This is a genomic window from Micromonospora sp. DSM 43699 (assembly GCF_055517075.1).
The window spans coordinates 1-115343 of record NZ_JBTMMT010000007.1; the positions used below are offsets into that span (position 1 = coordinate 1).

97 protein-coding genes and 1 tRNA gene (1 of these 98 running past the window's edge) are annotated in these 115343 nt (G+C 72.3%); 58 read left to right on the forward strand and 40 right to left on the reverse strand.

Translation table 11 applies throughout. From position 1 onward, the window contains the following. Positions 1–16 precede the first annotated feature (16 nt). Positions 17–1612 carry a benzoylformate decarboxylase gene (gene mdlC, locus AC0AIB_RS05485; RefSeq protein ID WP_465096163.1) on the reverse strand — a complete coding sequence of 532 codons (1596 nt, stop codon included), beginning with the start codon at positions 1610–1612 and terminating at the stop codon, positions 17–19. 147 nt (positions 1613–1759) lie between these two features. Beyond that, complete coding sequence (locus AC0AIB_RS05490) at positions 1760–2563, reverse strand: S-methyl-5'-thioadenosine phosphorylase (RefSeq protein ID WP_465096164.1); 804 nt, start codon at positions 2561–2563, stop codon at positions 1760–1762. A 150-nt stretch (positions 2564–2713) separates the two neighbouring features. Between AC0AIB_RS05490 and AC0AIB_RS05495 the strand changes: the two genes are divergently transcribed. Together AC0AIB_RS05495 and AC0AIB_RS05500 are read left to right on the forward strand one after the other, a co-directional pair. After that, entirely contained in the window at positions 2714–3304 is a 591-nt protein-coding gene (locus AC0AIB_RS05495) for a YqgE/AlgH family protein (protein WP_328339823.1), read from the forward strand. A gap of 96 nt (positions 3305–3400) precedes the next feature. Beyond that, positions 3401–3473, forward strand: a tRNA-Ala gene (locus AC0AIB_RS05500). A 1284-nt stretch (positions 3474–4757) separates the two neighbouring features. Here the strand turns inward: AC0AIB_RS05500 and AC0AIB_RS05505 are convergent. After that, the gene (locus tag AC0AIB_RS05505) at positions 4758–5099 is read right to left on the reverse strand and encodes a hypothetical protein (protein ID WP_328339821.1); all 342 of its coding nucleotides are present in this window, start codon (positions 5097–5099) and stop codon (positions 4758–4760) included. 136 nt (positions 5100–5235) lie between these two features. Between AC0AIB_RS05505 and AC0AIB_RS05510 the strand changes: the two genes are divergently transcribed. Both AC0AIB_RS05510 and AC0AIB_RS05515 read left to right on the forward strand, forming a co-directional pair. Beyond that, complete coding sequence (locus tag AC0AIB_RS05510) at positions 5236–6135, forward strand: helix-turn-helix domain-containing protein (RefSeq protein ID WP_328339819.1); 900 nt, start codon at positions 5236–5238, stop codon at positions 6133–6135. Then, on the forward strand, positions 6135–6335 hold the full coding sequence (locus AC0AIB_RS05515; RefSeq protein WP_328339817.1) for a DUF397 domain-containing protein: 201 nt from the start codon (positions 6135–6137) through the stop codon (positions 6333–6335). The genes AC0AIB_RS05510 and AC0AIB_RS05515 overlap by 1 nt, the downstream gene beginning before the upstream one ends. Positions 6336–6441: 106 nt before the next feature. On the opposite strand, the gene AC0AIB_RS05520 is transcribed toward AC0AIB_RS05515, so the two are convergent. From AC0AIB_RS05520 to AC0AIB_RS05535, 4 genes are all read right to left on the reverse strand, one after another. Continuing rightward, on the reverse strand, positions 6442–10536 hold the full coding sequence (locus tag AC0AIB_RS05520; RefSeq protein ID WP_465096165.1) for an Ig-like domain-containing protein: 4095 nt from the start codon (positions 10534–10536) through the stop codon (positions 6442–6444). 244 nt (positions 10537–10780) lie between these two features. Beyond that, the gene (locus AC0AIB_RS05525) at positions 10781–11626 is read right to left on the reverse strand and encodes a hypothetical protein (protein ID WP_465096166.1); all 846 of its coding nucleotides are present in this window, start codon (positions 11624–11626) and stop codon (positions 10781–10783) included. Beyond that, entirely contained in the window at positions 11623–12132 is a 510-nt protein-coding gene (locus AC0AIB_RS05530) for a SigE family RNA polymerase sigma factor (RefSeq protein ID WP_328339811.1), read from the reverse strand. Before AC0AIB_RS05530 ends, AC0AIB_RS05525 begins: the two co-directional genes overlap by 4 nt. A 181-nt stretch (positions 12133–12313) precedes the next feature. Then, entirely contained in the window at positions 12314–14524 is a 2211-nt protein-coding gene (locus AC0AIB_RS05535; RefSeq protein WP_465096167.1) for a DUF4153 domain-containing protein, read from the reverse strand. Positions 14525–14663: 139 nt separating this feature from the next. Here AC0AIB_RS05535 and AC0AIB_RS05540 point away from each other — a divergent pair, with 139 nt between their 5' ends. Further along, entirely contained in the window at positions 14664–15653 is a 990-nt protein-coding gene (locus tag AC0AIB_RS05540; RefSeq protein ID WP_465096168.1) for a lytic polysaccharide monooxygenase auxiliary activity family 9 protein, read from the forward strand. A 21-nt stretch (positions 15654–15674) separates the two neighbouring features. Here the strand turns inward: AC0AIB_RS05540 and mgrA are convergent, their stop codons facing one another. Then, the gene (gene mgrA / locus AC0AIB_RS05545) at positions 15675–16664 is read right to left on the reverse strand and encodes an L-glyceraldehyde 3-phosphate reductase (RefSeq protein WP_328339806.1); all 990 of its coding nucleotides are present in this window, start codon (positions 16662–16664) and stop codon (positions 15675–15677) included. Between the two features lie 119 nt (positions 16665–16783). Between mgrA and AC0AIB_RS05550 the strand changes: the two genes are divergently transcribed. From AC0AIB_RS05550 to AC0AIB_RS05560, 3 genes are all read left to right on the forward strand, one after another. Next, positions 16784–17752, forward strand: coding sequence for an aldo/keto reductase (locus AC0AIB_RS05550; RefSeq protein WP_328339804.1), 969 nt, complete (start codon positions 16784–16786; stop codon positions 17750–17752). Between the two features lie 84 nt (positions 17753–17836). Next, positions 17837–19393, forward strand: coding sequence for a magnesium chelatase (locus AC0AIB_RS05555; protein ID WP_328339802.1), 1557 nt, complete (start codon positions 17837–17839; stop codon positions 19391–19393). 2 nt (positions 19394–19395) lie between these two features. Beyond that, positions 19396–21351, forward strand: coding sequence for a vWA domain-containing protein (locus tag AC0AIB_RS05560; RefSeq protein WP_465096169.1), 1956 nt, complete (start codon positions 19396–19398; stop codon positions 21349–21351). Between the two features lie 123 nt (positions 21352–21474). On the opposite strand, the gene AC0AIB_RS05565 is transcribed toward AC0AIB_RS05560, so the two are convergent. Further along, on the reverse strand, positions 21475–22506 hold the full coding sequence (locus tag AC0AIB_RS05565) for a GlxA family transcriptional regulator (protein WP_328339797.1): 1032 nt from the start codon (positions 22504–22506) through the stop codon (positions 21475–21477). Between the two features lie 74 nt (positions 22507–22580). On the opposite strand from AC0AIB_RS05565, the gene AC0AIB_RS05570 reads away from it, so the two are divergent. Further along, a complete protein-coding gene (locus tag AC0AIB_RS05570) occupies positions 22581–23876 on the forward strand; it encodes an MFS transporter (protein WP_328348911.1) in 1296 nt (431 codons plus the stop codon). 124 nt (positions 23877–24000) lie between these two features. On the opposite strand, the gene AC0AIB_RS05575 is transcribed toward AC0AIB_RS05570, so the two are convergent. Further along, on the reverse strand, positions 24001–24723 hold the full coding sequence (locus AC0AIB_RS05575; protein WP_328339795.1) for an RICIN domain-containing protein: 723 nt from the start codon (positions 24721–24723) through the stop codon (positions 24001–24003). A 137-nt stretch (positions 24724–24860) separates the two neighbouring features. Between AC0AIB_RS05575 and AC0AIB_RS05580 the strand changes: the two genes are divergently transcribed. From AC0AIB_RS05580 to AC0AIB_RS05630, 11 genes are all read left to right on the forward strand, one after another. Then, positions 24861–26243: an FAD-binding oxidoreductase gene (locus AC0AIB_RS05580; RefSeq protein WP_328339793.1), complete on the forward strand. Its 1383-nt coding sequence runs from the start codon at positions 24861–24863 to the stop codon at positions 26241–26243. Continuing rightward, the gene (locus tag AC0AIB_RS05585; protein ID WP_328339791.1) at positions 26240–27577 is read left to right on the forward strand and encodes a class I SAM-dependent methyltransferase; all 1338 of its coding nucleotides are present in this window, start codon (positions 26240–26242) and stop codon (positions 27575–27577) included. Before AC0AIB_RS05580 ends, AC0AIB_RS05585 begins: the two co-directional genes overlap by 4 nt. A 99-nt stretch (positions 27578–27676) precedes the next feature. Continuing rightward, complete coding sequence (locus tag AC0AIB_RS05590) at positions 27677–28237, forward strand: helix-turn-helix domain-containing protein (RefSeq protein WP_328339789.1); 561 nt, start codon at positions 27677–27679, stop codon at positions 28235–28237. Continuing rightward, entirely contained in the window at positions 28230–29093 is an 864-nt protein-coding gene (locus AC0AIB_RS05595; protein ID WP_465096170.1) for an SRPBCC domain-containing protein, read from the forward strand. The genes AC0AIB_RS05590 and AC0AIB_RS05595 overlap by 8 nt, the downstream gene beginning before the upstream one ends. 803 nt (positions 29094–29896) lie before the next feature. Further along, complete coding sequence (locus AC0AIB_RS05600) at positions 29897–30130, forward strand: zinc-ribbon domain-containing protein (protein ID WP_328339785.1); 234 nt, start codon at positions 29897–29899, stop codon at positions 30128–30130. Positions 30131–30524: 394 nt separating this feature from the next. Further along, positions 30525–31613 (forward strand): hypothetical protein, encoded by a 1089-nt coding sequence (locus AC0AIB_RS05605; RefSeq protein ID WP_328339783.1) that lies wholly within the window; start codon positions 30525–30527, stop codon positions 31611–31613. Then, the gene (locus AC0AIB_RS05610; protein WP_328339781.1) at positions 31610–33103 is read left to right on the forward strand and encodes a hypothetical protein; all 1494 of its coding nucleotides are present in this window, start codon (positions 31610–31612) and stop codon (positions 33101–33103) included. The genes AC0AIB_RS05605 and AC0AIB_RS05610 overlap by 4 nt, the downstream gene beginning before the upstream one ends. 116 nt (positions 33104–33219) lie before the next feature. Continuing rightward, positions 33220–35484 carry a putative bifunctional diguanylate cyclase/phosphodiesterase gene (locus AC0AIB_RS05615; RefSeq protein ID WP_465096171.1) on the forward strand — a complete coding sequence of 755 codons (2265 nt, stop codon included), beginning with the start codon at positions 33220–33222 and terminating at the stop codon, positions 35482–35484. A gap of 92 nt (positions 35485–35576) precedes the next feature. Next, the gene (locus AC0AIB_RS05620; protein WP_328339778.1) at positions 35577–36335 is read left to right on the forward strand and encodes a MerR family transcriptional regulator; all 759 of its coding nucleotides are present in this window, start codon (positions 35577–35579) and stop codon (positions 36333–36335) included. Between the two features lie 36 nt (positions 36336–36371). Continuing rightward, complete coding sequence (locus AC0AIB_RS05625; protein WP_328339776.1) at positions 36372–36692, forward strand: putative quinol monooxygenase; 321 nt, start codon at positions 36372–36374, stop codon at positions 36690–36692. Between the two features lie 218 nt (positions 36693–36910). Beyond that, positions 36911–37684, forward strand: coding sequence for a hypothetical protein (locus AC0AIB_RS05630; protein ID WP_328339774.1), 774 nt, complete (start codon positions 36911–36913; stop codon positions 37682–37684). Between the two features lie 58 nt (positions 37685–37742). On the opposite strand, the gene AC0AIB_RS05635 is transcribed toward AC0AIB_RS05630, so the two are convergent. Continuing rightward, positions 37743–39317 (reverse strand): GntT/GntP/DsdX family permease, encoded by a 1575-nt coding sequence (locus AC0AIB_RS05635; RefSeq protein ID WP_465096172.1) that lies wholly within the window; start codon positions 39315–39317, stop codon positions 37743–37745. Positions 39318–39365: 48 nt separating this feature from the next. After that, positions 39366–40916 (reverse strand): gluconokinase, encoded by a 1551-nt coding sequence (locus AC0AIB_RS05640; protein WP_328339770.1) that lies wholly within the window; start codon positions 40914–40916, stop codon positions 39366–39368. A 246-nt stretch (positions 40917–41162) separates the two neighbouring features. Between AC0AIB_RS05640 and AC0AIB_RS05645 the strand changes: the two genes are divergently transcribed. The 3 genes from AC0AIB_RS05645 to yidD all read left to right on the forward strand — a co-directional run bounded on the left by AC0AIB_RS05645 (position 41163) and on the right by yidD (position 44753). Beyond that, a complete protein-coding gene (locus AC0AIB_RS05645; RefSeq protein ID WP_328339768.1) occupies positions 41163–42269 on the forward strand; it encodes a hypothetical protein in 1107 nt (368 codons plus the stop codon). 890 nt (positions 42270–43159) lie between these two features. Then, positions 43160–43594, forward strand: a complete 435-nt coding sequence (locus tag AC0AIB_RS05650) for an RHS repeat-associated core domain-containing protein (RefSeq protein WP_465096173.1) — start codon at positions 43160–43162, stop codon at positions 43592–43594. A 775-nt stretch (positions 43595–44369) separates the two neighbouring features. Beyond that, positions 44370–44753 carry a membrane protein insertion efficiency factor YidD gene (gene yidD, locus AC0AIB_RS05655; protein WP_328339764.1) on the forward strand — a complete coding sequence of 128 codons (384 nt, stop codon included), beginning with the start codon at positions 44370–44372 and terminating at the stop codon, positions 44751–44753. Between the two features lie 13 nt (positions 44754–44766). On the opposite strand, the gene AC0AIB_RS05660 is transcribed toward yidD, so the two are convergent. After that, positions 44767–44985: a hypothetical protein gene (locus AC0AIB_RS05660; protein ID WP_465096174.1), complete on the reverse strand. Its 219-nt coding sequence runs from the start codon at positions 44983–44985 to the stop codon at positions 44767–44769. Positions 44986–45124: 139 nt separating this feature from the next. Between AC0AIB_RS05660 and AC0AIB_RS05665 the strand changes: the two genes are divergently transcribed. Continuing rightward, complete coding sequence (locus AC0AIB_RS05665) at positions 45125–45898, forward strand: TetR/AcrR family transcriptional regulator (RefSeq protein ID WP_465096175.1); 774 nt, start codon at positions 45125–45127, stop codon at positions 45896–45898. Between the two features lie 76 nt (positions 45899–45974). Next, positions 45975–47237, forward strand: a complete 1263-nt coding sequence (locus AC0AIB_RS05670; RefSeq protein WP_465096176.1) for a phosphotransferase family protein — start codon at positions 45975–45977, stop codon at positions 47235–47237. Positions 47238–47389: 152 nt separating this feature from the next. Here the strand turns inward: AC0AIB_RS05670 and AC0AIB_RS05675 are convergent, their stop codons facing one another. Further along, a complete protein-coding gene (locus AC0AIB_RS05675) occupies positions 47390–47758 on the reverse strand; it encodes a VOC family protein (RefSeq protein WP_328339758.1) in 369 nt (122 codons plus the stop codon). Positions 47759–47902: 144 nt separating this feature from the next. On the opposite strand from AC0AIB_RS05675, the gene AC0AIB_RS05680 reads away from it, so the two are divergent. Together AC0AIB_RS05680 and AC0AIB_RS05685 are read left to right on the forward strand one after the other, a co-directional pair. After that, positions 47903–52204, forward strand: a complete 4302-nt coding sequence (locus AC0AIB_RS05680; RefSeq protein ID WP_465096177.1) for an AAA domain-containing protein — start codon at positions 47903–47905, stop codon at positions 52202–52204. A gap of 125 nt (positions 52205–52329) precedes the next feature. Then, positions 52330–52629 (forward strand): helix-turn-helix domain-containing protein, encoded by a 300-nt coding sequence (locus tag AC0AIB_RS05685; protein WP_328339754.1) that lies wholly within the window; start codon positions 52330–52332, stop codon positions 52627–52629. Between the two features lie 20 nt (positions 52630–52649). On the opposite strand, the gene AC0AIB_RS05690 is transcribed toward AC0AIB_RS05685, so the two are convergent. Next, complete coding sequence (locus tag AC0AIB_RS05690) at positions 52650–55712, reverse strand: DEAD/DEAH box helicase (protein ID WP_465096178.1); 3063 nt, start codon at positions 55710–55712, stop codon at positions 52650–52652. A 118-nt stretch (positions 55713–55830) separates the two neighbouring features. Here AC0AIB_RS05690 and AC0AIB_RS05695 point away from each other — a divergent pair, with 118 nt between their 5' ends. Next, positions 55831–56205 (forward strand): hypothetical protein, encoded by a 375-nt coding sequence (locus tag AC0AIB_RS05695; protein WP_328339750.1) that lies wholly within the window; start codon positions 55831–55833, stop codon positions 56203–56205. 846 nt (positions 56206–57051) lie between these two features. After that, positions 57052–60786 (forward strand): beta-galactosidase, LacZ type, encoded by a 3735-nt coding sequence (gene lacZ / locus AC0AIB_RS05700; protein ID WP_465096179.1) that lies wholly within the window; start codon positions 57052–57054, stop codon positions 60784–60786. Between the two features lie 137 nt (positions 60787–60923). On the opposite strand, the gene AC0AIB_RS05705 is transcribed toward lacZ, so the two are convergent. Then, a complete protein-coding gene (locus tag AC0AIB_RS05705) occupies positions 60924–61310 on the reverse strand; it encodes a hypothetical protein (protein WP_465096180.1) in 387 nt (128 codons plus the stop codon). A 1084-nt stretch (positions 61311–62394) separates the two neighbouring features. On the opposite strand from AC0AIB_RS05705, the gene AC0AIB_RS05710 reads away from it, so the two are divergent. From AC0AIB_RS05710 to AC0AIB_RS05765, 12 genes are all read left to right on the forward strand, one after another. Continuing rightward, positions 62395–62973: a TerD family protein gene (locus tag AC0AIB_RS05710; protein WP_328339744.1), complete on the forward strand. Its 579-nt coding sequence runs from the start codon at positions 62395–62397 to the stop codon at positions 62971–62973. Between the two features lie 143 nt (positions 62974–63116). Beyond that, entirely contained in the window at positions 63117–64256 is a 1140-nt protein-coding gene (locus tag AC0AIB_RS05715; RefSeq protein WP_328339742.1) for a DUF475 domain-containing protein, read from the forward strand. A 48-nt stretch (positions 64257–64304) separates the two neighbouring features. Continuing rightward, complete coding sequence (locus AC0AIB_RS05720; RefSeq protein WP_465096181.1) at positions 64305–64979, forward strand: TerD family protein; 675 nt, start codon at positions 64305–64307, stop codon at positions 64977–64979. A 58-nt stretch (positions 64980–65037) separates the two neighbouring features. Beyond that, positions 65038–65613: a TerD family protein gene (locus AC0AIB_RS05725; protein WP_328339738.1), complete on the forward strand. Its 576-nt coding sequence runs from the start codon at positions 65038–65040 to the stop codon at positions 65611–65613. Between the two features lie 53 nt (positions 65614–65666). Then, a complete protein-coding gene (locus tag AC0AIB_RS05730; protein ID WP_328339736.1) occupies positions 65667–66905 on the forward strand; it encodes a toxic anion resistance protein in 1239 nt (412 codons plus the stop codon). A gap of 115 nt (positions 66906–67020) precedes the next feature. Next, on the forward strand, positions 67021–67404 hold the full coding sequence (locus AC0AIB_RS05735; protein WP_328339734.1) for a hypothetical protein: 384 nt from the start codon (positions 67021–67023) through the stop codon (positions 67402–67404). Next, entirely contained in the window at positions 67404–67967 is a 564-nt protein-coding gene (locus tag AC0AIB_RS05740; RefSeq protein ID WP_328339732.1) for a TerD family protein, read from the forward strand. The genes AC0AIB_RS05735 and AC0AIB_RS05740 overlap by 1 nt, the downstream gene beginning before the upstream one ends. A gap of 242 nt (positions 67968–68209) precedes the next feature. Further along, positions 68210–68848: a hypothetical protein gene (locus AC0AIB_RS05745; RefSeq protein ID WP_465096182.1), complete on the forward strand. Its 639-nt coding sequence runs from the start codon at positions 68210–68212 to the stop codon at positions 68846–68848. A gap of 47 nt (positions 68849–68895) precedes the next feature. Beyond that, positions 68896–70416 carry a phosphoribosyltransferase family protein gene (locus AC0AIB_RS05750; protein ID WP_328339728.1) on the forward strand — a complete coding sequence of 507 codons (1521 nt, stop codon included), beginning with the start codon at positions 68896–68898 and terminating at the stop codon, positions 70414–70416. Continuing rightward, positions 70320–71495: a cysteine protease StiP family protein gene (locus AC0AIB_RS05755; protein WP_328339726.1), complete on the forward strand. Its 1176-nt coding sequence runs from the start codon at positions 70320–70322 to the stop codon at positions 71493–71495. The genes AC0AIB_RS05750 and AC0AIB_RS05755 overlap by 97 nt, the downstream gene beginning before the upstream one ends. Before the next feature lie 91 nt (positions 71496–71586). Next, positions 71587–72909 carry an AAA family ATPase gene (locus AC0AIB_RS05760; RefSeq protein WP_465096183.1) on the forward strand — a complete coding sequence of 441 codons (1323 nt, stop codon included), beginning with the start codon at positions 71587–71589 and terminating at the stop codon, positions 72907–72909. A 338-nt stretch (positions 72910–73247) separates the two neighbouring features. Next, on the forward strand, positions 73248–73616 hold the full coding sequence (locus AC0AIB_RS05765) for a globin family protein (protein ID WP_328339722.1): 369 nt from the start codon (positions 73248–73250) through the stop codon (positions 73614–73616). Positions 73617–73736: 120 nt separating this feature from the next. Here the strand turns inward: AC0AIB_RS05765 and AC0AIB_RS05770 are convergent, their stop codons facing one another. Continuing rightward, the gene (locus tag AC0AIB_RS05770) at positions 73737–74621 is read right to left on the reverse strand and encodes a cellulose binding domain-containing protein (protein WP_465096184.1); all 885 of its coding nucleotides are present in this window, start codon (positions 74619–74621) and stop codon (positions 73737–73739) included. A 19-nt stretch (positions 74622–74640) separates the two neighbouring features. Here AC0AIB_RS05770 and AC0AIB_RS05775 point away from each other — a divergent pair, with 19 nt between their 5' ends. Together AC0AIB_RS05775 and AC0AIB_RS05780 are read left to right on the forward strand one after the other, a co-directional pair. Further along, on the forward strand, positions 74641–74787 hold the full coding sequence (locus AC0AIB_RS05775) for a hypothetical protein (protein ID WP_328339718.1): 147 nt from the start codon (positions 74641–74643) through the stop codon (positions 74785–74787). A 70-nt stretch (positions 74788–74857) separates the two neighbouring features. Continuing rightward, positions 74858–75628, forward strand: a complete 771-nt coding sequence (locus AC0AIB_RS05780) for a hypothetical protein (protein ID WP_328339716.1) — start codon at positions 74858–74860, stop codon at positions 75626–75628. A 109-nt stretch (positions 75629–75737) separates the two neighbouring features. Here AC0AIB_RS05780 and AC0AIB_RS05785 read toward each other — a convergent pair whose 3' ends face one another. The 5 genes from AC0AIB_RS05785 to AC0AIB_RS05805 form a co-directional block, all read right to left on the reverse strand. Further along, on the reverse strand, positions 75738–76589 hold the full coding sequence (locus AC0AIB_RS05785; RefSeq protein WP_328339714.1) for an aldo/keto reductase: 852 nt from the start codon (positions 76587–76589) through the stop codon (positions 75738–75740). Positions 76590–76659: 70 nt separating this feature from the next. Beyond that, positions 76660–77856, reverse strand: a complete 1197-nt coding sequence (locus AC0AIB_RS05790) for an endonuclease (protein WP_465096185.1) — start codon at positions 77854–77856, stop codon at positions 76660–76662. Positions 77857–78012: 156 nt separating this feature from the next. Beyond that, positions 78013–78234, reverse strand: coding sequence for a TM2 domain-containing protein (locus tag AC0AIB_RS05795; RefSeq protein WP_328339710.1), 222 nt, complete (start codon positions 78232–78234; stop codon positions 78013–78015). 151 nt (positions 78235–78385) lie between these two features. After that, positions 78386–78841 (reverse strand): Rho termination factor N-terminal domain-containing protein, encoded by a 456-nt coding sequence (locus AC0AIB_RS05800; RefSeq protein ID WP_465096186.1) that lies wholly within the window; start codon positions 78839–78841, stop codon positions 78386–78388. Further along, entirely contained in the window at positions 78838–79770 is a 933-nt protein-coding gene (locus AC0AIB_RS05805; protein ID WP_465096187.1) for a ParA family protein, read from the reverse strand. Before AC0AIB_RS05805 ends, AC0AIB_RS05800 begins: the two co-directional genes overlap by 4 nt. A 56-nt stretch (positions 79771–79826) precedes the next feature. Here AC0AIB_RS05805 and AC0AIB_RS05810 point away from each other — a divergent pair, with 56 nt between their 5' ends. Beyond that, positions 79827–80972 carry a hypothetical protein gene (locus AC0AIB_RS05810; protein WP_328339704.1) on the forward strand — a complete coding sequence of 382 codons (1146 nt, stop codon included), beginning with the start codon at positions 79827–79829 and terminating at the stop codon, positions 80970–80972. Here AC0AIB_RS05810 and AC0AIB_RS05815 read toward each other — a convergent pair. The 5 genes from AC0AIB_RS05815 to AC0AIB_RS05835 form a co-directional block, all read right to left on the reverse strand. Next, positions 80912–82345, reverse strand: a complete 1434-nt coding sequence (locus tag AC0AIB_RS05815; RefSeq protein WP_328339702.1) for an amino acid permease — start codon at positions 82343–82345, stop codon at positions 80912–80914. The genes AC0AIB_RS05810 and AC0AIB_RS05815 overlap by 61 nt on opposite strands. 105 nt (positions 82346–82450) lie before the next feature. Beyond that, positions 82451–83014 carry an SOUL family heme-binding protein gene (locus tag AC0AIB_RS05820; protein ID WP_328339699.1) on the reverse strand — a complete coding sequence of 188 codons (564 nt, stop codon included), beginning with the start codon at positions 83012–83014 and terminating at the stop codon, positions 82451–82453. 42 nt (positions 83015–83056) lie between these two features. Next, positions 83057–83776, reverse strand: a complete 720-nt coding sequence (locus AC0AIB_RS05825; RefSeq protein ID WP_465096188.1) for a YqeB family protein — start codon at positions 83774–83776, stop codon at positions 83057–83059. Positions 83777–83778: 2 nt separating this feature from the next. Then, on the reverse strand, positions 83779–84561 hold the full coding sequence (locus AC0AIB_RS05830; protein WP_328339695.1) for an ABC transporter permease: 783 nt from the start codon (positions 84559–84561) through the stop codon (positions 83779–83781). After that, positions 84558–85457: an ABC transporter ATP-binding protein gene (locus tag AC0AIB_RS05835; RefSeq protein ID WP_465096189.1), complete on the reverse strand. Its 900-nt coding sequence runs from the start codon at positions 85455–85457 to the stop codon at positions 84558–84560. Before AC0AIB_RS05835 ends, AC0AIB_RS05830 begins: the two co-directional genes overlap by 4 nt. A 133-nt stretch (positions 85458–85590) precedes the next feature. Between AC0AIB_RS05835 and AC0AIB_RS05840 the strand changes: the two genes are divergently transcribed. From AC0AIB_RS05840 to AC0AIB_RS05850, 3 genes are all read left to right on the forward strand, one after another. Then, entirely contained in the window at positions 85591–86832 is a 1242-nt protein-coding gene (locus AC0AIB_RS05840) for a sensor histidine kinase (RefSeq protein ID WP_328339691.1), read from the forward strand. A gap of 121 nt (positions 86833–86953) precedes the next feature. Then, the gene (locus tag AC0AIB_RS05845) at positions 86954–87556 is read left to right on the forward strand and encodes a response regulator (protein ID WP_442930843.1); all 603 of its coding nucleotides are present in this window, start codon (positions 86954–86956) and stop codon (positions 87554–87556) included. A 229-nt stretch (positions 87557–87785) separates the two neighbouring features. Next, the gene (locus AC0AIB_RS05850) at positions 87786–88277 is read left to right on the forward strand and encodes a hypothetical protein (RefSeq protein ID WP_328339686.1); all 492 of its coding nucleotides are present in this window, start codon (positions 87786–87788) and stop codon (positions 88275–88277) included. A gap of 150 nt (positions 88278–88427) precedes the next feature. On the opposite strand, the gene AC0AIB_RS05855 is transcribed toward AC0AIB_RS05850, so the two are convergent. Continuing rightward, positions 88428–89207, reverse strand: a complete 780-nt coding sequence (locus tag AC0AIB_RS05855) for a D-Ala-D-Ala carboxypeptidase family metallohydrolase (RefSeq protein ID WP_328339684.1) — start codon at positions 89205–89207, stop codon at positions 88428–88430. A gap of 322 nt (positions 89208–89529) precedes the next feature. On the opposite strand from AC0AIB_RS05855, the gene AC0AIB_RS05860 reads away from it, so the two are divergent. Both AC0AIB_RS05860 and AC0AIB_RS05865 read left to right on the forward strand, forming a co-directional pair. Beyond that, positions 89530–90171, forward strand: coding sequence for a DUF6642 family protein (locus AC0AIB_RS05860; RefSeq protein WP_328339682.1), 642 nt, complete (start codon positions 89530–89532; stop codon positions 90169–90171). A 43-nt stretch (positions 90172–90214) separates the two neighbouring features. Next, the gene (locus AC0AIB_RS05865) at positions 90215–90679 is read left to right on the forward strand and encodes a PPOX class F420-dependent oxidoreductase (protein WP_328339680.1); all 465 of its coding nucleotides are present in this window, start codon (positions 90215–90217) and stop codon (positions 90677–90679) included. A gap of 44 nt (positions 90680–90723) precedes the next feature. Here AC0AIB_RS05865 and AC0AIB_RS05870 read toward each other — a convergent pair whose 3' ends face one another. After that, complete coding sequence (locus AC0AIB_RS05870; protein WP_328339678.1) at positions 90724–91956, reverse strand: serine hydrolase domain-containing protein; 1233 nt, start codon at positions 91954–91956, stop codon at positions 90724–90726. Positions 91957–92034: 78 nt separating this feature from the next. Here AC0AIB_RS05870 and AC0AIB_RS05875 point away from each other — a divergent pair, with 78 nt between their 5' ends. From AC0AIB_RS05875 to AC0AIB_RS05885, 3 genes are all read left to right on the forward strand, one after another. Next, complete coding sequence (locus AC0AIB_RS05875; RefSeq protein ID WP_465096190.1) at positions 92035–92628, forward strand: pentapeptide repeat-containing protein; 594 nt, start codon at positions 92035–92037, stop codon at positions 92626–92628. A gap of 212 nt (positions 92629–92840) precedes the next feature. Further along, complete coding sequence (locus AC0AIB_RS05880) at positions 92841–93740, forward strand: hypothetical protein (protein ID WP_328339674.1); 900 nt, start codon at positions 92841–92843, stop codon at positions 93738–93740. A 75-nt stretch (positions 93741–93815) separates the two neighbouring features. After that, positions 93816–94253, forward strand: coding sequence for a nitroreductase family deazaflavin-dependent oxidoreductase (locus AC0AIB_RS05885; protein ID WP_328348910.1), 438 nt, complete (start codon positions 93816–93818; stop codon positions 94251–94253). Positions 94254–94348: 95 nt separating this feature from the next. Here AC0AIB_RS05885 and dacB read toward each other — a convergent pair whose 3' ends face one another. Continuing rightward, positions 94349–95932: a D-alanyl-D-alanine carboxypeptidase/D-alanyl-D-alanine endopeptidase gene (gene dacB / locus AC0AIB_RS05890; RefSeq protein WP_465096191.1), complete on the reverse strand. Its 1584-nt coding sequence runs from the start codon at positions 95930–95932 to the stop codon at positions 94349–94351. Positions 95933–96030: 98 nt separating this feature from the next. Further along, positions 96031–96756, reverse strand: coding sequence for an MIP/aquaporin family protein (locus tag AC0AIB_RS05895; RefSeq protein ID WP_328339670.1), 726 nt, complete (start codon positions 96754–96756; stop codon positions 96031–96033). A 230-nt stretch (positions 96757–96986) separates the two neighbouring features. On the opposite strand from AC0AIB_RS05895, the gene AC0AIB_RS05900 reads away from it, so the two are divergent. Beyond that, positions 96987–97268 (forward strand): HesB/IscA family protein, encoded by a 282-nt coding sequence (locus AC0AIB_RS05900; RefSeq protein WP_328339668.1) that lies wholly within the window; start codon positions 96987–96989, stop codon positions 97266–97268. Between the two features lie 5 nt (positions 97269–97273). Here the strand turns inward: AC0AIB_RS05900 and AC0AIB_RS05905 are convergent, their stop codons facing one another. Further along, complete coding sequence (locus tag AC0AIB_RS05905; RefSeq protein ID WP_328339666.1) at positions 97274–98371, reverse strand: beta family protein; 1098 nt, start codon at positions 98369–98371, stop codon at positions 97274–97276. Between the two features lie 196 nt (positions 98372–98567). Here AC0AIB_RS05905 and AC0AIB_RS05910 point away from each other — a divergent pair, with 196 nt between their 5' ends. Then, entirely contained in the window at positions 98568–99947 is a 1380-nt protein-coding gene (locus AC0AIB_RS05910) for a cellulose binding domain-containing protein (protein WP_465096192.1), read from the forward strand. A 55-nt stretch (positions 99948–100002) separates the two neighbouring features. Here AC0AIB_RS05910 and AC0AIB_RS05915 read toward each other — a convergent pair whose 3' ends face one another. Then, positions 100003–100770: a response regulator transcription factor gene (locus AC0AIB_RS05915; protein WP_465096193.1), complete on the reverse strand. Its 768-nt coding sequence runs from the start codon at positions 100768–100770 to the stop codon at positions 100003–100005. Between the two features lie 295 nt (positions 100771–101065). On the opposite strand from AC0AIB_RS05915, the gene AC0AIB_RS05920 reads away from it, so the two are divergent. Next, positions 101066–101458: a cupin domain-containing protein gene (locus AC0AIB_RS05920; protein WP_328339663.1), complete on the forward strand. Its 393-nt coding sequence runs from the start codon at positions 101066–101068 to the stop codon at positions 101456–101458. 117 nt (positions 101459–101575) lie between these two features. On the opposite strand, the gene AC0AIB_RS05925 is transcribed toward AC0AIB_RS05920, so the two are convergent. Beyond that, positions 101576–102763, reverse strand: coding sequence for a threonine synthase (locus AC0AIB_RS05925; RefSeq protein WP_328339662.1), 1188 nt, complete (start codon positions 102761–102763; stop codon positions 101576–101578). Between the two features lie 163 nt (positions 102764–102926). Between AC0AIB_RS05925 and AC0AIB_RS05930 the strand changes: the two genes are divergently transcribed. Then, positions 102927–103709: an aldo/keto reductase gene (locus AC0AIB_RS05930; protein WP_328339661.1), complete on the forward strand. Its 783-nt coding sequence runs from the start codon at positions 102927–102929 to the stop codon at positions 103707–103709. Between the two features lie 86 nt (positions 103710–103795). On the opposite strand, the gene AC0AIB_RS05935 is transcribed toward AC0AIB_RS05930, so the two are convergent. Together AC0AIB_RS05935 and AC0AIB_RS05940 are read right to left on the reverse strand one after the other, a co-directional pair. After that, positions 103796–104923, reverse strand: a complete 1128-nt coding sequence (locus AC0AIB_RS05935; protein ID WP_328339659.1) for a glycoside hydrolase family 12 protein — start codon at positions 104921–104923, stop codon at positions 103796–103798. Between the two features lie 155 nt (positions 104924–105078). Further along, positions 105079–105858, reverse strand: coding sequence for an IclR family transcriptional regulator (locus AC0AIB_RS05940; RefSeq protein WP_328339657.1), 780 nt, complete (start codon positions 105856–105858; stop codon positions 105079–105081). A gap of 197 nt (positions 105859–106055) precedes the next feature. On the opposite strand from AC0AIB_RS05940, the gene AC0AIB_RS05945 reads away from it, so the two are divergent. Both AC0AIB_RS05945 and ctaD read left to right on the forward strand, forming a co-directional pair. Then, positions 106056–107162, forward strand: a complete 1107-nt coding sequence (locus AC0AIB_RS05945; protein WP_328339655.1) for an FAD-dependent monooxygenase — start codon at positions 106056–106058, stop codon at positions 107160–107162. Positions 107163–107299: 137 nt separating this feature from the next. Further along, positions 107300–109054: an aa3-type cytochrome oxidase subunit I gene (gene ctaD / locus AC0AIB_RS05950; protein ID WP_328339653.1), complete on the forward strand. Its 1755-nt coding sequence runs from the start codon at positions 107300–107302 to the stop codon at positions 109052–109054. A gap of 381 nt (positions 109055–109435) precedes the next feature. Here ctaD and AC0AIB_RS05955 read toward each other — a convergent pair whose 3' ends face one another. The 4 genes from AC0AIB_RS05955 to AC0AIB_RS05970 all read right to left on the reverse strand — a co-directional run. Continuing rightward, complete coding sequence (locus AC0AIB_RS05955) at positions 109436–110650, reverse strand: MFS transporter (RefSeq protein ID WP_328339651.1); 1215 nt, start codon at positions 110648–110650, stop codon at positions 109436–109438. A gap of 64 nt (positions 110651–110714) precedes the next feature. After that, a complete protein-coding gene (locus AC0AIB_RS05960) occupies positions 110715–111296 on the reverse strand; it encodes an isochorismatase family protein (protein WP_328339649.1) in 582 nt (193 codons plus the stop codon). Positions 111297–111396: 100 nt separating this feature from the next. Beyond that, on the reverse strand, positions 111397–112683 hold the full coding sequence (locus AC0AIB_RS05965; protein WP_465096194.1) for a nicotinate phosphoribosyltransferase: 1287 nt from the start codon (positions 112681–112683) through the stop codon (positions 111397–111399). 16 nt (positions 112684–112699) lie between these two features. Next, positions 112700–115343, reverse strand: partial view of a LuxR C-terminal-related transcriptional regulator gene (locus AC0AIB_RS05970; RefSeq protein ID WP_465096195.1) — the 3' portion only. It continues 35 nt past the right edge of the window; the window shows 2644 of its 2679 coding nt (coding positions 36–2679); the start codon falls outside the window, past its right edge; its stop codon occupies positions 112700–112702.

A 115343-nucleotide genomic window follows, 5' to 3' on the forward strand; every position in this document is an offset into this window, starting at 1 on the left:
GGGGTGGGGTGGGGGGTTAGAGGAGGTTGGGGATGGTGGGGCTGATGGGGGCGGCCAGTACGGTCGGTCGGTTCGCGCGTAGTGCCTCGGTCAGGGCGTCGTCCAGGTCGGCCGGGGTGTCGACGACGCGGGTGGCGCAGCCGTAGCCCCGGGCGATGGCGGTGAGGTCGAGGCCCGGCAGGTCCAGTCCGGGCACGCCGGGTGTGGACTTCAGCTCGGCGAACGCCTTGAGGATGGCGTACTGCTGGTTCACCGGGACCAGCACGACCACCGGCAACCGCAGCCGGGCGGCGGTCCACAGTGCCTGCACCGAGTAGTGGAAGGAGCCGTCCCCGATCACCGCGACGACCGGCCGGCCCCGCCCGGTGTCCCGTTCGGCGAGGGCGATGCCGACGGCGGCCGGCAGCCCGTAGCCGAGCCCGCCGCTGGCCATGGTGAAGTACGACGCCGGGCGGGTCACCGGGAGCCGGCGACGCAGCGCCGCCAGGTTGGACGGTGACTCCTGCACCAGCACCCCGTCGGTGGGCCAGCAGGCGGCCAACGCGGCGAAGAGCGCGTCCGCGCCGGGCGGGTCACCGGGCTCCGGGGGCGGCGGTGTCGGGCGGGGCGCGGGCGGGGGCCGGTCGGCCGCCGGCAGCAGGTCCAGCAGCGCGGCCAGGGTCAGCCCGGCGTCACCGAGCAGGCTGTCGCCCACCGGGGCGCGGGCCGCCTCGTCCGGGTCGTCGGTGACGTGCAGCAGCCGGGCCCCGGGCGGCAGGTGGTCGCCGGGCACGTGCGGGTAGTAGCGGAACACCGGCGCACCGACCACCAGCACCACGTCGTGCCCGGTGAGCTTCTCGGCCAGGGGGGCGATCGCGTACGGCAGCACCCCCCGGTAATGCGGGTGGTGCTCCGGGAAGGCGGCCCGCTCCGGTGCCGGCGCGGACCAGACCGGCGCGGCGAGCCGCTCCGCCACCGCCACCGCGACCGGCCAGGCGGCGGCCCGGTCCACGGCCGCGCCGAGCACCAGCACCGGGTTGCGGCCGGCCGCCAGCACCGCGGCGAACTCCCGCAGCCGACGCGGGTCGGGGGCGAACCGGGTGGCCACCGTCCGCACCTGTGGCGGCGGGTCCGCCGGCTGCTGCCAGTCGTCGAGCGGCAGGGAGAGATAGACCGGTCCGGTCGGCGGTTGCGCCGCCGTGGCGTACGCCCGCATGAAGGCCGCCGGCACGTCCTGCGCCCGCGCCGGCTCGTGGCTCCACTTCACGTACGGCTGGGGAAGCTCGGTCGGTCGCCGGCTGGCCAGCCGGGGCTCCAGCAGCAGCATCTCCCGGCTCTGCTGCCCGGCGGAGACGATCAGCGGGGTCCGGTTGTGCCAGGCGGTGACGAGGTTGCCCATGCCGTTGCCGGTGCCCGGGGCGGTGTGCAGGTTGACGTGCGCCGGCCGGCCGGTGGCCTGCGCGTACCCGTCGGCCATGGCCACCGCCGACGCCTCGTGCAGGGCGTGCACGTAGTGGAAGTCGGCCGGGAAGTCCTGGAGGAACGGCTCCTCGGTCGAGCCGGGGTTGCCGAAGATCGTGGTGAGGCCGAGGGCGCGGAGCAGGTCGTAGGTGGTCTCCCGGACGGTCGCCATCGCCCCCGCCTCCGTGTCCCCGGCCCGCGCCGCTGCCCGCCGGGCCCCGGCGATCCGCCCCCGACCTGCCGAATCTATCGGGCGGCAGGCTGCGGTTCAGGCGCTTTGCCGGCTATCGCCTCCCGGACCGCGCCCGACGGGCGCGGCTCAGGGGAGCGGGAACGGGGTCCTGATGCCGTCCAGCGCGTGCCGGCAGGAGCAGTCGCGGTCGGCGGGCAGGGCGCCCACCGCGTCCAGCAGTACACCCCGCAGCCGGTCGGTGTTCTCGCCGAAGACCCGGAAGACCTCGTCCTGGGTGACCGAGTCGCCGGCCTCCACACCGGCGTCCAGGTCGGTGACCAGGGCGATGGAGGTGTAGCAGAGGGCCAGTTCGCGGGCGAGCACCGCCTCCGGGTGGCCTGTCATGTTGACCACCGCGCCGCCCATCGAGGCGTACCAGCGGGATTCCGCGCGGGTGGAGAAGCGGGGGCCCTCGACAACCACCACCGTGCCGCCGTCCACCGCCGGCACGTCCCGCCCGGTCGCCGCGTCGAGCAGGGTACGCCGCCCCACCGGGCAGTACGGGTCACCGAACGCCACGTGCACCGCGCCCTGGTCGTAGTAGGTCTGCACCCGGCCACTGGTCCGGTCGACCAGCTGGTCGGGCACCACGAAGGTGCCGGGGCCCAGCTCGGGGCGGAGCCCGCCGACGGCACACGGGGCGAGCACCTGGCGTACCCCCAGCGTGCGCAGCGCCCACAGGTTCGCCCGGTACGGGATCAGGTGCGGGGGGTGGCGGTGGTCACGCCCGTGCCGGGGCAGGAAGGCCACCCGCCGGCCGCCCACCGGTGCGACGGTGATCACGTCCGAAGGGTCGCCGTACGGTGTCTCCACCCGGTGTTCCGTCGCGTCGTCGAGGAGCGCGTACAACCCCGAACCGCCGATCACCGCGATGTCCGCCGTCGGACCCATCGACCCTCCCTCGACCGCCCTCGATCACCTGTCGGTCAGACCTTAGCCACCGCACCGGGTGCAGGCTATGGTGCCAGACATGGCGGTGACAGCACGGATGGTCGGTGGTGCCCGGTTGTCGGACCCGGTGCGCGGCTGACGATGTCCGAGATGCAGGGGGAGGGACCGGCGATCAGCGGTCGTGCCGTGGAGTCGATGACCGGGCGACTGCTGGTCGCGACACCGGCCCTCAAAGACCCGAACTTCGATCGTACGGTGGTGCTGCTTGTCGCCCACGAGGCCAACGGGGCGCTCGGGGTGGTGCTCAACCGGGCCACCGAGGTCGCCGTCGCGGACGTCCTCGGTGAGTGGAGCGACCTCGCCCGGCACCCGGCGGTGCTCTTCGAAGGCGGCCCGGTGCAGCCGGAGTCGGCGATCTGCCTGGCCCGGATGCGCCACCCGATGCGGCGGCTGAAGGGCTTCCAGCCGATCTCCGGCGCGGTCGGCACCGTCGACCTGTCGGTCGACCCGGAGCGGATGCGGGACAGCATCGGCGGCATCCGGGTCTTCGCCGGCTACTCCGGCTGGGGCGCCGGGCAGTTGGAGCAGGAGATCGAGGACGGCTCCTGGTTCGTGCTCGACGCGCTGCCCGGCGACGCCTTCGTCGACCGCCCGGACGACCTCTGGCCGATGGTGCTGCGCCGGCAGGGCGGCATGATGGCGGCGGTCGCGCACTTCCCCCCGGACGTGGCACTGAACTGATCCACCGGGCGCTTCCGGGGGCACCCCCGCGAGATGACCATGCCGGGCGTCGTGTGTATAGTTCTCTCCGTGCCCGGGCGACCGGGCCGACCGCAAGGGGCCGTGGCGCAGCTGGTAGCGCACCACACTGGCAGTGTGGGGGTCAGGGGTTCGAGTCCCCTCGGCTCCACCCTTAGGTAGCGAATCAAGGGCTTGCTCATCGAATTTGATGAGCAAGCCCTTGATTGTTTGACCCTATTCGGCCCCGGACGCGGTCCACGACCCGTCCGAAGCTACTACGTGACGGCGGTCACTTTGCCCGACCTGGGTGGGTGGATCATGAAGTGGACGTGACGGTACGGCCGCCACCTGCTACAAAGCAATGGCCTTCGGTTCTTGGTGGCCCGAGGTCGCAGTTTGCCCTCTTCGGTCCGGCTGCCAGGTTTCTTGAGGCAGGTCAGGTGCGAGTATGGCGACGCGCTCGTGCGGTGGAAGCTACCTTCCTGACGCCAGATGATGAAAGTTGATAGAGGACCCGGCGGGGTGAGCGTGGACGGGGAAGGGCACCGTGGCGAATGGACAGCGCGGCCGGACACGCCAGGGGCGGGCGTGTGCGTTTTGTGGCCTCACCGGATCGCTCAGCAAAGAGCACATCTGGCCACGGTGGATGCACGGGTACCTGGAGACTCCGAACCCCACCCGTTACGTACACCATGCCGGCTTTCGGCGAACCGCTGTCGATGCTTTCACCGAGGATCCGACTGTAGTGACTGAACGCCAAGGTTCTGTCCTGACGTTGGTTGCGCGAGAGGTTTGTCGGGGCTGCAACAACGGGTGGATGAGTCGGCTTGAGCAGCGGGTGCAACCCACCGTGTCAGACCTGATCGACTCGGCGGGTAGCCGGCAGGCAATTGTGATTCAGCCAGATCGGGCAGCCGATCTTGCTACCTGGGCAATCAAGACGGCGTGGATGCGGGAAGTTTCCACACCGACGCCGGCGACGACAACCTTAGCAATGCGTCGCCGGCTCCAACAGACTGAGCTTCCACCCGAGCACAGTTCGGTTTGGCTGGGGAGGCACGTTGGAGAGCGCGAGTTCTCGCTTCCTCAAGCCACGGTGAGAATTATCCGAAGAGACCGGTCATGGGATGACTCCGAGGTGCGGCACGCTATGTGGACGTGCCTCGTCTTCCGGGGTGTGGCGCTGTTGACCTATACCGTCACAGGTTGGGGAGTGCCAGTTCCTCGGCGTCGCCCAGACTGTTGGGTACCCATCTGGCCCGCGGTGGGGGCCATCCGATTCCCGCCTGCCCGCAGCGTCAGTGACTCGGATGTTGAGCTTGCGGTAACGCGACATACGCCGCAGCTAGTGCTGCCGGCTGTACCGCGCTTCGTTCGTGACCCCCTGGGTGTGCAGCGCCTCCGCAGAAATTGACTTACGTCTCAACCAGGGCAGTCTAATGAAGGCCACGTTTCAGCACGGGGTGGCCGGTGGCGTGGCGGGGACCAGGATGGTGCTGCCGGACCAGTTGATGTCCTCGTCGGTGATGGCCTTGTCGGGTTCGTCGTCTTCGTCGAGCGTGGAGTAGCACGCGTAGTAGCGGCCGAAGCCGTAACCGCCGGCCGTCAGCGTGGCCAGCGCCCAGGGGCGGAGCTGGTCACGCTGCTTGTCGGGGGCCAGCCGGTCGACCGGCACCCGGACGACACCGAGCAGGTCGTACCACTGGTCGGGGGTGCCGGCGTCGACGACCCGGCAGAGCGAGAACGCGTGCCGCACCTGCGGCTCCTGGCTGGTCCAGCTGCCCGGCTCGAACATGCTGCCTCCTCCTGTCGATGAACCTCCTGCCAAAGAGCATTACCGATGAAGATGATGATATCAAGACCCTGGTCTTCGGAGTGTCAGCCGACTATGGTCATGGTTGCCATGCAGACCATGGACGGATGGAGTTGAGATGACACCGAACCCCGCAAAGACGCGCCGCAAGTCGCCACCGCCGCTCGTGTCGCCCACCGTGCAGGCGTGGGAGCTGGGCATGCGGCTGCGGGAGCGCCGGGAAGAGGTGGGGATGACAGCCGTCGCGGCGGGCCGCGCGAGCGGCATCACGCAGGCGTACATCTCGGGGGTGGAGGCGGGGCGGGTCAAGCTGCCCGCCGACCGACTGGCCCAGCTGGTCACGGTCTACGAACTCGATCCTGCCGACGCGGCCGAGCTGGAGGGGCTGCGGGTCGCTGCCGCGCAGCGGGCCTGGTGGCACCAGTATTCGCAGCTCTTCCCGGCCGAGTTCCTGCGCTTCCTCGGCTACGAGGCAGGTGCCGACCACATCCGCACCTACGATAACGAGCTGCTCCATGGGCTGTTGCAGACCGAGGAATACGCCCGCGCCGTCATCCGGGGCGGCAACACCTACGTGCGACTGACCGAGATGGACCGGCGCGTTGCCGCGCGGATGGCGCGGCAACGGCGATTGGACGGTGACTACCCTATCCGCGTGACCACCGTGATCGCCGAGGGCGTGCTGCGGCAGCAGGTGGGCGGGCCGGAGGTGATGCGCGCCCAGCTCGACCACCTCGGCCGGTTGCTGACCGAGCGCCCGGAGCAGATCGAGATCCGGGTGATGCCGTTCACCGCCGGAGCGCATCCCGCGCTCGGTGGCCCGTTCCAGATCCTGTCGTTCCCGTCGCCCCGACTGCCCGACCTGGTGTGGCAGGAGGTGCTGACCTCCAGCGACATCATCGACCAGTCCAGCCGGGTCGCGGACTACGTCGTCACCTTCGCCGAGGCGCGGGAACGGGCGTTAAGCTCGACGGAGTCGCTGGAGCTGATCCGGCGGATCGCCAAGGAGATGACGTGATGACCATTCTCCCCACCCCCGATCGTGGCTGGTTCAAGTCCTCTCGCAGCTCAAACAACGCGGCCTGCGTCGAGGTGCGGTTCGTCGGTGGAGCGGTGGACGTCCGCGACACGAAGGACCGCAGCGGCCCGGTGCTCGCCTTCGACGGCCGCTCCTGGGCCAGCTTCCTGACCAGCCTCAAGGCCGACCCGACGAGCTAGTCACGCCGACGCCCGATCCGCACAGGGCAGGGCACGTCGGCGACCCCGGACACACCGAGGGGAAGGGCCCCCTTGCGGAGAGACCCTTCCCCTCAGCGTCGGGCCGTCACGACCTGATCAGGGTCATCTGCACCGTCTCGTCCGGGCTCTGCCCGGCCGCGTTGGCGAACCCGACAGTGAACGCCACGTCGAGTCGACCGGTCTTGACAAGGGTCTGGCGGTACGCGGGTGCCACCGTCACGGTCATCGTCACGGTGTTCGCCTTCGCCACCTGCCGGGTGACCGCATTCACCTTCTCACCGGTGAGGGTGAGGGTGCCTGCCGTGTTGACGGTCGCGGTGAGCGTCGCCGTACCCGACGCGGTGTCGGCCTCCACCTTGTCGATCCGTACGATCGGCGGCGGCGTCGCCGGATCCACGGTGCCGACGATCGGCTTGGACAGCGTCGACTGCCCGGACGAGTCGACCACCATCGCCTGGAACCTGACCTGCCGGCCGGCGTCCTTCGCCGTCGGCGTCCAGTCGAACAGGTAGGGGGCGGTGGTGCTGGTGCCGACCAGGGTGCCGTTGACGAACAGGCTCGTCGAGGCGATGGCGAAGTCGTCGGTGCCCCGGATCAGCGGGTGCACCGTCGTCCCGACCTGGAACACCGCGCCGCGTCCCGGGTCGGCCAGTTCGGCCGAGGGCGCGGCGTCGGCGACCCGACCCACTCCGGTGGGCACCGCCGGTGGCGGCGTCGGGCGACGCTTGGTGACGGTGACGGTGGCCGCACCGGTGCTGTCCACGCCGGAGATCGCCTCGACGCCGGTCTCCGGGACCGCCGGGCCGCCCGGCACCGGTTGCCCGCTGCCGAGGTAGCTGCCGGTCAGCGCGAACGGTGCACCCTCGCGGACGGCGGTGTTGTCGGCGTTGGCGTTGTAGACGGCGAACCCGTTGCCGGTGAGCACGTTGCGGGTGCCGGCGAGCGCCCCGGCCGTCCCGGTGCCGGCGTCGGTCAGCAGGATGCCGTACGACCGCGACGGCGCGGGCGCATAGTAGTTCCCGGTGATCCGGCTGGTGTTCACGAAGCCGTCCGTCCCGCTGGTGTACGCGATGCCGGTCTGCGGGAACCGGCTGTTCGGCTCGCCGGTGACCACGGTGTCGGTCACGTACCCGTGCTGCCTGATGCCGCTGCGGACGGTGGTGTCGGGGGTGCCGTCGCGGCCCCGCGCGCCGTCGAAGAGGATGCCCCCGGACTGGTAGCCGCTGACCACGCTGCCGGTGACCGTCACCTCGCTCTCCACCGTGCCGGTGCCCGCTCCCCGGATGACGCCGGTCTTCACGATGCCCCAGCCGTGCGGGTGCGCGGCCAGTTCCTCGTCGGTGCTCGCCACCCGCAGCGGGCCGACGACGCTGTCCGCGACCCGGCCGGCCGCGCCGAAGAACGCGATGCCCGCCTCGGCCCAGACCTCACCGGAGGTGACCGTCACCCCCGACAGGTCGAGGAACATCTCGTTGGTGTCGGTCGAGCCGAGCGACTGGCGGGAAACGGTGATCACGTTGCCGCCGCCGTCGCGCAGGTACGGCTGGTCGCCGGCCAGGTTCCCCAGCGACGGGTCCGGCTTGATGGTCACCTTGTCCGCGCCTGCGCCCTTGATCTTCAGCGGCTTGGTGATGGTCAGGCCGTTGCGGGCGCCGGTCTGCACCGGGTTGGACGCGTGGTTCACCGGCGTCGACGACTCCTGGTAGACCCCCGCGCAGACCACAATGGTGTCCCACGGCGACGCGAAGTCGACTGCCCGCTGGATCGAGGTGAAGTCCGCCGTCGGGCACTGCTTCCGGTCGTCGTCGACAGTCCAGGTGGTGTTGCCCTGCGGGTTGGCCACCGGGTCGACGAGCGCGACGTTGCCCGGGGTGTTGTCGTAGCCGGCGAGGTAGGTCGCCGGGTCGGGGCCGCCGAGGGCGGCCGGGCCGTGACCCGCGCCGTCGGCCTTGTCGCCGTCGGACAGGATCTGCGCCCCCGCCTCGGTCTCCTGGAAACGTACGTCGGCCAGCTCGATCGAGCCGGACTTCGGCAGGTCGCCCACGCCGAAGCGGAGTTCCAGCTTCGCCAGGGCGCCCACGTCCACGCCCTGCGCCGCGAACTCGGCGAGCGGGACCCGGATCTGGTCGAGGACGACGTGGGTGTTCGGGGTGTTGGTGCCCGTCGACATGTGCAGGGCGTTGCCCCAGCGGGGATCCCCGGCGTCGACGGTCCCCTCGTGGCCGGCGGTGTCGCGCAGCGCGATCACGAACCGTTGGGTGGTCGACGACGGGTCGTACGACGTGGGCTTCTCGTTGGGCCAGACCGGGTTGGTCGGGGTGCCGTTGACAGTGGTGTCCCGGGTGTTGTCGCCCCGGTTGTCGGCACCCGGGTTGCGGGTGTCGAAGAAGTTCACGGCGGCGCTGAGGGCGAGCGCCTTCAGGTGCCGTACGTCGCCGGACGCGGCCGGGATCGCGGCGGTCAGCGACGCGGTCGAGCCCGGCTCCCAGGCGAGGGTGAGCTGTCGGCCGTAGGAGTGGTTGACCGGGCTGTTCTCCCGGGTGCCGTTCTGCCCGCCGAGCGCACCGGCTGCCGGCAGCGGGCAGGGCTTGGCGGCGGTCGGCAGCCCGGTCCTGCCGAGCTGCGCCGGGGCGAAGTCCTGCGGCTCCGGGTTGCACCAGTCGTAACCACCTGTGGTGGTCGCCGGCTTCGGCGTCACCCCGGCGGCCTGCGCGTACGGGTCGGCGAAGCCGCTGCCGGTCAGGGTGCCGCCGAGGGCGTTGCGGGTGAGCGGGTTGTTCACCTCGGGACGGATCACGTCCACCCGCTCCTGCGGGGCGGCGAAGTAGCTGGTGTTGACCCGCTCGTTGCATCCGATGGCGGTGCCGGACGGGCTGGTCGGGCAGGCCGACGCCGGGACCTGGAGCCCGCTCGGGGTGTTCGCCAGCTCACCTGTCAGGTAGGGCTGGAACGCGCCCTCGCCGCCGACGTAGCGCCGGAAGAAGGCGGCCATCGTCGCCAGCCCGAGCTTCTCCTGGTCACCCATCCGCGCCGCGTCGCCGGAGAACTTGGTGTTCACGGCCGGGTTCAACGGGTCGGAGTTGTCGATGGAGTAGTTCAGGTCGGGGTCGGTGTAGCTGGCCGCACCGCTGAGCCGCAGGTTGTTGGGGTGGATGTTGTTGGTCGCGAACGGCGCCGAGTTGCCGCAGGCGGCGTCGTTGTTGGCCTGGCCGTCCGCGCCGCCGTCGGCGTACCAGACGGTGTTGTACCAGTTGTGGATCGCGCCCAGGTGCTCCACCTGGATCCGGGGGAAGGGGTCGCCCGGGTTGACGTACTGGCTGCGTTCGAAGAGCCGCGCGCCCTGGAGGTTGGAGACGTCGCCGTCGCACATCGGCAGGATCGACATGTACGGCATCCCGTACGGGGCCTTGCGCTCGTAGTCCACAGGCGCTAGCGAGATGACCCCGCGCAGCGGATAACGCGGACCGTCGGTGCGGATCCGGTTGTAGTCGATGAAGCTCGACACCGCGTCACCACCGCGCGAGTGGCCCATCAGGCCGATGCGGGTCAGGTCGAGGCGACCGGCGAGGGTGGTGCCGACTGTGGTGTGCGGGTCGACAGGCAGCCCGCCGGGGCGGTTCGCCGCGCTTATCGCGTCCAGGGTGGCGGCGATGAGCAGCCGCCGGCTGTGCATGCCCTTGCCCTTGCTGCTGTCCTGCCGCATCATCAGCTGGTCCTGGGACACCGAGAACGTGGTGTAGCCCCAGGTGGCGAGGTTTTCCGCCAGGTAGGCGTAGCCGTTCTCGTTGTGCTTGAACTGGGCGCAGGTGAGCTGGGCGGTGTCCTGACCGGAGTCGCACGAGCCGTGGTTGCCGTGCACCAGCACGATCACCGGCGACGGGGTGGTGCGCTTGGTCCAGTCCGGCGTGTAGAGCTGACCCCGGATCTCGACCTGCTCCGCCGCCTGCGCCGTGCCGGCCGTCGGGTCGGCGCCTGCGGAGTTCGGCTCCTGGATGCTGGCGAGGCCGAACTTGGCCTCCTGGACGGCCCGGTGACCGAAGGGGCCGCGGGCCGTCGGGTCGGGCAGGTCCGGCGAGGCGGCCGGGGGTGGTGCGACTGCGGTGGGTGACGCCGCGGTGGCCGGCGTCGCCAGTGCCACCGGGGCCGTCACCGCGACGATCACCGAGAGGAGTACGCGCATACTCCTCGATGTTCGTACCTTCAAAGGATTCTCCTCGGAACGAGTTGAGCGTTCAACGGTCGCGAACGCTAACCAGTTCTCGTTTCTCCGAGGTTTCCGTTGACAGCCGTTTTCTGGCTGATCAAATACCGTCCTACCAGGGGAAATGCGCCCGCGACGGTAACCCGGCGGGTAACCGGACGGGTGCCGGAATTGCGGATGGCTGCCGCCTACCGGGCAACCCGCTTATCCCGGGCAAGTCCTCTCAGCGCAGATGGAACCGTTCGTCACCGGCGAGGGTCGCCAGCTGTCGCGGCGAGAACGGCAGGGCGGTCAGTTCCGGTTGGCCGTCGCCGAGCCTCGCCGACTGCGCGACGAAGACCACCACCCCGTCCGGGTGCCGGTAGGCGGCCCACTGGTCGAACCGGTCGTCCCCGCCGGGCCGGACCACCACGCCGACCTGCGTCGTGCCGACGGTCACCACCTCGCACTCGCCCGCCATGCCCCAGAACTGCCGGGTCAGCGGGCACGGCCCGGTCGACAACCGGTTGCCGGCACTGTGCACCTCGACGAGCAACCGGCCCATCCGTTGCCCCTGCTGCACGGTGACCGAGGACGTGTAACTCCACACCTCGACCCCGTCCAACTCGCCGTCGAACTGTGCCTGATGGTCGCGCACCAGGGGCTGGCCGGCGGGCGGGTTCGCCGGGTCCGCCGGCACGGTGTACCTGGTCGGTACCACCGCGACGAGTTCGTCGAGCAGTCGGACCCCCTGGTCGTACCGGGTGCCCGCCCGCGCGGTCCGGTCCTCCTGGGGACGACCGTCGGGCCCGGTCGGCCACGCCTGCTTGGTGTCGTGCACCGACGGGGGTGGGACGGGACCGGGATCGGACGCCGCCGGGGTGAACCCGCCGGAACCGGGGGCGCCGATCGCCCTCACCCCGGTCACCGCGAGCAGCGCCACCGCCAGTCCGACGCCGGCCCAGGCGGTACGGCGTCGTACCCGGGTCCGTCGGGCCGCACGCAGCGCGGCGTCCACGCTCAACGACGGCGGCCGGGTGGTGCCGGCCATCTCGGTACGTAGTGCCTCGCGCAACTCTTCGCCGTTCATCGTTGTCCCTTCCGGACTCCGCTGAGGGTGGGGGACAGGAGGCCGCGCAGCGTTTCCAGCCCGCGCGCCGACTGGCTCTTCACCGTCCCGGTGGAGCAGCCGAGCACCGCCGCGGCCTCCTCGACGGACTGGTCCTCCCAGTAACGGAGCACCAGGACGGCCCGCTGCCGTGGCGGTACGGCGGCCAGCGCCTGGAGCAGCACCAGCCGGTTCTCCGGTGACTCGGGCGGTGCCGGCCGCTCGCTCTGCTCGGCACCCACCCGTTCCCGCCGCCACCAGCCGCGCCGCCGCTCGTCGAGGAAGGTCCGGACCAGGATCTGCCGCACGTAGGCGTCCAGTACCTCGTGCCGGGAGACCCGGTTCCAGACCAGATAGAGCTTCGTGAACGCGGTCTGCACCAGGTCCTCCGCCCGGTGCCAGTCGCCGCAGAGCAGGTACGCGGTGCCGCGCATCGCCTCCGACCTCGCCGCGAAGTACGCCGCGAACGCCGCGTCGCGATCACCCATTCAGGCCTCCGATCCCCATGTCGAGATAGTCACGCGGGGTCCGGCGCCGCGGGTTGCCCGTCCCGGCGAAATCGTCACCGGGCGGTTCGGTGGTGGAACAGCGCTGCCCGACCCGGTAAACGATCCGGGCCGGGCAGCGGATTCGGTGCAGTGCGGTGCGGTGCGGTGCGGTGTGGGACGGTCAGCGGGGCGTGCGGCGGGTCTTCGGCAGGTCGAACTGGTCGGCGGCCTTGCAGTCCTTCTGCCCACCGATCGCGCGCGGGCCCAGCCGGTCCAGTTCGGCGCGGGCCCGGGTGCGGCCCAGGTTCCAGGCGTACCACGGATCCGGTTCGGCGAGGTCGTCGTCGATCCAGCTCAGCGTGCAGCGGCGGACCCGGTCCGGCAGGTTGGCCAGGGCGGGGGTGGCGTCGGCGGAGAGCGCCCGCAGGTACCAGGCGTCGATCTTGCCGGACTGCTCGTACCGGGCGATGTTGCGGCGGGCCGCGTAGTCCTCCGGGTTGAGCACGGCCAGGCCGAGCAGCATCACCACGGCCAGGCCGACGGTGACGCCGGGAACCCAGCGGCCCTGCCACCGCACCCCCGCCGCCAGGATCATCAGGAAGACCGCGCCGAGCAGCAGCTCGAAGGCCATCACGAAGATCCGCTCGCCGGTGAAGCTGTAGACCTTCTGGTAGGTGTACATCCGGGACAGCGCGGACACCACGATCACCACGCTGAGCGCGCTGAGCAGCCCGAGCAGCACCCGCAGCAGGATCCGTTCGACCCGGGTCTCCCGTCGCGCCCACCGGGTCACCCCGCCCAGCACCGCCACGGTCAGCAGGGTCACCACGGTGAGCTGCCAGAACCCGCTGCGGGCGTACTCGGCGTAGCTCAGGCCGGCGGTGCGCAGGACGTGCCGCTGACCGCCGAAGAGCACTGTGAACTGCACCGCGACGAAGCCGACGAAGAGCAGTGTCAGGGCCGCGATGGCCGGGGCCCACTCCAGCGTCCCCCACCGACGGCGACCCTCCCGGTCGACAGCGGACAGGTCCGGCGGGGCGGTCAGGGTGTAGGTGGCGGCGACCGCGATCAACCCGCCCAGCGTGGCCAGGAAGATCCAGCGGATCACCGTACCGACGTTGATCTCGGGCACGATCGCGCCGAGCACCTGGTTGAAGGCGGCATCGGCGGAGGAGAGCAGCAGCCCGAAGACGAGCAGCACCACGGCGGTGGCGACGACCGAGCCGACGACCCGGGGCACCAACTGGCCGGAGCCGGTGGTGGTCACGTGCCGACGTACCCAGGGCAGCCCGCGCAGCGCCGCGAACGGGGCCGCGACCAGGCTGAACAGGATCGAACGGAGCTGTCTTCCGCCCACGATGGCCAGCGCCGCGCAGCCCAGTGCCCCGAACACGCAGAAGGTCACCAGCCACCAGGCGTTACGGAAGGCCAGCACGGCCAGCAGCGCCAGCGCGGCCACCGCCCAGCCGCCCCGGATCAGCCGGTCGGTGCGGGTCAGCGCCTCGGTGCTCTTCCGGACGGCGGCGACCACCCCGACGGTGAGGATCAACCAGCCGAGGAACCAGCCGATGCCGGTGCGGCTCAGCGGGACGAAGAACGCCACGCCCAGCGCGCCGACGAGCACCGCCGCCGGCACCGCCCACCCGGTCGCGGGCCGGGGTCCGGGCCACCGGGTGCTGAGGAACGACGGCGGTGGCGGCTGCGGGGCCCAGGACGCCGGCGGCCCACCCCAGTACGGGGCCGGCCGTGCACCGGCACCCGGCGGCACCGGGGGCGCGCCCGGACCCGGCGGCACCGGGGGCGCGCCCGGACCGGGCGGCACCGGGGGCGCGCCCGGACCGGGCGTCGCCGGCCGGTCCGGGCCGGGCTGTGGGGCGGGCGCTGCCGGGTTCTTCGGGGCCGGCTCGCCGGCGGTGGTGGCTGCCCCGGTGCGCGGAGCGGGGACCGTCGTGGCCCGCTGGGCTGCGGGAACCTGCCCTGCCTGCCCGGATACCTCGCCAGCCGGGTCATCGTCGGTCGAGCCGGCCGGGGCCCCGTCGCTTCGAGCGGCCGGCACGGCAGGAGCTGCCGTTGCCCGGGCGGCGGCCGACGGGAGTGCTTCTGTCCGCCCGGTGGCGGGGGCGGTCTCCGGATGCGCGTCGACGTCGCCCGCCGGGGCGTCGGTGGTCGCCGGCACCAGGGGCAGGAAGATGGCATAGCCGAGGGTGCCGTCCGGGACCTGGACCGGGATGGCCCACCCGGGCTCACCCTCCCGGCCGGGCCACCTGATGGCCGGCGGCGCCCCCGCCAGGGTGGGCATGGTCAACAGGTACGGCGTCCCGGCGGCGGGCGGGGGCCCGGACGGCGGTGGGCTGCCCCCGGGGGAGTCTGACGTCGGTTCCGGCTCGGACACGCACGCTCCTTGATACGGGAAGTGCGGTCACTGTAGAGCCAACCAGACCCCACCCGCCGCCCCTCGCCGCCGGCACGCCGCGCCCGACCGTCGAACCTTTGCCCGTCCGCATCCGTACCAGTGGCGGGAGGTCGACCAGATGACCGTACGCCGAACGCTCGCCGCCCTCGCGGTCGTGGCGGTGACTGTGCTGCTCGACGCGGCTCCCGCCGCCGCGCACGGCGCACCGACCAGCCCGCTGAGCCGTTCGGCGGCCTGCGGCCCGGAGGGGCCGCACGTCTCGACATCGGCCTGCCTGGCGGCGGTGTCGGCGGGCGCGGCACTGCGCGAGTGGGACAACATCCGGGTGTACGGCGTCGCCGGCCGGGACCGGCAGCGCATCCCGGACGGCGAGCTGTGCAGCGGTGGGCTCTCCGCCTACCGGGGGCTGGACCTGGCCCGCGCGGACTGGCCGGCGACCGAGCTGACCGCCGGGGCGAAGTACACCTTCCGCTACCGGGGCACCATCCCGCACAAGGGCACCTTCCGGCTGTACACCACCCGCCCCGGGTACGACCCGCAGACTCCGCTGCGCTGGGCCGACCTCGACAGGATTCCGTTCCTGTCGGTGACCGACCCGCCGCTGCGGGACGGGTCGTACCAGATGCCGGGGCGGTTGCCCGCAGGTTTGACCGGCCGGCACCTGATCTACACGGTGTGGCAGAACTCCGACACCCCGGACACCTACTACTCCTGCTCCGACGTGCTGTTCCGGCCGGCCGGCGGCGTGCTGGCGGCCAGCCCGACCGACACCGCCCCGAGCGGCACCACGTCGACAGGCACCACGTCGACAGGCACCACGTCGACAGGTGCCACGTCGACAGGTGCCGGCACGGCCCCGGCGGCCTCCCCCGAAGCCACCTCGGTCGTCGGCGGGTCCGTCGGCCCGGGCGGGGAGGCCGGCGTACCGGTGGCATCGGTGACCCGGCTCGGCGGCGGCAACCTGCGGCTGGTGGTGGGCGCGGCGGTGGTGGTGACCGTGCTGCTGGTGGCGCTGGTGGCGACCCGGCTGCGCCGCCCGGCACCCGTCCCGCCCGGCCGCCCCTGCGGGGTGCGCAACCACCGCGCCGGCCGCCGCCGCATCTGGTGAGCGGGACGGCCGGCGGGGGAGTCAGCCGAGGAGGCGGTCGATCTCGCTCAGCTCGTCGGGGGTGAGGTCGAGGCGGCGTAGGGCGGCGACGTTGCCCTCCAACTGGGCCACGCTGCTGGCCCCGATGATCAGGCTGGTCATCCGGGGGTCACGCAGCGCCCAGGCCAGGGCGAGCTGGGCGAGGGTCTGCCCACGCCCTTCGGCGACCTTGCCGAGGCCCCGGACGGTGGCCAGCTTCTCGTCGGTCACGGCGCTCTCGTCGAGGAAGACGCTGGTGCGTACCCGGGAATCCTCCGGGATGCCGCCGAGGTAGCGGTCGGTGAGCAGCCCCTGGGCCAGCGGGCTGTAGGCGATGCAGCCCGCCCCGACCTCGGCCAGCGTGTCGAGCAGGCCGTCGGCCTCCGTCCAGCGGTTGAGCATGGAGTAGGACGGCTGGTTGATCAGCAGCGGCGTACCCAGGTCACGCAGGATCGCGGCGGCCCGCGCGGTCTGCTCCGAGTCGTAGTTGGAGACGCCGACGTAGAGCGCCCGACCGGACCGGACGATGGCGTCGAGCGCGCCCATCGTCTCCTCCAGCGGGGTGTCCGGGTCGAACCGGTGGGAGTAGAAGACGTCGACGTAGTCCAGACCCATCCGCCGCAGCGACTGGTCCAGCGACGAGATCAGGTTCTTGCGGGAGCCCCACTCGCCGTACGGGCCGGGCCACATCAGGTAGCCCGCCTTGCTGGACACCACCAGCTCGTCCCGGTAGGGCTTCAGGTCGGTGGCGAGCAGTCGGCCGAACGCCTCCTCGGCCGCGCCGGGCGGGGGACCGTAGTTGTTGGCGAGGTCGAAGTGGGTGACGCCGAGGTCGAACGCCCGGCGGACGATGTCCCGCTGCCTGTCGAACGGGCGGTCCGGCCCGAAGTTGTGCCACAGCCCGAGGGAGATGGCCGGCAGTCGCAGGCCACTGCGCCCGCTGCGGCGGTAGGTCATCTGGTCGTAGCGGTCGTCCGCGGCGAGGTAGGTCACGGCCCCGACCCTAGCCCGACCCCCCGACAGGGCGTTCACCCTGGTCGGGGCCGTCCCGTCGCCGGCAGCACACGGCGACTCGGGCTCGTCGGGCCGCCGCCCAGGGTAGCTTCGAGCGTATGCGCTTCGTCCCGGTCGACACTCCCAAGCCCATTTCCAAGATCGGCCTCGGCACCTGGCAGTTCGGTTCCCGGGAGTGGGGCTACGGGCCCGACTACGAGCGGCGGGCGACCCAGATCGTCAGGCGGGCACTCGACCTCGGGGTGACCCTGTTCGACACCGCCGAGCTGTACGGCTTCGGTCGCAGCGAGCGCATCCTCGGCGAGGCGCTCGACGCCGACCGGGCCAAGGTCGTGGTGGCCAGCAAGATCTTTCCGCTGCTGCCGGTGGCCCCGGTGGTGCAGCAGCGCGCGGTCGCCTCGGCGGCCCGGCTCGGCGTCCGCTGCATCGACCTCTACCAGGTGCACCAGGCCAACCCGGTGGTCGCCGACACGCACACCATGCGGGGCATGCGCGCCCTCCAGGACGTCGGCCTGGTCGGCGAGGTCGGGGTCAGCAACTATCCGCTGCGTCGCTGGCAGTTCGCCGAGGCCGCGCTGGGTCGGCGGGTGCTGAGCAACCAGGTCCGCTACAGCATGGTCGACCGTGGTCCGGAGGAGGACCTGATCCCGTACGCGGAGCAGGCCGGGCGGGTCGTCATCGCGTACAGCCCGCTGGCCCAGGGCTTCCTCTCCGGCCGGTACGACGCGGCCCACCCGCCCACCGGGGCGGTGCGCCGGGCCAACCCGTACTTCCTGCCGGAGAACCTGGAACGCGGCGCGGCGCTGATCGGCACCCTGCGGGAGGTGGCCGACGCGCACGACGCCACCCCCAGCCAGATCGCCCTGGCCTACCTGCTGCACCACCCGAACGTGGTGGCCATCCCCGGGGCCTCCAGCGTGGAGCAGGTGGAGCGCAACGCCGCCGCCGCGGAGATCGACCTGCCCGCCGACGAGTACGCCGCCCTGGCCACCGCCGCCCGGCAGTTCCGGCCGGTCACCGGCCTGGCCGCGCTGCCGAAGCTGATCCGCGCCCGCGCCGGCAGGTGAGCGGCACGACGCCGACCACCGGCCCGCCTCCCGCGGCGGGGGCGATCCCGGTGACGGGGGCGGCGGGAGCGCGACCGCGCTAGCGTGGGTCGGGTGACTGCGCCCAACCAGGCTCTCCCGGTCCCGCCCGCCGACCTGCCGGGCACCCTCGGCGCACTGCGCGCCGCCGGACACCGGTACCAGACCGTCAAGCAGGAACTCCGCCACAACCTCCTCGCCCGGATGCGCTCCGGCGAGGACCGTTTCCCCGGCATCGTCGGCTACGACGACAGTGTGCTGCCCGAGGTCGAGCGGGCCCTGCTCGCCGGCCACGACATGGTGCTGCTCGGCGAGCGCGGCCAGGGCAAGACCCGACTGATCCGTTCGCTCGTGGCGCTGCTCGACGAGTGGACCCCGGTGCTCCCCGGGTCGGTGCTCAACGAGCACCCGCTGCACCCGCTCACCCCGGCCTCCCGCGCGCTGGTCGCCGAGGCCGGTGACGACCTGCCGATCGGCTGGCTGCACCGCTCCATGCGGTACGGCGAGAAGCTGGCCACCCCGGACACCAGCGTCGGTGACCTGATCGGCGACGTCGACCCGATCCGGATCGCCCAGGGGCGCACCCTCGGCGACCCGGAGACGATCCACTTCGGGTTGGTGCCGCGTACCAACCGGGGCATCTTCGCCGTCAACGAGCTGCCCGACCTGGCCGAGCGGATCCAGGTGGCGCTGCTCAACGTGCTGGAGGAGCGGGACATCCAGGTCCGTGGCTACCAGCTGCGGCTGCCGCTGGACCTCTTCCTGGTGGCCAGCGCCAACCCGGAGGACTACACCAACCGGGGCCGGATCATCACCCCGCTCAAGGACCGGTTCGGTGCGGAGGTCCGGACCCACTACCCGGTCGACCTGGACCTGGAGCTGGCCCTGATCCGGCAGGAGGCCGACCTGGTCGCCGAGGTGCCGGAGCACGTGCTGGAGGTGCTGGCCCGGTTCGCCCGCGCGGTGCGCGAGTCGCCGTCGGTGGACCCGCGCTCCGGGGTCTCCGCCCGGTTCGCCATCGCCGCCGCCGAGACGGTCGCCGCCGCCGCGTTGCGCCGCGCCGGCCTGCTCGCCGGTCCCGCCGGTGCGCCGACCTCCGACTCCGGTCCCGCCGGGTCCCCGGCCACCGACCCCGGTCCGGCCGGGTCGCGGGGTGCCGGCTCCGCGTCGGGTGCCGGCGCCGCCACGGTACGTCCCGAAGCGCCCGTCGCCCGGGTCGGTGACGCGGTGTCGGTGACCTCGACGCTGCGGGGCAAGGTCGAGTTCGAGAGCGGTGAGGAGGGGCGGGAGACCGAGATCCTGGCCCACGTGCTGCGTACCGCGACCGCCGAGACGTTCCGGGCCCGGCTGGCCGGGTTGGACCTGTCCGGCTTCACCGCGCTGGTCGCCGAGGGGGCGGTGATCGAGACCGGTGAGCTGGTCGCCTCGGCGGAACTGCTGCGCCAGGTCGGCACCGTGCCGGGGCTGGCCAAGGCACTTGACCGGTTGGGGCTGGGCGACGCGCCCACCCCGGAACAGGCCGCCGCCGGTGTCGAGTTCGTGCTGGAGGGGTTGCACCTGACCCGCCGGCTCGGCAAGGACGTCACCGAGTCCGGCCGCACCGTCTACGGCGGTCGGAGCTGAGCATGGCCGGCAACCGGTTCCGGTACGGCCAGTGGCAGGGCGGCCCCGACCCGCTCGCCCCGCCGTACGACGTACGCGCCGCGGTGGACGCGGTCGGCGCGGAGGTGCTGGCCGGCGGCAGCCTCCGGGACGCGCTGCGCGATCTGCTGCGCCGGGGCCCGCAGGGTCGGGGCGGCCTGGACGACCTGGCCGCCCGGGCCCGCCGGCTGCGCCGGGAGGCGCTGCGCCGGGGCGACCTGGACGGTGCGGTGACCCGGTCCCGGGCGCTGCTCGACCAGGCGCTCGCGGCGGAGCGGGACGCACTGCGCGGGCGGACCGACGACGACGCCCGGTTCGCCGAGACGGTGCTCGACAACCTGCCCCGGTCCACCGCCCGCGCCGTGCAGGAGCTGGCCGAATACCGGTGGACAAGCGACGAGGCCCGGCAGACCTATCAGCGGATTCTCGACGGGCTGCGCGGTGACGTGCTGGAGCAGCGGTTCGCCGGGCTGCGCGACGCCGCGCGGGCCGCCGGGGATCCGGCCGTGCAGGCGCAGCTCGCCGAGATGATGCGCGACCTCAACGACCTGCTGGCCCGGCACGCCCGCGCGGAGGACACCACCGACGCGTTCGCCGAGTTCATGCGCCGGCACGGCGAGTTCTTCCCGGAGCAGCCGAAGGACGTCGACGAGCTGGTCGACGTGCTGGCCCGCCGGTCGGCCGCCGGCCAGCGGCTGATGCGGTCGCTGTCTGACCGGCAGCGCGAGGAGCTGGCCGGGCTGATGCGGCAGTCGCTCGGCGACCGGCTCACCGGTGAGCTGTCCGCGCTCGACGCCCACCTGCGCGCCCTGCGCCCCGACCTGGACTGGCAGCGGGGCGAGCGGGTCCGGGGCGACCGGCCGCTCGGCTACGGCGAGGCGACCGACGCGCTGGACGAGATCGCCGAGCTGGACGAACTGCTCGACTCCCTCGACCAGCAGCATCCCGGGGCCACCCTGGACGACGTGGACGTCGACGCGGTCGCCCGGACGCTGGGCCGGGACGCCGCCGACGAGGTGAGCCGGCTGCGGGAGCTGGAGCGGGAGCTGCGCCGGCAGGGCTGGGTGGGCCGGGACGCCGACGGGCTGACGCTCAGCCCGAAGGCGCTGCGCCGGTTGGCGGGCACCGCGCTGCGCCGGGTCTTCGCCGACCTCACCGCCGGCCCGCGCGGCCAGCACGACCTGCGCACGGCCGGGGCGGCCGGCGAGGTCAGCGGTGCCTCCCGGCAGTGGGAGTACGGCGACGAGCAGCCGCTGGACGTGGTGCGCACGCTCACCCGGGCGGTCAGCCGTGCCGGTCCCACGGTGCCGCTCCAACTCGCCGTCGAGGACTTCGAGGTGGTGGAGACGGAACGGCGGGCGTCGGCGGCGGTGGTGCTCTGCGTCGACCTGTCGTACTCGATGGTGTCGCAGGGGCGGTGGGGGCCGATGAAGCAGACGGCGCTGGCCCTGTCGCACCTGATGGCGACCCGGTTCCCGCAGGACGCGTTGCAGATCGTCGGCTTCGGCCTGGAGGCGATGCCGTTGACCCAGCAGGAGTTGGCGGCGGTGGAGCCGGACCTGCGGCAGGGCACCAACCTCCAGCACGCCTTGCGGCTGGCCGGGCGGCACCTGCGCCGGCACCCGGGGGCCGAGCCGGTGGTGCTGGTGGTCACCGACGGTGAGCCGACCGCCCACCTCGACCCGGACGACGGCGAGGCGTACTTCCACTGGCCGCCGCTGCCGGAGACGGTCCAGGCCACCATCCGCGAGGTGGACCGGCTGGCCCGTGCCGGTGTCACCCTCAACCTGTTCCTGCTGGGTGAGGATCCCGGCCTGCGCCGTTTCATGGACGCGGTGGCCCGCCGCTCCCGGGGCCGCCTGTTCACCCCCGACCTGGGCGACCTGGGCGAGTACGTGGTCTCCGACTACCTCCGTTCCCGGCGCACCCCCGGGCGCTGATCCCGGCCCCGCCGACGTGCCGTCCGTCCGGGTGATCCGGGCGGCACGACCCCCTGCCCGACGGGGTGGCAAGGGGGTTGTGGACAGTGGGCCGGGCTGCGTCTGCCCCGGCAGCTCGGGCAGCTACGGATGCTGAGCGACCAGCCGCAGCCCGCCTGACTCCGCAGGTGCCGACCCGGCGGCCGGGGCGCGGCGGAAGGTGCGGCGGTAGGCCGAGGGGGAGACGCCGATCCGGGTGTGCAGGTGCTGGCGCAGGGCGGCGGTGGTGCCGAAGCCCGCCCGCCGGGCCACCTGTTCGACGCTCAGGTCGGTGGTCTCCAGGAGTAGTCGGGCGTGGTCGGTGCGCTGCTGGAGCAGCCACTGCGCCGGGCTCAGCCCGGTCTCCGAGCGGAAGTGCCTGGTGAAGGTGCGCACGCTCATCCGGGCGTGGGCGGCCAACTCCCGCAGGGCGACCGGCTCGTGCAGGCGCTGCCGGGCCCACTCCCGGGTGGCCGCGGTGCCGCTGGCCGGGGTGCGCGGCACCGGCCGCTCGATGTACTGGGCCTGGCCACCGTCGCGCCACGGGGGCACCACGCACCGCCGGGCCGCCCGGTTGGCCACCTCGCTGCCGTGGTCGCTGCGGACGACGTGCAGGCAGAGGTCGATGCCGGCGGCCACCCCGGCCGAGGTGAGCACCCGGCCGGCGTCGATGAACAGCACGTCCGGGTCGAGGTCGACCTCGGGGTACAGCCGGCGGAAGCGGTCGGCGTAGGCCCAGTGGGTGGTGGCCGGGAGGCCGCCGAGCAGCCCGGCGGCGGCCAGCACGAACGCGCCCGTGCAGATCGACATCACCCGGGCGCCCCGGCGGTGGGCGGCCCGCAGCGCCGTGGTCACCGCCGGGTCGAGCGTGCCGTCGGTCATCGGCGGGCCGTCGTGCAGGCCGGGCACCACCACCGTGTCGACGGTCGTCAGCAGGTCTAGGTCGTGGTCGGGCAGGACCCGGAAACCGGCGGTGCTGCGGACCGGGCGGCCACCGGGGGTGCAGGTGTCGACGGTGTAGAGCGGTAGCCGGTCGTCGCCACGGGCAGCCCCGAAGACCTGCGCCGGGGCACCCAGGTCGAGGCCGACCACGCCGTCGAGGGCCAGCACGCCGATCCGGTGCGGCACGAGGGTCATGGCCCGATTATTGCGTACGATGGCTTTCCGGCCACTCGCCGCCGCCCGGGCACGCCGCCGAGACTCGGAGCGTGATCCGATCCCGTCGCCTCCACCCGGCCTGGACCGTGGCCGCCGTGACCTTCGTCGCCCTGGTCGGCGCGGCCGGCTTCCGCGCCACCCCGTCGGTGCTGCTGCACCCGCTGCACGCCGAGTTCCGCTGGCCGCTGGCCACCATCTCCGCCGCCGTCTCGGTCAACCTGCTGCTCTACGGCCTGACCGCCCCGTTCGCCGCCGCGCTGATGGACCGGTTCGGCATCCGCCGGGTGGTGGCCGGCGCGCTGGCGCTGGTGGCCCTCGGCAGCGGCCTGACCGTCTTCATGACGGCGAGCTGGCAACTGATCCTCTGCTGGGGTGTCCTGGTCGGGCTGGGCACCGGGTCGATGGCGCTGGCCCTCGTCGCCACCGTCACCGGGCGCTGGTTCGTCGCCCGACGCGGGCTGGTCACCGGGGTGCTCACCGCCGGTGGGGCGGCCGGTCAACTGGTCTTCCTGCCGCTGCTGGCGGTGCTGGTCCGTGACCACGGTTGGCGTACGGCGGCACTGGTGGTGGCCGCAGCGGCGCTGGCGGTCGTACCACTTGTGGTCTGGTTGTTGCGGGAACACCCGGCGGATCTCGGCCTGCCCGCCTACGGCACGACCGAGGTGACGCCGCCGCCCCCGCCGGCGGGCGGCGCCGCCGCGCGGGCCGTCGGCGCGCTCGCCGCCGCCGCCCGCACCCGCCCGTTCTGGCTGCTCGCCGGCGGCTTCGCGATCTGTGGTGCGACCACCAACGGCCTGGTCGGCACCCACTTCGTGCCGGCCGCACACGATCACGGGATGCCGCAGACCACGGCGGCGGGGCTGCTCGCCCTGGTCGGGCTCTTCGACATCGTCGGCACCATCGCCTCGGGCTGGCTCACCGACCGGGTGGACAGCCGGCTGCTGCTCGCCGCCTACTACGGGCTGCGGGGCCTGTCGCTGCTGGTGCTGCCCAGCCTGTTCACCGGCGGCGTCGCGCCGAGCATGCTGGTCTTCATCGTCTTCTACGGCCTGGACTGGGTGGCGACCGTGCCGCCGACGGTGGCCCTGTGCCGGGAGTACTTCGGCGGCTCGGCGGCGGTGGTCTTCGGTTGGGTCTTCGCCGCGCACCAGTTCGGGGCCGCCGTCGCGGCGACCGGCGCCGGCCTGGTCCGCGACCGGCTCGGCGACTACGCGCCGGCCTGGTACGCGGCCGGGGCGCTCTCGATCGGGGCCGGGGTGCTGTCGCTGCTGCTGCGCCGACGTCGCGCGGTGCCGCCGCCGTTCCTGGTGCCGGCCCGCACCGCCGCAGCCTGGAGCTACCGGGGCTGACCGACGCCGGCCTGGCCTGCCGTCGGGCTGCCGGCCTGGCCTGCCGTCGGGCTGCCGGCCGCCCGGTGGGTCGAGGTCCGCCCGGTGCACCGGCCCCGCTACGGCGACCGCCGCGCCGCGCCGGTCAGCCGAGGGTCCACTGCTGGCCGGCGGCGGCGGTGCAGGTGGCCTGCACCAGGTCGTCGCCGGGCCCGGTGCCGTCGTTCCTGACCTGCGCACACTTGCCGGACTGGACGCCGACCAGCAGGACCGGCCCGGTGCCGACCGGGGTCACCCGCCACTGCTGGTTGGCCTGCCCGTGGCAGCCGAACTGCTGGAGCCTCGCGCCGTCGTCACCGCTGCCGCCCTCGACGTCGAGGCACTGCCCGTGTCCGGCGTTGGTGAGCGTCACCAGGTCCGGGGCGACCGGGTTGGCGACCCACTGCTGCTCCGGCCCGCCGGTGCAGGTGGCCAACTCGGCGGCGGCCGTCTCGCCGTCGCCGTCGGTGCCGACGCAGAGGCCGGAGGTGACCGCGCGCAGCACGGTCGGCCCGGAGAGCGTGGCCGGGGTGGTGGGCGGTGGGGTCGGGGTGGGCGGTGCCGTGGTCGTGGGCGGCGGGCTGGCCGGCGGTGCCGCCGTGGTGGGCGCGCCGGGGGTCGGTGCGGCTGCGGCCGGCACCACCGGTTGCTCCCGGCCGTCGCCGCCCCCCAGCACACCGGTGGCGAAGAAGACCCCCAGCAGTACGCCCACCAGCCCGGCGGCCAGCGCGAACCGCATCAGCGGATCGCGGGTCGGCCCGGGGCGGGCGGGCCGCCGGACGCCGTACACGGTGCCGGACGGGTCGCGGTGCGGATCGGGGACGGCCATGCCGGAATGGTGACCCACCGGACGGGCCCGGGGCCAGTCGGCCCGCGGTGCGTGACCGGGTCGACGCCCCGGACGTCCTCGGCGAAACGGCCACCGGAGGGGCCCACGGAATGGTGCTTCGCGCGTAAGGTGATCTCATGCGCGCGCAGCGTGATCATGAGCTGGCGGTGGACGCGTTGCGGCGGTCGTACGCCGCAGTGCCTCCGGGGCAACCCGTACGACTTGCCAAACGCACCTCCAACCTGTTCCGACCCCGGTCGGTCACCGGCGCACCCGGGCTCGACGTGAGTGGGCTGGGCGGCGTCCTGGCGGTCGACCCGGTCGCCCGCACCGCCGACGTGCAGGGCATGTGCACCTACGAGGACCTGGTCGACGCGACCCTGCCGCACGGGTTGATGCCGCTGGTCGTGCCCCAGTTGCGCACGATCACCCTGGGCGGTGCGGTCACCGGGCTGGGCATCGAGTCGACGTCGTTCCGCAACGGGCTCCCGCACGAGTCGGTCGTCGAGCTGGACGTCCTCACCGGCGCGGGTGAGGTGGTCACCGCCCGACCGGACGGGCCGCACGCCGACCTGTTCGCCGCCTTCCCCAACTCGCTGGGCAGCCTCGGGTACGCCACCCGGCTGCGCATCGAGCTCCAGCCGGTGGGTCGGGCGGTGGCCCTGCGCAACATCCGGTTCACCCGGCTGGAGGAGCTGACCGACGCGATCGCCGACGTGGTGGCCAAGGGCGAGTGGGAGGGGCGGCCGGTCGACGCGATGGACGGCGTGGTGTTCAGCCCCGGCGAGTCCTACCTGGTCCTCGGCTCCTTCACCGACGATCCGGAGCGGCTCAGCGACTACACCGGGCAGGACATCTACTACCGCTCGGTGCGCCGCCGGGTGCGCGACGCCCTGAGTGGCCACGACTACCTCTGGCGCTGGGACACCGACTGGTTCTGGTGCTCGGCCGCGTTCGGGGTGCAGCACCCGGTGGTGCGTCGGCTCTGGCCGGCCCGCTGGCGGCGCAGCGACGTCTACCACCGGCTGGTCCGGCTGGAACACCGGCACCAGGTGGCCGCCCGGGTGGACCGGTGGCGGGGTCGGCCGGCCCGGGAACGGGTCGTGCAGGACGTGGAGATTCCGCTGGACGGCACGGCCGGGTTCCTGCGGTGGTTCGACCGCGAGGTGGGGATGACACCGGTGTGGCTCTGCCCGTTGCGGCTGCGCGAGCCGGCCGGCCCCGGCTCGGCCCGCAACTGGCCGCTATACCCGCTGCACCCCGGCCGCACGTACGTCAACATCGGCTTCTGGGGCAGCGTGCCGATCGCGGCGGGTGCCACGGACGGTGACATGAACCGCTCCATCGAGCGGGCGGTGTCGGAGCTGGGCGGGCACAAGTCGCTCTATTCCGACGCGTACTACGACCGGGCGGCCTTCGATCGGCTCTACGGCGGGGAGACCTGGCGTGCCGTGAAGGACCGCTACGACCCGGACCACCGGCTCACCGGACTCTACGAGAAGGCGGTTGCACGAAGATGAGCCTGACCGACCGAGAACAGGGGGCGGCGAGCGCCCCGGCCAGCCCCCCGTCGGGGGGTCGACCCGGCCCGACCGTCGCCGACGTCGTCCGCGCGGTCACCACGCGGGACCTGCCGATCCGGGTGACCGGCTACGACGGCAGCGCGATCGGCCCGGCCGACGCCGGTATCACCCTCGACATCCGTTCCGAGCGGGGGCTGTCCTATCTGCTCACCGCCCCGGGTGACCTGGGCATGGTGCGGGCGTACGTCAGTGGCGACCTCGGGCTGGGCGGGGTGCACCCCGGCGACCCGTACGACGCCCTGAGCGTGCTCGCGGACCTGCGGTTGCGGATTCCCCCGGTGGCCGAGGGGTTGGCCCTGGCGCGCGGGCTCGGCTGGGAGCGGCTGCGGCCCCCGCCGGCCCCGCCGCAGGAGGCGTTGCCCCGCTGGCGGCGGGTGATGGGCGGGCTGCGGCACTCCCGCTTCCGGGACAGCACGGCCATCTCGCACCACTACGACGTGTCGAACGCCTTCTACGAGAAGGTGCTCGGCGACTCGATGACGTACACCTGCGCGGTGTACCGCAGCCCGGCCGACACCCTGGAGCAGGCCCAGGCGGCCAAGTACGACCTGGTCGCCGGCAAGCTGGCACTGAAGCCGGGGATGCGCCTGCTGGACGTGGGCTGCGGTTGGGGCGGCATGGTCCGGCACGCGGCCCGCGAGTACGGCGTCAAGGCGATCGGGGTGACCCTGTCCCGGGCGCAGGCGCAGTGGGCGCAGGCGGCCATCGCGCGGGAGGGGCTCACCGGGCTGGCCGAGGTGCGCCACCTCGACTACCGCGACGCCCCCCGGGAGCGGTTCGACGCGATCTCGTCGATCGGGTTGACCGAGCACATCGGGGTGCGCAACTACCCGGCATACTTCCGGGCGTTGCGGGATCGGCTGCGCCCCGGCGGGCGGCTGCTCAACCACTGCATCACCCGGGCCGACAACCGGGCCCCGCACCGCTCCGGCGCGTTCATCGACAGGTACGTCTTCCCCGACGGCGAGTTGGCCGGGCCGGGTCGCCTGATCAGCGAGGTGCACGACGCCGGGTTGGAGGTGCACCACGAGGAGAACCTGCGGCAGCACTACGCGCTGACGCTGGCCGCCTGGTGTCGCAACCTCGTGGCGAACTGGGACTTCTGCGTCGACGAGGTGGGCCTGGGCACCGCCCGGGTCTGGGGGCTCTACATGGCCGGGTCGCGGTTGGCCTTCGAGCGCAACGGCATCCAGCTGCACCAGGTGCTGGCCACCCGCAACGGGCCGATGGGCGACGACGGCTACCCGCTTCGTCCCGACTGGACGCCCTGACCGTCGTACGACCGCTGGGACGAAAGCCGCGCCATCCCGGCGCGGCTTTCGTCGACCCGATTGACAAGCAGATTTTTTACGTACAGGATTGTTTTTGCGATGAGAGACGTCCTGTACCTGGAGCAGATCGAGCAGGCCGAGATCCTGCTCAAGCCGCAGCGCGTGGACGTGCTGCGGCAGTTGGCCGAGCCACGCACCTGCACCGAGGTGGCGGCCCGGCTGAACCAGACCCCGCAGCGGGTCTACTACCACGTCAAACAACTCGCCGCGGCCGGCCTGGTCGAGCAGGTGTCCAGCCGTAGGGTGCGCGGCATCAGCGAGGGCATCTGGCAGGCCGTGGCCCGGTCCTACTGGCTCTCGCCCCGGCTTGTCGGCCGGATCGGCGGAGCCCGCCGGGTATCCGACGAGTTGAGCCTGGGTCACCTGCTCGACCTGATGGAGGAGGTCCAGGCCGACGTCGCGGCGCTCGACCGGAGCGCGCCGGAACTGCCCTCGATCGGGGTCTCCGGTGAGATCCGGGTGCCGGCCGAGCGTCGGCAGGAGTTCCTGCACGACCTGCAGTCGACATTGCAGGACCTGTTCACCCGCTACGGCGGCGTCGAGGGGGACGCCTTCAAGCTCGCCGTGGCCTGCTATCCCAAGGGAGAAGACCGTGACTGAACCACTCACGCTGGGTGCCCGGCTCGCCGCGCCGGTCGAGGCCGTCTGGCGGGCGCTCACCGACCCGGCAGCGCTGCGCGTCTGGCTGACCGAGCACGCCGAGGTCGAGCTGCCCGGCCGGTACGAGTTCTGGGGCCGGCACACGCCCGACGGCGATGCGCCCCACCAGCGGGTGCTGCACGCCGACCCGTACACGTTGCGCTTCGGCTGGCTGATCGACGGGGTGGAGACGACCAGCGAACTGCGCCTGACGTCGGAGGGGCCGGACACCACGCTGCTGACCCTCAGCCAGACCCACTTCCACTTCGCCGAGGCGCTGGACGGCAGCAGCATCCGAGGAGTGCTGCAGACCTGGTGGTCGCTGTCGATCGCCAACCTCGCCGCTTACCTGGAGGGTCGTCCGCTGCTGCCGAAGACCGACTTCACCTCCACCGACCTGCGCGGTGAGCTGACCATCGCCGCGCCGATCGACCGGGTCTGGACCTCACTGACCGACTCGGCGCAGGCCAGCGCCTGGTTCGGCTACCCGATCGGCATCGAGCCCTGGGTCGGCGGCCGGTACGCCATGGGCGGCTTCGACGCCGGGCCCGCGGCGAAGGTGGTCGACCTGGAGCCCGGCCGGAAGATGTCGGTGGACTGGGGACCGGTCGGCGTCACCACCTGGGAACTGGCCGAATCCGGCGGGAAGACGACTCTGACCTTCGTGCAGAGCGGGTTCGACGAGGGCAACCCGCCGTACGCGATGTGGTGCGGGTCGGTGGCCGGCATGCTCGAGCTGTGCCGATTCCACGACATGGCCGACTGGCAGCCGATCTGGGTTGCCGAGGAGATCCACACCGGCGCTCCCGCCGCCTGATCCCCGTTCCCGCCCCCGTTCCCGCCCCCGTTCCCGCCCCCAGCCCTCCGGCCTTGCCCCCTCTGGCCCAGCTGTGCGGTCTCTGGCCTGCGGTCTTTGCGCTGCGGTCTCTGCCCGCGCGGGATGTGGTCGTCGGTATCCGCCTCGATCCTTCCCCTGGACACTCCGGTGTGGGTGCCCGGGAGGAAGGGCGGGTTTCGGGACGCCCGGGGGCAGGGCCGGTCCGGCAGTTCCAGGGGCGGGACCGTGCATGCGGATCCTGTCGAGCTGATGACGCAAACGAATCACCGGTGCGCGGAGGCGACGGCGGGCCACCGAGCCGGGCCATGTTCTCGCGAGCGGCGGCTCCGTGTCGTGTTGTCCGCAGGTGACGACGGAGGCCTGCCGGGTCGTGTCGTGTGGCGCGTGGTGCTCGGCGAGGTCCCAGTTGTCAGTGAATCGCTAACGTCATCAGCTCCAAAGGACGTCGGACAGAGGTTGGTGATCCGGACACGCGGCCCGGGCACGCGATCCGGACACCGGCCCGGGCACGCGATCCGGGCACCGGCCCGGGCACGCGATCCGGACACCGGCCCGGGCACGCGATCCGGGCACGCGATCCGGGCACGCGATCCGGGCACGCGATCCGGGCATGCGGCTCGGGCATGCGGCTCGGGCACGCGATCCGCGCACGTGACTCGGGCACGCAGCTCGGGCATGTGACTCGGGCACTGTTAGCGGGTCGCTCCGCCGGTGCACCGGCCGGCCACCGGGAAATCTCCGCGCGGCGGTTCCCGGAGCGTCGGGCTGGGTACTGCGGGACGATGTTCTTCATCTTCGGACTCCGTACCAAGGTCACCCGGGCAGGGGTGGTGACGGCGGTCTGTCGGCACTGTGGCAACCAGGCCGCGCAGGTGATCAGCCGCCGGGCCACGAAGTTCACCCTCTTCTTCGTCCCGCTGATCCCGATCCGGACGAAGTACGTGCAGCAGTGTTCGTTCTGCGGAGCCGAGTACGCCGTCGACGCCGACGAGGCCCGCCGCCTCCCGGTCAGCTGACCGTGGCACGCTTCCTCTGCTGGTTGATCGGTTGGCCGCCGGACGGGCCGACCGTGCCGCTGTACACCGCCTCCCGCCCGCCCTGCACCCCGGGCCGCCGCCGGACGCGCCGCCGCCACCGGCCGCTCGCCGGTGCCCGCTCACCCCGTTCGCCCTGGAACCGGTCCGCCGGACGCTGAACCCCGATCCCCACCCCAGGCGACGGCCCCGCTCCGCGGCCCCGGGTGGGCCGCCCTGCCCTGCGGCCCCGGGTGGGCCACCCCGCGCTGTGACCCGGGTTGACCGCCCTGCGCTGACGGTCCGGGCGATTGCCTTGACCGACTAGACGGACGACGACGTCGTCGGGCGGCGGCCCGGGGTGCAGGGTCGGGCGGGGCGGCTATCGTGGCCTGTCGTGACGAGCACCGCGCAACGCCTGGCTGCCATTCGGGGTGACGCGCCCCCGAAACGACACAACGCCCGGACGCTCGCCGCACTCACCGGCAACCCCGGCTGCGCCCGGCGGGCTGTGCTCGACGGCGCCGGGGTCGACAAGTCCGCGCTCGCCGAGCGGGTCGGGTTCCCGGCCCGGTTCGGCCAGTCCCGGTTCGCCATCACCAGGGGAAACGCGTTCGAGGCGCAGGTCAAGGCGGACGGCGGTGCGGAGCTGCTGCGGCTGGTCGCGCAGCGGTTGGGCGTACCGGTGCCGGAGCGGGCGAGCTGGACGGACCTGGGCGGGGCGGACGACCTTCCGGACCGGCGGGAACGGTCCCGGGCGGCGTTGACCGCCGGCGGGGCGGAGGCGGCGCTGTTCGACCATCCGCTGCTCGGCCTGGACGTGGCGGGTCAGCGGGTGCACCTGGAACCGGACCTGGTCGCCGCCCGGCTCGGCGGCCGGTTCCACGTCGTGGAGATCAAGTCGTTCCCGGTGATCGACGGGCAGGCCGACCCGGCGAAGGTGTCCGCCGCCGCCGTCCAGTCGGCCGTCTACGTGCTGGCGCTGCGTGACCTGCTCGCCGCCGAGGGGCGGGATCCGGAGTCGGTGTCGCACGAGGTGGTGCTGGTCTGCCCGCGGGACTTCGCCAACCGGCCGGTGGCCAGCCTGATCGACGTCCGCAAGCAACTGCTTGTGCTGCGTCGCCAACTGGACCGGATGGCCCGGTTGGACGACCTGCTCGCCGCCGTGCCTGCCGACTTCACCGCCGACCCGGCCGCCGACCCGGTGACGGTGACCGCCGCCCTGCGTACCGTGCCGGCCCGCTACGCGCCGGACTGCCTGGCCGGCTGCGAGCTGGCGTACTTCTGTCGGAACGAGGCACGGGGGCAGACCGGCGCGCTGGGCCGCCCGGTGCGGGAGGCGCTCGGCGGCATCGCCGAGGTGGCCGAGGTGCTGGCCCTGGCGACCGGCGAACGGACCGCCGACCCGGAGCGGGAGGAGGCCGCCGCGTTGCTGCGGGCCGCCGCCCGGCTGCGCGCCGACGCCCTCGCCGGCAACCCCGCATGAGTACGCTGCGCGCGCTGGCGAAGGCGCAGGCCGTCGCCGCCGGGCTGGCCCAGCCGGTCGCCACCGTCCGGCACCTGCACCTGGCGGAGCGCCCGCTGGTGCTGGTGCCTTTGGCGATGGCAGGTGAGGCGCACGCCCCGCTCGCCGCGCTGGTCGGCACCGCGCCCGACGACGCCCGGCTGCTGATCGTGCCGCAGCCCCGCAACCGGGACCAGCGCTTCCGGTTCGTCACCGAGCTGGCCGCGATCGTGCTGCCGTGGCTGGACGGCTTCCGGGGCGTCTCGGAGGCGGTGGCCGTCGACCGGGGCCGCGACGTCCGCTACCGCTACTCCGACGCCCCGCAGCTCTGGGTGCCGAACCCGGCCGGGGTCACCTTCCTGCGCCTGCTGGGCCGGTCGACCCGGTTCCGTCGGCCGGACGGCGACCACCCGGTGCACCCGGCCGTGCCGCTGCTCGGCCGCTGGCTGACCTTCTTCGTCGAGCGGGCCGAGCAGCCCGGCTCGTCGGCGCTGCTGGCGATGACCGACGCGTTGACCCTGCACTGGGCGACAGGGCAGAGTGCGGTGGAGGACCTGCACCTGCCGGCGCTGCTCGGCTGGATCGACCCGCCGGCCGGCACGACAGGTGTCGAGGCCGCCACCCGGGCCGAGGACCCGCGGGTCTGCCCGCCGGCCGGCCCGGCCACCGACCCGGAGTTCGACAACACGGCGCTCGCCCCGGTGACGGCCGCCTGGGCGGCGGCCGACGACGACCCGGTCGCGCGCGACGCGGCGTACGCGGAGCTGGTGCGGTTGCTGCGCGGGCAGCTCGCGCCCACCTGGGAGCTGATGTGGCGCGGCCTGGGGTTGCTCGGCACCCTGCCGCCCGGGGCCCGGGTGGCCGGTCGGTGGGCCGGCGACCGGGACGCCTTCACCGGGTACGCCGAGCATCTCGACGCCGACGGCGGGCCGCAGCCCCGGCACGACGGCGCGGTGGCGGCGGCGGTACGACTGCACCGGCTGGAACGCGCCGCGACCACGTACGCGGTGCAGCGCGCCTACGACGATCCGCTGGTGATGGCCGAGCACCGGCTGACCGGGGAGGCGTTCGTCGGGGACGTGACGTTGGCCGACCCGACCCGGGTGGACGACAGCGGCAAACGGCCGGTGCTGCGGCCGAGGATCCAGGTGTCGACCACCGAGCCGGTACGGGTGCCGGTCGGGGCGACGCTCTGGTCGACGGCACGGCCGGGGCAGAAGGCGCGGGTGGTCTTCGTGACCCCGGTGGCGGACAGCCGGACCGAGGTGGTGCTGGAGCTGTCCGGTGGGATGGGCCGGGGGCTGACCGCGCCACCGGGCAGCGTGCCGCAGGTGGGGGAGCGGCTCTGCCTGACCACCCTGTCGGAGGCGTTCCTGCCGGCCGGAGCGTTCCCGACGGCGGAGGAGACACCGTGGACGCACGGCGGGCCACCTGCCGCCGCCGTCCCTGATCCGTCCTCAGTGGTCGGATAGCCGACCGGTGGACCCTGGCGGCGGGTCGTGCCGCTGGCTAGGCTTCGAGGGTTCGCCGTCCGTGGCCGGTTTGCACGGTCGAGGTGTGCGCAGGAGAGAGAGCCGGAGCGATCACCGTGCTGCCCCAGGACGCCGTCTCCGGTGCCCCGACCCGGCCGCTGGCCCTTCCCCGGGTGGGTGCGGTCGTCGCGTCGGTGGTCGTCGTCCTGGAGCTGGCCTGGCTGCTCGCCGCGTTGCCCGGAGCCGCCCTGGTCAGCGACGTGACCGCCACGGTGGTGGCGAGTTGGGCCAGTTTCGCCTGCACCCGGACGATGCGCCGGCACCCCGCCCCGCTGCGCCGGTTCTGGGCGCTGCTCGCGCTCACCATGGGGCTCGCCGCCGCCGGCCGGCTGCTGTGGACGGTGGACCGGCTGAGCGCCGACGAGCTGCCGCACACCCCGCTGATCGGCGCGGTCTTCACCGCCGGCATCGTCACCGGCACGGCCGCCCTGCTCGCCGCGCTGACCGCCCCACGCAGCATGGTCGGCCGGGCCCGTACGGTGCTGGACGGGGTGATCGTCGGGCTGGCCCTGATCCCGATCGGCTGGGTGGTGGTGTTCCGCGACATCGCCGCCGCCGACCTCGACGATCCGCTGCGGACGTTCGGCCTGCTCTACCCGATGATCGACCTGATGCAGCTGACCATCCTGGTGGCGGTGGCCGGCTCGGCCCGCCCGGTGTGGCCGCCGTTGACCCTGATCGGGGCGAGCCTGGTCACCCGGGCCGGCGCGGACGCCGTCTACGTCTCGCTGGTGGCGCACGGCAGTTACGCCCCCGGCCACCCGATCGACGTCTGCTGGCCGCTGAGTTACCTGCTGATCGGCATCGCCACCACCCGACCGCCGCCGCCGACCTGCGACGGCGCCGAGGAGATCGGCGAGTCCCCGCTCCCGTCCTGGTGGCGGGTGGCGCTGCCCTACCTTCCGGTCGGCGGGGCGATCATCGCGGTGGTGCTGGCCCGCCGACCCACCGGGCAGACCCCGACCCTGGTCTTCGTCGGGATGATGGCGCTGCTCGGGGTGCTCGCCCTGCGGCAGGGGCTGGCCGCCAACGAGAACCTGCGGCTGGTGGCCCGGCTGCGCCGGCTCGCGTACGCCGACCAGCTCACCGGCCTGCCGAACCGGTTGATGTTCAACAGGCGGTTGCGCCAGGCGCTGCGCGAAGGCCCGCCGGTGGCCGTCCTGCTTCTCGACCTGGACGGCTTCAAGCAGGTCAACGACCGGTTCGGGCACGCCACCGGCGACACCCTGCTGACCAGCATCGCGGTCCGGATGCGGACGGCGGTCGGTGCCGACGGCACGGTCGCCCGGCTCGGCGGCGACGAGTTCGCCGTGCTGGTCGACGGGGACCGGCCGGTCGCCCCGGAACGGCTGGCCGGGCGGCTGCTCGCCGCCCTGCAACCGTCCCCGGGCGAGGAGGACGTCGGGGTCCACCCGTCGGCGAGCATCGGCATCGCCGAGTTCGGTCCGCAGCACGCCTCCCACACCGACCTGCTGCGCGACGCCGACATCGCGATGTACGCGGCGAAGGCCGCCGGGAAGTCCGCGTACCGCACCTGCACGCCGGCGCTGCGGGAATCGGCGGTGACCCGGGCGGAGCTGATCGCCGACCTGCGGCGGGCCGTCGACGAGCAGCAACTGCACCTGGAATACCAGCCGATCGTCGACCTGGCCACCGGTGCGGTCCGCAGCGCGGAGGCCCTGGTCCGCTGGCGGCATCCCCGGCTCGGACTGCTCGCCCCGGCGGCGTTCCTGCCGTTGGCCGAGGAGACCGGGCTGATCGTGCCGATCGACAGGTGGGTGATCCACGAGGCGTGCCGGGCCGCCGCGACCTGGCGGGCCCGGGTTCCCGAGGCGACCGTGGCGGTCAACATCGCCGCCGCGCACGTACGCCGTCCCGACCTGATCGCCACCGTCACGGCGGCCACCGCCACCGCCGGCCTGGCCCCCCGCGCGCTCACCCTGGAGCTGACCGAGTCGGCGCTGATCGACGGCAGCGAGGCGGTGCTGGAACGGCTCGCCCAGCTCCGTGAGCTGGGCATCCGGATCGCCATCGACGACTTCGGCACCGGCTACTCGTCGTTGAGCTACCTGCACCGCATCCCGGCCACCGAGTTGAAGATCGACAGGTCGTTCGTGGCCAGGCTGGACTCCGACGCGCGGGCGTACGCCACGGTGGAGATGGTCACCCGGTTGGCCGGGGCGTTCGACCTGGCGGTGGTGGCCGAGGGGGTGGAGACCGAGGAGCAGCACGTGGCGGTCACCGCTATCGGCTGCGTCCACGGTCAGGGCTACCGGTACGGCCGCCCCGGTGGCCTGCACGCCCTGCCCACCCCACGCTGATCCCGCCGGCGAAACGGGGGAGTCGGCGCAGAATCGGGCTTGACCCTCACGTCACGGCAGGCCGGAGCCTTGGTGCAGGAAGGGAGGAAACCATGGCGTACACGGTGGGTCAGGTGGCGAAGGCGGCCCGGGTGACGGTCCGGACGCTGCATCACTACGACGAGATCGGGCTGCTCTCGCCGAGCGGCCGGACGGCGGCCGGCTACCGCCGCTACGACGACGCGGACCTGGAGCGGTTGCAACACGTCCGCTTCTACCGGGAGCTGGGGTTTCCGCTGGAGGAGATCGCGGCGATCCTCGACGACCCGACCGCCGACCCGGCGGCGCACCTGCGCCGACAGCACGACCTGCTGACCGGGCGGATCGGGAAACTCCAGGAGATGGTCGCGGCGATCGAGATCGCGATGGAGGCGAGACGGATGGAGATCAACCTGACCCCGGAGGAGCGGTTCGAGGTCTTCGGCGGTGCCGATCCGGAGGAGCACGCCGAGGAGGCGCGGCAGCGCTGGGGCGACACCGAGGCGTACCGGGTGTCGACCCGACGGGCGGCCGGCTACTCGAAGGAGGACTGGCTGCGGTTCAGGGCGGCGCAGGACGACTGGAACGGGCGGATCGTGGCGGCGCTGACCGGCGGGACGCCGGCCGACTCGGCGGAGGCGATGGCGTTGGCCGAGGAGCACCGGCAGCTCATCGTCCGTTGGTTCTACGACTGCTCGTACGAGGTGCACACCGGGCTGGCCGACATGTACCTGGCCGATCCCCGGTTCACCGCCTACTACGAGACGATCGCGCCGGGGCTGGCGGAGTACCTGGTGGAGGCGATCCACGCCAACGCGATCAGCCGGGCCTGACCGGGACGACGAGGGCGTCACCTCCGGTAGGTCAGGATGGGGGACGTGCCACCCGCCTACCGGAGGTCGCCCGTGTTCATCGTCGCCGGAAGTCTCTACGTCGCACCCGCCGAGCGGGACGCCTACCTGGAGTCCTGCCTGGAGGTCGTCCGGCAGGCCCGTGCGGCGCCCGGCTGCGTGGACTTCGCGATCGGTCCCGACCTGGTCGAGCCGGGCCGGATCAACGTCTACGAACGGTGGGAGTCCGACGACCAGTTGCTGGCGTTCCGGGGGTCCGGCCCGGCCCAGGAGCAGGTGACCGCGATCCTCGGCGCGGAGGTGCACCGCTACCGCATCTCCGCCGTCGAGGCTCCCTGACCCGCGCGCCGACGGGCGCGGGGAACGGTATCGGCGCGTGCCCGGGTCCGAGCGGTGTCGTCCCCCCGGGTGCGCGCCCGGGCTGGTTGTCGCTCCCGGGGAGAGGGCCGGGCAGGGGTGGCCGGTCGGCGGCAGGCCCTCGGGCTAGGCTGGCGCGACCGCTCTGTCACAAGCGTCGATCGGCTCGGCCGGCGGGCGCACCGCCCGGGGAGACCGTCGTGAAGCACCCGAAGCTGGCCACCGCCGCCGTCCTCGTCGTACTGGTGGCGGTGGCTGGCTGCACCTCGGACGGTGGCGGTGCCGGGTCGACACCGGCCGCCGGGGCGTCCGCGTCCGGGCCGGCCCCGACCGAGCCGACCGCCGTGCTGGCCGCCGCCGCGCAGCGGGTCGACCAGCAGTCCTACCGGCTGAGCCTGGGTGACGGCGCGGGCGGGGACGGCACCACCCTGGTCTGGGATCCGAAGGCCCGGCGCGGGCTGGAGACGACGACGCTGGCCGTGGCGAACGGCAAGGTGGTCATCGAACGGCTCGCCACCGGCACCGACGTCTACGTGAAGGTGACCGCCCCGGACCGGCGGGTGCCGGTCTGGGACGGGCGCACCTGGTGGCACCTGGGCACCGCCGAGGCGGCCGCCGCGAAGCGGACCGGGCTGGACAACACCCGGCTGGCCACCACCCTCGGCACGGCCACCGAGGTACGCGCCACCGGCGACCGGGCCTACGCCGGCACCCTGGACCTGCGACGCAGCACCGAGGTGCTCGGCGACGGGTTGGGCGGGGTGCTCGGGGAGCGGGCCGCCGCGGTGCCGTTCACCGCGACCGTGGACGCGCAGGGGCGGCTGGTCCGCTACCGGATCGAGCTGTCCGGTGAGCCGGGCAAGGTCTCGGCGCTCGACCTGACGTACGCGGACTTCGGCCTGCCGGTGTCGGCGGAGAAGCCGGCGGCGGGCCTGATCGGCGAGGACCCGCCGAGCAACATCCCCGGCGCCTGACCCGGGCCGTTTTCCCCCGCCGGGGCGGGCGAGCCGGCCCGACCGGCGGCGGGGTCCGTCAGAGCAGCAGGTCGAGCAGGAGGACGCCGGCGAAGCCGACCACCGAGATGATCGTCTCCAGCACCGACCAGCTCTTGATGGTCTGCCCCACGGTCAGCCCGAAGTACTCCTTGACCAGCCAGAAGCCGGCGTCGTTGACGTGCGAGAAGAACAGCGACCCGCAGCCGATGGCCAGCGCCAGCAGCGCCACCTCCGGGCGGTCCAGGCTGGCTGCCAGCGGGGCGACGATGCCGGCGGCGGTGATGGTGGCGACCGTCGCGGAGCCGGTGGCGACCCGGATGCCGACGGCGACCAGCCAGCCCAGCAGCAGCGGGGAGAGATTGGCGTCCTTGGCGGCGTCGGCGACCAGGTTGCCCACCCCGGCGTCCACGAGCACCTGCTTGAATCCGCCACCGGCGGCGACGATCAGCAGGATGCCGGCGATCGGCGGCAGCGAGCCGCCGAGCACCGAGGAGACCTGACTGCGGCTGAAGCCGGCCTGGTAGCCGAGGGTGAACATGGCGACGATCACGCCGGCCAGCAGCGCCACGATCGGGGTGCCGACGATGTCCAGGGCCTGCCGGGCGAAGGTCCCCTCGGCCAGGGCCAGTTCGCCGACCGCGCGCAGCAGCATCAGCACCACCGGCAACAGCACGGTGAGCACCGCCGGCCAGAACCTCGGGGCACGCCGGGCGGTCTCGGTGCCGCTGTCGTCGACCGGGGCGCCCGGCCGACCGGTGCCCGGGTTGACCAGGTCGTCGTCGGTGAGCAGGTCGCCGTCCACGTCGTCGCCGGGTCGGCCACGTCCGGCTTCCGGGCCGCCGGTTCCCCGGCCGCGTTCGGCGGCGGGGGCGTCCGGGCTGCCGGGTCCGCGCCGGCCGCCGCCGCCGGTGGCCGGCTGCCGGGTGGGCAGCAGTGCGGCCGGGGCGGTGGCCGGCACGTACCTGGCGATGAAGTTGCCGAACACCGGGCCGGCGATGATCACGGTGGGGATGGCGATGATCAGGCCCAGACCCAGGGTGAGGCCCAGGTCGGCGTTGAGCGAGGAGATCGCCACCAGCGGCCCGGGGTGCGGTGGGACGAGGCCGTGCAGCACCGACAGGCCGGCCAGCGCCGGGATGCCGATCTTCATCAGCGGTACGTCGGTGCGCAGCGAGACAAGCAGCACGATCGGCACCAGCAGCACCACGCCCACCTCGAAGAAGAGCGGCAGGCCGATCAGCGCGGCGACCCCGGCCATCGCCCAGGGCAGGGCGGAGCCGGAGACCCGTCCGACGACCCGGCTGACGATGCCGTCGGCCCCACCGGACTCGGCGAGCAGCCCACCGATCATCGCGCCGAGCGCGATCAGCAGACCCACCCCGCCGACGGTGGAGCCGACGCCGGCGCTGAACGAGCTGATCATCTTGTCCGGGGCCATGGCGGCGACCACGCCGAGCACCGCCGCACCGAGGATCAGCGACAGGAAGGGGTGCACCTTGCCCCAGGCGATGAGCAGCACCACCGCGGCGATGCCCAGCAGGGCGGCCACGACGAGCTGGGCGTCACCGGCGCTGGTGGCCGGTTCCGCCGGTGCGGCGAGGAGAGCGAGCACGGTAATCACGACCTTCGGACGGCGTCCGACCCGGGAGGGGACGGGCGATCACATGGGTGCGGGTGTGGGTGGTGGCTCCGCCGGCAGGCTGGGCGCCAGCCGGCGCAGCGACGCGAAGGTGGGCACCAGCGCGTCGTACAGCTCGGAGTGCAGGGGGAGCAGGGCGGCGTAGACGGCGGCGGAGGCGGGCTCGGGGCGTACCGTCTCGTCGATGTGCACCAGGTCGGCGGCGACGTCGATGGAGTCGATCAGGCCGAGCGCCTGCATGCCGAGCAGCGCCGCGCCGAAGCTGGAGCCCTCGTGGCCGGCGGGGAACCGGACCGGCATGCCGAGCGCGTCGGCGAGCATCTGCCGCCACAGCGGGCTGCGGGCGAAACCACCGCTGGCGCGGACCTCGCGGACCTCGTTGCCGGCCGCCCGGACCGACGCCAGGACCAGGGCGAGCTGTTGGCAGACCCCCTCCAACGCGGCCCGGACGAGGTGTTCGCGGCGGTGCCCGTGGGTCAACCCCACGTACGCCCCGCGCGGCAGCGAGCTCCAGTGCGGCGCCCGCTCGCTGAGCAGGTACGGCAGCATGATCAGCCCACCGGAGCCGACCGGGGCGGTGGCGGCCAGCGCCAGCAGCTCCTCCTCGCCGTGCTCGCCGAACTCGGGGGCGAGCGCGTCGCCGGCCCACTGGAGCACGATCCCACCGTTGTTGATCGCCCCGCCGACCACCCAGCGGTCCTCGGTGAGCGCATAGCAGAACACCCCGCCGAGCGGGTCGACGGCGGGACGTTCGACGGCCACCCGCATCGCCCCGGAGGTGCCGATGGAGCAGGCGACGACGCCGGGGCGTACCGCGCCGAGACCGAGGTTGGCCAGCGGGCCGTCGCCCGCGCCGACCACGATCGGGGTGTCGGCGGGCAGGCCGGTGGCGATGGCGGCGCGGGCGGTGAGCCCCGGCAGCACGGTGGTGGTGGGGACGAGCTGGGGGAGTTGCTCCTCGGTGATCCCGGCGATCCGCAGCGCCTGGCCGTCCCAGACGAGCTGGTGGATGTCCATCAGACCGGTGGCCGAGGCGACCGAGTGGTCGGTGACCAGCGCGTCGGCCAGCCGCAGCAGCACGTAGTCCTTGATGCCGACCCAGTGCGCGACCCGCTCGTGCAGCTTCGGCTCCTGCTCGGCGTACCAGAGGAGTTTGGGCAGTGGGGCCATCGGGTGCACGGGGGTGCCGGTGCGCCGGTGCAGGGCCAGCCCCCACGGGGCGGCGCGCAACCGTTCGGCCTGGCTGCTGGCCCGGGAGTCGGCCCAGGTCACCGACGGGGTGAGCGGTACGCCGTCCGGGTCGAGGCCGATCAGGCTGTGCATCGCGGTGCTGAACGACAGGCCGGCGATCCCGTCACCCAGCTCGGTGACGACGGTGCGGATCGTCTCCACCACCGCGTCGAAGATGAGCTGCGGATCCTGCTCGGCGTAGCCGGGGTGCGGCTCTTCGAGCGGATAGCCGACGGAGTGGCTGGCGAGCTGGCGGCCCTCGGTGTCGTACGCCACGGTCTTGGTGCTTGTGGTGCCGATGTCGACGCCGAGCACCAGGTGGCGCTGGTCCGGGCCGGTCACAGGTCCCCCTTGGCGTCGGTGGTGCGGGCGCTGCGGTGCGGACCCGGCTGCGGCTGACGTTACCCATGGACGCCCCACCCCGCATGGCGTCGGGCCGGAAGGTGAACCGGCGCGGCGTGTGCCGCCTTCATCGGAATCCATCCCCCGATCGGGTGGTAAATCCGCATTACCGGTCCGTCGGGCTCGTCGCTGCCGTTGAGCCGGGTGAACACCCCGGTTGGTGGCTCGCGCGGCGGAGGGATCGGCGTGGCGATGACTGATTCGACGGGTTCCACCTGGCGCTACACCTGGGCACGCCAGCAGAACGAACGGCGGCGGCGGGCCTTCCGCACCGTCGAGCGGGCCTGGCGACGCCGCGACGACGAGCTGCGCCGACTGCGCGCACTCGCCGTCGGCCTGCGGGGCACGGCGGCGGCCGGCGTCGGCCTGCCGCTGGCACTGGGCCCGGGTGAGGCCGTCCTCGCGACGATGCCCGGCGCGCAACTGGTCGAGGTCCGGCACACAGGCGTGCTGCCCGCCCCCGACCTGGTCGTCGAGCCGGACTGCGGGCGGTTGCGCCACCGGCTGCCCGACGGGGTCCGGGTCACCGACGCCGGCATCGCGGTGGTCACCAACCGCCGGTTGGTCCTGGTCGGCGGGAGGGGCCGGCGCGACTGGGCGTACGGGAGGATGACCGGGCTGCTGCACGACCCGGCGGCGCCGGTCACCCTGATCCAGGTCCTGGACCGGCGGCAGACCTCCGGTGTGCTGCTGCCGCCGGGCGCGACGGCCGAGTTCCGGTTCGTGCTCACCCTGGCCTTCGCCGACGCCATCGAGCAGCGATCCGCCGTCCTCGCCCAGCTCGACGAGCTGATCGCGGCGCACGCCGAGAGCGCGCCGTTCCGGCCGGCGATCGCCACCCCCGCGCAGGCGCGGATCAGCGCCCGCGTCCCCGGCGGTCGCCGTACCGTCGCGGTGGCCGCCGCGCTGACCCTGGTGGTGCCGGCGGTGCTCGTCGAGTCGGATCCGCCGGTGACGCCGGAGGTGGCGGCGGCGGCCACCGCCGCGCCCGCGCCCGTCCCGTCGCGCACCAGGCCGCCGTCGCCGACACCGCACCACCCGTCCCCCTCGCCGTCGGTGGTGCGGGAGCGGCGCTGCGGGGCACCTGCCAACCCGATGGGGTACGACTACTGCGGCGGCGACCGGGTCCGCGAGCCCGACCACCGGGTCTGCGACTGGTTCGACTGCGTGCCGGAGTTCTGGGCCGGGCGCGGCTACCTGGTGCTGTGCCGTGACGGCGCGGTCAGCCTGACCGGCGGCCGGCCGAAGCCCTGCGCCGGACACGACGGGGTACGCCGCACCGTCGACCGCTGACCGCCCACCCCGGGGCGCTCGTTCGGGCGGACCGGAGTGGCGGATGTCAGGCCCCCGGTCGTCGCCGGCACTCCGGCCCACTGGTGATCTGCCGCCTGTGGGCGGGTGACGGTCGGCCCTACCGCCCGAACACGGATCGTCACATCGGTGTCCGATTGTGTGGGAATTCAGGCATAGCTCCTACCTGGTTGTGTTTTTTATCGACACCCATTCAATCGATGGATAGCTTCTTGGGCGGAAGCTTGTCGAACGGCAATTGACTCACGGGGGAGTCGATCATGCACAGGACAATCGCCGTCAATAATGGCGTTGCTGCCCGCTGCCCGTTGTGGGTCGGCGTCGCCCACGACCGGCCGCCGAAAGCGTCGCCATGCGGATAACGCCGGCAACCTGGCCCGCCAATGGTCTGCTCGACAGGCCACACCGCACAGCTCCGACACCGGACCGTCGCTGCTGACCCTCTGGGGGCGGCTCGATGCCGTCCTGAGCAGGTCCGGCCCGCTTTCGCCGACGTCATCCGCTGCTAATAACCGCACCCTGTGTCGTCGTCGCCAAATCGGCGATCGGCACCATACCCGCGCGCCCATTTCCGGCCGTTTTCCCGGCCGGTGGGGCACAACTACCGCATGGCTTCGACCACGGGAATCCCTCCCGTGGAGAACATAGGGAGAATTGATGGGTAAACGCACCACGACCGGGGGAGTGGCAGCCACCGTGCTGGCCGCCTCGATGGTCATCGCCCCGGTCGGCGGTCCGGCGTCCGCCGCCCCGCCCATGTCCGCCGCCCCCAGGACGGACACCTCGCTGGTGTCGCCCAGGTCCGGCAAGAACGTCTGGCTCTACGACAGCCCGACCCGACGCACCGCCCGTGCTGCCGCGGGGCAGCGCCCGTGGTGCCCAAGGGCACCCTCACCGACGAGTACTACCTCGGTGCGGCCACCAACGTCCTCCGCTACGCCGGCGGCACGTACGACTCGCAGACCGGCTTCACCAAGTTCGGACAGCGCTGGTACAACCCGGGTCAGGGCCGCTTCACCCAGCAGGACAACCTCAGCTTCATCGGCAACCCGAAGCACGGCAACCGGTACGCCTACGCTGCCTGCAATCCGACCAACAATATCGATCCCACTGGAGCGGCTTCAGAGTGTTTCGTGGCGGGCATGCTTCTCGCGGTCGGAGTCGTTGGGCTTGCTGCAAGCTCGGTTGCGCTGGTGGGAATCACTGCCAGCACTGCAGCTATTCAGGTGGCGGCAACCCTGGTAGGTTTCGAAGTCTCCGTATTCTCGCTGCCTTTTGGTATCGACGCAGTTATGGACATGTGTTGAAGGTATGGAGGAATTCGTGGGAAATCGTGCCAGGGGCCGCCTCGACTGGAGGGTCGGCGCGGCAACGGCAACGCCATTTCTCGGCGCACTCTCCGCTGCCGGGGTTGCTCTCCTGGCTGATGGCATCGACCCTGCAGCGAGATACGTGGCAATCGCGCTCAGTGCCGCCTGCCTCGTGCTCGGGTTGTTGATGATCGTCAAGCGACGGCGTTAGCCTTCAGGTCCAATCGGTCGCTTCCCAGCACGATGGGGCACTCCTGCCACGGGGGAGTGCCCCATCGGCGTGGCCTGCCGTCTCCATGTTCGAGGGCTGGAACGGCCGTCGGTAGGCCGGGGAAGACCGGTGCGGGTGAGAAGGTCACAGGTTGCGGTCGTGCTCGCCATCGTGGCCGCTCCTGCCGTCTGGCGCTCGCGCTGCTTGTCACGCGGCGGAGATGACCACCCGGGGCTTGGGCTGACGAGAGAGACGAGAGAGCGGCATGGCAGAGGGCGCCAGGAAAGCGGGCGGTCGGCCCGAGACGGTACTCATCGTGCTGTTGCTGGTAACCGGCGGAATCGGGTTGTCCGGTCGATGGTGGCCGGGTGCCGTGTTCGCGTTGCTGGTGGCGGTCCTCCTGCTGATCCGAGTCGCTGTACGTCGTCGCAGCGGCTGACCGCTGACCTGCTCTGCATCCGGGCCGTCCATGGCATCCAGCCGTGGGTGGCCCCGGGTGCGCCGTGCAGGAGTGGACCGGTGTGCCGCTGGCCGTCCGGGTGGTGGCGGGGCCGTCGCATCATGTACGGCGTGATCCATCTCAAGCGCAAGCAGCGCAAGAAGAAGCGCGACTGGTGCGACGTCGACTGCGACGTCTGCGACTGCGACGGCCTGCCCTGCTGTGACTTCGGCCTGTTCTCGTTCCTGCTCACCCTCGGCGCGACCACGGCCCGGGTGAGCCGGGTACCGGTGGTGGACCGGGCGGGCCGCGCGGCGATCCTCGGTTACCGGCGGTGGTTGTCGCACCGCTGGCCGGGCCGGTGCCGCTACACCCCGACGTGCAGCGCGTACGGCCTGACCGCCGTGGAGCGGTACGGCCTGGCCGTCGGCGGGCGGATGGCGGCTGACCGGTTGCGTCGTTGCCGGCCGGGTGTCCCACGCGGCACCCACGACCCGGTCCGCTGACGAGTCGGCGGGGTCACGACGTCACGTCCCGGTAGACCTCGACGTCGTAGATGAGCCGGACGGGCTCGCCGTTCGTGGTGCCGACGAATTCCGGTTCCCGGGCGGGGGTGCGCCCGCGCCGCCACACCTCGGCGCGGGCGGCGTCGCGGGATTCGCGGTGGACCTTCCCGGCCCGGTGCAGCTCCACCACCCGCCGCGCGGTGTAACGGTCGCTGTCCAGCTGTATCCGCATCAATGGCACGTGGCGCCACAGTCCTTCCTGGGGAACGCCACCGCCTGCCGGAAGGCGGTGGGCTCATCCGCCTTCCTTGACATGGCTCAGTTGCCTTAACAACGTTAAGTCAACTGAGCACGGTACTAGGCTCGTGCGGGTGGAGGCGACTGGATTGAGCGGAGCACCCGCCGAACGGCAGGGTGGCCGGTCCGACGGCAGGGCCGGCACGGTCTGGTTGCGCGCGGAGCCGGCCCGCAACCGCCGGGCCACCCCGTTGACCCGGGAACGGATCGTGGCGGAGGCCGTGGCCCTGCTCGACCGGCACGGCGTGGACGGGCTGACCATGCGTCGGCTGGCGGAGCGTCTCGGGGTCACCCCGACGGCCCTCTACTGGCACGTGACCACGAAGGAGGACGTCCTCGACCTGGCCGTCGACCAGATCTTCGGCGAGGTAACGCTGCCGGCCGAGAACGCGGTGGTCACCGACGACCCGGCCGGGGGCCCGCTGATCGCCGCCGGCGCCGACTGGCGCGACGACATACGCACGCTGACCTCCGGGTGGCGGGCGGCCATGCTCCGCCACCCCTGGGCGCCCAGCCTGATCGGCCGGCCCATGCTCGGCCCGCACGTCCTCGCCCGCACGGAGTTCCTGCAATCGGCGCTGGTCCGCGCCGGGTTCACCGGCGTCCACCTGGCCGTGGTGACCCGGCTGGTGGCCAACTACGTGATCGGCGCGGCGCTCACCGAGGCCACCTGGCGGCGGACCGACGATCCCGAGGTACGCGCCGACGCCCGTCGCCACCTCGTGGCGAACCCCGCCGCCTATCCCACCCTCGTCGCCTCCGGCCACCTCGACGACACACGGTGGAGCGACGACGACCTCTTCCTCCGGGGCCTCGACGCGATCCTCGCCACCGACCCGGGACACTGACCCCACCCGCCGACCCGGTCCGCTCCGGTGCGCTAATCGGCTCGCCTGCCGCCGGGGTCGCCGTTACCGTCCGGGCATGTCCCGCACCGTGCGCCTCGTCCTGATCGACGCCACCGGCCGGATGCTGGGCGCGCTGCCCGACTTCGCCGTGCCGGTGCCCTGGTGGCAGGACGCGGCGGCGATCGTCGCCGGTGCCCGCGCGGCGTACGGCGTCGAGGTGACAGTGCTGCGCTTGCTCGCCGGGCAGCGCGACGGGCCGCCCGGGGGCCAGGTCAGCTACCTGGCGGAGGTGGCCGGGCCGGTGGGCGTACCGCTGCTGCCGGCGGGGGCGGCGGAGCCGGCGGCGCATCCGCTGCGCGCGCCCTACGCGCAGCCGGGCGGGCCGGCGGCGAGCCTGGCCTGGGCCGCCGGGCAGCTCGACCGGTTGGGCCGCCCGGCGACCCTGGTGACCCAGCAGCGCACCTGGAACCTGTCGGCGATCTGGCGGCTCGACGGGCCGCGCGGCACCGCCTGGCTCAAGCAGGTGCCGGTCTTCTTCCGGCACGAGGCGGCGGTGCTGCGGCTGTTGGCCGACGACCCGGCCACGCCGACGCTGCTCGCCGCCGCCGACGAGGGGCGGATACTGCTCGACCACGTGCCGGGGGAGGACCGCTACGGGGCCGATCCCGCCGAACGCGCCACGATCGCCGCCACCCACCACGCCCTCCAGGTACGCGCGGTGCCCACCGCCGACCGGATCGTCGCCGCCGGGGTACCGGACATGCGCGGCGTCGCCCTGGCCCGGTGGATGCGCGCGACCCTCGCCCCACACGTCGCCCCACACCTCGGCGTCAGCCAGCTCACCGACAGGCACGGCATCGACGGGCGCGACACCACAGGGCACGGCATCGACGGGCAGCGGCTCGCCGGGCGACCCGCAGGCGCCCTGCTCGCCGGGTTGGAGGCGCGGCTCGACGAGGTGGCCCGGTGTGGGCTGCCGGACACCCTCGTGCACGGCGACCTGCACCCCGGCAACGTCCGCTCCGACGGGTCGCGACACACCATCATCGACTGGGGTGACTCGTTCGTCGGGCACCCGGCCTTCGACATCCTCCGGCTCACCGAGCGGATGCCCGCCGAGCCGGCCGCCGCCCTGGTCGCCGACTGGTGCGCCCGCTGGCGGGCCGACGTGCCCGGCTGCCGGCCGGAACGGGCGGTGGCGCTGCTGCGGCCGGTGGCCTGGCTCCGGATGGCGGCCGTGTACGCGATGTTCCTCGCCGGCATCGAGCCGAGCGAACGGATCTATCACGTCAAGGACGTGCCGGAGAACCTGGCGCGGGCGGCGGCCGAGCCGGTCTGAACGCCCCGGCGGGCGGCAGCCGAGATGTGCCGACCCCACCGCGTCACAGCCGGGATACGCAGGTTGGCGTCCGGGCTCTCCGTCGCGAACCGGGGTGCCGCCGCCCGCCGCCCCACCGGGTCGGGAAGCCGTGGTGGCCGGGCGGCGGAACCTCACTCCGGCCGGTGGCAGACCGCCTCGACGTTGTTGCCGTCCGGGTCGCGGACGAACGCGCCGAAGTAGGTCGGGTGGTATTCCGGCCAGAGCTTCGGGGCGTGCAGCACCTCGGCACCGGCGGTCACCGCCGCGTCGTGGAAGGCCAGGACGGCGGCCCGGTCGGCGGCGGTGAAGGCGATGTGCGCCTCGTGCGGCGGGCCGGGCGTGGTGGTCGGGCTGAGCCAGAAGTCGGGCCGCTCGACGCCGTAGCCGACCACGTCGCCGAACTCCAGCATCCGGCGGGCGCCCAGCGGGGCGAGGACGGCGTCGTAGAAGGCCAGGCTGGCGGGGATGTCACGGGCCTGGATGCCCAGATGGTCGAGCACTGTGGTCTCCCTCGATGTGGTTGCCGGCCCAGGTTAGAACGGCCCTACGACACGGTCGGGGTGAAGAATGCCGACCGGAGGTCCCGTCCGGGAGGAATTCGCCGGTAGGGTGCCGGGGACCGCCACAGCCAGCAAAGGTGCCGCATGCTCCCCCGCGCCACGTCCGACACCGAATCACCCGCGCTGATCCTGGAGCGCACCACCGCGCTCGTCGACTACCTGATGGCCGTCCGTGCCCAGTTGGAGAAGCCGGTCCGGACGGTGCCCACGACGGACGCGTTCTGGCAGCACGACCTGCCCGACCACCCCGACTGCCAGGTGGGCGTCTCGGCCGACGGGGTCAGCTGGTTGCAGGTCGGACTGCCGGCGGCGCCCGGCCGGCTCAAGACCCCGGTGGAGTTGGTCCCGCACCTCGCCGGCACCCCGTCCTACCCGGCGGAGCCGAGGCTGACCGGTGACGAGGAGACGGTCGCGCGGTTGACACCCCGCTTCGCGCAGTGGCGCGAGCAGGACTGGCGACCCTGGGCCGAGCAGGCCGCCCGCACCGACCGGGTACGCCAGCTGCACCGTGCCCTGTTCGACCTGATGCACCGGGTCGACATGAGCGCCGCCAGCCACGAACTGGTCTGGGGGCACGGCATCGTCCGCACCGAGGTCGACGGCCAACGGGTGCAGTACCCGCTGGTGGTGACCCCGGTCGCCGTCGAGTTCGACCCCGACCGGTCGGTCGTCCGGGTCGTACCGCAGGGGCCGGCGCGGTTGCAGACCGACCCGCTGACCGGCCTCGACGAGCGTTACCTGCGGCAACTGCTGGCCCTGGCCGGGGTGGGCGGGCAGCTCGACCTCGACGTCTGGGCGGAGGAGGACCGGCGGGAGTTCTTCGCGCGGGCGCTGCGCCGGCTCGGCCACGACCCGGTGCTGCGCGACGCCGACGCACCGGCCCCCGCCGGGCCGTACGTGCACGACACCGGGGTGCTGTTCGTCAGGCCCCGACAGCGGATGCTGCGCCGGTTCCTGGAGGAGTTGCGGGCCCGGTTGCTGGCCGGCGACACCACAGGCATCGGCGCGCTGGCCGCCATCCTCGCCCACGAACCGAGCCGGCTGGAGATGCCGCAGGACCAGCCGCAGCTGTGGCAGCCGCTGGGTGAACGGCTGCTCATGCCGCTGCCCACCAACGAGGCACAGGAGTCCATCGCCCGCCGGCTGGCCCAGCACCGCAACGTCGCCGTACAGGGGCCACCCGGCACCGGCAAGACGCACACCATCCGCAACCTGATCTGCCACCTGATGGCGCACGGCAAGCGGGTGCTCGTCGTCGCCCAGAAGGAGGACCCGCTGCGGGTGCTGCGCGACGGCCTGCCGCCGGAGATCCAGCCGCTCTGCCTGGCGGTGCTCGGCCGCTCCGCCGACCAGCTCGTCCAGTTGCAGCTCGCCGCCCGGGAACTCTCCGACCGGGGCGCCACCCTGGACCGTCGTGCCGAGCAGCAGCGGGTCGACCGGCTGCGCCGGCAACTGGAGGAGGCCGAGCGGGACCTCGGGCTCGCCCTGGCGGGCCTGCGCGCGCTGGCGGAGAACGAGTCCGCCCGGTACGAGATCGACGGCATCCGGCTGTCCCCCGGTGACGTCGGCGCCTGGCTGCGGGAACGGGCCGACCGGTACGGCGACATCCCCGACCCGCTCGCCCCCGACCTCGACGCCCCGCTGACCGGCGAGGAGTTCAGCGAACTGCTCGACATCGCCCGACGTACCGGACGGCAGGACCGGGCGCAGGCGCTGCGGCAGCTGCCGACGGCGGCCGACCTGCCCACCGCCGAGGCGATCCGGGCCGACCGCCGCGAGCTGACCGAGACCCGGCGCGAGCTGGACCGGCTCGCCGACGCCGGGGTGCTGGTCGCCGAGGTACGCGCCGTCGGGCAGCCCGCCCTGGAGGAGCTCGGCGGGCAACTGCGGGAGGCCCTCACCCAGCTCACCGAGCGGGAGGGGGCGTGGACCGACCGGCTCGGCACCCTGTTGCAGGCCGACGCCAACTGGCGGATCCGGTGGGAGGACCACGTCGCCGCCAGCCAGCAGGCGCTCGCCGACCTGGCCGCCGCCGCCCGGGTCATCGCCGGGCACGAGGTCACCGTCGCCGACGCCCACCTGACCGAACCACGCCGGTTGCTGGCCCTGCTCGACGAGCTGCGGCAACGGTTCGCCGCCGGCAAGGGCGTCAGCAAGCTGTTCCAGGGCACCCTGGCCCGGATCGCCACCGACTGCCGGATCGACGGCGAGGTGCTGCGCAGCGCCGACGACGTCGACATCGTCGTCGCGTACGTCACCCGGCGTCGGCTGCGGCAGGCGCTGGCCACCCGGTGGGCGGAGTGGCGGACCCCGCTCGGCCTGCCCGCCGAGGTCGGCGACGAGCCGGAATACTGGACCGGCCAGCTGCTCACCGCCGCCACCACCGCGCTGGACTGGGACCGGCGGCGTTGGCCGACCCTGCTGGGCACCGTCCGCCGGTTGCTGCCGCGCGCCGAGCACACCATCGACGTACGCCGGCTGACCGCGCTGATCGCCCTGCTCGGCCGGGGTACGGCGGTATTCGTCCACGACGAGTTGGTGGCCGAGGAACGCCGGCTCGACGCACTGCTCCAGCACGGCATGGCCAGCCCCGCCGCCAGCGACCTGTGGCGGCTGCTCGACCACAGCTACCAGGGCGACCTCGACGGCTGGGACGCCCTGCTCGACGAGGTACGCCGGCTCGCCGCCCTGCGCCCCGAGGCGCAACGCCTCGCCCAGCTCACCGACCGGCTGCGACCCGTCGCCCCCGACTGGACCGCGCAGATCGAGGAGGGCACCGCCGCCGCCCTGCACGGCACCGGCGCACAGTGCCTCGACCGGTGGCGGTGGCGGCGCGCGCAGACCTGGTTCGACCAGGTCGTCGGCAGCGTCGACCCGGTCGCCCTGGGCCGGCGCGTCGACCGCACCCGGGAACGCATCCGGCAGCTCACCAAGGAGCTGGTGGTCGCCTCCTCCTGGTTGGAGGTGTCGCTGGCGCTTGACGACAGGCGGCGGGCCGCCCTCGCCGACTGGACCACCGCGCTGCGCAAGATCGGCAAGGGGACCGGGAAGAACGCCGCCCAGTGGCAGGCCCACGCGCAGAAGGCGATGGCCGCCGCGGTGGACGCCGTACCGGTCTGGGTGATGTCGGTCGACCGGGCCATCGAGCAGTTCGCCGGGGGTGCCCGATTCGACGTGGTCATCGTCGACGAGGCGTCCCAGGCCGACCTGTTCGCGCTGCCGATCCTCAGCCTCGCCGAACGGGCCGTCGTGGTCGGGGACGACCAGCAGATCGGGCCACAGCTCTCCTTCGTCGGCAGCGTCACCGGCCTGATCAACTCACACCTGGTCGACGTGCCGTCGGCGGAGCACTTCGATCCGGAGAGCAGCCTCTACGACCACGCCGTCCGCCGCTCGCCCGAGCGGATCCTGTTGACCGAGCACTTCCGGTCCGTACCGGCGATCATCGGATTCTCCAGCGACACCTACTACGGCGGCGAGATCGAACCGCTGCGCACCGACCGGCCCGCCGGCATCGGCGACCCGGTCGTCGCCGTGCACGTGCCCGAGGGCATCCGCCAGGACCTGCCCACGTACGGCAACGTCAACGTCGCCGAGGCCGAGGCGCTGGTCGCCCGGGTCGCCGCGATCGTCGCCGACCCGGCGTACGCGGGGCGCAGCATCGGCGTGGTCAGCCTGCTCAGCACCAGCGGGCAGGCAATCTACCTGCTGTCCCGGCTGCGCGAGGAGATCGGCGAGGAGGAGATGGAGCACCGCCGGCTGCGCGTCGGCGACCCGTACACCTTCCAGGGCGACGAACGCGACGTGGTGCTGGTGTCCACCGTCGTCTCCCCGCACAACGGGGTGGTCTCCGCCTTCACCAAGCGCGACCATCACCGCCGGGTCAACGTCGCCGCCTCCCGGGCCCGCGACCAGCTCTGGGTGTTCCACTCCGTGCAACCCGACGACCTGCGCGACGACGACGCCCGGGGGCTGCTGCTGCGCTACTGCCAGAACGTCAACACCGCCGAGGAGTCCTACGACGACCTGGAGAAGCGTTGCGACAGTGATTTCGAACGCGAGGTGCTGCGCCGGGTGTTGCGCCGGGGGTTCCGGCCGTTGCCGCAGTTCCGGATCGGTTCGTACCGGATCGATTTCGTGCTGCCCGCGCCGGACGGGCGGCGGCTGGCGATCGAGTGTGACGGGGACGCCTACCACGGGCCGGAGCAGTGGGAGAGCGACATGCGCCGGCAGGCGGTGCTGGAACGGGTCGGCAACTGCGTCTTCGTGCGGATCCGGGGCAGCGTGTTCAGCCGGGATCCGGAGGCGGCGCTGGCACCGTTGTGGCAGCGCATCGAGGAGTTGGGCATCGGGGGGAGCCGGACGGTGGAGGCGTCCTCGTTCTGACAACCGCTTCCGGCTGACGCCCCTCTCCGCAGTCACCGTCCAGCCGGACACGTAACGCGACACGCGATCGTCGCTGACAGCGTGTCATTACCTCAGGTCATAGCATCAATGCTATGGGTGGAACGATGAGTGACCGCATCGACTGGAACGATCTACGTGACCGCCGGATGGCCGAGCCTGGCGTCGCCGAGGCGTACGAGGCGACCCAGATCGCGTTCGAGTTGGGTCAGGAGGTGCGGCATCTGCGGGAGGCCGGTGGTTGGAGCCAGAGCCAGTTGGCCCGCGCCGCCGGGATGACGCAGTCGGCTGTAGCGCGTTTCGAGGCTGGTGGGACGGTCCCCACGCTGCCTGTCCTGGAACGGCTGGCCCGTGCCCTGGACATGCGGCTGGATGTCAGGTTCACCCCGAACGCCGACGCCGCCTGAATGGCTCGGCATCGACCCGGTCAGGCGGCGATGGTGCGGGCTGCCGCGTACAGGTCGGCGGGTAGCGGGGTCGCCAGCTCCCACACGATCCGCATCGGCCGTTCCCCGCTGTGCTTCTGGTAGGTCATCGGGCCGGCGTACAGGTAGGCCGGTGCGCCGAGATCCCGGTCCGGCACCCGGGTCTCCCGGATGAACAGGTGCACCGTCGAACCCCGCGCCGCGTGGTGGACGTAGCGCTGGCCGGTCGCCGACCCCGCCGAGGTGGTGCTCTGCGACTCCCACTGGAACAGTCGGTCGGTGATGGCCCGGTCGGCGTACATGGTGGTGGGGGAGTAGTGCTGTTCCGACTTGACCACCGTGACGAAGAACAGGTCCGCCTGCTCGGCTGGCAGCCACTTCACGCCTTCCCGCAGCGACCCGGGGTTGGGCATGCCAAAGGCAGCGCACGCCTCGTTGCGGCTGTACCGGGCGTGCACGCGCAGCACGCCGACCGGCGTGGTGACCCGGTGGATGCCGTCGCGCAGCACCTCGGCGAGCTGACGCAGTTCGGCGCAGCGTGCCGGCTCCGCCCACAGCCGCTTGAGTCGTTCCTCCCGGGCGGATAGCGGCACCTGCGGCCCCCACAGGTCGAAGTGCAACATGTTCCATAGCCGCCCGTCCGGTGGTGGGTCACCGGCGGCGACCCGGGCCAGTAGGTCGAGCCGGTCGACGTCGTCCAGGTGCAGCATCCGGCCGATCGCACGGCCCAACTCCCGGTCGGCCGGGCCGGGTGCGGAGGTGTCCAGGCCGGCGAGCCGCCGCAGCCCGGCCCACCCGCCGACCGACGCCGACCGGTAGACGTCGGCCACCTCAAGCCCGGCCTCCCGCAGGAACTCGGCGAGGCTGACGTCACCGAGCTGCCGCAGCTCGGCCACCAGACCCTTCTTGGACGTGGGCAGGGCCGTGCGCAGGTTGTCGAGCACGATCTCCTTGGCGACCCGGTCGAGCTGCACGTGGCAGCCGCTGGGCAGCGACGGAAAATCCTGCTCGACGGCGGCTCTGACGGCCCGGCGGCTGACCCCGGTCAGCGCCCGCCAGCGCAGATCGAACCGGAAGTTGGCGTGCTGCGCGCCGATGAAGTCGAGCACGGTCAGGCACGGCTTGTCGTCGTCGAGGCGCAGCCCACGGCCGAGCTGCTGGAGGAAGATCGTGGCGCTCTCGGTGGGCCGCAGCATCAGGATCGTGTCGACCATCGGCAGGTCGACACCCTCGTTGAACAGGTCGACCGTGAACAGCACCCGCAGCTTCCCGGCCTTGAACTCCCGCAGCAGCCCGTCGCGGGCCGCGCGGTCGGCCCGCGAGGTCACCGCCGCCGACGGTACGCCGTGCCGGGTGAACCAGTCGGCCATGAACTCGGCGTGCCCGATGCCCACGCAGAACCCGAGCGCCCGCATCCGGCCGGCGTCCACGGTGTCCCGCACGGCCCGGAGGATGATCCGTGCCCGCGCGGCGTCACCGGTGTAGACGCCGTCGAGGTCCGCCAGGTCGTAGCCCTGGCCGCGCCGCCACCGCAGGTGCGACAGATCAGTGTCGTCGTGTACCCCGAAATACTGGAACGGTGCGAGCAGTTGCCGCTCCAACGCCTCCCACAGGTGCAGCTCCACGGCCGCGCGTCCGTCGAACCACCGCCGCACGTCGCCGCCGTCGGCCCGGTCGGGCGTCGCCGTAAGCCCCAGCAGTACGCGCGGCGCGAGCCGTTCCAACAACCGGGCGTACGTCGGCGCTTCCGCGTGGTGGAACTCGTCGACGATCACCATGTCGTACGCCTGCGGGTCGATCTCCCGCCGGTGCAGCGACTGGATGGAGGCGAAGACGTGCGTCCAGTTCGTCGGCACCTGGCCGCCCACCAGCGTCTCGCCGAAGCTGCCGTCCCCCATGACCTGCCGGAACGTCGACAGGCTCTGCCGCAGGATCTGCTCCTGATGCGCGACGAACAGCAGCGAGTCGACCTGCCCGGCGCGGTGCAGCCGCCGGTAGTCCAGGGCGGCGACGACCGTCTTGCCGGTGCCGGTCGCCATCACCACCAGGTTGCGGTGCCGGCCGTGCACCTGCCGCTCCGCGTCCAGGTCCGCCAGGATCTCCGCCTGGTACGGGTACGGCCGCACGTCCAGGTTGGCGATCTGCGTCGGCGAGTCCTCGCGCCGTTCCCCACTGAGGGCGCGGCGCAGCCGCTCGGCGTCCCGCCCGGCGTCGTACGTCTCGAACGCCGGATCGTTCCAGTAGTCCTCGAAGGTGGCGGTGAACGTGTCGATGACGTGCGGCTGCTCGACGTTCGAGATCCGGACGTTCCACTCCACCCCGTCGACCAGCGCCGCCTTCGACAGGTTGCTCGACCCGACGTATGCGGTGGTCAGGCCGTTATGGCGGCGGAACAGCCAGGCCTTGGCGTGCAGCCGGGTGGTACGCGTCTCGTAGGAGACCTTGACGTCGGCCCCGAGTTCGGCGAGCCGGTCGAGGGCGCGTTGGTCGGTCGCGCCCAGGTAGGTGGTGGTGATGACGCGTAGCTTGCCGCCGCGCTGGATCAGCTCACGGATGGCGGGTTCGACGATGCGCAGGCCGTGCCACTTGATGAACGCGCAGAGCAGATCGACGCGCTGCGCCGACGCCATCTCGTGAGTGACCTCGTGGCCGATGCGGGGCTGGTGCCTGCCGTTGACCAGCAGCGCGCCGGTGGAGAGCGGGGTGGTGGGGCGCTGGGGGAAGGTCGGCTGCGCCGGGGGTGTGGGTGGGGCGGCGATGGCGTGCAGCAGGTTGCGGGCGTCGGCGATCTGGTCGTGCTGGTCGGTCGCGGCGGGGCTGAGGGTGGCGATGGCCTCGGCGATCCGGTTGGTCAGGTCGATCTGGTGACGGAGCTTGTCATCGCCGTTCGGGACGGCTTGCAGGGCACGGCTGATCAGGGCGGCGAGGTGCCGGGTGAGGGGGTGGTGGGAGTCGGCGGCGTCCAGGGGGTGCTGCTGGACGTGGGCCGGGTCGAGGTGGCGGAGCCGGGTGGCGAACTGGTGGGTGATCAGATGCTCGTAGGTGCCCGCCGCAAGCCCGTCCATGACGGTGGAGGTTAGCGCGGCCACGCGCGATGCGCGGTCATGCCGGTACCACTGGCGGAGGGTCGACGCAGGCGTTCCAGGAGAGGACCGGAAATGACGGCAGAGCGGAACCTTGCCGATGCCGGAACAACTCCGCACTCTGCACGCCGCCCTCGAACCCCGCGCGGAGCACGGCGTGGTCCACGGCGAACTCTGCGCTGAACACACGCTCGTCGGGCCGGACGGGGAGCTGGTCATCATCGACATCGAGGGTCTGATGTACACCGACGTCGAAGTCGAGCACTGCTGGATGCGGATGCGCTTCGGCCCGCACTACGAGGCGCTCCGCAACCCGAATCTCGACCCGCAGCGTGTCAAGTACTACCAGTACGTCATGCACCTGGACTTGGTCGGCGGCCCACTTCGGATCGCCGAGGGGGACTTCCCGGACCGGCAGTGGATGCGCGACGTCGCGGACTTCCACCTCCAGTGGGCGCTCGCCTACGAAACGTGAGTACACCGGCGATTCTGCCAGCACCATCCCGAGGCCGCCCTCAACCCCGGCGACATTCGCATTTGCCCTGCTCGATGCGGCATGGAAATTGCGGTGGGCCAACCCTCAGGAATCCTCGACGACAGGGGCAGCTTTACTGCGCCCTGTCGGCGAGCAGCCACCGCCGAACGGGGATCTCCGGCAGCACCCGCTCGCTTTCCGGACTGACCCGCCTGCTGACGTCCCAACCGCGAGCAATGCTTGAAACCTGTGGATGACCTTGGGGGGACGTGCCTTCCGATGGCCGATGGAGGTTACCGGCAAGGCCCGCGCGCCAACGAGGGTCGGGACGGTACCTCCGTGCTCACCGTAGTCAACTCGGATGACCCCCACGCCAGCGACCGGGCCGGTCCCGCCGGCGGCGCGCGGGCGAATCCATCACCATCACTGCCGTTGTATGATCGGAGATTCCTAATCCACAAGTCTGGACGATGGCTCCCGTCGATGGGTCTGCTCATTCGGCAGGTGCGTTTGCGTCGGTGAAGAAAGTGCGATCCAGTCTGGCCGGCTCGACCGCGACTGTGCCACACTGCTGGCACTGGGTTGGTCCCGTTACGGGACTCAGCCGTGGCCTGCGACGAGGGAGGCGATCCGGTGTGCGGTGCCGGCTCCCGACCGTTGAAGAGCCGCGCCCCAGCCAGATGTCGCGCGGTCGGCCACCTCGCGCCCACCCCGCACCGACGATCCCGGTGCCGCCGGGGGTGCCCGCGTTGGGCGATGTCGACGCACAGCCCGGACTGAACCGGCAGCGGAGGCGTGCGGGCCTGACGCCGCCACCACAGTTCCACGCACTCATGGGAGACGATGATGAACGACCCGCAGGACCAAGGACGATCCGTCCGCCGGCGCACGGTTCTCGGCGGGGGGCTCGCCGCTCTGGGGGCCGTGGCCCTGCCGGGCGGGATCGCGTCGGGCGCGTCCGGCGCGGCACCCGAAGTCGCGGCCGCGTGGGTGGACCCGCCCAACGGTTACCCCGAGTGGAACAACAACATCGGGATCTTCGAGGTCAACTCGGAGCTGCCGCACGCGACCTCCATGCCGTACGCCGACCTCCAGCAGGCGCTGGACGCCGACCGCACCACGTCGCCGTACCGGCTCGACCTCACCGGGACGTGGCGCTTCAAGCACGTCGCCAAGCCCGCCGACCGTGACCTGAACTTCTACCGCACCGACGTCGACGACACCGCCTGGCCGACCATCCCGGTGCCCGCCAACTGGCAGCAGCACGGCTATGACTTCCCGATCTACACCAACTTCACCTACCCCTGGTCGGGCGCCAACGGGCAGAACGAGAACCCCCAGCCGCCGTTCGCGCCGACGCGGTTCAACCCGGTCGGCCAGTACCGCCGGCGGTTCGACCTCCCGGCCGCCTGGCAGGGGCGGCGGGTACACCTGCACTTCGAGGGCGTCAAGTCCGGGTTCTACCTGTGGGTCAACGGAACCAAGGTCGGGTACCGCGAGGGCTCGTACACGCCGGCCGAGTTCGACGTCACCGACTACGTCCGGGCCGGCTCCAACCTGGTCGCGGTCGAGGTCTACCGGTTCCCGGACGGGGACTGGATGGAGGACCAGGACATGATCCGGCTGTCCGGGATCTTCCGGCCGGTCTTCCTGTACTCGGTGCCCGCGGTGCACCTGCGCGACTTCACGCTCACCACCCCGCTGCGGGACAACTACACCAACGCCGACCTGGCGGTGAAGGTCGCGGTGCGCAACCGCGGCGCGCAGCAGTCAGGGACGTACTCGGTGGAGGTCCAGCTCTACGACGCCAACCGGCAGGCCGTCTGGCCGTCGCCCCTGCGGGTACCGGTGAACGTGGGCGCGGTGCCGGTCGGGCAGGACGCGACGGCGCAGGGCTCCCAGGCCGTCCAGGGCCCGAAGCTCTGGTCGGCCGAGCACCCGAACCTCTACACCGCGGTGCTGCAACTGCGCGACCCGTCCGGCGCGGTCACCCAGACCGCGTCGGCACGGGTCGGCTTCCGCGAGTTCACGCTCTCGGGCGGCCTGATGCGGATCAACGGTCAGCCTGTGTCGTTGCGCGGTACCAACCGGCACGAGACGAACCCCGACCGTGGGCAGGCGTTGACCCGCGAGGACATGGTCGCCGACATCAAGCTGATGAAGCGGCTCAACATCAACGCCGTCCGGACCTCGCACTACCCCAACAACGCGGTGTGGTACGACCTCGCCGACGAGTACGGCATCTACGTCATGGACGAGGCCAACCTGGAGACCCACGGCGTGCGGGACAACTACCCCGACTCCAACTCCGCCTGGACCGCGGCCGTCGTGGACCGGGCCGTCCAGATGGTGCACCGCGACAAGAACCACCCGTCGGTCGTCATCTGGTCGCTCGGCAACGAGGCGGGCGGCGGCAGCAACTTCGTGGCGATGCGCAACGCGATCCGCTCGGCCGACCCGACCCGGATCATCCAGTACGAGGGCGACAACCGGCGCGAGGTCAGTGACATCCGGTCCCGGATGTACGAGAGCCCGTCCGCGGTCGAGGGCCGCGCCAGGGACACCTCCGACACCCGCCCGTACGTGATGATCGAGTACTCGCACGCGATGGGCAACTCCAACGGCAACTTCAAGGAGTACTGGGACATCATCCGGCGCTATCCGGTCCTGCAAGGCGGGTACATCTGGGACTTCGTCGACCAGAGCCTGCGCCGGCCGATTCCGTCGGGCGGCGGGACCTACCTCGCGTACGGCGGCGACTGGGGCGACAACCCCAACGACGGCAACTTCTGTGCCAACGGCATCGTCAACGCGGACCGGCGGCCGGCCGGCAAGGCGGCCGAGGTCAAGCGGGTCTACCAGGCGATCACCGTCTCGGCGGGCGCGGACGTCACCAGCGGGGTCGTCAAGATCACCAACGAGAACCTGTTCACCAACGTCAACGAGTTCACCGGCCGGTGGGCGCTGGTCGCCGACGGCAAGGTCGTCCAAAGCGGAACGCTCACCACCGCGCAGCTCGACATCGCGCCGTTGACGAGCAAGACCGTGCAGCTGCCCGTGCAGCGGCCGACCGCCCCGGCACCGGGGGAGGAGCACTTCCTCGAACTGTCGTTCACCCTTACGACTGCCACGGCCTGGGCCGATGCGGGGTACGAGGTGGCGCGGCAACAGCTCCCGGTGAACTTCTCCAGCCCGCCCATCGTGCCGACGCCGGTGGCGGACGTGCCGGCGTTGACGGTCACCGAGGCCAGTGACCGCGTCACCGTCGCGGGCACGGACTTCACCGTCGTCTTCGCCAAGGCGACCGGCACGATCAGCTCGTTCGACGCGATGGGTGTGCGGCTGGTCAACTCCGGCCCGGTGCCGAACTTCTGGCGCGCGCCCACGGACAACGACCGGGGCAACGGCCAGCCCAGCCGCAACGGCACCTGGCGGCGGGCCGGCCTGGACCGGAGGGTAACCGGGTTCTCCGTCAGCAAGCCGTCGGACCGCGCCGTCCGGATCGCGGTCACCGGCACCCTGCCGACCAGCACCACGTCGACGTACACCACGACGTACACGGTGTACGGCAACGGGGAGATCAAGGTGGACAACACCCTGCACCCCGGGGCGACCAGCCTGCCGTACATCCCGGAGGTGGGCACGATCCTGTTCCTGCCCGCCGACCTGGAGCAGGTGCGCTACTACGGCCGCGGGCCGGAGGAGAACCACTGGGACCGCAACAGCGGGTCCGACGTCGGTGTGTACTCCTCGACCGTCTCGGGGCAGTGGACCGGTTACATCCGGCCGCAGGAGAACGGCAACAAGACCGACGTGCGGTGGGTAGCACTGGTCAACGGCAGCGGCCGTGGCCTGCTCGCGTTCGGCGAACCGCTGCTGGAGGTGAACGCGTCGCACTACACCCCGGAGGACCTGTCGACCGGTGCCCGGCACGACTACCAGTTGACGCGGCGGTCGGAGGTCGTGCTGCGGCTCAACCACCGCCAGATGGGTGTCGGCGGCAACGACAGCTGGGGCGCGCAGACCCTGGACCAGTACAAGCTGTTCGCCAACCGGGACTACTCCTACACCTACCGGCTGCGGCCCCTGCCGGACGTCGGCCAGGCCCTGGCGCTGTCCCGGCGACCGGTGGAGACGGCGGGCAGCGGCAGCGGTCCGCAGACCGGCGTGTACTACCGGCTGGTGGCCCAGCACAGCGGCAAGGCCGTGGACATCAACGGCGCGTCCACCGCGGCCGGCGCGCTGCTGATCCAGTGGTCGGTGTCCAGCGGGCTCAACCAGCAGTTCGACTTCGTCGACTCGGGTAGCGGCTACTACCGGATTCGGGCGCGGCACAGCGGCCTGGTGTTGCAGGTCGCGAGTTCGAGCACCGGCGCCGACATCAGCCAGCAACCCGATTCCAACGCCGCGAGCCAGCAGTGGCGCGTGGTGGACCAGGGCGGCGGCACGGTGAGCCTGGTCAACCGCCAGAGCGGCCTGGCGATGGACGTGTTCAGCGCGTCGACCGCCGACGGTGCCCGCATCTCGCAATGGACCCCGGGCGGCGGTGCCAACCAGCGCTTCGCCCTCCAGCGCGTGTGAGCCGGTAGTCCGGATGCGGACCGATCTGGCGCAGGTACCTCGGTACCTGCGCCAGATCGGTCCCCGTCGACCCGCCATCCTGTTCCGAACAATCGCTCAACCCGCGTCGTCAGGTGAGGGCTTGAAGCCCTTGGCGATCAGCCACACGCCCAGTGAGAGCTCCCACAGTGCGATCGGAAGTGCGCGAGCCTCGACTGCGCGGAGGTTCGTCCCCAGACGTCGAACAGCACGGCGGTGAAGGAGGCGACGAGCAGGAGCGCTCCGATGAATCCGAGCAGCGGGAGAACTCGTCTGACCAGGCGCGATCGGTCGCAGTTGTCGGCGGCGACCTCAGCCAGGCGCGCTTCGACGTACAGTCGCTTTCGTTCGCGCTCGTTCGCGACGGCGGTACGCTGCGCGGCGTTCAGCGCGCGTTCGGCATCTCGGCGGAGCTGCTGGTGATGCCGATGTGCGGCGGCTTGAGCCTGCTTCTGGGCGCGCACCTGTCGCGCATGCGCCCGCTGCATCTCCTTGAGGATGCCCACGTCAGTCCTATGTGTAGCGAGGGATGGCGGAGCGGCCACCATGGCCAGCATGCGACTGATCGGGACAGCCTGGGCGATTGCAGGTGCTGGCCCTCGGTAATCGGATGAGAGGTTTCTCCCGATTGGGCGGTCGTCCATGTCGGATCTTCGACAGGGGCCTGGGCCGGTGTGACGGTCGTGGTGCTTTCTGTAGGTCGCCGGGAGTCGGGTGCGGAACCGCTCGTCTTCCGGGCGTGACAGGGCTGTCGGGTGCATGACAGCGTCGTCTGGTCAGGGGACGGACGTCCGCTGAGCGACGAGAAGGGTCCGCCGGGCCGGCCATCCGCCGGTCTGCCCTGATCAGGGAGGACTGGTCCGTCTGGCTGGGCGGCTGGCCGTTTCGTCGCCGGCCCGGGTGGCGATTGGCGGAGCGGGTCGAGTGCGTGCCGACCGAAAGGCCGAATAGTGCCGCCCCCTTTGTCGGGCGGCCTTCGGGTAGTGTCCGAGGCTCCTCGTCGGGTGCGGTGGATTGACGATCGGTTCATCGAATCCGGATCGAGGTGCGGTCGACGGCCGCACGGCGATTTGCCGAACCCTCAACGGGTCTCTATCTTCGTCGGGTGGCAGGCGTCCGTGTCTGTTGTTTCAGGTGGGGCGACGTCTTTCCAGCGATTACTGCACAGTGGACTCCGCAGATCCATGCATCACGTAGAGGTGCAGTGTCTGCCCCGGCTTGCGGGCCGGTCGTACCCTTCGTGGGGTAACGGGTCGGACCTCTCCGAGGGTGGTTCCAGGGGAGCGGAGATGGCTTCATCGAAGTCCTGACGTAGGTAGGAGTCGAACGGGGATCAGGGGTGGGGGTCGCGTCGAACTGGCAGTCTTCGCACTTCGGTTCGGCAGACTGATCGTTTTCCGACTGACGGCGGACATGCCTTGACGGAGATCCTGGAATCCAATTTCCCATAATCGACGACGCCACTCGCCCGAGTGGTGATCGTTGCCGGTCCGTGCGCCGAATCGGCGACGACGGGCGGATTGAACGGCCGGGGGCCGATACCGCATCGGCCACGGATGTACGACGACGAACATCAGTAGGAGGATCAGCATGGGTGTCAGCCTCAGCAAGGGCGGCAACGTCTCCCTCACCAAGCAGGCGCCGGGCCTGACCGCGGTGGTGGTGGGACTGGGTTGGGATGCACGGACGACCAGCGGTGCGGCCTTCGACCTGGACGCGAGCGCGCTGCTGCTCGACAGCTCGGGCAAGATCCTTTCCGACGCGCACTTCGTGTTCTTCAACAACCTGGTCAGCCCGGACGGCTCGGTGGAACACACCGGCGACAACCTGACCGGCGACGGGGACGGCGACGACGAGTCGATCAAGGTGAACCTGGCCGGCGTGCCGGCGGAGGTGGACCGGATCGTGGTCACCGTGTCGATCTACGAGGCGGAGTCCCGCGGCCAGTCCTTCGGGCAGGTGCGCAACGCCTACATCCGTGTGGTCAACGAGGCCGGCGGTGCCGAGCTGACCCGGTACGACCTGACCGAGGACGCGTCCACCGAGACCGCGATGATCTTCGGCGAGCTCTACCGGCACGGCGCCGACTGGAAGTTCCGGGCGGTCGGCCAGGGCTACGTGTCGGGCCTGGCCGGGATCGCTCGCGACTTCGGCGTCAACATCGGCTGACGACCGTACCGACCTGGGGTGGGTGGCCCGCCGGCCAGGAGGCCGAGCCCCGCCGAGCCGGCGTCGCCCGCTCCCTCCCCGCCGGTCCGCCCGGCCACCCATCCCGGCCCGGCCACCCACCCGGTCCGACAGAAGGAAGAGACGTGCTGCTGAGAACCTTCGGGGGTTCGATCGCCCTCACCGCCGTCGCCCTCACGGCGGCCCTGCTGTACGCCGGGCCTGGCGGCCTGGCCATCGCCGCGATCCTGGTGGTCCTGGAACTCTCCCTGTCGTTCGACAACGCCGTCGTCAACGCGACAGTGCTGCAACGGATGAGCCCGTTCTGGCAACGGCTCTTCCTGACGCTCGGTGTCGCGATCGCGGTCTTCGGCATGCGGCTGCTGTTCCCGCTGGCCGTGGTCGGCATCACCGCCCAGTTGTCCCCCGTCGAGGCGGTCACCCTCGCCCTGGAGAAGGGCGACCCGGACGTCCCCGGGACCTACGGGCACCTGATGCGTGACGCCCACCCGGCGATCGCCGCGTTCGGCGGGGTCTTCCTGCTGATGCTGTTCCTCGACTTCGTCTTCGAGGACCGTGAGATCACCTGGCTGTCGTGGCTGGAACGACCCCTGGCGCGGATCGGGAAGCTCGACCAACTGTCGGTCGTGGTCGCCATGATCACCGTCGCGGTGGCCGGGTACACCCTCGCCCCGGCGGGCAAGACCGCCACGGTGCTGGTCTCCGGCATCCTGGGCATGGTCACCTACCTGTTGGTCAACGGGCTCGGCGAGCTGTTCGAGGCCGACGAGGACGCGGACGAGGTGCAGAGCCTCCCCGGCATCCACGGTGGCGCGGAGCGGATCGGGCGGGTCACCAACCGGAGCGGTGCCAGCCAGCTCGCCGTCAAGACCGGCAAGGCCGCGTTCTTCTCCTTCCTCTACCTGGAACTGCTCGACGCGTCGTTCAGCTTCGACGGCGTCATCGGCGCCTTCGCCATCACCTCCGACCCGATCGTGATGGCCATCGGCCTGGGCAGCGGCGCGCTCTTCGTCCGGTCGCTGACCGTCTACCTGGTACGTCAGGGCACCCTGAGCGAGTACGTCTTTCTGGAGCACGGTGCCCAGTGGGCCATCGGCGCGCTGGCGGTCCTGCTGCTCTTCACGATCAGGGTGGAGATCCCCGAGGTCGTCACCGGCCTGATCGGCGTGGGTCTCATCTCGGCGGCCCTGGTCTCCTCGATCGTGCGCAACCGCCGTAACGCCGCCACGGGGGACGTCGAGGCGCGCGAGCTCACCCCGGTCTGACGCTCGCCCACCAGCAGCCACACCCACCCCCGAGAGGGAGCAGTGTCCATGCCTATCGACTACACCAGGCGGCCCAAGGGGCCCGCCACTCCCCCGCCGGGGCCGGTGTCCCTGTCCAAGGTGACCCTGACCAAGGCGGCCCCTGCGGTCTCGCTGACCAAACAGGGGGCCACCACCGGCGTCCTGCGCGTCAACCTGAACTGGAACACCGGCCCGACGCGCGGCGGCATGTTCGGCCGGCGCGCCGCCTCCTCCATCGACCTGGACCTCGGTTGCCTGTACGAGTTCGTCGACGGGTCCAAGGGGGTCGTCCAGGCGCTTGGCAACACCTTCCAGGCAGGGCTTCCCGGCTTCGGGGAGCCGGTGATCTGGCTGGACGGCGACGACCGGTCGGGTAACCAGTCCGGTGGGGAGAACCTCTTCATCGACCTGCGCCACGCGGCGCGGATCCGCCGCATCCTGGTCTTCGCGCTGATCTACGAGGGGGTGCCGAACTGGGCTGCCGCCGACGGCGTGGTGACCCTGTTCCCGGTCAGCGGGCCGCAGGTCGAGGTGCGTCTGGACGAGTCACGGCCCGGGGCACGGATCTGCGCCATCGCGATGATCGAGTCGGCCGGTGGTGACCTGTCGGTCCGCCGCGAGGGGCGTTACATCGACGGTGGCCAGCAGAGTCTGGACCGCGCGTACGGCTGGAACATGACGTGGACCTCGGCGCGCAAGTGAACTCCCGCAGGAACCACAGAGAGCTGGCTGTGAACACGACGAAGCACGGAGGACGATCATGGCGGTAAGTTTGTCCAAGGGCCAGCGGGTATCCCTGGTCAAGGCCGGTGGTGAGACGCTGACCCGGGTCCTGATGGGTCTGGGGTGGGACGCCGCACCGAAGCGGGGCCTGTTCGGCACGCGGCGGCAGACGATCGACCTCGATGCGTCCTGCCTGCTGTTCGACGTCAACGGTGCCCTGGTGGACCAGGTGTGGTTCCGGCAGCTGCGCAGCCGCGACGGCTCGATCCAGCACACCGGAGACAACCTCACCGGCGACGGCGAGGGTGACGACGAGTCGATCCGGGTGGACCTGTCCCGCGTTCCCGCGCAGGTCAGTGCGCTGGTATTCACCGTCAACTCGTTCACCGGCCAGGACTTCTCCCAGATCGAGAACGCGTTCTGCCGGTTGGTCGACGAGACGACCGGCCGGGAGGTGGCCCGGTACGACCTGACCGGCTCCGGTCGGCACACCGCCCAGATCATGGCCAAGGTGGTCCGCGACGGGCAGGGGTGGTCGATGGCGGCGATCGGTGCCGCCGCCTCCGGTCGTACGTTCCGTGATCTTCTTCCGGCGGTCACCGCACACCTGTGACCGGTCCCTCCGACGGCTCGAACCGGGCCGACACCAGGCAAGGAGCTGCTTCCGTGTCCGAACTCGATCTCGGTGCCCCCGCTGCGCCGTCCCCGCAGGGTGGTCCCGGCGCGGGGTTGGTGCTCACCCCGCCCGTACCCGTCGTCGTGGTGGAGCGGGAGCAGGCCGCCGGCGCCGTGCCCGTCGACAGCGCGAAACAGCGGGAACTGCGCGGGAAGGCGGAGTCGTTCGTCGCGGAGTTGACCGCGCTGGACATGCGGTCACCCGAGTTCGGCGAGAAGGTCGGCGCGATCACGTCGATGGGCGAACGGGAGATGAGGGCATCGGCCGGCGTGTCGAACCGCATGCTCGAACGTCCGGCCGCCGCGCTGCGGTCGGCCCGGGGAGCCGGTGGTGACGACGCGCAGACCCGGGTCGCGAACACCCTGGCCGACCTCCGCTCCACCGTCGCCGAACTGGACCCGGGTCGGGCAGATCTCGGCGGGGCGCGCAAGGTCCTGCGATTCCTGCCCGGTGGGGACCGGCTCCGCCGCTACTTCGACCGGTTCCAGTCGGCACAGGGCCACCTCAACGCCATCATCAGGGCACTTGAGTCGGGCCAGGACGAACTGCGCAAGGACAACGCCGGCATCGACACGGAGAAGGCCGGCATGTGGACCGCGATGGGCCGGCTCGGCGAATACCAGGAGCTCGCGGCCGCCCTCGACGCCGCCGTCGAGGCGAAAGTTGCGGAGTGCGAGGCCGCCGGGAGGACCGAGGACGCGCAGACGCTGCGTGCCGACGTGCTGTTCCCGGTCCGGCAGCGGCGGCAGGACATCATGACCCAGTTGGCGGTCGCCGTCCAGGGCTACCTGGCGCTGGACCTGGTCCGCAAGAACAACATCGAGCTCATCAAGGGCGTCGACCGGGCCCGGACGACGACAGTCACCGCTCTGCGGACGGCGGTCATCGTGGCCCAGGCGCTGGCCCGGCAGAAGCTGGTGCTCGACCAGGTGACGGCCTTGAACACGGTCACCTCCACGCTGATCGAGTCGACCTCTGCGCAGCTGCGTACCCAGGGTGCCCAGATCAGCCAGCAGGCGGCCGACGCGACGCTCGACCTCGGCCGGCTCCAGGCGGCGTTCGACAACGTCTTCCAGACGATGGACGCCCTGGACACGTTCCGCGGTCAGGCGGTGGACAGCATGGCGCAGACAGTGCGGGTGCTGGAGGGACAGCTCGAACGGGCGAAGCCCTACCTGGAACGTACCCGCCGGGACGAGCGTGGCACCGCCGGATCTGTCGGGTCCTGACCTGCAACGACGACCTGTTGGGACTGTCATGGCGTGGTTTCGTAGAGCGCGGCCCGGCGTGTCACCGGGCGGGCCGACGCCCGACGGGGAGATGCGTGACCGGCTGGGTGAGGTCGTGCGTCTGGTCAACCGCAGCGCGGGTCGCCTCCCCGGTGACGTGGTGGTGACCGCCCGGCGGATCACCGACATCCTCGGGGAGGTGATCGCGCGCGGGGAGAGCCGACCGATCGACACCTTCGCCGCGATCTCGGTGCAGGGAATGATCGACGACTATCTTCCCACCAGTATGCGGGGCTTCCTGGCCCTCGATCCGAGCCAGCTCGACGTGCCGCAGGCAACCGGCGTCACCGCGGTGGAGTCCCTGCGGGAGCAGCTCGACGTACTGCTCGACTCGGCCCGGGAGGTGCGTGCCGCGGTGTGGCGCGACGATGCCAACGCCCTGACCGCGCAGGGCGAATTCCTGCGGGCCAAGTTCTCCCGATCGGACCTGGACCTCTGATGGCGGTGATGAGGCGGGGGGCGAACGTGGCCCTCACCCGGGAGGTGCCCGATCTGACCGGCGTCGTGGTCGGCGTCTCGTGGGGCGCGGGCGCGGAGACCGCCCTGGCCCGGAGTCTGGTGACCGCGACGATCCTCTGCGATGCCGCGCACCGGGCGCTCTCCGACGAGCATTTCGTGTTCTTCAACCAGCTGAGCTCCCCGGACCTGTCCGTCCGGCAGCTGACGGAGGCCCTCGGCACCGACGACGAGCAGATCGAGATCGACCTTACCGCCGTACCGGAGGACATCCGGCGCATCGTCGTCGTGCTGTATCTCAACGACGGTTCCGTGCACCGGCGCACCCTGGGTCAACTGCGGCACTGCGTGGTACGGGTGCTGAACCTCGCCGACGACCGGGAACTCGTCCGGTCGGAGGACCTGGTCCCGATCCTGGACCGGGAGACCGCGGCCGTGCTGGCAGAGATCTACCGGCACGACGGCGGCTGGAAGTTCAAGGTGATCGGCCAGGGCTACGGCTCCGGTATCGCGGGCATCGCTGCCGACTACGGGGTCACCCTGTGAGCATCCCCGACCCCGGGTCCGCTCCCCAGCGCGACGACCTGCCGTTCCTGAGGCGTCGGGTCCGGTCGGCCGCAGTGTCCAGCACCGACCCCGGCCAGCGCGCGGTAGCCGACTTCCTGGCCTCGCGCGGTCCACGCCCCCAACGGCGGGGCGCAGCCGGGTCGACGTCCGCAACGGCTGCGCCGGCCCCGTCCCGGTCGACCTCGCTGGACCTGTCGTCTCCAGCGGCGGCAGCCCCGGCGGTGGCAGCGAAGGCGGTGGTGCCCCCGCCGCTGCACCCCAGTGCGACCCGGGACGTCGTACGGACCCGGACGGGCACCACCGTGCTCGACGCCGCCACGCCCACGGTGACCCTGACCAGGCTGCAGTCGGGCATCGGGGCACTGGTCATCGGCATGCTCCGCCCCGACGGGGTGGGTGACCTCCGCCTCGGCTGCGCCTACCAGCTCCGGACCGGCCAGTCGTCGACGGTGCAGAACGCCGGCGACCAGGCCCTGGTGGCGGGGAACCCCGCCGTCCCGGTGATCGTCAAGGGGGCGGGTCGCGACGAACAACTCAGCCTCGACCTGCGGCGGTGCCGCGACATCGACCGTCTGATCGTCTACGCGTTCTCGGAACGGGACATCGAGCTGTGCTGGGGCGGCGTGCTCGTCGTGTCGACCTTCGGTGGGGCCCGGATCGAGCTGCCGCTCGACGCGGAGCCGTCGCGTGGGGTCCGCGTGGTCCTGTCGCTGTACCGCGTCGGCGGCGAGTTCGTCCTGCGCAACGAGATGGAGACGATCGACGGCCAGGTCCGCGACGCCTGCCTGGCGTACGGGTTCGACCGCATCACCTGGATCGACGGGCGTACCACCACCAATCAACAGCCGTCGGTTCGGTGATGAGCGGTGCGGCGGTCGGAAGAAGCGGAACCGGGGAGCGGGATTGCGTGAGTGACGTCTGGACCGGTCGGTGGGTGGCCGAGCGGCTGGGCGCGCGGATCACCACCGAATCCACCGCAATCCCGCTGGCGTTGACGGATCTGGTGGGCCTCGCGTTGCGACACAACACCAGACGTGTCCACCTGCTCGTCTCGGCCGTGCTCGGCAAGTACGTGCCGGCGGACCCGGCGCTGGTCTACGGAGTGGGTCGCCTGCTCGGGGCGGTGACCGTGGACCGGGTCACCGGACGCGACACCGGCATCGCCCGGGCCGGCGCCACGCTCCTCCGCGCGGCCCTCGCCGGCTCATCCGGCTCCGCCGACGCGCTGATCCAGCTCTGCGCGACGCATGGTGAAGCCCACCGGGTGGCGCGTCCCGACCTGGCCTCGTCGACGACAGTCCTCGGTTACGCGGAGACGGCCACCGCACTCGGTCACGCGGTCTCCGACGCGTGGGGTGCGGACTATCTGCACTCCACCCGCCGGAGTCCGCCCGCAGCGCGGCGCTTCGCCGAGTTCGAGGAGGAACACAGCCACGCCACCCGGCACCTCCTGCTGCCCGACGACGAAGAACTGTTGTCCCGGGGCGGACCACTGGTGCTCGTCGACGACGAACTGTCCACCGGGCAGACCGTCCTGAACACCGTCGCGGCCCTCCACCGGCGTACCCCCCGGTCCCGGTACGTGATCGCCACGTTGGTCGACCTCCGGGAGCCCGCCGACCGGGCCCGGATGGCGTCGGTCGCGAGGCGGATGGGCGTCGACCTCACCGTGGTCGCCCTGGCCCGGGGCCGGCTGCGGCTACCCACCGACGTCCTGTCCACCGGTCGACGACTCGTGACGGATCACGAGCCTTCCGCAGCGCCGACCGGTGCGCCCGCCGGCGGCACCCCGCCGCGACGCCTGCCACTCCTCGGATGGCACGGTGCCCGGGAAGGTGCACGCCACGGATTCGACCGGCACGACCGGACCGCCCTGCACACCGCCGCCGAACGGGTCGCGGCACAGCTGGTCGCCCGGTTCACCGGGGACCGTGTCCTGGTCCTCGGGTCCGAGGAGCTGATGTACGCCCCGCTGCTCATCGCCAACCAGCTCCGGATGCTCCTGGCCGGGGTCGCCGTGGTCCGGTTCCTGGCCACCGCCCGGTCACCGGCGCTCGCCGTGGACGACCCCGGCTACGCCATCCGGAGCAGGATCACCTTTCCCAGTCATGACGATCCGGCCGACGGGCCCGGACTCCGGTACGCCTACAACCTGCCCCCCGACCCGAAGCCGGGGCACGGGTTCACCGATGTCCTGGTCGTCGTGGACAGCGTCGGCGACACCCCCGCGCTGCACGCCCCGGGCGGGCTGCTCGACCAGCTCGGCGGCGTCTGCGACCAGGTCCACCTGCTGACGTTGCCGTCCCTTCCACCCGCACCGGAGACCGTGTCGTGTCCGTCCGTACCCCCACCCGTCCTGTTCCCGCCACACCGCTGCGCGGCCCCGGCTTCGGCTCGTACGACCGCAGCGAGGTCGGCTGGTTGTTGACCGACCTGTCCGACGTGGCACTGGAGGCGTCGGCGGAGGAGCGTGAGGAGGCCGTGCAGTCCGGCCGGGCGCACTACGCCGAATCCCTGCCGGTGGAGTACCAGCCGGGGGCCGCCTACCAGCGGCTCTTCCACACCGAGCTCGCCGCGTCCGCGACCAGACTCGCGTACGTCGTCGGCATTCTCACGGAACGGGTGTTGGCGGCCCGCGGTAGCGGTGTCGTGCTGGCGTCCCTGGCGCGGGCGGGCACCCCCGTCGGGGTGTTGCTGCGCCGGTGGGCCAGGTACGCCCACCAGTTGGAGGTGCCGCACTACTCGTGCAGCATCATCCGGGGTCGGGGGATCGACCTGGTGGCGTTGGAGTACCTCGCGGCGCACCACCCGGCGTCGGCCGTCATGTTCGTCGACGGGTGGACCGGTAAGGGTGCCATCGCCCGCGAACTGGTCGACGCCGTCGCCGTCGCCAACCTCCAGCTCGGCCTGTCCGGCGGCGGTGGCTTCTCCGCCGAGTTGGCCGTCCTCGCCGACCCCGGCGGCTGCACCCGGTTCCACGGCACGAGAGACGACTGCCTGGTGCCGTCGGCCTGCCTCAACTCCACCGTGTCGGGTCTCGTCTCGCGGACGGTTCTCCGCGACGATCTGATCGCGCCCGGCCAGTTCCACGGCGCGAAGTTCTACCCGCAGCTGGCTGGTGCGGACGTCTCCGCCGTATTCGTCGACACCGTCACCGCCGCGTTCCCGGAGGTGGTCGACGCGGTCCGGCGTGACCGGGCGGCCGGATGCCCGGCCGAGCTGTCGGAAACCTGGGCCGGCTGGCGGGCGGCCGAGGAGATCAGCCGTGCCTACGGCATCGGTGACGTCGACCTCGTCAAACCCGGCGTCGGGGAGACCACCCGTGCGTTGCTGCGTCGGATGCCGTGGAAGATCCTGCTGCGGGTCGACGCGACCACCGAGCTGCCGCACATCCGGTTGCTGGCCGAACGACGTGGTGTTCCGGTCGAACTGGTCGACCGGCTCCCGTTCCGCTGCGTGGGCCTGATCCGGCCCCGGACGGCGGTCCACGGCGTGCGCCGCGCGTGACGCGGCGGGGGCCGGGTGACCGAGCGGCTGGCGGCTGAAGGTAGGGCGGGACGGGTAGGGTGCCGAGAATGCCTGGTGGGAGGTGAGGTTGATGCTCGGGCTGGAAGTGCCGCCGGCCGTCGAGGCGGAACGGGTCGTCGCGGCCGTCCTGGCGGACCTGCGCGCGGGTGACCACCGGGGCGTGGTGGTCGACTCTCCGCCCGGGGCCGGCAAGTCGACCCTGGTCGTGCGGGCCGCCGTCGAGCTGGCCGCCGCCGGGGAGCCGCTGATCATCGTGGCGCAGACCAACGAGCAGGTCGACGACCTCATCGACCGACTCGCCACCAAGGCCCCCGAGCTGCGCATCGGCCGGCTCTCGGCGACCGACTACCGGCCGTCGGAGCGGGTCCGTGGCCACGACACGGTCCGGGTCGCGTCGAAGGTCGCCGACCTGGGTGACCCGGCCGTCACCATCGGTACGGCGGCCAAGTGGGCCACTGTCACCGAGGGTCGGTGGCCGTGGGCGATCGTCGACGAGGCGTACCAGATGCGCTCGGATGCGCTGCTGCGGGTGGCCGGGAGGTTCGAGCGGGCGCTGTTCGTGGGTGATCCCGGGCAGCTCGACCCGTTCTCCACCGTCGAGACCCTGCGCTGGACGGGTCTGAGCTGGGACCCGATGCAGGCGGCGGTGGCGGTGCTGCTGCGGCACAACCCGGAGCTTCCGGTGCACCGCCTGCCGGTGTCCTGGCGGCTGCCGGCGTCGGCGGCCCCGGTGGTCGCGGCGGCGTTCTACCCGTTCACCGGGTTCCGCGCCGGCACCGGCCCGGCCGACCGGGCGTTGACGCTGACCCGGCCGGGGCCGGGCGACACGCTCGACGCGGCGGTGGAGCTGGCCGCCGGCACCGGCTGGGCGTTGCACGAGCTGCCGGCCCGGCACACCCTGCGTACCGATGCGGAGGCCGCCTCGGCGTGCGCCGCGCTCGCCCTGCGGGTGCTGCACCGGGGCGCGGTCGCGGTCAGTGAGCACGCGCCGGCCGGTGCGCCGGTCACCGCCGACCGGATCGCCGTCGGGGCCGCGCACCGCGACCAGGTCGCCGCGATCCGCGCCCACCTCGGGGAGGCCGGGGCGGGCATCACCGTGGACACCGCCAACCGGCTCCAGGGCCGCGAGTACGACGTGACGATCGTGCTGCACCCGCTCTCCGGCCGGCGGGACGCGACGAATTTCCACCTGGAGTCGGGGCGGCTGTGCGTGTTGACCTCCCGGCACCGGCACGCCTGCATCGTGGTGGCCCGCGCCGGCATCGGCGAGTTGCTGGACGCCCACCCGTCGACGGAGTCGGTGCACCTGGACGTGCCGGTGAAGTTCCCCGACGGCTGGGCGGCCAACCAGACCACCATGACGTTCCTGGAGGACCACCGGGCCTCGGCATGACCCGGATGTCGCATGCGTCGGCACACGTCCCGCCGGCCGACGGGAGTCCCCCACCGTCCGACCTGGCGTTCCACGCTCGACCTGGCGTTCCACGCTCGACCTGGCGTTCCACGCTCGACCTGGCGTTCCACGCTCGACCTGGCTTCGACGACGGGACCCACCTCGCGGGGCGACGATGATGCCCGAGGCGGGTATGCCTGTCGGGCATAAATATGACGCACCGTCTTATGCCGTAGCGGGAAGACTGCTTCCGCCCGCCGCCCGCCGCCCGTCTGCGATCTCGCCACCACCAGGTCGCCTGATGAACTGCGCGTGCGCTGTGATCCGTACTGACGGGTGTGCGGACGACGGAGTTGGTCAGCTGCCCCCGGAACGCGTTCGACTGGCTCGGTCCGGCCGGCGTGCGCGCAGTGGTGATCCGCTGGCTGCGCCTGGTCGCGGCGGACGCCGAACTGGCGCCGTACCTGATCGGGCTGGACCGGCCCCGGCTCGCCTGCCGGCTGACCGCCCTGCTGGCCGCGACCCTCGGCGACCCCGGCGGTGACGGAGGGCGGGCGGCCGGCGGGGTGTGGCGGCGGCTCGGACTGACCGACGAGCAGCACTGGCGGGTGCTGGACTACCTGGCCGCCGTGCTCTGCGGTCTCGGCCTGCCGGTCGACACGATCGTCGCGGCCCAGCGCGCCGTCGCCGGCGATGCCCAGGTCTGAGGGACGCCCAGGTGTGAGGCGTGCTTACGGGCGAGACGTGCTTACGCGTGGGGCGTGCTTACGCGTGGGGCGTGCCGACGGGCGAGCGGTAGTTGTCGGGCGTCGAGGGTGGGCAGGCGGTCAGCCCCAGTTGTCGCCGTACTCGCGGACGCCGTCGACGTCGAGGGTGATCCGGCTGTTGGCGGTCCACGCGCCGGTGGCCGCCTGCCAGCTCGGGTCGTCGCGTTCGTCGATCGTCGTCCAGTTCGGACGGTGCAGCCGGAGTTGGATCGGGCCGGAGGAGGCGCCGGGGGCCAGGACACCGGTGGTGAAGGTCAGCTCCACCCAGCCGGGGAAGGGGGTGCCGGGCACCGGGAAGACGGTGGGCACCGGCGTCGGGGTGGGGCCGGGCGGCGGCGCGGGCGGCGGAAAGTACTGGAGGGTACGCCGAATGTTGGCGCAGCCCAGCGTCGCCCAGTCGCACTCGGTGGTCAGCGCGGCGTTGCCGTTCTCGAAACGCAGGTGGTAGCGGACTCGCACGGTGGTCAGGTCCAGCGGCCGGGTGCCGGTGTTGGTGACGTTGATCCGGAACTGGGCCTGGTTGTCGGTGGGCGCCCAGTCGAGGTTGAGGTAGTCGACCTTGGCCCGCCCGTACGCGGTGCGCACCTCGGTGACCGGCGAGGTGTCGGAGTACCCGCCGATGGCGTACGCCTGGAGGGCGATCCGGTAGTCGGTGCCGGGGGCCAGGTCGGTCAGGGTGACGGTGTTGGTCTCGGTGCTGCCCAGGCCCCGGTAGGCGTTCGGCCCGATCGGCGAGCGCACGTCGTAGGTGATCGGGCCGCCCGGCTCGCCCCGCCACGTCGACGGGGTCCAGGTCAGGGTGAGCCGGTGCGGGTCGTTGCCGACCACCACCGGTGCGCCGGGGGTGGTCAGCGCCGGGGTGTCGTCGGCGTGGGCGGCGCTGACCGCGAGCAGGCTCACCAGCGCGGCGACGGTGGCGGTGACGGTGACGCGGGCGGCACGCATGCCGGGGATGCTACGGGCCTTGATGGGCATCTATCAATGGCCGATGTGGTGGCTGATTCGTTTGCGCCATCAGCTCGACAGCATCGACCTCACCCATATTGGCCCCGTGCCCTCGGCCGGCGCCGACGGTTCATGGGGGCGACATCGCATCAACCAGCTTGGATGACGGCAATCCGTCAGTCGCGAACCGAGTAGGGGTACGTCATCGGCGCGTGTCCTGCGGCAGGCTGGGGCTCATGCGGCCGGAAGTCCTCATCGCCATCCTGTCAGCTACCGTCGCACTCGTCAGTGTCCTGGTCACCGCTCGGACCGCACACCGCACCACGGTGGTCACCCATCAGCTACAGGAGAAATCCCGCGAACGCACCAAGGGCGAGCTTGCCGACGAACTGTTCCGGCGCTATCAGGACCCGCTTCGGTGGGCGGCCGAGTCGCTCCAGTCGCGCCTGTACAACGTGATCAGATGTGGACTGCTGCCCCGCTACCTGCGCTGCGGTGACCCGGAGGACGAACGGTACGTGGTCGACAACACCGTCTATGTGCTTGCCGAGTATCTCGGCTGGGTCGAACTGCTGCGACGGGACCACCGGTTCCTCCACAGTAACGCCGACCAGAACACCAGAGACCTGTTGGAGATCATCCAGCGAACCCACAAGACCCTGGCGACCGACGCCCTGCAAGGACCCTTCCGGCTCTTTCGGGGCCAGCAACGGGCGATCGGTGAGCTGATGCTGACCTGGACCGAGTCGCCCGCCGGCCGGATTCGGGACGTGTTGGGATACGCGGCGTTCTGCCACCTGCTGGACAGCGACCCCGCATTCCGCCGTTGGTTCGAGCGACTGCGTGCCGAGGTGCCGGTCATCCAGAACGTTGATGACCACGGGAACCAGCGGCTGAGTCAGCTACATGACGACCTGCTAGCCCTGCTTGACTTGCTCCGTCAGGAGGGCAGCCCGCCACTGTCGGAAGGAAAGTCCCGCCTGGCTGTTCTGACGCGGAACGGATGACAGCGCGGCCCGGCCCGGCCCCCTGGCACCGCCCCGTCCCGGACGCGACGGGGCGGGACCCGTGACCGGGTCCCGCCCCGTGGGTCGCGCCGCGCGGCGCCCTGTTCGCTCAGGCGGGGATGTAGTCGAAGGCGTCCGGGTTCGGTCCGGTCCGTCCGGCCTCGCCCTTGTCGAGCCCGCTGATCCGCTCCATCGCCGTGTCGTCCAGGGCGAAGTCGAAGATCTGGAAGTTCTCCTCGATCCGCTTCGGGGTGGTCGACTTGGGGAAGACGATGTCGCCGCGCTGCACGTGCCAACGCAGCACCACCTGGGCGGGCGTACGGCCGAGCTGTTCGGCGATGTCGACGATCGTCGGGTCGTCGAGCACCTTGCCCTGGGCGATCGGGGACCACGCCTCGGTGGGGATGTTGTGCGCGTTGCCGTACGCGCGCACCTGCTCGTTGGTGAAGTACGGGTGCACCTCGATCTGGTTGACCGCCGGCACCACGTCCGCCTCGGCGGCCAGCCGCTCCAGGTGCGGCACCTGGAAGTTCGACACCCCGATCGAGCGGGCCCGGCCGTCGCGCTGGAACTCCTCCAGCGTCTTCCAGGTGGAGACGAAGTCGCCGTCGTAGCGGGTCGGCAGCGGCCAGTGGATGAGGAACAGGTCGACGTAGTCCATCTTCAGCGCGGACAGCGTCGACTCGAACGCCTTGCGGGCGTCCTCGGGGCGGTGGAAGCCGTTGTTGAGCTTGCTGGTCACGAAGACCTCGCCCCGGTCCAGGCCGGAGGCGCGGACGCCCTCGCCGACCTCCGCCTCGTTGCCGTACATCTGGGCGGTGTCGATGTGCCGGTAGCCGATCCTCAGCGCCCGACCCACCGCCTCGGCGGTGTCCTTCGGCTCGATCTGGAAGACCCCGAAGCCGAGCTGTGGGATGGTGTTGCCGTCGTTGAGACTGATGTCGGGAACGGTATTCGCCATGTCGGGGGTGTACCCGGTCGGGCGGCGTCCTCACCGCCCGACCGGTGGTGATCTGTGACAACCGACGCGTTCAGCCCCAGATCGCGGTGGCCCACTCCGGGTGGTCGACGAACGGGTTGCGGTTGCCCTGCCAGCGCTCGTAGATGCGCTGGTTACGGCGCTGCTCGAAGGCGTCCGGCGGGTCCTGCCGGTGCCACTGGAGCAGCACCGACAGCCGACCCAGGTAGGGTGCGCTGCCGTTGCTGACTGAGTTGTTCATCTCCAGGTTCGGCCAGCCGTCGTCCCCCTCGTACCGGATCGCCATGTACATGATCATGCGGGCGACGTCGCCCTTGACCGCGTCACGCGGCTCGAAGGAGTCGGCGTCGGTGTAGCTGCCGGCGGCCTCGGCGACCGCGCTGCCGCCGGTGTCGAAGTCCTTGTTGCCGCGCACGGAGTTGACAGTCACGTCCTCCGGCCGCAGGTGGTGCACGTCGGTGCCCGGTCCGGTGGCGGTTCCGAAGTCACCGTGCGACTTGGCCCAGACGTGCTCCCGGTTCCAGTCGTCGGCCCCGCCGCCGTTGCTGCTCTTGCTCTGCGACCGTCCGCTGTAGAGCAGGATCACGTTGTTGGCGTTCGCCGGGTCCTGGTCGGTGTCCTTCAACGCCTCCCACACCTGGTCGTAGCTCAGCTTCGTCTGGGTCTTGATGATGGTGTGCAGGGAACCGCGCAGCGCGCTGCCGCTCTTGCCCACCGCGTTCACGTAGTACGTCGAGTCGTACGGCCCGGTGGAGCCGGTGGGCCCGGGGGTGGGGGAGGCGGTCGGGGTGGGCGTCGGCGTGCCGCCACCACCGAGGCTCACCGCGGTCGGGCTCTTCAACCCGCCATGACTGAAGTACGCGGTGAGCGTCCCGGTGGCGGTGACCTGCCGGCCCCGCAGCGACGGGTTGGTAAGCAACCCGAACGAGCTGCGGTACGCGGTGGTGAGCTGGACGTAGAGCATCCGGCCGGTGCCGGTCTCGGTGGCCGTGTCGGCCAGGGCGATGGCGGTGTCGGCGGTGTAGCCGGAGGTGAGCACCGTGCTGGTGGCGGTCGGCTGGCCGATCACGTACCCGGTGACCGTGGCGACCCGGCCGTCCTGGGCGGCGAGGGCCTGCGCCACGGTCGACGTGGCCGCCGCGGACGCCGAGGTCGTGGTCACCACCACCGGGATCGCCAGGGTGACGACGGCGGTGAGTGCGGTGATCAGCCGCCCGGGTCGCGGGCGGGTGCTGCTCTTCGTATCCATGCCCGGCGATGTTATCGGCCGGAACCCGACAGGCGGGAGGACGACCAGGTGAATTCCCGCCCACCGCCAACCTTCCGGGAGGAGGCCCGACCCGCCCGACGGGGCGGCCCCGGGACGGGGCCGTCCCGGGGTGGGCGCGGATCGGGCCCACCCGCCTCACTTGGCGAGCGGCTGGCCCTGCTTGTCGCGGAACGCACCGACCAGGATCATGATCAGATCGATGAACGCCCAGATGCCGAGCCCGCCGAGGGTGATCAGCTGGAGCACACCGGTGCCGACCTTGCCGGTGTAGAACCGGTGCGCGCCGAGCACGCCGACGAAGAAGCAGAGCAACAGGGCGACGACCCAGGACTTCTGGGTGGTGACAGAAGCGGTCACTGCGGTCCTTTCTCAGGTGGAGACAGCCGCGGGAGCTTATCCACCGGCCCGGTGCCGCACAAGATCGAAAGCGCTGGCTCCGACCGGACGGACGAGCAGGCCAGGGCCGGTCAGACCGGATGTCCCGCCCTCGGGCCGGCGGCGGACCGGCTCAGCGGGCACGGACGGCGGCGGCGGCGGCCCGGAAGCCGATCGTCCGGTCCACCAGCCGCTCCACCAGCTCCGCCTTGCGCAGGCCGGCCACCCCGCGTAACCCCAGTCGGGCGGCCAACGCCCGCAGGTCCCGGATCGACCAGGGCGTCAGGTACGCCGTACCGTCCCGGCGGTGCACCATGGTGTCCAGCGTGGCCGATGCGGCGTCCAGGTCGACGCCCGAGGGCTTGCTCTGCACCGGTGCGGCCGGCAGGGTGGCCGGCAAGGAGGTCGCCGGAGTCCGGCCGGCCGGCTGGACGGCGGGGTCACCGGCCGGTGCCACCGGCACGACGACCAGCCGGGCCCGGCCCTGCGCCAGCGCGGCGACGTCGGCGGCCGACAGCCCGGACAGCAACTCGCCCACCCGGGCCAGGACACCGGCCGCGAGGTCCCGGTCGGGTGGCGTCCCGGTCATACCGCCACCTCGCGGGGTTGCAGGTGGGCGAGGAACTCGGTGGTGATCTGCCGCAACTCCTCCTGCACCACAGGCGAGGTGACCCGGTGGCGCAGCACCACAGGCACCCCGCGCGGGGTGTTCCCGGCGAACAGGGTGATGTTCTCCCGCAGCGCGGTGGGGAAGACCGGCAGCCCGAGGGCACGTACCTGGTCCAGGTAGCCCTGGTGGGCGGCGATCGGTCGCTGCGCGGTCAGCTGGATCATGGTGAAGACCACCCCGGCGACGTCCGGGGCCACCTTGTGGTGCCGGCGGCTGGTGGCGAACCGGCGGGCGTCGGCGTTGTACCTGTCGACCAGTTCCCGGACGCTGCCGCAGAGGTGGTCGATGCCGAGCGTGGACAGGTAGTCGGCCCTCGCGGGGATGAGCAGGTGGTCGCTGGCGATGACGGCGGACTGGGTGACCACGTTGAAGTTCGGCGGGCAGTCGATCAGCACCAGGTCGTAGCCGTCGAGCGCCGCGTCGTGCAGCCCCTCGGCCAGCGAACCACGGACCCGGAACAGCTCCCGGTCGTAGTCGTCCCCGTCGGCCACGCCCCGGGCCAGCGCCAGGTCGATGTCGGCCAGGCCGAGGTGCGAGGCGATCAGGTCGAGCCGACCGGCGCCGGAGAGGTGCGCGTTGGCCGGGCCGGGGGAGACCACCAGGTCACCCAGGGTCACCGCCGGGGTGTCTCCGCGCAGGCCGTCGTACCAGCGTTTCACGGTACGACCGTCGCGCAGCCGTTCCCGCCAGTCGTCCGGGTCGTAGAAGCTGAACGTCAGGCTGGTCTGCGGATCGAGGTCGATCAGCAGCACCTTCATCCCCCGGTTGGCCAGTTCGGCCCCGAGGTTGGCGGTCACTGTGGTCTTACCCACCCCGCCCTTGTAGTTGATCACGGATACGACGTACACCGACGGCACCTCCCCAGAGGGGGAACCGTAGCGGTCCGGCTGGAGTCTGACCATCCATGATGCCCACCCGAGCCGGTCACGCTGCGCGACCGGGAGTCAGCTTCGCCGTCGTCGGCAGCGGGCTCGCCGCGCTGGCCGTGGTGCTCTGGGCGGTCGGCATGACCGTGTGGCAACCGCTCACCGAGCCGGTCGGCCCGTGGTCGGAGCGGCTGCCCGGCGACAACACCTACTGGGCCCGTGACCTGCGCTTCCTGGCGCTGACGGCGATGGCGTCCGGGCTGGTGCTGGCCGGGGGCGGCCGGCGACCCTGGGCCCTGTCCGCCGTGCTGCTCGCCGGGGGTGCGCTGGCCGCCGACGTCGCCGTCGACCGGGCCGACCCCACCGGCACCGGCGCGACCGTGCTGCTCGTCGCCCTCGGCTGGCTGGCCGTCGGGATCACCGCCGCTTCCGCCGTACGCCGGGACGCCGTGGCCGCAGTGGTCGGGCCGGGTCGTGTCGCAGCTCTGGCAGACCCGTACCGGGCGGCTGGCGTGGTCGGTCGGGACCGGGCCGTGCTGACCGGGGTGGCCTGTGTGGCGGCGGTGTCGGCGCTGGTCGCCGTGCTGACCCGGTCGCCGACGGACCAGGACCCCGAACTCGGTCCGGCCGCCCTGGTGACCGGCCTGCTCCTGCTGGCGACGACCGTGGCCGGCGCGCTGGCCGCCGCACCCGACCGGGAACGGGCCCGGATCGCGGTGGCGGTCGGGACGGCCGTCGTCGGTGGGGTCGGCCTGCTGCTGGTCCGGCTGACCGGGTCGGCCGACCGGCGGCTGCCGGCGGCGGTGCTCGGCGCGGTGCTGCTGGTGGGGGTGACGTTGCTGACCCGGCCCTGGCCTGGTGGCCGACCGGCGTGGCGGTGGCACGCGTTGCTCGTCCCGGTCACGTTGGTCGTCCCGCTGGCGCTGCTGTCGGTCGCACAGTTGGTCAGCGCGGCCCTGCGGCCCGGTGCGCCGTTGACCGCGCTGGCCGGCAACAGTCCGATCGCCGGGCCGGGCTCGGACGCGCTCCCCTCACTGGCCGGGCTGCTCGCCGGGCTCGGCACCGCGCTGCTGCTGACCCGTCCGGCCGTGGGCCCGGAGCCGGGACTACTCAGGTCGCCCGGTCACCGCCCGGATTCACCGGCCGACGGGTCGTCCCGACCGGCCAGCGCGGAGCGGCGGTAACCGTAGAACGCGTAGACCAGCCCGCCGATCAGGAACCAGACGGCGAACCGTAGCCAGGTGACGTGGTCGAGGAAGCTGATCAGCCAGACCGAGAAGACCACGCCGAGCGCCGGCACCACCGGCATCCCCGGCAGCCGGAACGTCCGCGGGGCGTCCGGGCTGCGGTAGCGCAGCACGATCACCGCGACGCAGACCACCACGAAGGCCAGCAGGATGCCGATGTTGGTCAGCTCGGCGGCCTGCCGGATCGGCAGGAAGCCGGCGATCACCGCCGAGGCCACCCCGACGATCCAGGTGACCCGGGTCGGTACCCGGCGCACCGGGTGCACCTTGGCGAACCAGGCCGGCAGCAGGCCGTCACGGCTCATCGAGAACCACACCCGGGTCACCCCGAGCATGAAGGTGAACATCACGGTCAGGATGCCGATGATCGCCCCGACGGCGATGACGCTGGCCAGGCCGGAGAGCCCGACCGAGGCGAACGCGGAGGAGAAGCCGCTCTCCGGGTCGATCTCCCGGTAGTTCTGCATGCCGGTCAGCACCAGGGTGGCCAGCACGTACAGCACCATCGAGATGACAAGCGACCAGATGATCGCCTTCGGCATGTGCCGGCGGGCGTCGGTGGACTCCTCGGCGGCGGTGCTCATCGCGTCGTAGCCGAAGACGGCGAAGAAGACTGTGGCCGCGCCGGTGAACGCCCCGCTGAGCCCGAAGGGGAAGAACGGCGAGTAGTTCGCGGTGCGGACGTGGAAGAAGCCGACTACGATCACCAGCAGCACCACGGCCACCTTCAGCCCGACCACGATCGTCTCGAACCGGGCGGCGGTCCTGATGCCCAACGTCAGCAGGAAGGCGATCAGCAGGCAGAGCAGCACCGCGAACAGGTCCACCACGTGCCCGTCGCCGGTGCCCGGGGCGCCCAGCATCCAGGCCGGCAGGTCGACGCCGAGCTGACCGACGAGGAAACCGAAGTAGCCGGAGATGCCGATCGCCACCACCGCCACGATCGCGGTGTACTCCAGCAGCAGGTCCCAGCCGATGAACCAGCCCACCGCCTCGCCGAGCACCGCGTAACCGTAGGTGTAGGCCGAGCCGGCCTTGGGGATCATGCCGGCGAACTCGGCGTACGACAGGGCCGCCGCCGCGCTGGCCAGGCCGGCGATCAGGAACGACACCAGGACGGCCGGCCCGGCGGTCTCGTTGGCGACCGCCCCGGCCAGGGCGAAGATGCCGGCGCCGATGATGCCGCCGACGCCGATCGCGGTGAGCTGCCACAACCCCAGCGAGCGGGACAGCCCCGACCCGGTCTCGTCGGCGATCTCCTCGACCGGCTTGCGGCGGAAGATCCCACCGCGGTCGACTGTGGAGGCCATCGTCGTCCCCTTCCGCCGGCAGATATCCACCTTGGTTGATACTCCCTGCGGGGCGGATACACAATCGCCAACGACGCGACAGCGGTCGGAGGCACGCGGCGGCGCTCACTCGACGACCGGCAGCACCACCTCGTTGTGGCGCAGGAACCACGGCTTCCACGGCGGGTCGAAACGGGCGTACCGGATCGCCCCCGACGGGGTGAGGCCGGCGTCGGTGACCGCCCGGCCCAGCGCGGTGGCCCGCTGCTCGAACGCCTGGTCGGTCCACCGCCCGGCGAACCGGACCGCCGCCGCGAGCTGCTCCGGGATCTCCCGGACGGTGATCCGGGGGTCCGTCGGCTCGGGCACGGTGGCCGGGGTGAGCCGCGCCGGCAGCACGAACCACACCCGCCAGGTCCGGGGCCGGTCGCCCTCCTCCTGGACCACGGGCGCGGTCATCGCGATCCGCTCGGACCCGGCCGCCTCCGACACCACCGGCCCGGTCGTCCCGACCCGCCGTCGGGACCGGTTGGCCCCGGACAGGTACGCCGCCAGGGGCCGGAACGCGGCGTTGCCGGCGGCGGCGAAACCACCGTCGATCCGCAGCTCGGCGACCAGGTGGGCCGGGTACCGGCGCAGCTCGAAGCCGGGGTGCTGGTCCAGCACCCGGTACGGCTGCTGCTCGGTCATGGGGCACGCTCCCGGTTCCGAGGGATCTCCTCCACCGCAACGCTACCGCCCGTCCGGCTTTTCCTCCCGGGGAAGCGGAACGGTCCGCCAGTACTGCCGTTTGTCCTCGTCCCGGACGACCACCCCGAGCCGGGCCAGCTCACCGCGCAGCTCCCGGGCGTCGCGCTGCCGGTCGGCGTCGACGGCCCGTTGCCTGGCGCACAGCAGCGGGTCCGCCCCCGGCGGCAGGTCGGGCAGCCCCGCCACCCACCGTCGGTACGCCTCCCGGTGCGGGTCGGCGTCCTGCCACGACCAGCCGTGCTCGCGGAAGGCGTCCCGCAGCCGCCGCCGGCTCAGGTCGGACCGTTCCCGGGCCAGTTCCGCACCGGCCGGACCGAGCAGCACCAGTTCCCTGCCGTCGGTGAAGACGGCGGTGACGGACCTGCGGGGCAGGTCGCGGTCGACGCCGTCGCGGCGCAGCCGGGCCCCGCCCCGGTCCACCGTGACGATCAACCGTTCCCGGGTGCCGACGTGGGCGACGAGCAGCCCGGCCAGCACGCCGAGCAGCACGCCCCCGACCAGCGCCCGCCGGTACGGCAGCCCGGCGACCAGCTCGAACCAGCCCTGCACCGGGGCCCAGGGCAGCCCGGCCACCCAGTCGGCGACCAGCGGCAGCAGCCCGCCCACGGCGGCGCCCAGCAGCGGGAAGCCGACCCACAGCACCACCAGTTCCCCGACGTCACCACCGACCCTGGTGGCGGCCCCCGGCTCCCGCGCCCGCATCGTCAGTGCACCTCCCGCCGCAGCGTGTGCACCAGCCCGGCAGCGAGCGGGGCGGCCACCCAGACCAGCAGGGAGACCCCGAGCCGGCCCCACTGCCCGGCGCTCACGTCCGGGCCGAGCAGCGGTTCCATGGTGACCGAGGTGTCCAGCCAGCGGGCCGGGCCGTGCAGCGCCGAGATCATCGCGGAGAGGATGCCCCACACCGTCGGCAGCAGCAGCGAGGTGACGATCGCCAGCGGGGTGTTGAGCAGCAGCAACCCGAAACCCGCGCCGATCAGCACGTTGATGGCCTGGAACACGGCGGCGTGCCCGGCCACCGTCCAGTCGAAGTCCCAGCTCCCCGCCCCGCCGGTGACCCCGGCCAGCAGGGTGCCGGCGGCGGCGACGGCCAGACTCACCAGCACCGACGCCAGCGCGGCGAGCAGCACGGCGACGAGCTTGGCGAGCACCACCCGTTCCCGGCGTGGCACCAGGGCGAACGTGGTCAGCGCGGTGCGCTGGGACCACTCGGCCGTGATCGACAGGATGCCCAGCACCGGCAGCAGCAGCGCCACCGGCGCCAGTGACGCGGTGAAGAAATTGGTGAAGGTCTGTGCGGCGTCGTCGACGAAACGCAGTTGCAGCGCGACGATCGCGGCGGCGATCAGCCCGATCGAGGCCAGCAGCCAGCGGCCGGCCCGGGTGTCGCCGAGCTTGCGCAGCTCCACCCCGACCAGCCGGGTCAGGGACGGTCCGGGGATCGCTTCCCGGGCGGTGGCGGGGGGAGTGGTCGTCACGGTGGTCACTGCACGGCCTCCTTGGTGCTCGCGCCGGCGGTCAGGGTGAGGAAGAGCTGTTCCAGGCCACCGCCGCCGGCCGGCCGCAGCTCGGTCAGGACCAGCCCGGCGTCGGCGGCGGCCTGCCCGACGGCGTCGGGTTCGGCGCGGACCACGCACCCGCCGTCGGCGCTGCCGGTGGCGTCCAGCCCGGCCCGGTCGAGGGTGAGCCGCAAAGCGTGCGGGTCGCGGGCCCGGACCAGGGTGCCGGCGCCGGCCAGCAACTCGTCCTTGCCGCCCTGGGCGACCACCCGGCCGCCGCCGATCACCACCAGCCGGTCGGCGACCGCCTCCACCTCCCGCAACAGGTGGGAGGAGAGCAGCACGGTTCCGCCCCGGTCGGCGAAGTCGCGCAGCAACCCGCGCATCCAGAAGATCCCCTCCGGGTCCAGGCCGTTGGCCGGCTCGTCGAGGACCAGCACCCGGGGCTCACCCAGCAGCGCCAGCGCCAGGCCGAGCCGCTGCCGCATCCCCAGCGAGTACGCCCCGACCCGCCGCTTCGCCGCCACCGGGTTCAGGCCCACCCGGTCGAGGACGGCGGGCACCTGTGCGGCGGCCACGCCCATGGTCCGGGCGGCCAGGGTCAGCGTCTCCCGCCCGCTGCGCCCGACGTGCTGGGCCGAGGCGTCCAGCAGCACACCCACCTCCCGGCCCGGGTTGGGCAGCTCCCGGTAGGGCTGACCGGCGACGGTGGCGGTGCCGGAGCTCGGGCGGGTGAGCCCGCAGAGCATCCGCATGGTGGTGGACTTGCCGGCACCGTTCGGGCCGAGGAAACCGGTCACCGTGCCGGGTTCGCAGCGGAAGGAGACGTCGTCGACGGCGGCGTGCGGGCCGTACCGCTTGGTGAGGTGGTCAACTGCGATCATGCCGTCGAGCCTGTCGCAGCCACCTGGCCGGGCGCTGCGGCCGGCGGTCGAGGGCCACCCCTACCTCGGTCTACCCACAGACCTCGACTTTGGTTGGTGTCCGTGACGCCTGCCGGGTTTCTAGCATGGGTGGGTGAGTGCTGCCGTCGTACCTGATCATCCCTGGTTGTTGCCGGGGGCGCTGACGCCCGAGACGAGGGCCCCCCGGCGTACGCCCCGGGACTGGCTGGTCGACGTGGTGGCCTTCCTGCTCGCCCTCGGCTGGGCGCTCGTGGCGTTCGGCGACGCGGTGTCCCCCGATCCGCAGTTCGCCCACAACGCCGGCCCGTCCTGGGTGGTCGGGGCCGACCTGGCGGCGGGTCTGGCCTACTGTGTGGCGCTCTGGCTGCGCCGGCGCTGGCCGGTGGGGTTGGCCGTGGCCGGCCTGCCGCTGGCCCTGTTCTCGGTGACCGCCGGGGTGGCGCTGCTGGTCGTGGTGTTCACCGTGCTGGTCCACCGGCCGCTGCCGATCGGCGCGGCGCTCGTCGGCTTCCACCTGCTGACGGTTCCGCTCTACACCGTGGTCCGCCCCGATCCGACGTTGCCCTACTGGGGAACGGTGGCCTGGACGGTGATGTTCATCGGCATCGTGGTGGCCTGGGCGATGTTCGTCCGGGCCCGCCGGCAGCTGGTGCTGTCGCTGCGCGACCGCGCTCACCGGGCCGAGGCCGAGCAGCAGCTCCGCGTCGACCAGGCCCGCCAGTTGGAACGCACCCGGATCGCCCGGGAGATGCACGACGTGCTGGCGCACCGGATCTCGCTGCTCAGCCTGCACGCCGGGGCGTTGGAGTTCCGCCCGGACGCGCCGCCGCAGGAGGTGGCCCGGGCGGCCGGGGTGATCCGGGGCAGCGCCCACGCCGCCCTCCAGGACCTGCGCGAGGTGATCGGGGTGCTCCGCGCCGACGCCGCAGGCGGCGACGCCGCCCCGGAACGCCCCCAACCCACCCTCGCCGACGTGCCCGCGCTGATCGCCGAGTCCCGGGCCGCCGGGGTACGGGTCACCCTGGTCGACGAGGTCACCGACCCGGCGGAGGTCCCGGCGGCGGTGGGGCGCAGCGCGTACCGGATCGTGCAGGAGGGGCTGACCAACGCGCGCAAGCACGCCCCCGGCGCGGCGGTCGACGTCCGGCTGGCCGGTGGCCCGGGGCGGGAGTTGTTCGTCCAGCTCCGCAACCCGTGGCCGGTGGGCGCACCCGGTCCGGTCCTGCCGGGTGCCGGGACCGGGCTGGTCGGCATCGCCGAGCGGGTCACCCTGGCCGGTGGCCGGCTGACGCACGGCCGGGACGACGCGACAGGCGACTTCCGGCTCGCCGCCCGACTGCCGTGGCCGGCATGAGTCGCCGGGCCGTCCGCTCCCGGCGCGGTGCCAGGTGACCGGCGTGCCGGCCGGAGACGCCGGAGCCCCGGTGCGGGTGTTGATCGTCGACGACGACGCGCTGGTGCGCGCCGGATTGTCGATGATCCTCGGCGGCGTGCCGGACGTCCGGGTGGTGGGGGAGGCGGCCGACGGTGACGAGGTGCCCGCCGCCGTGGCCGGGTGCGCGCCGGACGTGGTGCTGATGGACATCCGGATGCCCCGGGTGGACGGGTTGGCCGCCACCGAGGCGCTGCGGGCGCTGCCGCACCCGCCGGAGGTGCTGGTGCTGACCACCTTCGACGCCGACGAGCAGGTGCTGCGCGCATTGCGGGCCGGGGCGGGCGGGTTCCTGCTCAAGGACACCCCGCCTGCGGAGATCGTCCAGGCGGTGCGTCGGGTGGCGGCCGGCGAGGCGACCCTGTCCCCGACGGTCACCAGGCAGCTGATCAGCCACCTGACCGGGCCGACGCCGGGGCCGGACCCGCGCCGGGACCGGGCGCTGCGGCTGCTGGCCGGGCTCACCGCGCGGGAACGGGAGGTCGCGGTGGCGCTCGGCCACGGCCGGACCAACGCGGAGATCTCGGCGGAGCTGTTCATGAGCGTGGCGACGGTGAAGGCGTACGTGTCGCGGCTGCTGACCAAGCTGGCGCTTAACAACCGGGTCCAGGTGGCGCTGCTGGTCCACGATGCGGGCCTGGTCTGAGGCCGGCTCGTCCTGTACCGGTCCCGGCTGCCCGGAGCGGACGAACAGGTGCCGCTGGTGGCGGTCGCCCGAGCCGGTGGTGTGGTGGACGGCGCGCGGGTGTTGACCCCGGACGATCTGCTCACTGCCTGGGGGGATTGAACCGTCGCCGCTCACCGCCCGTACCACTGCGCGAGGATGCGTTGCGGCGATTCGGCTGCAATCGCTGCCGAGCTGCGGGAGGCCTGCCGTGCGAGTTGGTGAGCAGTCGACGGACCCCATCGATCAGGTTCTGGGCGAGGTGCCGGTGCCCGCCTCGTTGACACCCGAGGACGTCCGGCTCGCGGTGCGAGCGGTGGTGGTGCACGCCGCCGAGGAGTGGCCCACCGGGCCGTTGTGCCGCAACGACGGCGCGTCGTACCCGTGCCGGCTGCACCGCTGGGGGCGGCGGGTGCTGGAGAACCACGGGCTGAACGACCGTCAGATCGACGCGCTGATCCGGCACGGAAACCCGTTCGTGCACGTGCCCTTCCCGTTCACGTACACCACGCCCCGGGCCGGTGCGACGCCCGCGCGGCCCGCCCCGACCGCCGGCTACCCGACCCGGGGGCAGGTCGGTAGGCCCGGCACGCCCGGGGCCCGGCCCGCCGCTGCGGGGATGCGGCCCGCGGTGCGCGCCGGCGTTCCCGGCCGGCCGGTGGCGCCCCCCGCCGCCGCGCCGCGCTGGCCCCGGGCGAGCTGAGCGGGGTACGCCCGCTCGGCTCCCTCCGGGTGCCCGACGCCGGCCCGGCCCCGATGATCCCGTGGGGCCGGGCCGGCTTCCTCCCGCCCGTGCCAGTCGGGCTGGTGTCCCTTCGCCCGGCCAGCCGGGCCGGTGCCTTCCGGGCGTCGGTCAGCGGCTGACGCCGCAGTCCGGCGCCGCCCAGCTGGTGCGGTTCGCCGAGGTGTCCCGGTTGTTCTCCCGCCGGGAGTCCACGTGGACGTGGTTGTCGTGACCGGGGTAGCCGGGACCGTAGATGCCGCTGAACCCGTGGTCGCGGGAGGCGCGGGCGACCTCGCAGAGTGACCTGCTGCCCGAGGTCAGGTCGGCGGCGTTGCCGTAGAGGTGCTGGCTGTCCGACGCCCCGCCGACCTGCTTGTTGCAGCTTTTGTCGCGGAAGCCGCTGGTGACGTTGAGCGGCTTGTCGCCCAGGCCGCGTCGCAGCGCCTCCAGTTTCCACATGGTGCGCACCGCGGTGGCCTTGGTGTCGGTGGCCGAGAGCGGGCCGCCGCTCCAGCCGCCCCTGCCGCAGCCGTCGTCCAGTTCGCGGTAGCTGAAGTGGGCCGGCGTGCAGTCGTCGTCCTGCAACTGGTAGATCTTGGCGAAGGTCTGCCGGCCGGCGATGCCGTCGCTGCGCAGCCCGTACGCGGTCTGGAAGCGCTTGACCGCGGCGGCGGTCTCGGGGCCGAAGTCCCCGTCGATCCGGACGATCGCCCCCCGGGCCGCCCACCCGGCGACCCGGATCTGCAACTGGCGGACGTCGTCGCCGGAGCGTCCCTGGTAGAGGTCGCGTTTCCAGGTGTAGCAGCCGTCGGCGTGGGCCGCTGGCGCGGCGACCACCGTGGCGATCGCGGCTCCCGGCAGGGCCAGGGCGAACGCGACGAGTGCCCGCTTCACAGTGTTCTGGCGCACAGAAGTCCTCCCGATTGGACGTGAATGGGGTGGTCAACAGGGCATCGCCCGGGACGTCCTGCGACTTTCACCCTGACAGCTGGCCAGCTGATTCGTGGCGATAAAGGAGAATTGTCCTCACAGTTGGCGATAGCTGGGTGCCGCCTGTGAATTGCGAGGAATTGCGATTCGGTCAGGCCATACCACTACGGACGGAAAGCGCGGGACCCCCCTATGCTCTCGAAAAGCCGCCTATATGGATGAACCAGTCACCGAGGGTGGTGTGGTTTCGAGACCCGGACCCGGTAACGTCGTCCCGGCCGCCGGGGTCGGGGAGGTGCACGTGGCGCGTGGTGGGGTCTTCTGCGTCGAGGGGCAGTGGCACCGTGACCTCAACGAGCGCGGGTCCGTGCTGCCCACCCTCGAACTGCTCGAACGGCTCGGTCGCATCCGCTACATCCACAAGGACGCCGCCACCCGCGACGAGCTGTTCTACTTCCTCGACCGGTGGCTGCTCAAGCAGTACGCCGACCACCGGGTCGGTTTCTTCGCCATGCACGGTGAGCCCAGCCGGCTCTGCCTCACCGACTGGGACTCCGTCGAGCTGGCCGACGTCGCCGAGCGGATGGCCGGCCGGGGCGAGGGCCGGCGGCTCTACTTCGGCAGCTGCTCGGTGCTGCGCGCCTCCGACGCCACGCTTCGTGACTTCCTCGACGTCACCGGGGCGGCCCTGATCTGCGGGTTCACCCGCGAGGTCGACTGGGTCGAGTCGGCCGCCTTCGAGACCGTGCTGCTCGACGTGCTCGCCAACGGCCAGCGGCACAACGCCGCCGAGCTGCGGATGGGCTCGGCGCACTGGGCGCCGCTCGCGGCGTATCTCGGTTTCCGGGTGATCTATGCCAACGGCCGCGCCTGGCGGCCCACCGCCCGGCCCCGGGTCCCCGCCCAGCCCGCGCCGGGCCGGGTCGGCGGCCGGTCCGGCTGACGCCGGCCGCGTCGCCGGCCGACGGGCCTGGTAGAACCGGGGGATGGCACGCAGCGTCGCAACCACCACCCGGGTCGACCGGGACGCCCTGATCGAGTTCGTCCGCCCCCGGCACCGGGTCCTGCTGATGACCACCCGGGCGGACGGCCGTCCGCAGTCCTCCCCGGTCGCCTGCGGGGTCGACGCCGCCGGTCGGTTGGTGATCTCCACCTACCCGGAACGGGCCAAGGCCGCCAACATCCGCCGTGATCCACGGGTCTCCGCCTGTGTGCTCTCCGACGACTGGGACGGCCCCTGGGTGCAGGTCGACGGGGTGGCCGAGGTGCTCGACCTGCCCGAGGCGCTGGAACCGCTTGTGGAGTACTTCCGCAGCATCTCCGGGGAGCACCCGGACTGGGACGAGTACCGGGCGGCCATGACGGCGCAGGGCAAGTCGTTGATCCGGATCACCGTCGAGGGCTGGGGTCCGATCGCCACCGGCGGTTTCCCGGCCCGGCTCGCCGACTGACCCCTGGCCGGGCCGGACGCGGGCAGTCGTTACGTCGGCCCGGCTCAGCCGACCAGGGCCGCGTAGACGAGTTGGCGCAGCTGGGAGCGCAGCGGGTAGGTGCTCGACGGCATCAGCTGGGTGAACAGCAGCGCGGTGATCTCCTCGACCGGGTCGACCCAGAACGCGGTGCTGGCCAACCCGCCCCAGTAGTACTCGCCGACGCTGCTCGGCACCTTGGCCGGCACCGGATCCTGCACCACTGCGAAGCCCAGCCCGAACCCGATGCCGTCCAGCACCGTCTCGGCGAACCCCTGCGGCTCCAACGCCGCCAGGTCGCCGCCGCCGGGCAGGTGGTTGCGGGTCATGTAGCGCACCGTCCGGGGCCCGAGCAGGCGTACCCCGTCCAGCTCGCCGCCGCGCAGCAGCAGCTGGGTGAACCGGTGGTAGTCGGCGGCCGTGGAGACCAGGCCGCCCCCGCCGGAGAAGCACTCCGGCCGGGCCAGCGCGGCGGCGCCGAGCCGGTCGGCGCGGACCACCCGGCCGGTGCCGGGGTGCGGGGTGTAGAGGGCGGCGAGCCGCTTGGCGTCCGCCTGGTCGACCCAGAATCCGGTGTCGGTCATGCCCAGCGGGGTGAGGATGCGGTCGGTGAGGAAGTCGGCCAGGCTCTGCCCGGAGACCACCTCGACGAGCCGGCCGAGCACGTCGGTGGAGACGCCGTAGTTCCAGCCGGTGCCCGGTTGGAACAGCAGCGGCAGCTTCGCCATCCCGGCGCTGGCTCCGGCCAGGTCCAGCCCCGGCGGGACGCCGAGGTCGTAGCCGGCGGCCCGGTAGAGCGCGTCGACCACCGAGGTCTGCGCGAACCCGTAGGTCAGCCCGGCGGTGTGGGTGAGCAGGTGCCAGACCCGGATCGGCTCGACCGCCGGCACGGTGTACGGCTTGAGCGCCGACCCCTTGTCGAAGACCCGGACGTCGGCGAACTCCGGCAGCCAGCGGCTGATCGGGTCGGTCAGCTCGAACCGGCCCTCCTCCCACAGCATCATCGCCGCGACCGAGGTGATCGGTTTGGTCATCGAGTAGATCCGCCAGATGGTGTCCGGCTCGACCGGGGTGCCCGCCTCCACGTCGCGCAGCCCGTGGACCGAGGAGTGCGCGACCTCGCCGCGCCGGGTGACCACGATCTGCCAGCCGGCCAGCCGCCCGTCGTCGACGTACCGGCCGAAGTGTTCGTCGATCCGGGCCAGCCGGGCCGGGTCGAAGCCGATACGGTCCGGGTCGGTGCTGCGTGCCACGTTCACCCCGCCGAAACTACTAGCCGGTACGCGCCAGGCGGAAGGTCCGCCGACGGTGTCGGTGCCCGCACATAGGGTGGGGCGATGCCGGAGACCACCGAGGACGAGACGTTCCGCCACGCCGACTGGTACGCCGAGGAGCTGGTCGACAGGCACTTCGTCCGTTGCGTCTTCGTCGACGTCGACCTGACCGAGGCGGTCAGCCGGGGCGCCTCGTTCACCGAGTGCTCCTTCGGTGGGGTGTCGTTCAACGCCTCCCGGCACATCGACTCGGCCTTCGTCCGCTGCGGGTTCCGCCGGTGCAACCTGTTCGAGGCCGAGTTCACCGGCTGCAAGCTGGTGGGCAGCACCTTCGACGAGTGCGAGCTGCGTCCGCTGCGGGTGTCGGGCGGTGACTGGTCGTTCGTCGCGCTACCCGGGGCCGACCTGCGCGGCGCGCAGTTCGGCGACGTACGGATGCGCGAGGCCGACCTGACCGGGGCGAACCTCACCGGCGCCACCCTGACCCGGGTGGACCTCTCGGCCGCCCAGTTGCACGCGGTGCGTCTCACCGGGGCCGATCTGCGGGGCAGCGACCTCACCGCGCTGGACCCGACAGCGGTCGAGCGGGCCGGCGCGGTGATCGACCCGGAGCAGGCGATGGTGCTGGCACAGGCGCTGGGTTTCGAGATTCGCTGACTGGTCGATCTTTCTGAGATCATGGCGCTGAGCTGGAGTTCGACAATAGGCAGGAAACTTTCCACCGGCCCCAGTTGGTAACAAACTGGAAACGCCCACCCGCTGGCATATGGCGCATCCCGGCCCTGGAATGAAAACGTGAGAACGCTCACGCCGCGACCGCACCCCCTCCCCGACCGGTCGCGGGCGTCGGGCTGGGGAGTGGGACATACGTGAACGACCAAGAGACCTGGCGGATCGGGCCGGGCCCGACGACGCGCAGCGCGCAGCGGCGGGAGGCCCGACGTCGGCAACGTCGCCGCTGGGCGATCGAGGCGGTGGCCGCCCTGGCCTGCCTCGCCGTGCTGGTGACGTACCTGGGGCCGGATCCGGGCCCGCCGGAGCCCGATGTGGTGCTGCCGGCCGGTGCACCCACCCCGGCCGGCTATCCGACCGGCGTGGTGGGGTTGGGCGAACCGGCCGAGACCGGGATCGCCACGCCCGGGTTGCAGCCCCGGGAGCGGACCCCGCCGCCGACCGTTCCACCGTCACCCACCGTCACCCCGGCGGCCTCGTCGCCACCGGCCGCGCCGACGCTCAGCGTCTCCCGGGCCGAGGTGCCCGCCGAGGTGGACCTGACCGGGCTGGGCGCGCGGGACTGGGTGCACTGGGGGCTCAACCGGCCGGAGACTCTGATCCGCAGGAGCGGCGGCACCGGGGAGATCCGGGACGAGGGCGGCCGGGGCGCACGTGACCGGTACGACACCAACCCCGAGCTGTTCGGCTGGCGCGACGGCACGCCGGTGCCGGCCGTCGGTGCCACCGGCACCGGCGTGTTCGTCTGCGGGGTCGGCAACGGCTTCGCGCTGGCGGTGACGGGCAGCGGCGAACCGCGCACGGTGCAGCTCTTCGCCGGGCTGTGGATGGCCCGGGGCCGGTTGGACGTGCGGCTCTCCACCGGCGGTCCGACCCGCACCCTGCGGCTGGAGGATCCGCACACCACCCACACCACCCAGTTCGTCATCCGGTTCAGCGCCCCGCAGGGCGCGAAGCTGCTGATCCGCTGGACCGTCGAGGGGACCTTCAACAGCAGCTGCGGAAACGTGAACCTCCAGGCGGCAGCGGTACGTTGAGTCGTTTGCCGCCGTACGGGCCGATGCCGGGATAGCGTGGCCGGGTCGATGCCCACGAGCTATCCGGAGGCCCAGATGTCGACCGACGAGCAGGTGCTGGACAGCCCCGAGGGTTGGGTTGCCGACCACATCCGGCGGTACGTCGCGACCGGCGGCGTCGAGGGGCACGAGTGGCAACCGGGCGTCTTCACGCTGCTGCTGACCACCCGGGGACGACGCAGTGGCAAACTGCGCCGCACCGCCCTCATCTACGGCCGGGACGGCGACGACTACCTGGTCGTCGCCTCCCAGGGCGGTGCGCCCCAACACCCCGCGTGGTACCTCAACCTGCTTGAGGATCCCGAGGCGGAGGTGCAGGTCGGCGCGGAGACGTTCACCGTCCGGGCGCGCACCGCCGAGCCGGCGGAGCGGGCCCGGATGTGGCCGACGATGATCGCCATCTGGCCGGCGTACGACGAGTACCAGGACCGGACCGACCGGGAGATCCCGGTGGTGGTGCTGCACCGGCGCTGACCCGCCGCGCCCGGCACCGGGCCGGTCCGGGTGGCCGTCCGGGCTGGGGCCGGTCCGGACGGCGTCCGGACCGGTTCGTCCGGGGCCGGGCGGGGTCAGCAGACGATCGGCTTGACCCAGGAACACTCCCGACCCTCGGGTATCCGTGGTGCCTCCGGGGCCACCGGCGGCGTCGCCCGCGCCGATCCGCCGTCCCCCGCGCGGTAGCTGGCCAACGCGATGGCGATCTGGTCCTCCAGCTCCTTGACCGACGAGGTGAGGTGGTTGTTGAACACCACCGAGAAGGCCAGCACCCGGCCGTCGGCGTCGGTGACGTAGCCGGAGAGACCGGACACCCCGGTCAGGCTGCCGGTCTTGGCGTGCACGTTGTCCGCCGCCGCCGTGCCGCGCATCCGGCTGCGTAGGGTGCCACCGACCATCCGGTCGGCGTTGCCGGCGATCGGCAGGGCCGCGTACCAGGTGTCGAACCAGGGTTCCCGGCGGACGGCGGCGAGCAGGGCGACGAACTCGCCGGGCGGGATCAGGTTGCGTCGGGACAGCCCGGAGCCGTCGAGTTGGCGTAGGACGCCGGTGTCCACTCCGGTGTCGGCGACGTACTCGCTGATCGCGGTGAGCCCCGCCGGCCAGCTGCCGGAGCCGGAGACGACCCGCCCGATCTCCTTGGTCAGCACCTCGGCGTGCCCGTTGTTGGACAACTTGAGGAAGGGCACCATCAGCTCGGCCAGGGGCATCGAGTCGTGCCGGGCCACCGGCGTGGCGTCCGCCGGGGTGGCCCGGCCGGGCACGGTCCGGCCGAGCACCCGTACCCCGTGCCGGCGCAGCGCGTCGCGGAAGACGGCGGCGGCGTAGCCGGTGGGCTCCCAGACGGTCATCCAGTCGCTGGCCGGTGCCCCGCCGACCGCGATCCGGCCGGTGACCACGATGGTGTTGCCGCCGTGCGTCCGCTCGAACGACAGCGTCGTCTCGCCGTCGGCGACCGTCTCGGCCCGGTTGTCGATCCGCAGGTACCCGTTGGGCGGGGTCATGGTGACCACCGGCTTCGCCCCGACCGTGCCCGCCGGGGCGGCCCGCACGATCACGGTGCCCGCGTCGTAGTCGGTGTCCGGTGCCACGGTCAACGCGGAGACCTGCGCTTCGTAGTAGTACGACTCGTCGTCCCAGGCCCACTGCGTGCCGAGCCGGGTGTCGTCGTAACGGGTGTCGTCGGCGACCAGCTGACCGGTCACCATGCGTACCCCGTCGGCGGCGACCTGCGCGGCCAGTGCGTCGTAGTCGGCGGCCAGCATCGTCGGGTCGCCGCCGCCGCGCAGGTAGAGGTTGCCGGAGACGAGCCCGGCCCGGCGTCGGCCGTCGGTGAGCACGTCGGTGCCGAACCGGTGCCCGGGGCCGAGCAGCGCCAGGGCCGCCGTCGAGGTCAGCAGCTTGGTGTTGGAGGCCGGCACCAGCCGGTGGTCGCCGTTGCGGTCGTAGAGGGTCTGACCGGTGCTGGTGTCCATCACGACCACCCCGGCCTGCGCCCCGGTGAGCCGGGCGTCGGCGAGGACGGCGTCGATGGTGGCGCGCAGCCGGGTGGCCGCCGGGGTGGGCGACTCGGCGGTGGCCGGGAGCGCACCGGCGGCAGCCACGGTGGCGACCAGCGCCACCAGCGCGAGCGTCCGGGAAAAGAGACGACGATGCATGCGGTGACGCTGTCACGAAGATTTCCGTCAGGCAAGCCTCGACACCGTAGGTTTTCTTCTCATGCCGGGGTGGTCCCGCGCGGTCGGGCCGGTCGCGGTCAGGTGGGGGTCGGCGCGGCCGGTTCGGGCGCCTCGGGTTCGCCCCGGAAACGTGGGCTCTGCTTCAGCAGCAGGGGGGCGACCAGCGCGGCCAGTGCCCCGCCGAGCAGTGGGAAGACGATGAACACCCACAGTTGCCGCAGCGCCGTGCCGCCCTCGAACACGGCCGGGCCGAACGACCGGGCCGGGTTGACCGAGGTGCCGTCCAGGGTGAGCCCCACCAGGAGCACCGCCGCCAGCGCCGACCCGATCGCCAGGCCGGCGAAACCGGCGTGCTCGACCCGACTCGTCACCACCAGCACCACCAGCACGAACAGGAACGTCAGGATGACCTCCAGTACCGCCGCGCCGCCCCGGTTGACGTGCACCCCGTAGCCGTTGGTGCCCAGCACCCCGGTCTGGTCCGCCACGCCGCCCCAGCGGACCAGCCCCCAGAGGGCGAAGCCGGCCACCGTCGCCCCCACGAACTGCGCGATCCAGTACGCCACCGCGCCGATCAGGGAGATCTTGCCGGAGAGCAGCACCCCGAGCGTCACCGCCGGATTGAGGTGGCTGCCGGAGAGGGGGCCGAGCGTGTACACCAGTGCCAGCAGGACGAACCCGAAGGCCAGCGCCACGACCACCACTCCGCCCTGCACCTGGGCGAAGACCGCGCTGCCTACCCCGATGAAGACCAGCATGAGGGTGCCGAGCAGTTCGGCGGCGTACCTCCTGGCAGCGTCCATGCGCTCAGCGTAGGAAGGATCGAGGCGCCGGGAAGCGGAAACGGGAATGTCCGGTGCGCGGGTCGACAGACCCCGCTCTATTTGACGAACCCCCGGGCAGCGGGCACGGTGGGTGGGGAGGGGCCGCGCGAAGCCGCCCCGTATCGCCCGGCGAGCACCGGTTCGCCGCAGGGAGCGCGCAGCTGTCGTCGCGCGACGTTCCGATCCCGAGAATCCCGAGGAGTCCCATCATGCTCACCATGACCGACAACGCCGTGCTCGTGATCCGTGACCTCGCAGCCCAGCAGGACGTCGCCCAGGACGGTGGGCTGCGGATCGCCGCCGACACCGAGGCCGGCGCGCTCACCATCGAGCTGGTGCCCGTGCCGGCGCAGGGCGACCAGGTCGTCGACACCGAGGGGGCCCGCATCTTCCTCGACCCGGAGGCCGCCGAACTGCTCAACGACACCTCGGTGGACGCCTCCGTCGACGACGAGGGCGTGGTGCAGTTCGGCTTCACCGAGCAGGAGTGACCCCTTCAGCGGGACCACCGGTGCTCGCCGCCCCGGTGCGGGCGGGTGAACCCGTCCTCGCCGCCCGGTGACGGGCCCGGACGACGCCTGTCGACCGGTCCGGTCAACGCCGCCAGCACGTGCGCCAGGTGGTGCGACGTGCTCCACGCCGTCCAGTTCGCCGGTGAGCCCGCGCCGGTCACCCGGCGGGCCCGTCGCAACAACTCGTGGTCACCCCAGGAGAAGTCCGCCCCGGCGGGCGGCCAGTGTGGTGCGGTGACCAGCGTGCGGCACAGGTCGGCGAACCGTTCGTCGCCCCGGCCGCCCCGCCGCGACCAGCGGTAGATCCACCACCCGTCCTCGGCGGTGTACCGCACCGTGGGCAGCCGGTCGCCCGGCTCGGCGTCGCCCGGTGGGGCGGGGACCACCCCGTAGTCGCCGTAGCCCACCCCCAGGTCGGCCAGCCGACGCCAGAACAGCCAGTCCCACCGGTCCACCCGGATCGGCTCGTCGATCCGCAGCCGGGACAGCGACGGCGGCATCCCGCCGGAAGCCACGGTCACCGTGCGCCAGGCGTGCCGGCAGGCCCAGTCCACCAGCCGGCGCACCCGGGGCTCGGCCACCCGCAGGTCGGCGGCACAGCACACGTCACCGGCGTCGACCAGCAGATCGCACTGCTCCGGGACCAGCCCGGCCCGCCGCCACACCCGCTCCACCGCCGTCGTGGTGGCGTCCGGACCGGCCCGGTCCCGGCCGACCCGTAGTCGGACCACCGCCCCCCGGTCGTACGCGCGACAAGCCGCACCGTGCTCCGCCAACCGCCGGTCGCCGCAACTCAACCCGATCACCGGCAGCACCGGTACGCCCCACCGGGCCAGCTCGCCGTCCGGGCCGTCGGGAAGCGCGCAGACGTCGACGGCCGGCACCAATCCGGCGGGCAGCCGGCCGAGCAGGCCGGGTAGGCCGAGCAGGCCGGTGTCGGTCGGGGACACGTGGAGGACCGGGGCGACCAGGGGAGCCGTGGCGCTGTCCAGATGAACCAGCGCCTCCAGCTCACCGCGTCTACTGGTGAGGACGGGGCGGTAGACCGGTTCCGCCACCCGACCCCCGGGGGCGGGCACCATACCTCAATCTACCGAGCCGACCGCCACCGTCACAGGGGTTGACCGCAATCCTTGCGCTGGAAAGCGGTGGTGGGTCCACATCGGGCATTGACAGTGGTCGGTGCCGGTGATGCCATGGGTGGGCGTACGCCGGGCGTGGAAGGGCATCCGAAGACCACCGTCCCCGCTCCATGCTGCCCGGAAGGCGTACCCCCTGATGACATCGTCACGTCACCGTGCCGGCCTGCTCGCGGCGTTGACCGCCGCCGCCGTGCTACTGCTTGCCGCTCCGCTGCCCGCCCGGGCCCGCGCGGTACCCGAGCCGACCACCCCGGTCACCGGCAACGCCACCCACTTCGACGCCCTCGGCGCCCCGTACGGCGGCTGCGGCCTGCCCCAGGCGGAGTTGGACGCGCCGGACTTCGTCGCGCTCAACGCCTACGACCTGCCCGGCGACTACTCGTCCTACCCGATGCGGCCGATCCCGGCCAGCCAGGCGGCGAAGATCGGGCTGTGGAACAACGGCCTCAACTGCGGTCGGTTCGTCCGGGTCACCATCGGCGACCGGTGCACCGGCGTCAACGACGGCGCGCCCGGCCAGCCGTTCTGCCGCAACGGCTCGTGGGCCGCCGACGCCTACAACGGCGCGACCCTGACCATGGTGGTGGCGGACAGTTGCGGTGACGGCAACGCCTGGTGCCGCGACGATCCGTACCACCTGGACCTCTCCACCGCCTCGCTCAACCGGTTCGTCAGGAACGGGACGCCGGTGGGGGACCTGAACCCCGACCACTGGAACAACAGGCACGTCTCCTGGTCGTTCGTGCCCGCGCCGAACTACTCCGGCGACATTCGGATCGGCTTCATGAAGGGCGCGCAGCGGTACTGGCCGGCGATTGCCGTGTCGCACCTGGCCAACGGCATCCACGGGGTGGAGTACCTGGCCGGTGGGGTGTGGACGGCCGCCACCATGAACAGCGACATGGGGCAGTCCTACCTGATCGGGGCGACCGCCGCCGGGGGCACCGACTTCCAGATCCGGGTACGCGACGCGGCCGGCACGCTGATCAACGACGGACGGGTCTACCGGTTCGCGCTGCCCGCCTCCTGCGGCGGGACGTGCTCGGCGGCGTACACCCGGGTCGACTACACCACCTCTGACGGCCCCACCCCGACCCCGACCGGCACCCCGACTGCCACCCCCACCGCGACCCCGACCGGCACGCCGACTGCCACTCCCACCGCGACGCCGACGGCCACGCCGACCGGCACCCCTACTGGCACGCCGGCACCGGTGACCGGCTGCTCGGCCGGCTACCGGGTGACCGGCTCCTGGTCGGGTGGCTTCCAGGCCGAGGTGACCGTCCGCAACGTCGGCGCCACCGCCATCGCCGGCTGGACCACCGCGCTCACCTTCGCCGGCGCCCAGCAGGTCGCTTCGTCCTGGAGCGCCACGGTCAGCCAGACCGGCCGGCAGGTCACCGCGACCAACGCCAGCTACAACGGGAGCCTGAGCCCCGGTGCGACCACCAGTTGGGGGTTGGTCGTCACCGGCGACAACCAGCCCCCGACGGTGCTGACCTGCACCGTCCGCTGAACCGCCGGTGAGCGGGTGACCGGCCCGACACCGCTGGTGCCGGGCCGGTCACGGCTCAGTCGTCGTCCCGGTCGCCGCCGTGCCCGCCGTGGTCGTCGCCCGGCTCGTGATGCTCGTCGCCCGGCCCGGGGTGGTCGTCGCCGGGCGGGGTGAGCCGGACCCCGACCCCGCGGACGGTGTGCAGGTAGCGCGGCTGTTGGGCGCTTTCCCCGAGCTTGCGGCGCAGCCAGGACAGGTGCACGTCGACTGTCTTGTCCGCCCCGCCGTAGGGAATCCGCCAGACCTCGGTGAGCAGCTCCCGTTTGGTCACCACAGTGCCGGGCCGGGCGGCGAGGTGGTGCAGCAGGTCGAACTCGCGTGGGGTGAGCTCCACCGGCACGTCGTCCAGGGTGACCTGTCGGGCGCGCGGGTCGACGCGCAGCCCGCCGAGCACCAGCACGGGTTCGCCGTCGGGCCGGTCGGGACCGCCCCGGCGCAGCACCGCCCGGACCCGGGCGTCGAGCTGGACGGCGGTGAACGGTTTGACCACGTAGTCGTCCGCACCGGCGTCGAGCAGCCGGACGATCTCCCGTTCGTCGTCCCGGGCGGTCGCCACGATCACCGGTACGGTGCTGACCGCGCGCAACATCCGCAACAGCTCGCCGCCGTCCAGGTCGGGCAGCCCGAGGTCGAGCACGACGAGGTCGGGCCGGTCGTCGAGGGTGTGCCGCAGCCCCTCCATCGCGGTCGACGCGGCGGCCACCGCGTGCCCCCGGTCGCGCAACGCCCGGACCAGCGGGGTGCGGATGGTCAGGTCGTCCTCGACGAGCAGCAGTCGGGCCACCCCAGCAGGCTAGCCCTGGGCGGGGGCCGGGCCGTCGGCCACCACCGGGGGGCGGAGACGGGCGCACGGCGCCGTACGACCCGCTGGTCGTCCGTCGCCGCGCTCCGACCGTCTCCCACCATCGCAGCCATCCGGCGGTACGCCAGCGGGGACCTGGTTCGACCGGGGCGGTAGCCGCGCCGGCCTTGGAGCGCTTGTTGCCCGTTCCGGCGGCCCGCAAACCTCACCGGGGTGGGGAATTCCACCATCCGCACGTCCCGGCGTGATCTGCTGCCGTTGCGGGTATGAACGGGCCATGGAGCATTTCACGATCGCGACGGTCGCCGAGAAGAGCCCGGACTTCCGCCGGGTGCTCTGGACCGGCGAGCAGACCCAATTGGTGATCATGACCATTCCGCCGGGCGGTGAGATCGGCGAGGAGGTGCACGACGGGATCGACCAGATCCTGACCTTCGTCAGCGGCACCGGCGAGGCCCGGGTCGGTGGGGAGACCCGGGAGGTAGCCCAGGGAGACCTGGTGGTGGTGCCGGCCGGGACGAAGCACAACTTCGTCAACACCGGCCCCAACCCGTTGGTCCTCTACACCGTCTACGGCCCGCCGGAGCACGCCGACCAGGCGGTGCACCGGACCAAGGAGGAGGCCGACGCGGCGGAGGCAGCCGGCCGGGACGAACCGCCGACGTCCTGACCCGTGCCGCCGTACGGACGGCGACCCCTGTCCCGCACCCCGCGCGTGGGCAGGGGTCCCTGCGGCGACCGACGGACCCATCCCGCGCGTTCCACCGGGTCAGCGGGGCGTCGACAGTCACCGCACGGGTACGTCGGCGACGTCCACCGTCTCCGGGTACTTCAACCCCGAACCGGTGTTCAGCACCACCACCCGCTCACCGGCCCGGATCCAGCCGCCGGCCCGCAACTGCCGGGCGGCGGTCAGGCAGGCGGCTCCCTCCGGGCAGAGCAACAGGCCCTCCCGGACGGCGAACTCCCGCAGGTCGGCCAGGATCTCCGAGTCGTCGACGGCGAGTGCCGTCCCACTGCTCTCCCGCAGCGCGGTCAGGACCAGCTCGTCGCCGAGCGGGGCCGGCACGGTGATCCCGAACGCCACCGTGTGCGCGTCGACCCAGGGCCGGGCCCGTTCCTCGCCGGCGGCGAACGCCCGGACGATCGGTGCACAGCCGGTCGACTGCACCGCCACCAGCCGGGGCAGTTTGTCGCCCACCCAGCCCAGCTCCCGCAGCTCGTGCAGGGCCTTGTGGATGCCGATCAGGCCCACCCCGCCACCGGTCGGGTAGACGATCACGTCGGGCACCTGCCAACCGAGCTGCTCGACGATCTCGTATCCCATCGTCTTCTTGCCCTCCAGCCGGTACGGCTCGCGCAGCGTGCCGGCGTCGAAGATCGCGCCGTCCGCGCCGGCCACCAGCTCGGCCACCCAGCGCCCGGCGTCGCCGATCAACCCGTCCACCAGGCGCAGATCCGCTCCGGCGGCCACGCACTCGCGGCGGCAGATGGCCGGGGCGTCCAGCGGCATCACGATGGTCGAGGTCATTCCGGCCCGCGCCGCGTACGTCGCCCAGGCGGCCCCGGCATTGCCGTTGGTGGGCATGGCGATCCGCCGTACGCCCAGCTCCCGGGCCCGGCTCACGCCGACGGCCGCACCCCGCGCCTTGAACGACCCGGTCGGGGTCAACCCCTCGTCCTTGACGATCAGGTCGTCGATGCCGATCTCGTGGCCGTAGGCCGGGGCACGCCACAGCGGCGTCCACCCCTCACCCAACGTGGTGACGTGCCGCTCGTCGGCGACCGGCAGCACCTCCCGGTAGCGCCACAGGTCGGCCGGGCGTAACCCGAACCGCTCCGGGGTCACCGCGGCGGCCACCGCCGGCAGGTCGTAGCGGGCCAGCAGCGGCGAGCCGCAGTCACAGAGGTTGGTGAGCCGGCCGGCGTCGTGCTCCCGGCCGCAGCGGGGACACTCCAGGTGGGTCAGGTACACGATGCTCCTCGCCGTCGGCCCGGTCGGTGCTCGGCACACCGGCATTCTCCGGCAATCCGTCCGGGTTCGCCGCTCGCCGGCACGAACCCGCCCGGGTTCGCCGCTCGCCGGGGTTCGCCGCTCACCCGGCATGTCCGCTCCGATCAGGGGTAGAACGGTCGGCATGGACCTCGACCAACCCACCGCCCTGCTCCCCGGCGACGTACGCATGCCGCTGCTCGGCTTCGGCACCTGGCAGGCGACCGGCCAGGCCGGGTACGACGCCGTGCTGGCCGCCCTGGACGCCGGTTACCGGCACATCGACACCGCCACCATGTACGGCAACGAGGCGGAGGTGGGTCGGGCGGTCCGGGAGAGCGGACTGCGCCGGGAGGACCTCTTCATCACCACGAAACTGCCGCCGGACCGGGTCGGTCGGGAACGCGAGACGATCGAGGCGAGTCTGCGGGCGTTGGACACCGACCACGTCGACCTGTGGCTGATCCACTGGCCGCCGTCGTCGCCGTCGGACAGCATCCCGATGTGGCGCGAGCTGCTGGCCGCCCGGGACGAGAACCTGACCCGGGCGGTGGGGGTGAGCAACTACGCCACCGCGCAGCTCGACGAGCTGATCCAGGCGACCGAGGAGAACCCGGCGGTCAACCAGATCCGCTGGAGCCCGTCGCTGTACGACAGGCAGCGGCACGCCGAGCACCGGGACCGGGGGATCGTGTTGGAGGGCTACAGCCCGTTCAAGACCAGTGACCTGGCCGATCCGGTGCTGACCCGGATCGCCGCCGCGCACGACGTCTCCCCGGCCCAGGTGGTGCTGCGCTGGCACGTCGACCACGAGACCGTGGTGATTCCGAAGTCGGTCACCCCGGAACGCATCCGCGCCAACGCCGACATCTGGGACTTCTCCCTGACCGCCGAGGAGATGCGGGACATCGACGCCCTGGGGGCCTGACCCCGCGTGGTCCGGGCCAGGCCGGAGACGGTGCGGGGGGCGTGACCCGACGGGTCACGCCCCCGGCGGGGTGGTGGGTGGTGAGCTCAGGCGCGCGAGCAGGCGACGCCGTTGAGCGAGAAGCTGGTCGGCGCCGAGTACGTGCCGTTCAGCGAGCCCTGGTAGCCGAAGGTCGCGGTGCCACCGGGGGAGAGGGTGCCGTTGTGACTGGCGTTGCGCGCGGTCACCGCGGACCCGCTCTGCGTGACGTTGGCGTTCCAGGAGCTGGTGACCTGCTGCCCGGCGGGCAGGTTGTAGGTCAGGGTCCAGCCGTTGACGGTGCCGGAGCCCCGGTTGGTGACCGTCACGTCGGCGGTGAAGCCGTTGTTCCACGAGTTCGACGTGTACTTCACCGCGCAGCCGCCGTTGCCCGGGGGGTTGGTGGGCGGGGCGGTGGTGGGCGGCGGGTTGCTGCCGCCGGTGTTGACGGTCTGGGAGAAGTTGGTGACGGCCAGCCCGGCGCCGCCCTGCCAGGGCTCGAAGCCGGCCTGGATGCTGGTCAGGTACCAGTCGTTGGTGATCGCGCCCCGGTTGCGGGTGTCCGCGATGAAGTCCAGCACGTTGAAGCTCATGCTCTGGATCGCCGACGGCGCGACGTACGAGATGACGTTGTTGCCGCCGTTGTTGCCGCGCCACACCTCCCAGCTGCGGCCCGCGATGTTGACGTTGCCCACCGGCGAGCCGATCGGCTGGATCGAACCCTGCCGGTTGAACCAGATCATGATCTCCATCGCGTTGACCCCGTCCCGCTTGGGCGACGGGTCGAGCCAGATGTCGTAGGCGGCGTCGTAGATCGCGCCACCGACGTAGTTGAAGGAGATGCTGCCGGGGGCGCTGCTTATCGACTTCACCTGGGCCGGCAGGTTGGTCCCCGGCGAGCAGTTGGTGTAGTGGCAGCCGACGAAGATCGACGGGTACGAGACCGGCGCACCGTTCGTCGGCGCGGAGCCGTTCTGGGTGGTGATGTTGAAGCCGCTGCCGGTGACGTTGATGCACTGCTGGGCGGTGGTGCCCCAGCGGTTGTTCTGGACCACGTACTTGCCGCCGATGACTGTCGAGCCGTACTGCTCACAGATCAGGGTGTCGGCGGAGGCGGTGCCGCCGAACGCGACGGCGAAGATCGAACCGGCGGCCAGGAGGCCGGCGGCGACGAGTGCCCGCAATGGACGCTTCATGATGCTCCTTGGCTGCGGCGCGGGGGCGCCGGACCTGTATCGGATGTGACCGGGAGCGCTCCCATGGTCCTCATCACATTTACACACATGAAACTAGTGTGCAACTGAACCGGTTAAGCTGGCACCCGATTGCGTCCACGTACGCGAACCTTGTTCTATGGGTTGAGTGAGAGCAGGGCGCGGGCCGTGCGGGCCTGGGTCGCCGCCTCGCGCAGCACCGCCGCCAGCCGGGTCCGCGCCTCCGGCCCCAGCCGGGCCACCGGAGCGGCCACCGCGATCGCGTCCACCGCCGGCTCCCGCAGCGGTACGGCCACCGCCACCGCCGCCAGCCCCGGGCTGCACTCCTCCCACTCCTCGGCCCAGCCCCGCCGCCGCACGGCGGCCAGCTCGGCGCGGAGCGTCTCCGGCGTGGTGACCGTCCGCCCGGTGACCGCCGGCAGCGGCCACTGGAGCAGCCGGTCGACCTCCTCGTCGGTCCGGGCGGCGAGCAGCGCCTTGCCGGCCGCGGTGGCGTGCGCGGGCAGCCGACGCCCCACCGCGCAGACCGGCCGGACGATGTGCGCCGAGTCCCGCCGGGCCAGCAGTACCACCGAACCGCGGTCGAGACGGTAGAGCTGGACCGTCTCGCCGGAGTACTCGGCGAGTCGGTCCAGGGTCACCTCGTAGAGGGCGGCGGCGTCCGCGCCGGCGAGGAACGTCGCACCGACCTCCAGCGCCCGCAGGCCCACCGAGAACCGGGTCCCGGTCGGGTCGACGGCCACCCAGTCGCGGTCCAGCAGGGTCCGCAGGATGGCGTGCAGGCTGCTCTTCGGGATGCCCAGCGCGCGGCTCAGCTCCACCGGTGACCGGGGACCGTCCGGGTCGGCCAGCGCCTCCAGCACGTCCAGCGCCCGCCCTGCCGACTTGACCGACCGGTATGACTCATCCGTCGTCACGCCGTCACTGTAGTGAGACGAGCGGCATCCGGCCGATGGGTGTGCTTCGAGCGAACGGTGTTCAGCGCGCTGAACAACTTTCTGTCCAGTCTGGAGTGCGGCGGGTGTCGGGATCATCGGCTCTGGTGTGCTCTCATCGCGCGGAGTAGTGTCTTGCCTTCACCGCGTGCCGATCCCCTCCGGAGGCGTACACCACCATGGGTGGCTCTCCCCTGCGCATCCTCGTCGTCGGCGCGGGCATCGCCGGTCTGGCTGTCGCCCGGGCCCTGCGGCTGGCAGGTTTCCGGCCGGACGTCACCGAGAAACTCCCACCCAACGAGCTGACCGACACCGGTCTGTATCTCCCCGGCAACGCCGCAAGGGCGCTGCGTGCACTGGACCTCGACGGGCCGGTCCGCCCACTCGGACAGGTGATCCACCGTCAGCGCTTCCTCGACGCCGCCGGTGACCCGCTCTGCGAGGTGGACCTCGACGCGCTCTGGGCCGGGGTCGGCGAGTGCCGGGCACTGCCCCGCCGCGACCTCTACCAGGTGCTGCTCAGCGGTGCGGGAGGCGCGGTCCGACACGGTGCCGAGGTGAGCAGCGTCGAGCTGTTGCCGGCCGGGGTCGCGGTCACCTTCACCGACGGCACCGGCGGCGAGTACGACCTGGTGATCGGTGCCGACGGCCCCCGCTCGGCGGTCCGCGCCCTGGCCGCGCTCGGCGGTCCGCCCCGTCCCGCCGGTCAGGTGCTCTACCGGGGTGTGGTGCGCGACGGTCCGCACGTCGCCGACTGGACGGCCCTGCTCGGCCGCCGCGCCGGCTTCCTGGTGGTGCCGCTGGGTGCCGGTCGGCTCTACTGTTACGCCGACGAGGCCGGTACGGTCGCCCCGGCCGACCCGGTCGCCCGGCTGCACGAACTCTTCGGCGGTTACGGCGGGCCGGTCCCGGCGGTGCTGGCCGCCTGGCGCGACGTCCAGGTCGGGCTCACCGACGAGGTCGAGCTGGGCCGTTGGCACCGGGGGCGGGTGCTGCTGGTCGGCGACGCCGCGCACGCCACCGCGCCGACCCTGGCCCAGGGGATCGCGATGGCGCTGGAGGACGCGGTGGTGCTCGCCGAGTCGCTCCGGGCCGCCGGCAGCGTCGAGGCGGCCCTGGTGGCGTACGAGAGTCGCCGTCGCCCGCGTACCCGATGGGTGCGGGACCGGACCCGGGACCGCAACCGCACCCGCGACGTGCCGCCGGCGCTGCGCGACCCGTTGCTACGCGGGCGGGGCGGGCGGATCTTCGGCGAGCACTACCGGCTCCTGGTGGACCCGCTGTAGGGGTGCCGGGCGGCCGAACATGGTGCCAGAGCACCCCGAGCGGTGCTGCCACCTACCGGGGACTAACATCCTTTCGGATGACGGCCCGCAGCTGACAGCGCGTGCCGAGCGGGACAACCGAGAACCGGAGGCCATTCGTGACCACCGTCGCACCCAAGCCGGTCGTGACCCGGCCATGGCCGGTCCGAGAGCCGGTCAAGGGGTCGGCCATCGCGCGGCTGCTGCGCACCACGGACGCGAAGCAGATCGGGATCATGTACATGGTCACCGCGTTCGTGTTCTTCATGATCGGTGGCCTGATGGCCCTGATCATGCGAGCCGAGCTGGCGCGACCGGGCATGCAGTTCCTGTCGCCGGAGCAGTACAACCAGCTGTTCACGATGCACGGCACGATCATGCTGCTGTTCTTCGCGACGCCGATCGTGTTCGCGTTCGCCAACTACGTCGTGCCGTTGCAGATCGGCGCTCCCGACGTCTCGTTCCCCCGGCTGAACGCCTTCGCCTACTGGCTGTACCTGTTCGGCGGCACCATGGCGACCGCCGGCTTCATCAGCCCGGGTGGGGCCGCCGACTTCGGCTGGACCGCCTACACCCCGCTGAGCACCATCGAGCACTCGCCGGGCGTCGGCGCGAACATGTGGGTGGTCGGCCTGGCCATCTCCGGTCTGGGCACCATCCTCGGTGCGGTCAACCTGATCACCACCATCCTGACCCTGCGCGCGCCCGGCATGACCATGTTCCGGATGCCGATCTTCACGTGGAACATGCTGGTCACCAGCCTGCTGGCGATCCTGGTCTTCCCGCTGCTGGCCGCCGCGCTCTTCGCGCTCGCCGCGGACCGGCTGCTCGGCGCCCACGTGTACGACCCGGCCACCGGCGGCCCGATGCTGTGGCAGCACCTCTTCTGGTTCTTCGGTCACCCCGAGGTCTACATCATCGCGCTGCCGTTCTTCGGCATCATCACCGAGATCATCCCGGTCTTCTCCCGCAAGCCGATCTTCGGTTACAAGGGGCTCGTCGCCGCCACCATCGCCATCGCCGCACTGTCGATGAGTGTCTGGGCGCACCACATGTTCGCCACCGGCCAGGTGCTGCTGCCGTTCTTCAGCTTCCTGAGCTACCTGATCGCCGTACCGACCGGGATGAAGTTCTTCAACTGGATCGGCACCATGTGGCGGGGTCAGATCACCTTCGAGACGCCGATGCTCTTCGCGATCGGCTTCCTGGTGACCTTCCTCTTCGGCGGTCTGACCGGGGTGCTGCTGGCCAGCCCGCCGCTCGACTTCCACCTGCACGACAACTACTTCGTGGTGGCGCACTTCCACTACGTGCTCTTCGGCACGATCGTGTTCGCCGTCTTCGGTGGCATCTACTTCTGGTTCCCGAAGATGTTCGGCCGGATGCTCGACGAGCGGCTGGGCAAGATCCACTTCTGGCTGACGATGATCGGCTTCCACACCACTTTCCTGGTGCAGCACTGGCTCGGGGCCGAGGGCATGCCCCGGCGGTACGCCGACTACCTGCCCAGCGACGGCTTCACCACGCTGAACATGATCTCCACGGTCGGCGCGTTCATCACCGGTATCTCGACCCTGCCGTTCATCTGGAACTGCTGGAAGTCGTACAAGACCGGGCCGGTCGTCGAGGTGGACGACCCGTGGGGCCACGGCAACTCGCTGGAGTGGGCGACGAGCTCCCCGCCGCCGCTGCGCAACTTCGACCGGATGCCCCGGATCCGTTCGGAGCGCCCGGCGTTCGACGCGAAGTTCCCCGAGTTGGCCGCCGGCAGCCTCGCCGGCCCGCCGGAGGGTGGTGCCAAGCCGCTGACCAGCGAGGTCAATGGTGGCGCCAGCTACCAGGAGGACAAGTCCGGGAACCTCGACCAGCGCTGACGCTGCGCACGCACAATGCCGACGGGCGTCGCACCCCCACTCCGGGTGCGACGCCCGTCGGCATTCCGGGCCGGGCTGCGCCGTCCATCCACCGTTGTCGTTCGTCAAAGCCTCCGGCCCCGGCCTCCGGCCCCGGCCTCCGGCCCCGGCCTCCGGCCCCGGCCTCCGGCCCCGGCCTCCGGCCCCGGCCTCCGGCCCCGGCCTCCGGCCCCGGCCTCAGTCGCAGTCGCAGTCGCAGTCGCAGCGACGGTTACTGCCGGTGTTGGTCGCCGGAGCGACACATCCTCGTAGGAGCGGTATGCCACAGCGTCATAAATATGACGCTGTGGCATACCGCTCCTACGAGAGAAGTAGGTTCGCCGCTGTGCCGCTGTGCCGCCGTCAGATGGTGGCGGGGGCCAGTTCGGCGGTGTGCTCGGGGGTGGTGGGCGGCCGGCGGTGACGTAGCTCCACCGGTAGGACCAGCAGGGTCACCAGCAGGCCCACGGCCCCGGTGACCGCGAAGCCCCACAGCGGCACCGAGGCGTCGATCACCGCGCCGGCCAGGGGAGCACCGAGGGCGATGCCGACCGTGGCGGCGGAGCCGTGCAGGCCCATCGCCTCACCACGCACCCCGGCGGGAGCGAGCCGGCTGACCGCGTCGGCGGTGGCGGCGATGGTGGGGGCGCAGAGCGCGCCGGCGGGCAGCAGGGTCAGGCAGAGCAGCCACCAGTGACCGCCGCCCAGCCCGACCGGGATGGTGCAGAGGCTGAGCAGCACGGCCAGGGTCAACGGGGAGAACGATCGGCGCACAGCCCCGTACGCGAAGCCGCCGACCAGCGACGCGACCGCCCAGGCGGTGAGCACCGCACCGGTCCAGCCGACCTCGCCACCGGCCCGCAGCACGGCCACCACCGCCACGTCGGTGCCGCCGAGCACCAGGGTGGCGGCGGCGCTCACCGCGAACACGGCGAGCAGGCGGGTGGTCAGCCACTGCCGCCGGGGCACCCGGGGCTGCGGACCTACCGGCTCCTCGGCGCTGCGGATCGGCGGGTCGAGCAGCCAGAGGACGATGCCGGATCCGACGATGCCCGCGCCGACCGCCCAGAGCGTGACCCGGGGCGAGACGGCGGTGGCGAGCGCCACGGCCAGTGCCGGGCCGATCATGAAGGACAGCTCCATCGACATCGAGTCCAGCGCGTACGCGGGGCGTCGGCGCTGCGCCGGGACCAGCGCGGCGATCGACTGCCTGACCACCGAGAAGACCGGCAGTGCGAACAGCCCGGCCACGAACGCGGCGGGCAGGAGCAGCGACAAGCGCAACGTCGGAGCACTCGCCCAGAAGACCGCCTCGACGGCTGTGGTCACGGCGAGCACCGGGCGCAGGCCGCGCCGGTCGACCAGCCGGCCGAGCAGAGGCGAGCCGAGGGCCGTGCCGGCGACCGACGCGGCCCCGACCAGGCCTGCGGCACCGTAACCACGGCCCAGCTCCAGCACCACGAAGAAGGTGAGGGTCACCCCGGTCGCGGTGAGCGGGATGCGGGCCAGCACCGCCACCAGTAGCAGGGCCCGCAGACCAGGCTGGGAGAGGGCCTCCCGGTAAGGCGTCAACGTCATGATGCTCCGTACCTCCGGCGGTCATCCTCGACCGGAGGTACGACATCGGCAAGCGATTACCGGCTCATGCGACGCTGATCACCGGCTCACCGTGCAGGGTCACCCCGGCACCGTCCATCGCCCGCAGCGCCACGTCCAGAGTCGCCGGCGCGACCGCCGCCGTCAGGTCGAGCAGCACGGTGGTGGCGAAGCCCTCCCGGGCGGCGTCCAGGGCGGTCGCCCGGATGCAGTGGTCGGTGGCGATGCCGACCACGTCGACCCGGTCCACGTGGTGCCGGCGCAGCCAGTCGGCCAGGCGCTCACCGTCGGCGGCGTGCCCCTCGAACCCGGAGTACGCGGCGGCGTGCTCGCCCTTGTGGAAGATCGCCTCGACCCGGTCGGTCGCCAGGTCGGGGTGGAACTCGCTGCCCGAGGTGCCGACCACGCAGTGCCGGGGCCAGGACTCGACGTAGTCCGGCGGATCTCCGAAGTGCGCCCCCGGGTCGACGTGGTAGTCCTTGGTGGCGACCACGTGATCCCACCGCTGCGGCTGCGCCGCCAGCAGCCCGGAGATGCCGACGGCGACCCCGGCGCCTCCGGTGACGGCGAGCGAGCCGCCCTCACAGAAGTCGTTCTGCACGTCCACGATGATCAGCGCGTTGGCCATCGGTGTGCCCTCCCTCCACTCGCCGGCACGAATCAGCCGGCTCGACCCCGCTTGCCAGTAGGACCCAGCATGCCCGGACGACTCAACCTGCCGGTACGACTCAACCTGCCGGTACGACGGTGACCGGGATCGCGGGGTCACCGGCGGAGAGCTTCAACCCCTCCCACGGAATGGAGATCAGACACTGCCGCAGGTGTTCGCGGGACTTCTCGATGCCCGGCAGGTCGACGGGCTCACCGTCGATCACGAACGAGTGCTGGAGCAGCCGGTCGTTGGCTTGCCGGTCCGGTACACCCTGCGAGACGACGACCTCCTCGGTCGCGGTGCCGGTGGGCTTGTGCCGGCGCACCGCGACCTTCCGGCCGCCGATGGTGCCCTTGTTCTCGGACCGCTTGACCACCGGCCGCCCCTCCACCTCGACCAGCTTGTAGACCAGGCTGGCGGTGGGCGCACCGGAGCCGGTGACCACGGCCGTGCCCGCGCCGTACATGTCGACCGGTTCGGCGGCGAGCGCGGCGATGGCGTACTCGTCGAGGTCACCCGACACGATGATCTTGGTCTCGGTGGCGCCGAGCGAGTCGAGCAGCTCCCGGGACTGCTGGGCGATGACCGCGAGGTCGCCGGAGTCGATCCGGACCGCCCGCAGTTGCGGCCCGGCCACCTCGATGGCGGTCCGGATGCCCTGGCTGATGTCGTACGTGTCGACCAGCAGCGTGGTGTCCCGGCCCAACGTGGCGACCTGCGAGGCGAACGCCGTCCGCTCGTCGTCGTGCAGCAGGGTGAACGCGTGGGCGGCGGTGCCGGCAGTGGGGATGCCGTAGCGCTGGCCGGCCGCCAGGTTGGAGGTGAACCGGAATCCGGCCAGGTAGGCCGCCCGCGCGGCGGCCACCGCCGCCTCCTCGTGGGCCCGCCGGGAACCCATTTCGATCAGCGCCCGGCCCCGGGCCGCGGTGACCATCCGGGCGGCTGCCGCAGCCACCGCGCAGTCGTGGTTGAGCACCGACAGCACCAGCGTCTCCAGCACCACGCACTCGGCGAACCCCCCGGAGACGGTGAGGATCGGCGAGCCGGGGAAGAACAGCTCGCCCTCGGCGTACCCGTCGATGTCGCCGGTGAAGCGGTAGTCGGCCAGCCACCGGGCGGCCGGCTCGTCCACCACCCCGGTCCGGAGCAGGAACTCGACCTCCTCCGGGGTGAACCGGAAATCCTTGATCACGTCGATCAGCCGGCCGGTCCCCGCGACCACCCCGTACCGGCGTCCGGTGGGCAGCCGCCGGCTGAACACCTCGAAGGTGCAACGGCGGTCGGCGGTGCCGTCCCGCAGGGCGGCACCGACCATGGTCAGCTCGTAGTGGTCGGTCAGCAGCGCGGGGCGAAGACGGTTCACCAGCCCAGCCTAGAGTTCACCCGGCCGGGTTGCCGTCGTGGCCCGGGATCCACCGCAGCGCCGCGCCGAGCTTGGCGCGGCTGGTGATGCCGAGCTTGCCGTAGACCCGCTGGAGATGGTTCTCCACCGTCCGGGTCGACAGGAACAACCGGCCCGCGATGACCCGGCTGGTCATCCCGGCGGCGGCGAGGCCGGCGACCTCCAGCTCCCGGGCGCTCAGCGTGGGACGCAGCGCGTCAAACGCGGGGGTACGAATCCGGTCGCAGTGGGTGAGCAGGGCGGCGAGCCGTTCGTGCGCGGCGGCGGCCGACGTCGACCGGTCCCGACGCCACCCACGCAGCGCCGTCGCCGTGGCGTCGACCGCCCAGACCGTCAGGTCGAGCTTGGCGAGCTCGTCGGCCACCTCCAGCAGGGTTGTCCCGTCGCCCTCCGCGGCGGCTCGTGCCTGCCGGGCGAGCAGCGGCGTCAGCGCTCCGTCGACGGTCCCGCAGAGCTCCGCCAGTCGCTGCGCCACCGTACGCCGGCTGCCGTCGGCGCGGGTCGGTCCGACCGGGGCGGTGGCCTGGCCGAGCCGGACCAGGTCGTGCAGGACGAGCACCTCGTGACCGGCGAAGCCGTCGGCGCGCAGCCGGTCGGCCAGCTCGCCGAGCTGCCTGGTCGCCCCGACCAGATCGCCAGCGGCGGCCAGCACCGCACCCCGGGCCTGCTCCAGCCACGGCTGGAGGATTGCCATCCCGGGGGTCTGGGCCCGGTCCGCCTCGGCCATCGCCTCGGTCGCGGTCGCCACGTCGCCGCGCAGCGCCGCCGCCTGGGCCCGCTCGGCGTGCGCCAACCCCGCGAAGACCCGGCCGGTGGCGAGCACCGCGCAGGCGCCGACGCTGGCCTTGAGCGCGTCGTCGGCGCGACCGCGCAGCCGCGCCGCGTACGCCTGGAGGATGGACAGGTAGCCGGTGCCGAGCCGGAAGTCCCCGGCGCCCGCCTGGTCGGCGAACTCGTCGGCCGCGAGGGCGTCGATGCCGGTCAGGTCCCCGCAGAGCGCCAACCTGGTGCCCCGGGCCAGCTCCATGGCGAGTTGCAGGTACGGCATGTCGGCCCGCCAGTCCGCCGCCTCCGCCTGCACCCGGTCGATCGCCGAGGCGCTGGCCCGGAACCGGCCGCGCACCGCGTCGGCGTGGGCGATGGTGGACCGGGCGAGTTCCCGGGCCGCGACGCCGGGCGCCTGGTGGTCCAGCACCGAACGGGCGAGCCGTACCGCGGTGTCGACGTCCAGGCCGTGCAGCCGCATGATCGCCTCGAAGGCCCGCAGCCGGGCCCGGTGCCCGGGGTCGGTCAGGGTGTGGCCGGCCGCCGCGATCGTGTCCACCATGGAATGCTGACGCAGACCCCAGTAGCCGACTATCGCGCGGACGGTCAGCCAGCGGCTGCGCCGCTCCTCGGAGACGAGGTCACCGGCCACCGCGTCGAGCACGCCGATCGCCTCTTCCGGCCGGTCGCCGAACATCAGGAGGGTGGCCAGCAGTTCGGCGGCGTGGAAACCGCCCTCGGCGTCGAGCGCCGCCCGGGCCAGCCGGGTGGCCAGCGGTACGTCGTACCGGGTGAACGCCTGGCCGGCCGCGTCGAGCAGCAGCGCCGGGTCCTGGGCGGTGCCGGAGTTCAGCCGCCACACCGCCACCCGCAGCAGGTCGCCCCGGCGGCGGGCGCCGACCAGTTCCAACCGTTCGGCCAGCTGGGCCTGGAGACGGCGGGTCCGGCTGACCGGGCAACGTCGGCGGATCACCTCGCCGTAGAGCGGGTGGGCGAGTCGGGCGTCGACCCGCCTGTCGTCCGGTCCGACGGTGATCAGGCCGCGTTCCTCGGCCACCTCCACGTCGGCCGGGTCGGCGGCCCGTTCGAGCAGGTGCAGGCCGAGCGGTTCACCGAAGGCGACCAGCTCGACCACCGTCCGGACGCCGGTCTCCAGCTGCCCGATCCGCGTGTCGACGAGGTCGGTGAGGCTGGGGGCCAGCTCCAGCCATCCGGTCCACCGCCACCCCCCGTAGCTGCGGACCAGCTCGCCTCCGGTGGCGGCGGCCAGGACCAGTTCCCGCAGCAGCAGGGGGTTGCCGGCGGAGAGCCGGAACAGTCTCTCGGCGGAGCCGGCGTCGACCGGCCCGCCGAGGATGGCGGCGAGCAGGCCGGTGGTCTCGCCCGCGCCCAGCGGGGCCAGTTCGGTGTGCTCGACCAGGTCGTCGGTCCACAGTGCCCGGATCGGCAGCGGGATCTGCTCACCGCTGCGCAGCGTCCCCAGCACCGTGGTGTTCTCGACGCGGGCGAGCAGGTGGACCAGTGCCGCCGAGGGCGGGTCGAGCAGGTGGGCGTCGTCGATGGCGAGCACGATGCGCCGCCCGGCCGCCTGCTCCCGGAGTACGTCGACCCCCCAGCGCAGCACCCCGGCAGGGGAGAGGCCCGGCGGTTGCTCGGCCGGCAGCACCGGGGCGAGCCCGCCGAAGGGCAGCGCCGCGGTGGCCGTGCTGGCCGCGACGAACGACAGCGCGTAGCGGTCGGCGGGGAGGGTGGCGACCCCCTCGCGCAGCAACCGGCTCTTGCCGACGCCCGCGCTGCCGCTGAAGAAGAGCCCGTGTCCCTGACCGCCGTGCGTCGCCGCCAGTAGACGGGTGAGC

Excerpts from the sequence above, each read along its gene's own strand:
- AC0AIB_RS05955 (WP_328339651.1), bottom strand. The coding sequence starts at position 110,650 with ATGACGTTGACGCCTTACCGGGAGGCCCTCTCCCAGCCTGGTCTGCGG.
- mdlC (WP_465096163.1), bottom strand. The coding sequence starts at position 1,612 with ATGGCGACCGTCCGGGAGACCACCTACGACCTGCTCCGCGCCCTCGGC.
- AC0AIB_RS05740 (WP_328339732.1), top strand. The coding sequence starts at position 67,404 with ATGGCGGTGATGAGGCGGGGGGCGAACGTGGCCCTCACCCGGGAGGTG.
- AC0AIB_RS05490 (WP_465096164.1), bottom strand. The coding sequence starts at position 2,563 with ATGGGTCCGACGGCGGACATCGCGGTGATCGGCGGTTCGGGGTTGTAC.
- AC0AIB_RS05585 (WP_328339791.1), top strand. The coding sequence starts at position 26,240 with ATGAGCCTGACCGACCGAGAACAGGGGGCGGCGAGCGCCCCGGCCAGC.
- yidD (WP_328339764.1), top strand. The coding sequence starts at position 44,370 with ATGTACGGCGTGATCCATCTCAAGCGCAAGCAGCGCAAGAAGAAGCGC.
- AC0AIB_RS05515 (WP_328339817.1), top strand. The coding sequence starts at position 6,135 with ATGACCATTCTCCCCACCCCCGATCGTGGCTGGTTCAAGTCCTCTCGC.
- AC0AIB_RS05575 (WP_328339795.1), bottom strand. The coding sequence starts at position 24,723 with ATGGCCGTCCCCGATCCGCACCGCGACCCGTCCGGCACCGTGTACGGC.
- AC0AIB_RS05875 (WP_465096190.1), top strand. The coding sequence starts at position 92,035 with ATGCCGGAGACCACCGAGGACGAGACGTTCCGCCACGCCGACTGGTAC.
- AC0AIB_RS05725 (WP_328339738.1), top strand. The coding sequence starts at position 65,038 with ATGGCGGTAAGTTTGTCCAAGGGCCAGCGGGTATCCCTGGTCAAGGCC.
- AC0AIB_RS05920 (WP_328339663.1), top strand. The coding sequence starts at position 101,066 with ATGGAGCATTTCACGATCGCGACGGTCGCCGAGAAGAGCCCGGACTTC.
- AC0AIB_RS05590 (WP_328339789.1), top strand. The coding sequence starts at position 27,677 with ATGAGAGACGTCCTGTACCTGGAGCAGATCGAGCAGGCCGAGATCCTG.
- AC0AIB_RS05930 (WP_328339661.1), top strand. The coding sequence starts at position 102,927 with ATGGACCTCGACCAACCCACCGCCCTGCTCCCCGGCGACGTACGCATG.
- AC0AIB_RS05845 (WP_442930843.1), top strand. The coding sequence starts at position 86,954 with ATGATCCTCGGCGGCGTGCCGGACGTCCGGGTGGTGGGGGAGGCGGCC.
- AC0AIB_RS05690 (WP_465096178.1), bottom strand. The coding sequence starts at position 55,712 with ATGGACGGGCTTGCGGCGGGCACCTACGAGCATCTGATCACCCACCAG.
- AC0AIB_RS05685 (WP_328339754.1), top strand. The coding sequence starts at position 52,330 with ATGAGTGACCGCATCGACTGGAACGATCTACGTGACCGCCGGATGGCC.
- AC0AIB_RS05550 (WP_328339804.1), top strand. The coding sequence starts at position 16,784 with ATGCGCTTCGTCCCGGTCGACACTCCCAAGCCCATTTCCAAGATCGGC.
- AC0AIB_RS05900 (WP_328339668.1), top strand. The coding sequence starts at position 96,987 with ATGCTCACCATGACCGACAACGCCGTGCTCGTGATCCGTGACCTCGCA.
- AC0AIB_RS05800 (WP_465096186.1), bottom strand. The coding sequence starts at position 78,841 with ATGACCGGGACGCCACCCGACCGGGACCTCGCGGCCGGTGTCCTGGCC.
- AC0AIB_RS05820 (WP_328339699.1), bottom strand. The coding sequence starts at position 83,014 with ATGACCGAGCAGCAGCCGTACCGGGTGCTGGACCAGCACCCCGGCTTC.
- AC0AIB_RS05910 (WP_465096192.1), top strand. The coding sequence starts at position 98,568 with ATGACATCGTCACGTCACCGTGCCGGCCTGCTCGCGGCGTTGACCGCC.
- AC0AIB_RS05935 (WP_328339659.1), bottom strand. The coding sequence starts at position 104,923 with ATGAAGCGTCCATTGCGGGCACTCGTCGCCGCCGGCCTCCTGGCCGCC.
- AC0AIB_RS05895 (WP_328339670.1), bottom strand. The coding sequence starts at position 96,756 with ATGGACGCTGCCAGGAGGTACGCCGCCGAACTGCTCGGCACCCTCATG.
- AC0AIB_RS05540 (WP_465096168.1), top strand. The coding sequence starts at position 14,664 with ATGACCGTACGCCGAACGCTCGCCGCCCTCGCGGTCGTGGCGGTGACT.
- AC0AIB_RS05720 (WP_465096181.1), top strand. The coding sequence starts at position 64,305 with ATGCCTATCGACTACACCAGGCGGCCCAAGGGGCCCGCCACTCCCCCG.
- AC0AIB_RS05865 (WP_328339680.1), top strand. The coding sequence starts at position 90,215 with ATGGCACGCAGCGTCGCAACCACCACCCGGGTCGACCGGGACGCCCTG.
- AC0AIB_RS05785 (WP_328339714.1), bottom strand. The coding sequence starts at position 76,589 with ATGGCGAATACCGTTCCCGACATCAGTCTCAACGACGGCAACACCATC.
- AC0AIB_RS05815 (WP_328339702.1), bottom strand. The coding sequence starts at position 82,345 with ATGGCCTCCACAGTCGACCGCGGTGGGATCTTCCGCCGCAAGCCGGTC.
- lacZ (WP_465096179.1), top strand. The coding sequence starts at position 57,052 with ATGAACGACCCGCAGGACCAAGGACGATCCGTCCGCCGGCGCACGGTT.
- AC0AIB_RS05810 (WP_328339704.1), top strand. The coding sequence starts at position 79,827 with ATGATGCCCACCCGAGCCGGTCACGCTGCGCGACCGGGAGTCAGCTTC.
- AC0AIB_RS05525 (WP_465096166.1), bottom strand. The coding sequence starts at position 11,626 with ATGAACGGCGAAGAGTTGCGCGAGGCACTACGTACCGAGATGGCCGGC.
- AC0AIB_RS05905 (WP_328339666.1), bottom strand. The coding sequence starts at position 98,371 with ATGGTGCCCGCCCCCGGGGGTCGGGTGGCGGAACCGGTCTACCGCCCC.
- AC0AIB_RS05695 (WP_328339750.1), top strand. The coding sequence starts at position 55,831 with ATGCCGGAACAACTCCGCACTCTGCACGCCGCCCTCGAACCCCGCGCG.
- AC0AIB_RS05530 (WP_328339811.1), bottom strand. The coding sequence starts at position 12,132 with ATGGGTGATCGCGACGCGGCGTTCGCGGCGTACTTCGCGGCGAGGTCG.
- AC0AIB_RS05960 (WP_328339649.1), bottom strand. The coding sequence starts at position 111,296 with ATGGCCAACGCGCTGATCATCGTGGACGTGCAGAACGACTTCTGTGAG.
- AC0AIB_RS05660 (WP_465096174.1), bottom strand. The coding sequence starts at position 44,985 with ATGCGGATACAGCTGGACAGCGACCGTTACACCGCGCGGCGGGTGGTG.
- AC0AIB_RS05825 (WP_465096188.1), bottom strand. The coding sequence starts at position 83,776 with ATGCGGGCGCGGGAGCCGGGGGCCGCCACCAGGGTCGGTGGTGACGTC.
- AC0AIB_RS05560 (WP_465096169.1), top strand. The coding sequence starts at position 19,396 with ATGGCCGGCAACCGGTTCCGGTACGGCCAGTGGCAGGGCGGCCCCGAC.
- AC0AIB_RS05620 (WP_328339778.1), top strand. The coding sequence starts at position 35,577 with ATGGCGTACACGGTGGGTCAGGTGGCGAAGGCGGCCCGGGTGACGGTC.
- AC0AIB_RS05780 (WP_328339716.1), top strand. The coding sequence starts at position 74,858 with ATGCGGCCGGAAGTCCTCATCGCCATCCTGTCAGCTACCGTCGCACTC.
- AC0AIB_RS05760 (WP_465096183.1), top strand. The coding sequence starts at position 71,587 with ATGCTCGGGCTGGAAGTGCCGCCGGCCGTCGAGGCGGAACGGGTCGTC.
- AC0AIB_RS05565 (WP_328339797.1), bottom strand. The coding sequence starts at position 22,506 with ATGACCCTCGTGCCGCACCGGATCGGCGTGCTGGCCCTCGACGGCGTG.
- AC0AIB_RS05520 (WP_465096165.1), bottom strand. The coding sequence starts at position 10,536 with ATGCGCGTACTCCTCTCGGTGATCGTCGCGGTGACGGCCCCGGTGGCA.
- AC0AIB_RS05625 (WP_328339776.1), top strand. The coding sequence starts at position 36,372 with ATGGGGGACGTGCCACCCGCCTACCGGAGGTCGCCCGTGTTCATCGTC.
- AC0AIB_RS05580 (WP_328339793.1), top strand. The coding sequence starts at position 24,861 with ATGCGCGCGCAGCGTGATCATGAGCTGGCGGTGGACGCGTTGCGGCGG.
- AC0AIB_RS05610 (WP_328339781.1), top strand. The coding sequence starts at position 31,610 with ATGAGTACGCTGCGCGCGCTGGCGAAGGCGCAGGCCGTCGCCGCCGGG.
- AC0AIB_RS05495 (WP_328339823.1), top strand. The coding sequence starts at position 2,714 with ATGCAGGGGGAGGGACCGGCGATCAGCGGTCGTGCCGTGGAGTCGATG.
- AC0AIB_RS05790 (WP_465096185.1), bottom strand. The coding sequence starts at position 77,856 with ATGGATACGAAGAGCAGCACCCGCCCGCGACCCGGGCGGCTGATCACC.
- AC0AIB_RS05770 (WP_465096184.1), bottom strand. The coding sequence starts at position 74,621 with ATGCGTGCCGCCCGCGTCACCGTCACCGCCACCGTCGCCGCGCTGGTG.
- AC0AIB_RS05680 (WP_465096177.1), top strand. The coding sequence starts at position 47,903 with ATGCTCCCCCGCGCCACGTCCGACACCGAATCACCCGCGCTGATCCTG.
- AC0AIB_RS05885 (WP_328348910.1), top strand. The coding sequence starts at position 93,816 with ATGTCGACCGACGAGCAGGTGCTGGACAGCCCCGAGGGTTGGGTTGCC.
- AC0AIB_RS05505 (WP_328339821.1), bottom strand. The coding sequence starts at position 5,099 with ATGTTCGAGCCGGGCAGCTGGACCAGCCAGGAGCCGCAGGTGCGGCAC.
- AC0AIB_RS05600 (WP_328339785.1), top strand. The coding sequence starts at position 29,897 with ATGTTCTTCATCTTCGGACTCCGTACCAAGGTCACCCGGGCAGGGGTG.
- AC0AIB_RS05510 (WP_328339819.1), top strand. The coding sequence starts at position 5,236 with ATGACACCGAACCCCGCAAAGACGCGCCGCAAGTCGCCACCGCCGCTC.
- AC0AIB_RS05835 (WP_465096189.1), bottom strand. The coding sequence starts at position 85,457 with ATGATCGCAGTTGACCACCTCACCAAGCGGTACGGCCCGCACGCCGCC.
- AC0AIB_RS05710 (WP_328339744.1), top strand. The coding sequence starts at position 62,395 with ATGGGTGTCAGCCTCAGCAAGGGCGGCAACGTCTCCCTCACCAAGCAG.
- AC0AIB_RS05670 (WP_465096176.1), top strand. The coding sequence starts at position 45,975 with ATGTCCCGCACCGTGCGCCTCGTCCTGATCGACGCCACCGGCCGGATG.
- dacB (WP_465096191.1), bottom strand. The coding sequence starts at position 95,932 with ATGCATCGTCGTCTCTTTTCCCGGACGCTCGCGCTGGTGGCGCTGGTC.
- AC0AIB_RS05945 (WP_328339655.1), top strand. The coding sequence starts at position 106,056 with ATGGGTGGCTCTCCCCTGCGCATCCTCGTCGTCGGCGCGGGCATCGCC.